The sequence below is a fragment of the Agromyces sp. Marseille-P2726 genome (assembly GCF_902809835.1).
Lineage (GTDB): Bacteria > Actinomycetota > Actinomycetes > Actinomycetales > Microbacteriaceae > Agromyces.
Window position 1 is genome coordinate 797,227 of the sequence record NZ_CADDWM010000015.1, and the last position, 113,842, is coordinate 911,068.

Consider the following 113,842-nt stretch of genomic DNA (forward strand, 5'->3'; position numbering starts at 1 on the left):
GCCCCGCGATCACGACCCGGCGATCCCGGCCGAGGTTCGTGCGCGCCACCACGGTGTCGCCGTCGCGGATCACGTCGAGGTGCGTCGCCCCGGCGAGCGCTTCGACGATGAGGTCGGCGAGCCGGGTCTCGTCGCCCGAGACGCTCGGCACATCGCAGATCGCCTGCGCGATCGAGACCGAGTCGGCGGTGAGGTCGAGTGCGGGCATGGACCGAGTCTAGGCCGGTGGATCGGCGCACCCCTCGACGCGCTCGCGCGCCGAGCGCGTCGCCGCCGACGGGCTCGGGGAACGTACGCTGGATCCATGCCTGCTGACGACACCGCTTCCGACCGTGCCGACCGCGTCGCGTGGGGTCACGGGCTCGCGACCGTCTCCGCCGACGGCACGGTGCTCGACGCGTGGTATCCCGCACCCGCACTCGGCCGGCCCGACGCCTCCGCCGTGCCGGTCGAGCTCGAAACGCTCGCGGGCGGCGACGAACGCCGGGCCGTCACCGTCGAAGCCGTCACCGTCACGGTCGACCTCGACGCGGCGCCATCGGGCACGGCCGACGCGTACCTCCGGCTGCACCTGCTGTCGCATCTGCTCGTGCGACCCAACGAGCTGAACCTCGATGGGATCTTCGGTCATCTCCCCGCGGTCGTGTGGACCAACGCGGGGCCGGTGCATCCGGCGGACTTCGCCCGGCTGCGACCCGCGCTGCAGCGGGCGGGCATCCATGCGATCGGGCTCGACAAGTTCCCGAGGCTCCTCGACTACGTGACACCCGACCGGGTGCGCATCGCGGATGCCGCGCGAGTCCGCTTGGGCGCCCACCTCGCGCCCGGCACCACCGTGATGCACGAGGGGTTCGTGAACTTCAACGCCGGCACGCTCGGCGCATCGATGGTCGAGGGCCGCATCTCGCAGGGCGTCGTCGTCGGCGACGGATCCGACATCGGCGGCGGCGCCTCGATCATGGGCACGCTGTCCGGAGGCGGCACCGAGCGGGTCTCGATCGGCGCACGATCGCTGCTCGGCGCGAACTCCGGCATCGGCATCTCGATCGGCGACGACTCCGTCGTCGAGGCCGGACTCTACGTCACCGCGGGCACGAAGGTCGTCGTACTGGGCGCCGGCGACGACGAGCCCCGCACCGTGAAGGCGCTCGAGCTGTCGGGCGTTCCGAACCTGCTGTTCCGACGCAACTCGCTGAACGGTCAGGTCGAGGCGCTCTCACGCAGGGGCGAGGGCGTCGCCCTGAACGCCGCCCTGCACGGCTGAGGGTGACGCCCGCACCGTCGACTACAGTGGATCCAGGCCGCCTCGTGGCGGCCGTCGTCATGCGCATCACGAAGGAGTGACGTGGGTACTGACGCACCACGAACCCGAAGGCACCGCGGCCTCGCGTTCCTCACGGGCATGCTCGTGACGGTGCTCGTACTCGGCCTCGCCGCGGCGGGGTTCGGCTGGTGGACGGTGCAACGGTCGTTCCCGACGACGAGCGGTCGGATCGAGGTGCCGGGGCTCGCCGCCGCCGTCACCGTCTACCGGGACGACCTCGGCATCCCCCAGCTCGTCGCCGAGACCGATCATGACCTGTTCTTGGCACAGGGTTACGTGCACGCCCAGGATCGCTTCTGGGAGATGGACTTCCGCCGGCACGTCACCGCCGGACGGGTGGCGGAGCTCTTCGGCGAAGCGCAGGTCGCCACCGACGCGTTCATCCGAACCCTCGATTGGCGTGGCGTGGCCGAAGCGGAGTACGACATGCTCGACGACGCGTCGCGCGCCCGCTACGACGCCTACGCCGAGGGTGTCAACGCGTACCTCGACGAACGCAGTGGCGCCGACCTGTCGCTCGAATACGCGGTGCTCGGGCTGCAGAACCCCGACTACTCCCCCGAGCCATGGTCTCCGGTCGACTCGATCGCCTGGCTGAAGGCCATGGCCTGGGACCTCCGGTCGAACCTCGGCGACGAGATCGACCGGGCTCTGCTCGCGACTGCCCTGCCGCCCGAAGAGGTCGAGCGCCTCCATCCCGACTTCCCGTGGGGCTCGATGCCCACGATCATGGAGGGCGCGGTCGGCGCAGCGCCGGCATCGACCACCGTCGAACCCGCCGCCCCTGCTGCGGGTCGAGGAGCCGACGCCGTCGGCGTCTCGAGACCCCCCGACGCGGCGGCCGCAGCGCCCTTGGACCTGCGGGCGCTGCTCGACGAGGTGCCGGCGCTCCTCGGACCCGAGGGCGGCGACCTGGGTTCGAACTCGTGGGTCGTCTCGGGTGCCCACACCGAATCCGGGATGCCGCTGCTCGCCAACGATCCGCACCTGGGGCCGGCGATGCCGTCGATCTGGGCCCAGATGGGGCTGCATTGCGCGCAGCTCTCGGAGGCATGCGGGTTCGACGTGAGCGGCTACACCTTCTCGGGCCTGCCGGGCGTCATCATCGGGCACAACGAACGCATCGCGTGGGGCTTCACGAATCTCGGGCCCGACGTCGCCGACCTCTACCTCGAGCGCGTCGTCGGAGACACCTACGAGTACGACGGCGTGATGCTGCCGCTCACCCTCCGCGAGGAGACGATCGAGGTGGCGGGTGGCGACCCCGTCACGATCACGGTGCGCTCGACGGCGCGCGGTCCGATCGTCACCGACATCCGCAACGACTTCGCCACAGTCGCCGGCGAGTATACGGCGACCTCCGACCAGCCCGACGACGTCGAAGACGTCTCGCTGCAATGGACGGCACTCACGCCGGGAACGACCGCGCAGGCCGTCTTCGCGCTCAATCGCGCGCAGGACTGGGACGAGTTCCGTGCGGCGGCGGCGATGTTCGCCGTGCCGGCACAGAACCTCCTCTACGCGGACGTCGACGGCAACATCGGCTATCAGGCTCCCGGTTCGATCCCCATCCGCAAGTCGGGCGACGGCACCGTTCCACTCCCCGGCTGGACGAGCGAGACCGGCTGGGCGGGCACCATGCCGTTCGACCAACTCCCGTCGATGCTGAATCCGGCGCGGGGCTACATCGTGACCGCGAACAACCCGGTGAGTACCGACGGCCCCATGCTGACCCAGGACTGGGACCTCGGGTATCGAGCGGCTGAGATCGAGCGGATGCTGCAGCAGCACATCACCGAGGGCGATCTTCTCACCGCCGATGAGCTCGCCGAGATGCAGCTCGACACCGCCGACCCCAATGCCGAGGCCTTCCTTCCCGTCATCGGCCAGCTCGACTTCGAGGGCGACGCGGCCCGTGGCGCCGACCTCCTGCAGGGATGGGACGCACGGGCCGACGTCGACAGCGCCGAGGCGGCGTACTTCGCGGTGTTCTGGCGCAACCTGCTCGAACTCATGTTCGCGACCCTGCCGACGGAGACGCGGCCCGAGGGCGGCGACCGGTGGTTCCGGGTCGTCGGCTCCCTGCTCGACGATCCCGACGCGTCCTGGTGGTCGAACGAGCAACACGGCCTCGCCGGGCGCGACGAGATGATCGAGTATGCGCTCGACGCGGCCTGGCGCGAATCGTCCCGGCGCATGGGCAGCGACCCCGATTCGTGGCGATGGGGTCGACTGCACACCCTCACGCTCAGGAATGCGAGCTTCGGCGAATCCGGCATCGGACCGATCGAGTGGCTCTTCAACCGTGGCCCGTACGAGGTCGGCGGCGGATCGAGCATCGTGAATGCGATCGGCTGGGACGCGAGCCTCGGCTACGAGGCCGACTGGGTCCCGTCCATGCGCATGATCGTCGATCTCGACGACCTCGACTCCTCGCGATGGGTGAACCTCACGGGCGCGTCGGGTCACGCGTTCCACCGACACTACGCCGACCAGACGCCGATCTGGCAGCGCGGCGAGCTCCGCTCATGGCCGCACACGATCGACGCGGTTCAGGATGCCGCGAGCGAGACGTTGCACCTCCGCCCTGCGGGCGGCTGACGACCGGTGCTCCGCTGATCGAGGAGCGCTCGGCGCAGCCGAACGCGTCTCGAGATCAGGCGGTCGGGTACGAGCGCTCCGACTCTCCGACGTACAGCTGCTGGGGACGCCCGATCTTGGTCTGCGGGTCGAGGTTCATCTCGCGCCAGTGCGCCATCCACCCGGGCAGTCGCCCGATCGCGAAGAGCACCGTGAACATGCGGGTCGGGAATCCCATCGCCTTGTAGATGACCCCCGTGTAGAAGTCGACGTTCGGGTAGAGGCGCCGCTCCTTGAAGTAGTCGTCCTCGAGGGCGATCTGCTCGAGTTCCTTGGCGAGATCGAGCAGCGGATCGTTCACGCCGAGCCCGGCCAGCACGGCATCGGCCGACTCCTTCACGAGCCTGGCGCGCGGGTCGTAGTTCTTGTACACGCGGTGGCCGAAGCCCATGAGCTTCACGCCGTCCTCCTTGCGCTTCACGCGCTCGACGAACCTCGCCACGCCCTCGCCGGAGTCGCGGATGCGGGCGAGCATCTGCAGGACCGCCTCGTTGGCGCCGCCGTGCAGGGGACCCGAAAGTGCCTGGATGCCGGCCGAGATCGATGCGTACAGGTTGGCCCCGGTCGAGCCGACGAGGCGCACCGTCGAGGTCGACGCATTCTGCTCGTGGTCCTCGTGGAGGATGAGCAGCCGGTCGAGCGCCTTCGAGAGCGTCGGATCGATGACGTACGGCTCGGCCATGTTGCCGAAGTTCAGGCGGAGGAAGTTGTCGACGAAGTTCAGCGAGTTGTCGGGGTAGAGGAACGCCTGCCCGAGGCTCTTCTTGTGCGCGTACGCGGCGATCACGGGGAGCTTCGCGAGCAGCCGGATCATGGTGAGTTCGACGTGGTGCAGGTCGTGCGGGTCGGATGAGTCCTCGTAGTAGGTCGAGAGCGCCGAGACCGCGCTCGACAGCACCGCCATCGGGTGCGCCGTGTGCGGCAGCGCCGAGAAGAACCGCTTGAGGTCCTCGTGGAGGAGCGTGTGGTGCCGGATGCGCTCGTCGAAGTCCGAGAGCTGGTCGGCCGTCGGGAGGTCGCCGTAGATGAGCAGCCAGGCAACCTCGAGGAAGGTGGAGTTCTCGGCGAGCGCCTCGATGGGGTACCCGCGGTAGCGCAGGATCCCCTGCGCACCGTCGATGTAGGTGATCTCGGAGCGTGTCGACGCCGTGTTGACGAAGCCGTAGTCGAGTGCGGTCAGGCCGGTCTGGCGGGTGAGCGTCGAGATGTCGATGCTCGAGGAGCCGTCGACCGCTGGACGGATGGGGAATTCGGCGCTGCCGCCGGGAAAGCTCAGGGTCGCGACCGCGGGTCGATGCCCGTCCGCCTCGTTCACGACGTCGCTCACGGCGCCTCCTGTGATGGTCACTTGTGCGGTCACCTGCTCTCCAGTCAGGGGCCTGTCGTGGCCGCGGCCCGAATACAGCCTAGACGTGGAGTCGGCACACTGTTGCATCCGCCAAGACATCCGGACGTCCGTTGTCGGCGGTCACAATCTTGGCGAACTCAGGAGCCAGCGCCCGACAGCCGCGATGCGGCCGCCTGTATCCGCTCGTCGGTGGCGGTGAGCGAGAGCCGGACGTGATGGGGGTGGTACTCGCCGTAGAAGTGGCCGGGACCGGCGAGGATCCCGAGCTCGGCGAGGCGACCGATCGACTCCCATGCGTCGCGCCCCTCGGTGGCCCAGAGGTACAGGCCGCCTTCGCTGCGGTCGATGCGGAAACCGGCCGCCTCGACGGCTGGACGCAGCACGTCGCGACGAGCGCGGTACCGCCCGCGCTGCTCCTCCACATGGTCGTCGTCGCGCAGGGCCGCGACCATGGCCGCCTGCAGCGGTGCCGGGAGCATGAGGCCGGCGTGCTTGCGCACGTTCGTCAGCCGCGCGATCGAGGTGCGGCATCCGGCGATGAATGCCGTGCGATAGCCCGCCATGTTCGACTGCTTCGACAGCGAGGAGATGACGAGCGTGTCATCGAAATCGCCGTCGGTGACCCTCGGGTCGAGCAGGCTCGGCACCCGCTCGGTGTCCCACGGAGCATCCCAGCCGAGTTCGGCGTAGCACTCGTCGCTCACGATGACCGCACCGATCGCGCGGGCCTGCTCGCGGGCCGCCCGGAGCTCGTCGAGGTCGAGCACGCGTCCATCGGGGTTTCCAGGGGTGTTGAGCCAGATCAGGCGCGTCTCGCCGGGCCACTCGCTCGGGTCGTCGGACGGGAAGGCTCTGGCTCCGGCGAACAGCGCCCCCATCTCGTAGGTCGGGTAGGCCGCACGAGGATGGACGACGACATCGCCGGCGCCGAGCCCCAGCATGAACGGCAGCATGGCGACGAGTTCCTTCGAGCCGATGGTCGGCAGCACGGATGCCTCGTCGAGCCCCGTGACCCCTCGACGGCGCGCGAACCACTCGACGATCGCATCACGCAGCGCGGGCGTGCCGATCGTCTGCGGATACGCATGGGCGTCGCTCGCCGCGGCGAGGGCGGCCCGCACGATCTCGGGCGTGGCGTCGACCGGGGAACCCACCGACAGGTCGACGAGGCCGCCGGGGTGCGCCGCGGCCTGCTGGCGGTACGGCGCCATGAGGTCCCACGGGTAGTCGGGCAGCGCGCCGAGCGCCATGCTCAGTGCACCTGGGGCGGCAGGTCGGCGACGATCGGGTGGTCCTTCGGGATCACGCCGACTTTCGCCGCACCGCCCGGGGAGCCGATGTCGTCGAAGAACTCGACATTCGCCTTGTAGTAGTCGGCCCAGACCTCGGGCAGGTCGTCTTCGTAGTAGATGGCTTCGACGGGGCAGACGGGTTCGCACGCGCCGCAGTCGACGCACTCGTCGGGGTGGATGTACAGCATGCGTTCACCCTCGTAGATGCAGTCGACCGGGCATTCGTCGATGCAGGCCCGATCTTTGACGTCGACACACGGCAGGGCGATGACATAGGTCACGGTGACTCGCTGTCCCTTCGGAGGCTGAGCCTCCAGTCTATGCTTCGTCGCGGGAGGAGACCGGAAGGTTGGGCCAGGCGACGACGAGCACGGCGATGAGGGCCGGTCCGATCGACCAGATCGTTCCGATGGTGTCGCCGGCGATGAGCACCGATGCGCCGAAGCCGGGAAGGGTGAGGAGGGCGACCGCGCCGACGACTCCGACGGCCGCCGCGGCCGCGACCGCCCGTCCTCCTGCGACGAGGCGGATGCCCAGCAGGAGGGCGAGCACGCCCCCGAGCGCCGCGACGAGTCCCCACGGGATGACCACGTCGCCGATGCGGATGACGTGACGGTGACCGACCGTGGCGACCACGCCGTAGAGCACGCCGATGACGAGGGCGACCGCGTAGGTGCCGAGACGGCCGGGCGAGAACGCGGCGGTCGGACTGCTCACGACTTCGGGGCCACGGTGTAGGTGACCGCGTTGCCGTCGCCCGCGAGGAAGACGACGTATTCGCTGTCGGAGTAGGCGGCGACCGTCCCGACCGGGCCGGTCGCGCTCCGATCCTCCGAGAAGCCGGCGCCCTCGAGGGCGGTCACGGCGTCGGCCACGCCGTCGGCGGCGGACGAGGAGATGATGACCACCCACCCCTCTTCGCCACCCGCTCCGGCCGCGAAGGTGACGTCGCCGTCGATGAGCGGCACCGACTCGGGGAAGTTGCTCGGCAGCTCGCCGTCGAGGTTCACCTCGCCACCCGTCTGGCTCTCGATGGCCTCCTCCACCTCTCGGTTCACGGCGTCGAAGGGATTGCAGCCCGAGAGCAGCAGGGTCGCGAGCCCGGCGATGGCAGCGGCAGCGGCGGCGCGACCGGTGATGGTGGGCATGGGAAGGCTCCTCGGTGGATCGGCAGGAGGCGGGGCGACACGAGCGTCTGCGGCATCCGCCCGCTCGGAGTCTACTCGGCGGTGCCGGCGACGGACATGCCGTAGCGTGGAGCCGACCGCGAGGGCCGAACGGAAGGGATCGATGAGGATGTCGGATGCCGAGACCGCTGACCAGCACGAGGACGCCGCCGTTCGCGTGGAGCGCGACGGCCGGGTCGCGATCGTCACCATCGATCGCCCGGCATCGCTGAACGCCCTCTCGGTGGGGGTGCTCACCGAGCTCGAGCGTTCGTTCGCGCGGTTGGCCGACGACCTGCAGGGCGCGCGCGGCGTCCTGCTCGTGGGCGCGGGCGGCAGGGCGTTCATCGCCGGGGCCGACATCCGGGGCCTGGCCTCGCGCACCTCCGACGAGGCGACCGAGGTGGCCGAGCTCGGGCATCGGGTGGCTGCGGCGATCGAGGCGCTGCCGGCGCCGGTGATCGCATGCGTCGACGGCTTCGCACTCGGGGGCGGGCTCGAGATGGCGCTGGCGTGCGACCTCATCTACGCGACGGATGCCTCGAGCTTCGGCCAGCCCGAGGTGAAGCTGGGTCTGATCCCCGGGTTCGGGGGTACCGTGAGGCTCCCCCGCGCCATCGGCGCAGCCCGGGCGAAGGAGCTGATCTACTCCGGCCGGCGCATCGAAATCGACGAGGCCGTCGCGTGGGGGCTGGTCGCGCGGCGATTCGATGACCGCGATGCGCTGCTCGCGGGTGCCCGAGAGACGATCGAGGCGATCGCCATGAACTCCCCGTCGGCGGTGGGCCTCGCCAAGCGGGTGCTCGTTTCGGCGGCAGGGCAGCCGACTGAGGTCGCGTCGCGCCTCGAGATCGAGGGGTTCGAAGACGCGTTCAGCACCGACGACAAGCACGAGGGCGTGACGGCGTTCCTCGAGAAGCGGGAGCCCAGGTTCAGCAGAAGCTGAGCCCGCGCCGAATCACTCGGCGCCGAGCGGCGCCCGTACGTGTCGAGCGTTCGCGTCAGCCGACGCGCGCCGACAGCCAGGCGAAGCCGTCGAACCGCACACCGTCGGCGCCGAACATCTCGAGGTGGAGGTGCGGGCCGGTCGACTGGCCGGTCGAGCCGACGAGGCCGAGCTGCTGACCGGCGGTCACCTGGTCGCCGACCGAGACCGCCAGCGAACCGTACTGCATGTGGGCGTAGGAGCTCGTGATGAGCTCGCCGTCGATGTTGTGCTGCACCTCGACGTTGACCCCGAGGCCGCCGCCGTTCTCGGTGGCGAGCACGACGACGCCGTCGGCGATCGACATGACCGGCGTGCCGTTGCCCGGGTTGAAGTCGATGCCGTCGTGGAACGTCGAGCAACCGCCACAGGGCGCCTCCCTGGGGCCGAAGCCCGATGCCCGCTTCTCCCACGAGACGACGGGCCAGACGACGAGGCCCGACTTGACGACCGAGACGCTGCCGACGCCGGCAACCTCCGAGACGATCGGCGGCGGCGCCGCCTCGACCGAGTAACCCCCGGCCGAGAGCGTCTTCACCTCCGCCTCACCCGAGACGGCGAGGTGCTGCGGCTCGTACGAGATCGAGTCCTCGACCGGCGCGTACACGGAGGCTCGGGGCTCGGCCTCGTTCGCGGTGACCGCGAGGGCCGGCAGGCCGGTCGAGATCATCATCCCGCCGACGAAGGTCATCGCGAGCACCGAGAAGGCGGGGCGCGCCGAACCCGATCGACGGCGGGGATCCGCGGGCCGGGCCGACGCAGCGGTGGTCGACGGGGTCGCCGACGTCGATCCGAAGGTGCGAGGAGCTTTCCGGGTGCCGGAGGACTTGCGGGTCCGGCGGAGGCTGAAGCGGACAGGTGCTGGTGCGGCCGCACGGCGGCCATGCTGAGGGGAGGTCATCGAGTGCGTTACGTGTCTGATTCGGGGGCGTGAAAAAATCCCGACCTACGTCCGGGATTCGGGCAATTCCGACAAACTACGCACCGAATCTGGGAGGAACCTCCGTTATCGAACCGTAATCTGGGAAACCCCCGAGAACGATGCGTTCGAATCGATATCCGCCCGGCTGCCCGAGCACCCGTCGCGCTGTCGCAGGGGCACGATCACGAGCAGCGCCGGAACGGCCTGGTCAGGCCTGTTTCTTGAGCCGGGAGGCGAGGCGCGCACGGGCCGTCTGGTCGAGCTCGACCTTGCGGATTCGCACCTTCTCGGGCGTCACTTCGACGCACTCGTCTTCACGCGCGAATTCCAGGCATTCCTCCAGGGTGAGCTGCCGTGAGGGCGTCATCGACTCGAAGGTGTCCGCCGTGGAGGAGCGCATGTTCGTGAGCTTCTTCTCCTTGGTGATGTTCACGTCCATGTCGTCGCTGCGCGAGTTCTCGCCGATGACCATGCCCTCGTACACCTCCTCGGTGGGGTTCACGAAGAAGGTCATCCGCTCCTGCAGGGCGATGATCGCGAACGGGGTCACGACGCCTGCCCGGTCGGCGACGATCGAACCGTTGCTTCTCGTCGTGATCGCGCCTGCCCACTCGCCGTAGCCGTGCGAGATCGCGTTCGCGATGCCGGTGCCACGCGTGATGGTGAGGAACTCGGTGCGGAACCCGATGAGGCCGCGGCTCGGCACGATGAACTCCATGCGCACCCACCCTGTGCCGTGGTTCGCCATGTTCTCCATGCGACCCTTACGGGCGGCGAGCAGCTGCGTGATCGCGCCGAGGTACTCCTCGGGAGCGTCGATCGTCAGGTGCTCGTACGGTTCGTGCACCTTGCCGTCGACCGTCTTCGTGACCACCTGCGGCTTGCCGACGGTGAGCTCGAATCCCTCTCGTCGCATCTGCTCGACGAGGATCGCGAGTGCCAGCTCACCGCGGCCCTGCACCTCCCAGGCGTCGGGGCGGCCGATGTCGACGACCTTCAGCGATACGTTGCCGACGAGCTCACGGTCGAGGCGGTCCTTCACCATGCGCGCGGTGAGCTTGTGCCCCTTGACCTTGCCGACGATGGGCGAGGTGTTGGTGCCGATCGTCATCGAGATCGCGGGATCGTCGACGTGGATCGCCGGCAGCGGACGCACATCCTCGGGATCGGCGAGCGTCTCGCCGATCGTGATGTCCTCGATGCCCGCGACGGCGATGATGTCACCGGGACCGGCCTCCTCGGCGGGGAATCGGTCGAGCGCCTTCGTCTTCAGCAGCTCAGTGACGCGCACGTTCGAGTGCGACCCGTCGTGACGTACCCACGCCACGGTCTGGCCCTTCCGGATCCGGCCGTTGAAGACGCGGAGCAGCGCGAGGCGACCGAGGAATGGCGACGCGTCGAGGTTGGTGACCCACGCCTGCAGCGGCGCCTCGTCGTCATAGGTTGGCGCCGGCACGTGCTGCAGGATCGCCTCGAAGAGCGGCTCGAGGTCTTCGCTGTCGGGAAGGCTGCCGTTCGCGGGCTTCGTGGTGGACGCGCGACCCGCCTTGCCCGAGGCGTACACGACGGGCACGTCGAGGATGGCATCGAGGTCGAGCTCGCCGTCGGTGCCGCCGGATGCGGCATCGTCGGCGAGGTCGGACGCGAGGCCGAGGAGCAGGTCCTGGCTCTCGGCCACCACCTCGTCGATGCGAGCATCGGGTCGGTCGGTCTTGTTGACGAGCAGGATCACCGGGAGGCGCGCCTCGAGCGCCTTGCGCAGCACGAACCGGGTCTGCGGCAGCGGGCCTTCGCTCGCATCCACGAGCAGCACGACGCCGTCGACCATCGACAGGCCTCGCTCGACCTCACCGCCGAAGTCGGCGTGGCCCGGCGTGTCGATGACATTGATGGTGACAGGGCCGGATGTCGCGTGCACACCGTCGTACTCGATGGCCGTGTTCTTCGCGAGGATCGTGATGCCCTTCTCGCGCTCGAGCTCGTTCGAGTCCATGGCGCGCTCGTCGACGTGCGCGTGCTCGGCGAAGGAGTGGGTCTGCTTCAGCATGGCGTCGACGAGCGTCGTCTTGCCGTGGTCGACGTGGGCGACGATCGCGACGTTGCGCAGGTCGTTGCGGGTGGCGTTGGCCATTGGTGGGTCCTCGCGATGTGGCATCCGTCATCTGCCGATTTCGGGCTCGGCGGGGCCGCGCGGATGCGCTGGATGGGAGTCTGTGGGAGCGCGGACGACCGTGAACCACGGTACGCGCTTTGTTCAGCCTAGCGTGCCTTGCCGAACGAACGCCGAACGCCCGGCATCCGAATGGACGGAACCGGGCGTTCGGAGTGGATGACGCTACGCGCCGAGCTCGATGTTCGCCCCGGGGATCGCCGCGAGCAGGTCGCGGGTGTACTGCTCCTTGGGGTTGTCGAACACCTCGTCGGTGGTCGCGGCCTCGACGATCCGTCCGCGCTGCATCACGCATACGTTGTCGGCGATGACCCGCACGACGGCCAGGTCGTGCGTGATGAACAGGTAGGTCAGGCCGAGTTCCGCCTGGAGGTCGGCGAGCAGTCGCAGGATCTGCGCCTGCACCAGCACGTCGAGAGCCGAGACGGCCTCGTCGAGCACGACGATCTCGGGCTTCAGTGCCAGCGCACGGGCGATGGCGATGCGCTGTCGCTGACCGCCCGACAACTCGTTCGGGTACCGGCCCGCCAGGGAGCGGGGCAGCGAGACCTGGTCGAGCAGCTCGAACACCCGCTCACGTCGCGACGCCTTGGTGCCGTACTTGTGGGTGAACAGCGGCTCGGCGATGGTGTTGCCGATGTTGCGCAGGGGGTTCAACGACCCGTACGGGTCCTGGAAGACGGGCTGCATCCGGCTGCGGAGGCGGAACAGCTCCTTGCCGCTCGTGGACGCGAGATCCTGGCCGCCCACGACGATCCGGCCGCTGGTCGCGTCCTCCAGCTTGAGCAGCATCTTGGCCACCGTCGACTTGCCCGAGCCCGACTCGCCGACGAGGGCGGTCGTGGTCCCCTTGGCGATCTCGAACGAGACGTCGTCGACCGCCGTGAACTCACCTGAGCCGCGGATCTTGAAGACCTTGGTCAGGTTCTCGACCACGATCGCCGGTGGAGCGGAGGCGGCTGCCTCGACGGCTTCGGCGTGCGCCTCGGCCGTGGCGATAAGGTCGATCTCGTCGCCGGCTGCGTGGGCGGCATCGCCCTGCATGGAGGTCTCTGCGGCGGCGATGCTGCCGACCGACTGGATTCGCCGCGAAGCAAGGCTGGGCGCGGCGGCCACGAGCCGCTGCGTGTACGGGTGCTGCGGATTCTGCAGGATCTCGATCGAGGGACCCGACTCCACGATCTTGCCCTTGTACATCACCACGAGCTGCTCCGCACGCTCGGCGGCGAGCCCGAGATCGTGGGTGATGAACAGCAGCGTCGTGCCGAGCTCGCGGGTGAGGGACTCGAGGTGGTCGAGGATCACGCGCTGCACGGTCACGTCGAGGGCGGACGTAGGTTCGTCGGCGATCAGGAGTTGCGGATCGGCCGCCAGCCCCATGCCGATGAGGACGCGCTGGCGCATGCCGCCCGAGAACTGATGCGGGAACTGCTTCAGGCGTCGGTCGGCATCCTGCAGCCCGGCCTGCTTGAGCACATCGATCGCGCGCTTCTTGATCTCCTTCCGGCCCGTCGCGATGCCGTTGGCCTTGATCGCTTCCTCGACCTGGAAGCCGATCGACCACACCGGATTGAGGTTCGACATCGGGTCCTGGGGAACGAAACCGATCTTGCGACCGCGGATCGACTGCATCTCCTGCTCCGAGGACTGCGCCAGATCCTGGCCATCGAGGAGGATCTGGCCACCCGCGATGTGCCCGGTGCCGGGAAGGAGGTTGATGATCGCGTGCGCCGTCGTCGACTTGCCCGACCCCGACTCGCCTACGATCGCGAGGCTCTGCCCGCGGTACAGCGTGAGGTTCACGCCGTCGACGGCGTTCAGCACCCCGTCTTGAGTGTTGAATCCGACGCGGAGATCCTTGATCTCGAGCAGCGGACGCTCGCCGACGTCGGTCGCCGTTCGCGACTCCACGTCGCTCCGGTTCACGGTCTCGCTCATCGCTGTGCCCTCGCCTTCGGGTCGAGAGCATCGCGGAGGGCTTCGCCGAGCATGATGAAGCTCAGCACCGTGATGGAGAGTGCGATCGAAGGCAGGATGAGCACCTGCGGCGCCGTGCGCAGGTCGGTCTGCGCCTGGCTGATGTCATTGCCCCACGACATGGTGTCCGAGGGGAGGCCGACGCCGAGGAACGAGAGTGTCGCTTCGGCAACGATCGCCGACGCGAGCGAGAGCGTCGTGATGACGATGACCGGTGCGATCGAGTTGGGGAGTACGTGCCGCAGGAGGATCCGGAACCGTGAGACGCCGAGGGCGGTGGCCGCCATGACGAAGTCGGAGTTCTTCACCCTGAGGATCTCGGCTCTCAGCACACGCGCGGTGGCCGGCCAGGCGAAGAGGCCGATCGCAAGCGAGATCACCCACACGTTCGCGTACCGCGACAGCACCGACATGACGACCACGGCGGCGAGGATGTAGGGGATGGAGAAGAAGATGTCGCCGATCCGCGAGAGGACCGAGTCGATCCATCCGCCGTAGAAGCCCGAGAAGGCTCCGAACACGATGCCGAGGAAGGCCACGAGGAAGGTCACGATGAGACCGACCGAGAGCGACGTGGATGCACCGTGAACGATGCGCGAATAGATGTCGCAGCCCTGCTTGGTGAACCCGAGCGGGTGCCCCTCGGTCGGGGCGCCGTTGCTGTTGGCGAGTTGGCAGTCGTTGTTCGGGGGCACCTGGGTGAACCAGGTCGGGAACAGAGCGACGATGACGACGATCAGGATGAGCGCAAGCGAGATCCAGAACATCGGCCGCCGGCGGACGTCGGCCCAGGCATCGGTCCAGAGGTTGGAGGGCTTGCCTTCGGTCTTGACGGAATCGACCGCGAGGAGGGGCGTCTCGTCGACCGGCGCCACGTAGTGCTGCTGGTTCGGTCTGGTGCGGGCGTTACTTGGCATAGCGGATCCTCGGGTCGAGAACGGCATAGAACAGATCGATCAGCAGGTTCACCACGAGATAGATCAGCACCATGACAGTGACGAAGGCGACGACGGTGGGGTTCTCCCCCCGGATGATCGCCTGGTAGACGGTACGGCCGACGCCCGGCACATTGAAGATTCCCTCGGTGACGACCGCGCCGACCATGAGCGTGCCGAAGTCGACGGCCAGGTAGGTGACGACCGGAATGAGTGAGTTTCGGAGGATGTGGACCGGGACGATTCGTTTGCGGGAAAGGCCCTTGCTCGCGGCAGTGCGAACGAAGTCGAGGCCGCTCGTCTCGATGACCGACGCCCTCGTCAGTCGGACGATCATGGCGAAGCTGCCGGTTGCCAGCACCAGAGCCGGAAGTATCAAGTCTTGTGTCGGGGCTCCGGTGCCGACCGTGGTGCGGAACCATCCGAGTTGGATTCCGAAGATGAGCTGCGCCACGAAGCCCACGACGAAGATCGGAACCGAGATGAGGATGAGACTCACCACGAGTGCGCTCGCGTCGAAGATACCGCCCTTGCGGAGCCCGGAGACGAGGCCGACGGAGACGCCGGCGACCATCAGGAAGAACACCGAGAGGGCCGCGAGGCGAAGGGTCACCGGGAACGTCTGCGCGAGGATCTCCGTGACGGGCTGACCCGAGAACGAGGTGCCGAGGTCGCCTCGGAAGATGCCGCCGAGGAAGTAGAGATACTGGACGATGAACGGCTGATCGAGATGATATCTCTCGCGCAACTGCTCGACCACCGCTGGCGGTGGGGTCTTCTCGCCGAAGAGCGCGATGATCGGGTCGCCCGGCATGGCGAAGACCATGAAGTAGATCAGGAACGTGGTGCCGAGCAGGACCGGGATCACCTGCAGTACTCGGCGCACGATATAGCCGGCCATGTATCAGGCCTCGCTGTTCGTGGATATTGACATGCTGAAGAAACCTCACCGTGTGGGAGTTCGTCTCCACGATGCTACGCCGATCGGGCGAGCACCGGGTGATTACGTGGAGTGGGGCGGCAGCCGATCGGCTGCCGCCCCACGGGCGGCTCAGAGTCTAACCCCGAGTCGCTCTGGAACGAGAATTACTCGCTCTTGGTGATCTGGTAGTAGAGCGGAACGGTGTTCCAGCCGAACTCCACATTGTCGACCTGCTCGCCCCACGCGCCAGCGGTGTTGGTGTACCACAGCGGGATGGCGGGGAGGTCCTGGAAGAGGATCTCCTGGGCCTGCTGGAACTTCTCGATACCCGCTTCGACCTCGGTCGCCGCGAGGCCTTCGCTGATCAGCGCGTCGAACTCGGGGTTCGAGTAGTCGCCGTCGTTCGAGCCGGCACCAGTGCCGTACAGCGGTCCGAGCGCGTTGACCATCGACGGGTAGTCGAACTGCCATCCGGTACGGAACGGCGTCTGGATCGAACGGTCGGTGACGGAGGTACGCAGCTCGGCGAACGTCGGGACCGGGGCGCCCGAGGCGTCGATGCCGAGGTTGTTCTTCAGCTGGTTCGCCACCGCGTCCACCCAGCCCTGGTTCGGGCCGTCGGAGTTGTAGGCGAGCTGGAACGAGCCGCTCCACGGGCTGATCGCGTCAGCCTGCGCCCACAGCTCCTTCGCGAGGTCGACGTCGAATTCCAGGACCTCGGAGCCGGGGATGTCCTCGGAGTAGCCGTCGATGACCGGCGACGTGAAGTCCTTCGCCGGGGTGCGCGTGCCGCTGTAGATCACCTCGGTGATCTCGGCGCGGTCGATCGCGTGCGAGATCGCGGCGCGGCGGAGCTTGCCCTCCTCGCCGGCGAAGTGCGGCAGGCGCTCGGGGAGGGTGATCGTGGCGTTCGCCGCTCCGGGCTCGTTCACCGACCGACCCTCGAACTCCGACTCGAACGTGCCGAGCGCGCTCTCGGGGATGTCCTGCAGCACGTCGACGTTTCCGCCCTGGAGGTCGGCATACGCGGCGTCCACATTGGCGTAGAGGATGACGTCGAGCCCACCGTTCTGCGGGGTGCGCGGGCCATCGTAGTCGGGGTTCACGACGAGGTCGATGCGCTCGTTGTGCTTCCAGGCGCCTTCGCCGTCGAGCATGTACGGGCCGTTGCCGATCGGGTTCTCACCGAAGGCGTCGATGTCTTCCCACGCCGCTTCGGGCAGGGGGACGAAGGCCGAGTAGCCGAGGCGCAACGGGAAGTCGGACTCGGGCTGCTTCAGCTTCACCTCGAACGTCAGGTCGTCGATCACCGTGAGACCCGACATCTCCTCGACGTTCTCGTCGTAGCTGAAGCCCTCGATCGACTCGAAGAAGTAGCTCGAGAGCTGCGCGTTGTCGAGGGCGGCGCCGTAGTTCCACGCCTTGACGAACGAATCGGCAGTGACCGGCTCGTCGTTGGTGAACTTCAGGCCCTCGCGGATCTTGATGGTGTAGGTCTGGGAGTCATCGGTCTCGATGGACTCGGCGACATCGTTGTGCGCTGCACCCTGGGCGTCGTAGTACACCAGGCCCGCGAAGATGTTGTCGATGATGAGACCGCCGCCGACCTCATTCGTATTGGTGGGGATCAGCGGGTTCTGCGGCTCGGTGCTGTTGGTCGAGACGATCGCAGCGGAGCTGCCGGCCTCGCCGGTGGACCCAGATCCGCCGCTGGTGCAGCCGGAGAGCGCGAGCGCTCCCGCAGCCGCAAGAGCAATGGCGGGCAGGCCAAATCTCTTGATCTTCAATGTTCCTCCTGGTGAGTGTGCGTCGACAGCACGACTTCTGGCCGCGCTGGATCGCTGGTAGATCGAGACTAAGGAGCGGTCTTCGGGGAAGCAAACCGAACGCCAAACCGTTATCGAGGTGCAACGTGACGAAGGCACACGAGGGGGAACCGCTCTCTCACCGCGCACGATTCTTGCGTCGCGATCCCGCGTGCGAGGATGACCGCATGCCGCCTGCACGACGACTGCGACTCGAGATCGTGATCGTGCTCGGACTCTCGCTCGGGGCGTCGGCCGTGTACTCGATCGTCTCGCTCGTCGCGAAGCTCACCGAGGAACGCGCGCTGGGCGACCAGACGGTGGCGCTGAACCCGTCGCGCTCGAGCCGGGAGTGGCTCGACTTCACCTATCAGTTCCTCGACGTGTTCTTCGGGCTGTTCGCGGTCGCACTCGCGCTGTACCTGCTGTGGCAACCGGGAGTCAGCCCGTTCCGGCGGATCGGGTTCGACTTCACGAGACCGGGTCGCGACACGGCATCCGGCCTGCTGCTCGTCGCGGTGATCGGGGTGCCGGGGATCGCGCTCTACGCGATCGGGCGGGCGCTCGGCATCACGGTCGCCGTGCAGACCTCACCGGCCGACTGGTTCTGGTGGACGGTGCCGATCCTCGTGCTGCGCGCCCTCGAGGCCGCCCTCACCGAGGAGATCATCGTGGTCGGCTACCTGTTCACGCGCTTCCGCGAACTCGGCGTCGGCCCGTGGGCGACGATCGTCTCGAGCGCGCTGCTGCGGGGCACGTACCACCTCTATCAGGGGTTCGGCCCGTTCCTCGGCAACGCACTGATGGGCGTGCTGTTCGGCTGGTTCTACCAGCGCTGGGGTCGCACGATGCCGCTCGTCATCGCGCACTGGATCCTCGACGTCGTGTCGTTCGTCGGCTACCCGCTCGCCGTCGGCTGGTGGCCCGAGCTCTTCGCGCCGCCCGCCGACTGAGGCAGGCGCTCGGCCGGCGGCGGCGGTGACGGATGCCGCGTCCGCGGCGTCTGCGGAACGTGCTCGCTCCGAGCCAGGGCGACGACCGTCGACGGCATCGGCGGCAGCGCCTCCTCGGGCGGCTCCACCCGGAGGTCGGAGTCGGACCCTCGCACCCTGGCCAGCTCGTGCCAGGTGCGGCGGCTCGGCGTGCACACCGCGGAGAGTCCCTCGCCGAACATACCCCCGTACGAGAAGTCGGAGATCGACTGCGCCCGTCGGAGAGCTGACGCGGTGCCGGGGTCCCGCCGCTCGAGGATTCCGGCGCGCTGCTCGAGGCTCAGCCCGGCCCCGGCCAGTACGGACGTTCCGATGAGGAGCCCGACGAATGCGGCGCTCGCGAGTACTGCGATGAGATCCACGATGATGCGCCCCCAATACGAGAGAACCTCAGTGTACTCCCGGGGCCGTTGATCGGGAGGGCACGGATCCGCCGCGTCGCGATCGCCTCGACCATGGAACGGTCGCGGCCGATGCGGCCGCTCCGGAAGAGGACGAACATCATGACCATCGCACACGCCATCGCCGCCGCGGGCCTCGCGGCACTCGCGACCGACCGGCTCTCCAGCACGACCGAGGCCGAGGTCCGCGAAGCCGAGCGGCGCGTCATCGAGCGCCGATCGGCCGCCGCGGCATCCGACCGCCGCACCTACCCCGAGCGCGGCCGCCCCGCCGCAGCGCGTCCGGCGCGCGCCTGACGCCGCTACTCCGCCGCGACGCCGCGAAGCAGCACGTCACCCGTCGCCACCGCGCGGATCTCGAGCGACGCGATCTCGTCCACGCCCAGCGCGCTTCCGGCCTCGAGCCGCGCCGTCGCGCCGGGTGCCGCGCGCCAGCTCGAGACCTCGGTGCTCCGGCCGTCGCTGTCGACGACGACGAGCGCGTACGGCCAGCCCGATCGGGGCCCCTCGTCCCCGGGATCCGCCTGGTAGGTGCAATCGAGCTGGATGCGGGTGCCCCACTCGACGGGCGTGAGCACCGCGGTCGCCGTCACGGGAGCGTCGACGACGGCCTCGAACGCGACCGACTGGCGATCCGCAGCCGGACGGGAGAGTGCCAACGGCACGGCCACGGCGGCGATCACGACGAGCGCGGCCGCGGCGAGCAGCGCCACTCTGGTGCGGGAACGACGGACGCTGCGGCGACGCGCCTCGCGACGCACGGCGTCGAGCAGCTCGGGGCGGGGCGAGGGCATCTCGTCGGCGCCCTCGTCGAGGAGCGCCTCGGCGCGATCGGTGTCGAGACGGGCCAGGAGACCGGGCATCGGCGTGAGCTCGGCCACCGAGCGGCGGCAGGCGTCGCACATCTCCACGTGCTCCTCGTACTCGCGGCGCTCGGTGGGCGAGAGCGCGCCGAGCACGTAGGCGGAGTCCCAATCGGCGTAGCGCGAGTGATCCGGGTTCATCGCGTCACCCCTTTCTCCTGCAGTGCGAGACGCAACGATCGCAGCCCATAGTGCAGCCGGGACTTGACCGTGCCGTCGGGGATGCCGAGCCGCCGCGCAACCTCGGCGATGCTGCATCCGCCGTAGTACGCGTGCACGATCACCGCGCGGTGCTCGTAGTCCAGCGCGGCGAGCGCCTCCTCGACGAGCAGGCTCTCGAAGAGCGCATCCGTGCCGTCGGCGATTCCGGCATCGGGCAGGTCGGCGACCCCGAACTCAGGGCGTCGTCGTGCGCTTCGCGCCTCGTCGATCACGAGGTTCCGGGCCACCGTGAACATCCAGGACCGGGTCGACTCGGGCTCCTGGGCGAGGATGCGCGGGCTCCGCCATGCCCGCAGGAGGGTCTCCTGCACGATGTCGTCGGCGCCCGCCGGATCACCCGTGAGGTGCACGACGTAGCGCCACACCGACCTCCCGTGCGCGTCGAAGAGCGCGACGAGTCGACTGTCGTCCTCGGGCGGCATCCGTCACCTCCTGTGGTGACAACGAGACGGGGCGCCTCGCGGTTCACCGCACTCTAACGCCGCGCGCTGGCGCCGACGCCGGCTGCACAACCTGCCGGACACGCTTCGCGGCGCGTTGCGCCGCGACCTTCTCCTGCCACCGCCTTCGCCTGCCGGCGCGGCGGAACCCTCCACTTACGCGAAGGCTTCCACCGGCGGGCAGGCGCACACGAGGTTGCGGTCGCCGTACGCCTGGTCGATGCGTCGCACCGGCGCCCAGTACTTGTTGCGCACGAGCGAGCGCACCGGGTACGCGGCCTGCTCGCGGCTGTACGGGTGCGTCCACTCGCCCGCGATGAGCGACTCGGCCGTGTGCGGCGCGTTCCGCAGCGGGTTGTCGTCGGCCGGCCACTCGCCGCGGCCGACCGCGTCGGCCTCGGACTTGATCGCGATCATCGCCTCGATGAAGCGCTCGAGCTCGGCCAGGTCCTCCGACTCGGTCGGCTCGACCATGAGCGTTCCCGCGACCGGGAACGACATCGTCGGGGCGTGGAAGCCGTAGTCGATGAGGCGCTTGGCCACGTCGTCGACGGTGACGCCGGTCGCCGCGGTGAGCGGGCGCAGGTCGAGGATGCACTCGTGAGCGACGAGTCCGTCCTTCCCGGTGTACAGCACCGGGAAGTGGTCGCCCAGGCGGGCGGCGACGTAGTTGGCGGCGAGCACCGCAGCGGCGGCCGACTGCTTGAGCCCCTCCGAGCCCATCATGCGCACGTACGCCCACGAGATGGGCAGGATCGATGCGCTGCCGTACGGCGCGGCCGAGACGGGGCCGCCGTCGTGCGTCACGCCACCCGCGTGCTCGGTGCGCTGGGCCATCGGGTGCCCGGGCAGGAACGGCGCGGGGTGCGCCTTCGCCGCGACGGGCCCGATGCCGGGTCCGCCACCGCCGTGCGGGATGCAGAACGTCTTGTGCAGGTTGAGGTGCGAGACGTCGCCGCCGAAGTCGCCGAATCGGGCGTGCCCGAGCAGTGCGTTGAGGTTCGCGCCGTCGATGTAGACCTGGCCGCCTGCGTCGTGCACCGCCTGCGTGACCTGCTTCACCTCGTGCTCGTAGACGCCGTGGGTCGACGGATACGTGATCATGAGTGCGGCGATCCGGCCGGCGTGCGCAGCGATCTTCGCGCGCAGGTCGTCGAGGTCGACGTTGCCGAGGTCGTCGGTCGCCACGACGACGACGCGCAGTCCGGCGAGCACCGCCGATGCCGCGTTCGTGCCGTGCGCGCTCGAGGGGATGAGGCACACATCGCGCTCGTCGTCCCCGTTCGCGCGGTGGTAGCCGCGAATGGCGAGGAGCCCGGCGAGCTCGCCCTGGCTGCCCGCGTTCGGCTGCAGCGACACCGTGTCGTAGCCGGTGACCTCGGCCAGCCAGTTCTCGAGCTGCTCGATGAGCCCGAGCGTTCCGACGACGTCGGCCTCGGGCGCGAACGGATGCAGGTTCGCGAACTCGGGCCACGTGATGGACTGCATCTCGGTCGCTGCGTTGAGCTTCATCGTGCAGGAGCCGAGCGGGATCATTCCGCGGTCGAGCGCGTAGTCGCGGTCGGCGAGCAGCTTGAGGTATCGCATCATCTGCGTCTCGGACTGGTGGGTGTTGAACACCGGGTGCTCGAGGTACGACGACGTGCGGCGGAGGCCGGCGGGCAGGGTGGTGCTCGGCGGCACGAGCTGCCGGAGCGGTGCGAGATCCTCGGCGAGCGCCTCGAATCCGAACGACTCGACCACGCGCGAAAGCTCGTCGACGGTCGTCGTCTCGTCGACGGCGATGTGCACGGTGCGCTCGTCGGCCTCCCACAGGTACAGGCCGAGCTCGCGGGCCCGCGCCACCACCTCGCGAGCGCTTCCCGGCACCCGCACGCGGATCGTGTCGAAGTACGCGTCGTGCACGAGAGACAGCCCAGACCGCGTGAGGGCGTCGCCGAGCACCTTCGCCTTGGCGGCGGTCGACACGGCGATGTGACGGATGCCGCGGGGCCCGTGGTACACGGCGTACATCGACGCCATGACGGCGAGGAGCACCTGGGCGGTGCAGATGTTCGACGTCGCCCGCTCCCGGCGGATGTGCTGCTCGCGGGCCTGCAGGCTGAGCCGGTACGCGGGGTGGCCTGCGGCATCCTGCGACACGCCCACCAGGCGACCCGGCAGTTGGCGTTCGAGCCCCGCTCGCACCGCCATGAATCCGGCGTGCGGACCCCCGAATCCCATCGGGACGCCGAATCGCTGGGTGGTGCCGACGGCGACATCTGCGCCGAGCTCGCCGGGGCTCGTCAGCACCGCCGTCGCGAGCAGGTCGGCAGCGACGACCGCGAGCGCGCCCTGCTCCTTCGAGGCCGCGATGACGGATGCCGCGTTCCACACACGACCCGAAGCGCCCGGGTACTGCACGAGGATGCCGAAGTGCTCGCCGAGGGCCGCGACATCCGTGCCCTCCTCGAGGTCGACCACGACGAGCTCGATCCCGACCGCCGCGGCGCGCGAGCGCAGGAGCGCCAGGGTCTGCGGCAGCACGTCGGCATCGACGACGAAGCGGTTCGACGACGCCTTCGACGCGCGGCGCGCGAGGAGCATGCCCTCGACGACCGCCGTGCCCTCGTCGAGCATCGACGAGTTGGCGACGTCGAGGCCGGTGAGGTCGGCGACCACGGTCTGGAAGTTGATGAGCGCCTCGAGGCGCCCCTGCGAGATCTCGGGCTGGTACGGCGTGTAGGCCGTGTACCAGCTCGGGTTCTCGAGCACATTGCGCTGGATGACCGCCGGGGTGATCGTGCCCGAGTAGCCGAGTCCGATGAGCGAGGTCCTGACGCTGTTCTGCTGGGCCAGCCCGGCGAGCTCGGCGATCGCCTGCCGCTCGGTCGCGGCGGGCGGGATGACCGAGTCGATCACCTCCTCCATGCGGATCGCCGTCGGAACAGCCGCGGCCATGAGGTCGTCGAGCGACTCGTGGCCGACCTGGGTGAGCATGAGCGCGTGGTCGTCGGGGGTCGTGCCGATGTGTCGACGCCCGAACGCGTCGAGGTCGAAGGTGGAGCTCGAAGTCATCTGGGTCGGGGTCCTCACTCGGCGACGAGCGCGCGGTACTCGTCGTGGCTGAGCAGCTTCGGCAGCTCGCCCGCCGTGATCTTGATGAGCCAGCCTTCGCCGAACGGGTCGCTGTTCACGAGCTCGGGCGAGTCGATCACGGCCTGGTTCGATTCGACGATCTCGCCGTCGACGGGGGCGAACAGCTCGCCGACGGACTTGGTCGACTCGATCTCGCCGACGACGCTGCCCGAGGTGATCGCGGTGCCGGCCGCGGGCAGGTCGACGTAGACGACGTCGCCGAGCTTCTCGGCGGCGTAGTCGGTGATGCCGATGGTCACGGTGTCGCCGTCGACACGCAGCCACTCGTGCTCTTCGGTGTACTGGAGCGAAGCCTGGTCGGTCATGTGGGTCTCCTCGGTCAGTTGGTGCGCTGGTAGAACGGACGGGCGACGACGGATGCCGCGAGCCGCGTGCCCCGGACGTCGACGAAGAGCTCGCGGCCGAGCTCCGCCGCGTCGGGCGCGACGAACGCCATCGCGATGGGATGCCCGAGCGTCGGCGACAGCGCGCCGCTCGTGACGACACCGACGCGCGCGGCGTCCTCGCCGGGTCCGTCGTACACCTCGTAGTCGGCGCGCGGTGCGCGACGGCCCTCGCCTGCGAGGCCGACCAGCACCGGGGCATCCGCTGCCGGGCCCTGCTCGATGGCCTCGCGGCCGACGAAGTCACCCTCCTTCGAGAGGGCGACCACGCGCTCGAGTCCCGCCTGCACGGGGAGGATGTGGCGGCCGAGCTCGTGCCCGTAGAGCGGCATGCCGGCCTCGAGCCGGAGGGTGTCGCGGCTTGCGAGCCCGCACGGAACGACGCGTGGACCGCCGGTCTCGCGGAGCGCCTCCCAGATGCTCGCGGCACGCTCGGGCGCGACGTAGAGCTCGAAGCCGTCTTCACCGGTGTACCCGGTGCGCGCCACGAGCACGGGTGCGCCCTCGTACTCGGCGGCGAACGCACGATAGTACTTGACGTTCTCGAGCGCGGTGACGAAGTCCTCCTCATCGTTGCCCGGACCCTGGACGCCGAAGCCGGGCGTCTGCGAGAGCACCTCGCGCGCGTCTGGTCCCTGCAGGGCGATGAGCGCGATGTCGTCGCTCTCGTCGAACACCTCGGTGTCGAACGGCGAGGTGCGGTCGCGGAGCTCCTCGGCGACCACCTCGCGGTTGGCCGCGTTCGCGACCACCATGAATCGGTCTGCACCGGTGCGGTACACGACCACGTCGTCGATGACGCCGCCGTCGCGGTCGAGCAGGAGCGAGTACTTCGCCTGTCCCTCGTCGATCGCCGAGAGCTTGCCGGCGAGCGCGTAGTCGAGTGCGAGCGCGGCCTCGGGCCCCACGACGACGATCTCGCCCATGTGCGAGAGGTCGAAGAGCCCCGCATGCGTGCGCACGGCGTGGTGCTCGGCGAGGTCGCTCGAGTAGCGCACGGGCATCTGCCACCCGGCGAAGTCGGTGAACGAGGCGCCGGCCTCGCGATGCACGGCGTCGAGCGGGCTGCGCCGTTCGGTGGCGGCGGATGCCTCGGGGCTGGTGGTGGTACCGGGTTGCTGAGTCACGAGTTCTCCAGACTTGCCGGCGTCTGACCGGCATATCGCACGGCTCGGCCGTGTGGGAACTCCCCCTCTGTCATGGGCCTGAGAGTTTCACGCGACGTGACGCGCTTTCACCATCGGCGACTCCGGCATCGCGCGGAGTTCTCGATGCGCGTCGTCGCTGACGTCGCCCTTCGAGCTGCTCCGCACTCCGCTCGGGAGCACTTTTCAGAGCGGCCTCGTCATCGCGGTGTGTGTGACCTGAGAGATTGGCGGGGAGGCTTGCTCCTTCGGTGCGGGCAGTGCTGTCGGAGTGGTGTGCCCCCACAGCCTGCCGGCTCTCCCGCGATGCGTCGATGGCCCGGTATGCGGTTGTACGGCTGATCCTAGCAGCGGCGCGCACCGGGCGCGGACCGCGTCTGCCCCAGGGTTCACGGCGCCCACGATCCCCGGCATCATCGCCGCAGGCGATTCCCGGCCCGGCCGCCCTCTGCTTCCGCCGGAGGACCAGGGTGGTGTTCTGGTCAGGATGACTGTAAGCTGCACTCAGCCTGAGTTCGAGTCATCTCGACCAGAAGTAGATCGGAGGTCACGATGCCGCAGGATGCTGCAGCCGTCCGCCTCGCGGTCTCCACCGTGATCTTCGCCCTTCGGCCCGACCACACGGGCCAGCCAGTGCTCTGGACGCCGCTGGTTCGCCGCACGCGCGAACCGCAGCGCGGGCTGTGGGCACTCCCGGGCGGGTGGCTGCCGCCGAACGAGGAGCTCGAGGCCGCAGCGGCCCGTACGCTGCGCTCGACGACGGGCCTCACCCCCAAGTACCTCGAGCAGCTCTACACGTTCGGCGACGTCGACCGCTCCCCTGGTGCACGAGTCGTCTCGGTCGTCTACTGGGCCCTCGTCCAGAGCGATGAGGCGGCGCAAGCGACGGCCGGCCCGAATGTGCGCTGGGTGCCCGCCGACACCATGCCCCGGCTGGCCTTCGACCACAACGCGATCGTCGAGTACGCCCTGTGGCGCCTGCGCACCAAGGTCGAGTACGCCGAGATCGCGCACGCGTTCCTCGGTCCCACGTTCACGCTCGCCGAACTCCGCGAGGTGTACGAGGCGGTGCTGCGACGCCGCCTCGACCCGGCGAACTTCCGACGCACCATGATCGCCTCCGGGCGGCTCGCCGAGACGGGCGAGCGCGTCGCGGGGGCCCCGCATCGACCCCCGAAGCTCTACCGCTACGAGACCCCGTCCGAAGGCGCGGGATCTCGCGAACCGTTCATGGGAGAGAGGCCCGCATCATGAATCCCACCCTCGAGAAGGCCCGCGTCGCGGCATCCGTCGACCGCACCATTCGGCGCATCACGACCGGCGCGGCATCGGGCGAGACGTGCACCCCCGACCTGGCGAAGGGCCCGTGGGAGTTCGACGGCGGTCCCGCGGGCTACGGGCCCGGGTCGTCGATGGGCGATGTGATCCCGGTCGGTGCCCCGCGACAGGGCACCCTGCCCGAGACGTACCGCACCGCCTCCGACGAGGAGCTTCGCGAGCGCATCCGCGCCGCCAAGGCGACCCTTGGAGACCGGGTCGTGGTGCTCGGGCACTTCTACCAGCGCGATGAGGTGATCGAGCACGCCGACTTCACCGGCGACTCCTTCCAGCTCGCCAACGCCGCCATGTCCCGGCCCGAAGCCGAGGCCATCGTCTTCTGCGGCGTGCACTTCATGGCCGAGACCGCCGACCTCCTCTCGGGGGCCGATCAGGCCGTGATCCTGCCCAACCTCGCCGCGGGATGCTCGATGGCCGACATGGCCGACGAGTCGAGCGTCGAGGAGTGCTGGGAGCAGCTCGAGGAGGTCTATGGCGACCTGACGGCCCGTGACGCCGAGGGCCGCGTTCCGGTCATCCCGGTCACGTACATGAACTCGTCAGCGGCGCTGAAGGGCTTCGTCGGACGCCACGGGGGCATCGTGTGCACCTCCTCGAACGCCCGCACGGTGCTCGAGTGGGCGTTCGAGCGCGGGCAGCGCGTGCTGTTCTTCCCAGACCAGCACCTCGGCCGCAACACGGCGAAGGCCATGGGGGTCCCGCTCGAGCGGATGCCGATGTGGAACCCGCGCCGGCCGCTCGGCGGCAACTCGGCCCGCGAGCTCGCCGACGCCCGCGTCATCCTGTGGCACGGCTTCTGCTCGGTGCACCGACGGTTCACCGTCGACCAGATCGCCGCCGCTCGCGAGGCGCACCCCGACGTGCGAGTCATCGTGCACCCCGAGTGCCCGATGCCGGTCGTGGATGCGGCGGATGCCTCCGGCTCGACGGACTTCATCGTGAAGCAGATCGAGGCGGCCCCCGCCGGCTCGACCTTCGCGATCGGCACCGAGATCAACCTCGTGCAGCGGCTCGCTGCGGAGCATCCCGAGCACGCGATCTTCTGCCTGGACCCGGTCGTCTGCCCGTGCTCGACGATGTACCGCATCCACCCGGGCTACCTGGCGTGGGTGCTCGAGGAGCTGGTCGCAGGCCGGGTCGTGAACCGCATCACGGTGCCCGACGCGGTCGCCGATCCCGCCCGGCTCGCGCTCGAGCGGATGCTCGCGGCGAAGCCGCCCGCCGCTCCTTCCGGTGGTCGAGGAGCGACGCCGCCCGCCGCTCCTTCCGGTGGTCGAGGAGCGCCGCCGCAGGCGACGCGTCTCGAGACCTCGGTTCCGGCCGGGGCCTGATCATGGCACGCGTGCTGGTGGTGGGCGGCGGTATCGCCGGGCTCTGGACCGCGGTGAGGGCAGCCGGCGCCGGCCACGAGGTCGAGGTCGTCACGAAGACCGAGCTCGTCGACGGCAGCACGCGTCACGCGCAGGGCGGCATCGCGGCGGCCTTGTTCCCCGGCGACTCCGTCGACCGTCATCTCGCGGACACGCTGGCGGCCGGGGCCGGTCTCTGCGACCCCGCCGCGGTCCGGGTGCTCTGCGAGGAGGGTCCGGCGCGAGTGCGCGACCTCATCCGCTTCGGCGTCGCGTTCGACCGTGGCGAATCGGGTCTCGAGCGCGGGCTCGAGGCGGCGCATTCCCGGGCGCGCATCCTGCACGCCGGCGGCGATTCCACCGGCGCGGCGATCGAGGCCGCGCTCGTCGCCACGGTGCGGAACCGCGCGGTCGGCGTGCAGGAGCACACGATGCTCCTCGACCTCGTGATCGAGGCCGGTCGTGTCGTCGGGGCCCGACTCCTTGCGCCATCCGGACCGGTCGAGATGCCGGCGGACGCGGTCGTGCTCGCCACCGGCGGCAGCGGATGCCTCTACCGGCATACGACGAATCCCGACGTCGCGACGGGCGACGGCGTGGCCGCGGCCTGGCGTGCCGGCGCAGCCGTCGCAGACCTCGAGTTCATCCAGTTCCATCCGACGGCCCTCGCCGCACCGGGCACGCCCCTGATCTCCGAGGCCGTGCGCGGCGAGGGCGCCGTGCTCGTCGACGAGCGCGGCGAGCGGTTCATGCTCGAGGTCGACGCGCGCGCCGAGCTCGCGCCGCGCGACATCGTCGCCCGGGCGGTCTGGCGGCGCATGGCCGAACAGGGGGGACGACCCGTGCGCCTCGACGCGACCGCTCTCGGGGCGGACTTCCTCTCCGAGCGGTTCCCCACCCTGGATGCCGCGTGCCGCGCGGCCGGGTACGACTGGTCGTCCGCGCCCGTGCCGATCACCCCGGCTGCGCACTACGCGATGGGCGGGGTGGTGACCGACCTGGATGGGCGCACGACGCTTCCCGGACTCTTCGCGGTCGGCGAGGCCGCCCGCACCGGCGTCCACGGGGCGAATCGGCTGGCCTCGAACTCGCTGCTCGAGGCCGCCGTCTTCGCGGACCGCGCCGCACGCGCCCTGGGCGACCCCGTCCGTTCGTCGAGTGGCGCCGCCGCAGTCGACGCGCATCGAGATGTCGGGAGCGTTCTCGAGCACCGGTCGACCGATCTCGATACCCGTCCTGCGTTGCCGGGCGCCACTCGACCACCGAACGTCTCGTTCGTCGACCGGGGCGAACTGCAGACGCTGATGTGGGAGCACGCCGGGCTCGAGCGCTCGGCCGAGGGGTTGGCCGCGGCATCCGATCGCCTCGCGGGCTGGCGCGCACCTGCGGTCGTCGACCGCCGGAACGCCGAGGACCGCAACCTCCTCGACCTCGCCCGACTCACCGTCGCAGCCGCCATCGCTCGTCGAAGCAGCGTCGGCGCGCACTACCGCATCGACGATCCCCATGACGCGGTCACCCGCCCGCTCGGGCCGTCCGCCGTCACGACACCCGCACTCGAGGAGGCCGCCTGATGACCCGCACCCGCGAGATCGACCGCATCGTCGCCGAAGCCCTCGACGAGGACGCACCCTGGGGCGACCTGACGTCCGAGACGCTCATCCCGAGGACCGCAACCGCGACGGCCGAGCTCGTCGCGCGGGAGCCGGGCGTTCTGAGCGGCGTCGAGGTGTTCGCGGCGGCGTTCCGGCTCACCGATCCGCGCATCGTCGTCGAGCGCCTCGCCGCCGACGGCGACCCGTTCGATGCGGGCGCCGTGCTCGCGAGGGTGCAGGGACCGGCTCGCGGCATCCTGACCGCCGAGCGGGTCGCACTGAATCTCCTGCAGCGGATGTCGGGGGTCGCCACGCTGACGGCCGGCTACGTGGCCGCCGTCGCGGGCACCCGAGCGCGCATCGTCGACACGCGCAAGACCACGCCGGGCCTTCGCAGCCTCGAACGGCAGGCGGTCCGCGACGGTGGAGGGAGCAATCACCGTCGCTCGCTCTCCGACGCCGTCATGGCGAAGGACAACCATCTCGCCGTGCTCACCGCCGACGGGCGCGACCTCACCGAGGCATTGCGCGTGGCACGCGATCGGATGCCGCACACGGCCCACCTCGAGGTCGAGGTCGACCGGCTCGACCAGATCGACGCCGTGCTCGCCGGCGGTGCGGACACGATCATGCTCGACAACTTCAGCACCGACGACCTGCGCGAGGGGGTCTCGCGCATCGCGGGCCGAGCCGTCGTCGAGGCATCCGGCGGCGTCTCACTCGACACCGTCGGCGAGATCGCATCGACCGGCGTCGACGTGATCTCGGTGGGCGCGCTCACGCACTCCGCGCGCGCGCTCGATCTCGGGCTGGACGTCGTGATCGACGCGGGCCGGCCCGAGCCCGCCCGGCCGGCCCTGCAGACGACTGCGGAGGCGATCCCGTGATCTTCCTCGACCACGCCGCGACCACGCCCGTTCGCCGCGAGGCCCTCGAGGCCATGTGGCCGTTCCTCACTGGCACGTTCGGCAACCCGTCGAGTCACCACGGCCTCGGCGACGCGGCGGCGCGAGCACTCGACGACGCTCGCGCACAGGTCGCGGCGGTCATCGGATGCCGCGCCGGCGACGTCGTGTTCACGAGCGGCGGCACCGAGGCCGACAACCTCGCGATCAAGGGCATCGCGCTGGCCAACCCGCGCGGACGCCACGTCATCGTCTCCCCGATCGAGCACGAGGCGGTGCTCGAGTCGGCCCACCACCTCGCCCGTGTGCACGGCTTCGACATCGAGGAGGTGCCCGTGGACCGGTATGGCGTCGTGCATCCCGAGGCGCTCGCCCGCGTCATCCGACCCGATACCGCCCTCGTCTCGGTGCAGCTCGCGAACAACGAGGTGGGCACGGTGCAGCCCGTCGGCGAGCTCGCCCGTGTCGCCCACGACGCCGGCGCCATCATGCACACGGATGCGGTGCAGGCCGCCGGATGGCTGCCCCTCGGCATCGACGGGCTCGGTGTCGACGCGCTGTCACTCGCCGGCCACAAAGTCGGGGCGCCGAAGGGCACGGGGGCGCTCATCGTGCGCGGCCGGATCCCGCTCGAGCCCGTGCTCCACGGCGGCGGACAGGAGCGCGGTCGCCGCTCGGGCACCGAGAACGTGGCGGGGTCCGTCGCATTCGCGACCGCGCTGAGGCTCGCCGACGAAGGGCGGGCGGATGCCGCGGCTCGCGTCGAAGCGCTGGGCGAGCTCCTCGCGCGGCGCGTCCTCGCCGACGTGCCGGGCGCCATGCTGACCGGTCACCCCGAGTCACGGCTGCCCGGCACCGTGTCATTCGTCTTCCCGGGCACGAGCGGGGAGGCCGTGCTGCTCGAACTCGAGCGTGACGACGTCATCTGCTCGAGCGGATCGGCGTGCGCCGCCGGAAGCGACCAGCCGTCGCACGTGCTGACGGCCATGGGCGTGCCGGCCGACGTCGCCCAGACGGCCGTGCGATTCACATTGGGCGCCGAGACGACGGCAGACGACGTCACGGATGCCGCAGCATCCGTGGCCCGAGCAGTGTCGGTGGTGCGCGGTATCGTCATCGCATGACCGATCCCACGATCCCAGTCGACGACGACGAGCCGGGCGCGCGCACGCGCCGAGCCGGCACCCGCTGATCCGCGGTGCTGCCGCGACGCTCGCGGCCAGACTCGATTCCATGCATTCCGATCCATCTCGCGAAATGGGAATAGCGCGTTGACACGCTCCGGTCGACCTCACTGTTCGACCGCCACGCTTCGCCGCCACCCTTCCTTCGACCGCCACCCTCGACCGACTGAATCCTCCGACTGAACGAAGGCGCCCGACGCCTTCTGCGCCTCCGGCGCCGTCGTGCGCCGATCCTGATTGGACCCGTCTTGACCGAACGCGCCATGACCGACCTCGATGACGCCGTCGTGCCGGGGCACGACGATGCGCCGGCCACCGACGCCTCCCGCGAGCACAGCGACGCCGAGGCGTTGCGCGGAGCGCGCAACAACAGGGTGATCTGGCTCCTCCTGTCCGCCACCTTCGTCGTCTTCCTCAACGAGACGATCATGGGCGTTGCGATCCCCCATCTCGTCGACGACCTCGACATCACCCTCTCCGCGGCGCAGTGGCTCACCACGGCCTTCATGCTCACCATGGCCGTGGTCATCCCCATCACCGGCTTCCTGCTCCAGCGCTTCGCGACCCGGCCGATGTTCATCACGGCCATGAGCCTGTTCTCGACCGGCACGCTGATCGCCGCGCTGGCGCCCGGGTTCGAGGTGCTGCTCCTCGCCCGCGTGGTTCAGGCCACGGGTACCGCGATCATGATGCCGCTGCTCATGACCACCCTGATGACGCTCGTGGCGCCGTCCGATCGCGGTCGACTCATGGGGCGCGTCTCCATCGTCATGTCGGTCGCGCCGGCGATCGGGCCCACCATCTCCGGGCTCATCCTGAACTACCTCTCGTGGCGGTACATGTTCTGGTTGGTGCTGCCGTTCGCCCTCGTGATGCTCGTCATCGGCATCCGCCGCGTCGAGAACGTCAGCGAGACGCGGGTGATCCCGATCGACGTGCTCTCGATCGTGCTGTCGGCCCTCGGCTTCGGCGGGCTCGTCTACGGGCTCAGCCTCGTCGGCGGAGTGGTGAGCGGCACCGACACCGGCTCGGCGTCGCAGATGTGGATCTCGCTTGCGGTCGGCGCCGCCGGCATCGCCTCGTTCATCGTCCGCCAGCTGTACCTGCAGCGTCGAGATCGGGCCCTGCTCGACCTCCGCACGTTCCTGACGCGCAACTTCGCGGTCTCGGTCGCGCTCATGGTCGTGATGATGGCCGCACTCTTCGGCACGATCATCCTGCTGCCCGTCTACATGCAAGACGTGCTGCATCTCGAGCCGCTGTTCACCGGCCTGCTGCTCCTGCCCGGCGGCCTGCTCATGGGTCTGCTCGGTCCGACCGTGGGCCGGCTCTACGACCGAGTCGGGCCGACTCCCCTGCTCGTGCCGGGTTCCATCGTCGTCAGTGGTGTGCTGTGGTCGCTGACGCTCGTGAACGTGAACACCTCCCCGTGGATGGTGCTCGCAGCGCACATGGCGCTGTCGACCGGCCTTGCGTTCATGTTCACGCCGCTGTTCACCTCGGCGCTCGGGTCGCTCGAGCCGCGCTTCTACTCGCACGGCTCGGCGACCGTGGGCACCGTGCAGCAGGTGGCCGGTGCCGCGGGCACGGCGCTGTTCATCACCGTGATGACCTCGCGGGCGACGACGGCCGCCGCGACGGGCGCCTCAGCCGAGTTCGCCGCGGCGGCCGGCATCCGCAACGCATTCCTCGTCGGCGCGATCCTCTCGCTCGTGGCGATCGTCGGCGCGTTCCTGGTTCGCAAGCCCGCCGACATGGCCGCGGGCGCACCAGCGGGCCACTGAGTCGACGATCGGGCGGTGCCTGCGGAGAGATCTGCGGGCACCGCCCTCGGCTCAGCCGCAGTTCGGTCGACAGGTGCGCTGCGAGAGCGCGTCGACCAGCACGTTGCCGAGGTCCTCGGGCTTCGACGCCGAGTACGCGCCACCCTTCGTGGCGTGTGCGATGCGCTGCATCGCGTCGAGGTCGGTGTCGGGGCCGAACCCGATCATGATCACGGGCACCGGCTTCGCGGGGTCGTCCATCTTCGCGAGTTCGGCCAGGAGCGTCTCGAGATCGATGCCGTTCTCATCCTCGTTGCGGCCGTCGGTGATGAGCAGCACCGAGTTCACCATGTCGGGGTCGTAGGTCTCACGCACGCGCTGCACGGCGGCCAACGTCGTGTCGTACAGGCCCGTGGCACCGCCCAGGCGGTCGGGCAGCGACTGGATGGCTCCGACGAGGTGCTGGGTGTGCGTCTGATCGGCGAGCGGCGCGATCGGCACCAGTTCCTCGTAGTCGAGGTCGCCGTTTCGCGCGGTGGAGAAGACCCACATGCCGAGCTCCACCTCGCCCGAGAACTTCTGCATGGCGCCGACGGCCGCCTGCTGGAAGATGTCGATACGACGGAGGCCGCTCTCGCTGGGCTCCTCCATCGACCCCGACACGTCGACCACGGCGAGCATGCGGGATCGCAGTGTGAGCACCGCCCACGCTCGCAGGATCTCGAGCTGCGCGGCGCTGTCGAGCTCGGCCGCGGCGCCGGCCGGGGCGTTCGTCGCGAGCCCGGGCACCTCCACGGTCCCGGTGCCATCGGCTCCGCGGAATCCGGCGGCGGCGAGTCGCTCGGTGCTGGCGCGGGCGGCCTCCTCGAACGCAGCAAGCAGGTCGGCTCGAGTCTGCGCGGGGTCGGCGCCCTCGGCCTCATCGGAGGCTTGCTCGCCCTCCGCGTCGGCATCGGCACGCACCGGAAGCCGCACGAACGGGTAATCCAGCAGCACGGTGCCGTCGGCGGGATAGGCGGCGACGAGGGTCTCGGCGGGCTCGTCGAGGTTGTACGCGGCGACCTGGGCCTCGGTCGTGATGACGACGCTGGGCTGGGCTGACGCGCCCAGCGCCCCGAACGCCGCACTCGTGGATGCGGGAATCGACTTGCCGAGCTCGATCATCGCACCAGCGAATTGTCGCGGGTCATCTGGCGATGAGTGCCCTCGCAGCGCGAGGAGGCCCGCAAGGCTCGCCGACGAAGCCTCGGGGTTGGGCAGGATCGTGGGCAGTGCGCCGCCGAGCACGCGCGTCCAGGTGACCGGCTCCGACGCGATCGCGGCAGCGTTGGTGGCCGCAGCGGCGAACACGACCGGGCTCGTGGCGATCGGCTCGCCGACCTCGAGCTCGGGGGTGTTCTGGCCGAGCGAGGCCGCGGTGGCCGCCATCCGGTCGGTCCACACGCTCGACTCGGGGATCCAGGCGTCGGCGTCGACACCGCCGGATGCGAGGACGGCAGCGGTGTCGGCCGAGTCCTGCGACTTGATCTCGGTGCTGACGCACGCCTCGGATTCGGCGTCGAACTCCTCGGCGATGTCGGTGAGGGCGGGGGCGATCGAGGTGTCGGCGATGACGACGATCCGCTGCTCGTCGGCGCAGCCCGACTCCGCAGCCGCGAAGAGCGGGTTGAGGTGGCCGCCGACCCAGAGGAAGACTCCGGATGCGACGACGCCGACCACCGCGACGGCCGCGATGATCGACAAGACGAGTGCACGGCTCGGCAGCCTTGCCGGAGCCTTGATACTGTGACGCCCCACGGACACTCCAATGCCCGGCAGTCGCCGTGGCGCCGCCGATTCCCTGTCTGAACGGGTTCCCCCGGTCAGAGGGGGAAGGATGTCCTCAATCCTAGGCGACGGGTCGCGATACGCGAATTTCGCTCGGTATATGGAGTGGATGCGTGATGCGGGTCGGATGGCCCCCAGCCATCCGACCCGCTCCCCCGCCCTGGCGTCGACCCCTCAGTCGTCGCACAGGCGCCCGTTCGACGGAGCCGCAGACTCGGCGTCGCGTCGTGTGAACACCACGGTATGCGGCGCTCGAACTCGGTGCATAGGGGTTGACTGCCTGGGAACCGCACGCTACGTCCCGCGGGGGTGGTGCCCGCGTGGGTGCGGTGGGAGCATGAGACGACTCGGAGCACGAGATCGAGGTGCCGCCATGACGATCATCCACACGAATCCCGTCGACGAGACGACGGCAGCGGACGCCGCGGTGATGCCTGGGCCGGCGTCATCCGACCGGTGACATGGAACGGTTCAGGGATCGACGCGACGCCGGACGCCAGCTCGCACGGGCGCTCGAGGGGCGCGAGTTCGACGACCCGGTGGTACTCGGCCTCCCGCGCGGGGGCGTCCCCGTCGCCGCCGAGGTCGCTCGCGCGCTGGGCGCTCCGCTCGACGTGCTCGTGGTGCGCAAGCTCGGTCTCCCTCGGCAACCCGAGGTCGCGATGGGCGCGATCGGCGAGCACGGCGCGCGCGTACTCAATGACGACGTGCTCCGGTCGGGCGGAGTATCGAAACGCGACCTCGCGCGCGTCGAGGCGCGCGAGCGATCGGAACTCGACGCCAGATCGGCACGCTTCCGCGGGGATGCAGCTCCCGTCGACCTGCGCGACCGCACCGCCGTGGTCGTCGACGACGGCGTGGCGACAGGAGCGACGGCTCGGGTCGCCGCCATGGTCGCGCGTGAGCTGGGCGCGGCATCCGTGGTGCTCGCGATGCCGGTGAGCTCACCCGAGAGCTTGGCGGAGCTCGAGGCGATGCCCGAGGTCGACGAGGTGATCTGCCTGTCGGTGCCGTCGGGCTTCATGGCGGTGGGCATGCACTACGTCGATTTCACCCAGACGACGGATGCCGAGGTGCAGGCGATCCTCGAGATGGCGCGTGCCAAGGCCGATGACGGCGATCTGGACGCCGACGACTGAATCCGAGCGCGCCCCGCCACGGGGTGCTCAGCCGGTGCCGATGACGACGGTGCCGTCGACGTCGTCATCACGCAGCACACGCGGCTCGAGGCCGCTGTCGGCCATGAATGCGGCGGTCGCCGGAGCCTGGCTCACGCTCGTCTCGATGAGGAGCCGGCCGCCGGGAGCCAGCCAGGAGCGAGCCGATGCAGCGATGCGGCGATGCATGTCGAGGCCGTCGGTGCCACCGTCGAGGGCGATCCGGGACTCGTGGTCGCGCGCCTCCGCCGGCATCATCGAGATCTCGTCGGTCGGAACGTACGGGGCGTTGGCGGCGAGCACGTCGATGCGGCCACGCAGGTCGCCGGGGAGCGCGCCGTAGAGGTCGCCCTGCACGACGCGGGCGCCGTATCGCCCGAGGTTGCGGCTGGCCGCGCGGACCGCGGCGGGGTCGATGTCGGCGGCAACGAGCTCGCACGGCATGGCGGCCGCGACGACGACTCCGATGGCACCGGATCCGCAGCAGAGATCCACGACGACGGGTACGTGATCCGGCCGCGCCGCCTCGCGAGTGAGGCGCACCGTCTCTTTCGCCAGTGCCTCGGTGCGGCGCCGCGGCACGAACACGCCGGGCTCCAGCAGGATGCGATGTCCCGCGAAATCGGCCCAGCCGAGGACCTGCTCGAGCGGTTCGCCGGCCACGCGACGCACGACGAGGGCCTCGAGGCTCGCAGCGGAGCCCCGGGCGGCTGCCATGAGCAGCGCCGCCTCCTCCTCGGCGAAGACGCAACCCGCGGCACGAAGGCGGGCGACGAGCTGCCGAGGTGGGCCGACGGGCATCAGGGCATCGTATCGACAATCAGCGGCGCAGCGCAGCGCAACCGCTCGCAGCAGCTCGGATGGATGCCGGATGATTCCGCACTCCAAGACGTTTGGCAAGCCGTTGCGGACATTCGTCTCATGGGAGTTTGCTGGTGCCGACTCGACCGAGGAGGCGGATTCCCTGTGGATACCAGCACCATCATCTGGATCATCGTCGGCATCATCGTCGTCATCGCGATCATCGCGGTCGTCGTGTGGCTCACGACCCGCCGGCGGCGCCAGGAGGCGCATCTCGAGTCCGAGCGGCAGAAGGCCGCCGAGCTCCGGCAGAACGCCTACGAGTCGGATGTCGCCCGGCGGGAGCGCGAGGCCGAGGCGGCACGCGTCGCGGCGGCAGCGCAGCAGGCTCAGGCCGGCGCGAAGCAGGCGGAGGCCGATGCCATGCAGGCCCGGCTCGAGTCCGAGCGACTGGCGCAGGAAGCCGCCACCCACCAGTCCAGCGCACAGCAGCTTCGAGATGAGGCGGCCGAGCGCATGCGCAAGGCCGACGAGGTCGACCCCGATCTGAACGGGAACAGGAACGACCGCGACGACCGTGCCACGACGGCGGCCTCCACGACGGGCTACGACGCCGATCGGAACGGCGTGCGCGACGACCGCGAGGTCGCGCGAGATCGCGATGGTGACGGCATGCGTGACGACCGCGAGCCCACTCGCGACCACGACCGCGACGGCGTGCGTGACGACGGCGACGCCAGGACCGATGGCAACCCCAATCCTCCGGTCGACCCGACGCGCGGCGATACCGGAACGGGCCGGCGAATCTGATCGATCGAACACGCGGGCGGCGGTGCGGGGCGAGGCCACGCGGTCGACGGCATCCGACACCGGCCGTCTGGGTCGTTACTTCAGCAACCGCGACAGCACGCGATCGGCCAGCGGCTTGCCGCCCGTCTGACACGTGGGGCAGTACTGGAAGGTGGAGTCGGCGAAGATGACCTCGCGCACCGTGTCGCCGCACACCGGGCATGCCTCGCCGGTGCGGCCGTGCACCTGCATGCGGCTGCGCTTGCCGTCTTTCAGCTCGTCGGGCGGTCGCCCCGCCGCGGCGTCGACCGCGTCGGCGAGGGTGTCGCGCATCGCATGGTAGAGCCGCTCGACCTGGTCGGGCGTGAGCTTCGCGGCGAGGATATACGGCGACATCCGTGCGTTGTGCAGGATCTCGTCGGAGTAGGCGTTTCCGACACCGGCGAACACCGACTGGTCGCGCAGGAGTCCCTTGATCTGCGTGCGACGACCGGCGAGTATGGCGGCGAAGTCGTCGAGGCTGAAGTCGGGCGCCGTCGGATCGGGCCCGAGGCGGGCGATGCCCGGCACCTCGGAGACGTCGCGCACGACGTAGACCGCCAGCGACTTCTTGGTGCCGGCCTCGGTGAGGTCGAACCCCGAGCCGTCATCGAGACGTACACGCAGCGCGATCGGCGACTTGCCGGGCTTGACCACCGTCTTCGGAAGCTCGTCGTACCAGCGGAGCCACCCGGCACGGGCGAGGTGGAACACGAGGTGCAGGCCTCCGACCTCGAGGTCGACGAACTTGCCATGGCGCGATGCCGCATCGATCGTGTTGCCGACGAGCGCCTGCAACGGGGGGTCGAACGTCTTCAGGGCCGAGATCGCCGCGACGGTGGCCGACGAGACGGCACGACCCACCGCTCGTTCGCGGAGGAACCCCACGAGCGCATCGACCTCGGGCAACTCGGGCACGCTGCCATGCTCTCACCCCCTGCCCACATGTGAGCAACTTCTCAGCCATCGGCCCCCCGGATGAGGGTAGGCTGGCGTCGGCCGCGCATGAGGGCCCGAGGTGTTGACGAAGACGTTGGCGCCCTGTCGACCCCATGATCCCGGCTGCGAACCCCGGCGCACACAGCGTTCGAATGAGGGGCACGACGATGTGCGCTTCGACCTCCGCCGGGGTTCGCCACCCCGCTCCTGCCGGCCGCGGCCGGCGTCATGCCGGCAGGGTATGGTCGTGCCATGCAGACCGACGAGCACGCGACCCGAATCCTCCACGTGCCCCCGCACGGACCCGCCATCGTCACGTCGGACGACACGTCAGACCTGATCGGCAGTGCGTGGGCCAACCGGGCCGAGCTCATCGCCATCCCCGCCGCACGGCTCGACCCCGCCTTCTTCGACCTCAGTTCAGGGGTCGCCGGCGAGATGACCCAGAAGTTCGTGAACTACCGGCTGCGCGTCGCGATCGTGGGCGACATCAGCGCGTACGTCGCCGAGAGCGACGCCCTCCGCGACTACGTCTGGGAATCGAATCGCGGTACCCAGGTGTGGTTCGTGTCCGATGAGGCGGCGCTTCACGACAAGTTGGCCGGGCGGCCGGCGCGCATGGGCACCATCGGCTGATCCGCCCGCACGAGCGTGCCCGCTCCGACGGCGGCGCGACCCGGGCGCCGGGTCGCGAGGGCGCGCCCGATCAGGGGCTGGCCCAAGAGGATTCCGGTGAACACCAGTGCCAGGCCGACGAGCTGCTGCGGTGCGAGCACTTCGCCGCCGATGAAGACGCCGAGCAGCACCCCCGTCACGGGATTCAACAGTCCGATGAGTCCGACGGTGCCCGCGTCGAGGTGACGGAGCCCGCTGAACCAGGCGACGAACGCGAGCGCCGTGGCGACGATGCTGATGTACGCGAACGCCACGACGGCCGGCGCGTCGAGCAGTGGCGGCCCACCCTCCCAGACGATCGCGGCGGGCACGAGCATCGCACCGCCCGCGATGAGCTGCCACGAGGTGAGGGACAGCACGTCGACCCCGCTCCACCGCTTCGCGAGGATGTAGCCGAGCGACGACATCGACATCGCGCCCAGCGACGCGACCACGCCCCAGACGTCGATGGATGCCTCGCCCGTCACGAGCATCAGCACGACCCCGGCGAGGCCGATGACCGCTCCGGTGAGCGACAGCGCACGGAGCCGCTCCGAGACCAGCAGCCAGGCGAACACCATCATGACGATCGGCGAGGTGGCCATGATCGTCGACGCGATGCTCGTCGGCAGCAGTTGCGCCGCCACGTAGACGAGGGCGAAGAACGCCCCCATGTTCAGCGCACCGAGGACGAGTGAGCGCCACCACCACGCGCCCCTCGGCCGTTCTCGCCGGACGGCGAGCAGGAGCAGGCCCGCCGGCAGTGCGCGAATCACCGCGCCCCACAGCGGCGCGTCGGGGGGCAGGAACTCCCTCGTCACGAAGTAGGTGCTGCCCCACGCGATCGGCGCGATCGCGACGATGAGACTCCATCTCAATGTAGCTTCCACGGAAGACATTGTAGCTTCCGTGGAAGATAGAGTACAGCCATGGATGCCCCGACCGACCGCGTCGCCCAGATCATGGCCGAATGGGCACGCGAACGCCCAGATCTCGACCTCGCTCCACAGGGCGTCATCGGGCGCCTCCACCGCCTGGCGAACCACCTCACCGAGGACCTCGTCGCCGTCTACCGCACCTTCGACCTCTCCGAGGGCGACTTCGACGTGCTCGCGACCCTCCGCCGCGGTGGTGACCCGTTCGAGCGCACCCCGAGCGACCTCGCCGACTCCACGATGGTGACGACCGGCGCGATGACGAAGCGCATCGACCGCCTCGAGACGCGCGGGCTGGTGAGCCGTCGTCAGAGCGACGTCGACGGACGCGGACGCGTCATCGCACTGACCACCAAGGGGCGTGCACTGATCGACGACGCGGTCACGGCGCATCTCGCGAATGAGCGCCGTCTCATCGACGAGGCGATCTCACCGATGGATGCCGCGACGCTCGAGCGCGTGCTCACGAGCTGGCTCGCGCACTACGAGTCCTGAGGGTCGCGACCCACGAGATGGAATGGCTCACGACTTCAGCGGAAGCTCCTCGCCGTGGGTCTGGCAGGTCGGACAGTACTGCGCCGTCGTGCTCGCGAACGAGAAGTCGCGGATCGTGTCACCGCAGACCGGGCAGGCCTCCCCCGCACGACCGTGCACGCGCATGGCCGCGACCTTGGCGTCCTTGAGCTCAGCGAGGGTCACGCCCCGCTGAGCCGCAACCGCCCCGGTGATGACGTCGACCGTGGCCTCGAAGAGCCGGTCGAGTTCTTCCGGCGCCAGATCGGCTGCACGACGCACGGGTGAGATCTTCGCCGTGTGGAGGATCTCGTCGGAATAGGCGTTCCCGATGCCGGCGAGCGATTCCTGGTCTTGCAGAACGGCCTTCACCTGCTTGCGTCGCCCGGCCACCGCACGGTCGAATTCCGCACGGGAGAACGCAGGCCTTGCCGGATCGGGACCGAGCTTGGCGACGGCCGGCACTTCCCCGGGATCATCGACGACCCAGAGGCCCAACGACACCCAATCGCCCGCGTCAGTGAGTTCCAGCGATGATCCGTCGTCGAACTCGAGGATCACCAGCGCCGGCGGTTGGTCCTCCTCGCGGCCGGCGTCGTCAGCGCCTCCCCATCGCGCCCATCCGTGCCGGCCGAGCGAGATCACCAGATGGGTGTCGGGGCCGAACGCCACGTCGACGAGCTTGCCGTGCCGCGTGGCTCCGGCGACGGATGCCGCAAGGAGGCTCTCGGGAGGACGGGCACGGGTCTTCGTCGTCCTGAACTCGACGACGTCGACCCCCGTGAGGCTGCGGCCGGTCAAGCGGTCACCGAGTTCCTCGGCGAGCGCCTCGACCTCTGGTGATTCCGGCATGGCGCCAGCCTTCCACGGGGCGAGCCGCGCCACCAGCCCGCCGAGCGCGAGGCCGCGCCGCTACTGGGTGCCGAAGTCGAGCATGGAGTCGGCGAGGGCGATGACCGACCAGGTGCCGCCCGCGGCATCCGTGAACTCGTAGGCCGGCACGAGCAGCACGCCTCCGGTGACCTGCCAGTGGGTCGCCAGCCCGAGTCGTGCCTCGACGATCTCGACCTCGTTCACCGGCCACGAGAGCGCCGTGCCACCCGTCGGTGCGGCCGGCGGCTCACCGGCGGTGCCGAACTCCATGGGCGCCTGCTGCGCCGAGAACGGCATGGCGGTCACCTGGGGTCCGAAGCGGGGATCGGACAGGCGCTCGAACGCCTCCTGCTCGCTCACGATCGGGTAGTCGCCGAGCGACACGGTGGCGGCGAGCGAGCCCGAGGCGTTGAGCACGCCGCCCTCCGCGAGTTCGAGGTACCAGCCCTGATCGGTGCGCTGCCCGTCGATCAGCGGCCAGGCCTGCACGGTGCGCGTCAGCGAGCCCTCGTAGACCTCGGAAGTGTACTCGAAGGCGTCCGCGTCGCGTCCGGAGGCCGAGACGAGCGAGCGCATGGCGTCGATGGCCGCAACCTCGGTCGGTGCCGTGCCGGTCGGCTCGCAGGCGGTCGCGTCGGGCGCGCACCGCCACGGATCGTGCTGCGGATCCCAATAGGAGAATCCGAGCGTGCCGTCGAGCGTGACCCAGAGGGATGCCGCGGTGCCGTCCTGCGGGCCCACGGCCCAGCCGCCGTCCTTCAACTCGGGCGTACCCGTAAGACCGAGCGCTGCGGCGAGCGCACCGACGTTCTCGGCGTTAGATGCGGATCGCGCATCGTACGCGTAGGCGGGCGCGGTGCCATCCTCGGTCGAGAGTCCGGACGCGTGGAAGACGTTGCGTCCCCAGGCGTACGGCAAAATGCGGTCGCTGCCGAACCCCGGGGTCGCCCTGCTCTGCGGAGCCACGGCGGACGCGTCCGTCTCGGGCACGCCCATCTCGGTCGGAGCCGTGCCGACGCCGGACTCGAGCGAGATGGGCGGCGCCGCACCGCCTGCGACGGTCGTCGAGCCGGTGTTCGTCGCGCCGACCGCGTAGCCGGCACCGCCGACGACCAGCATGGATGCCGCGACGGCGGCGACCGTCAGCCAGCGGTTGCGGCGGCGGGCACGCTCTGCGGCGAGGTCGGTGACGGCGGCGGATGCCACGGCCGGCGCGTCGGCGGCCTCGGTGGTGACCCTCGCCACGACGTCGTCGGTGAAGCCCGCGCGTGGTTCCAGCCCGGCGGCGGGGTCGGCGGCGCGAAGGCGCTCGACGGGGTCGAGCTCGTCGTCGTTCCGGTCGGTCATGTCGATCACCCTCCGTGACATCCGTTCACTCATGGATGTGTGTCATCCGCCGCAGACCTTGCATCCCCGCGGCGACCGATTGCGTCAGAACGAGAGTCGCTCGCCCCACGCGTCACGGAGGCGCTTGCGCGCTCGCGACAGCGCGGCATCCGCCCCCGACCTGGAGATGCCGAGGACCACCGCGAGTTCGTCGCCGTCGAGGCCTTCCCACGCGTGGAGCAGGAGGATGCGACGGTCGCGCTCCCCGACGCTGGCGAGTGCCCCCCGGAGCTCGGCATCGAAGAGCGCGCTCAGTTCGGGGTCGTCGGCCACGCGCACCGTGCCCGCATCGGGCACCTCGCCGACGGGAAGGTCGACGAGCTTGCGTCGATGGTTGGCGAGCGTGAAGCCCGCCGTGCGGTAGAGCCACGGCAGCACGGCGTGGCGCGGGACGTCGTCTCGACGGCGCCAGGCGGTCGCGAAGACGTCGGCGGCGAGGTCCTCGGCATCCTGCCGCGGGCCGCGGCGGGCGAAGTACCGCACGAGGGCGGTCGAGTGCTCGCGCACGACCTCGGTGAACCACGCCAGGTCGTCGGCATTGCCGGATGCCGCGTCGGCGCCGTCGGCCATCGCCACCTCCTGGTTCGGGTCGACGTCAACTGCGGCGCTCGGAGTCCTCACATCGAGAATGTGTCGCCGCTGCCGCGAGTCTTGCACGGAGCAGGAGGTTGCGTCGCAAGACGGGGCCGCCTCGCGCTCCTGCGGCGTCCGACCGGCTCAGCCGAGCGTGACCCCCCGCGCGGACATGAACGGCACTGGGTCGATCTGCGTCCCGCCCTCGTAGACCTCGAAGTGAAGATGGCACCCGGTCGCGGCACCGGTCGCCCCCGACCATCCGATCTGCTCCCCGGCTGCGACCTGTCGGCCGACGCTCACGAGGATGCCGCCGTCGACCAGGTGGGCGTATCCGGTGTCGATGCCCGAACCGTGGGCGATCTTGATGAAGTTCCCGTACGTTCCGACCGGACCGGCCGTGCTGACGCGTCCTGCGGAAGCAGCGTAGATCGGCGCCCAGCACCCGGTTCCGATGTCGACACCCCGGTGGAACGACTGCGAGCAGCCGCCCGGCGTGCAGATCGGGTCTCGCGGACCGAACGCGCCGGTGATCCGACCCGTCGCCGGCTTCGCCCACCCGATCGCGCACGCCGTGCCGGCGGCGACCTCTTCGCCGACCACGGCGGATCCGCCCAGAATGACCCGCGCCGGCGGAGCCAGTTCATTGAGCGCGAGCGACACGGGATGCGGAATGCACGCGGTTCGGGTGAGGTACAACGGTGCGAGCAACCCGCCGGCCAGGGCCGCGCCGGCGAGCGCATCGGCGAAATCGCCACCGGTCGCGAGGAACGCACTCGTCGGCTTCGTCCCGCCGAACACGGCGGCATTGATCGCCGCCGCCGTCTGGAAGCGATCGAGCCCCTCGTGGCGGAGGACCGCGAACCCGTTGGCGGCGAGCTCCTGCTCGATGGCCGCGCTGACGGCGCCGCTGCCTCCCGCGATCCGCACGGTCCAGGCACCCAGTGCAGCTAAGGCTTCGACCGTCCCTGGTCGAAGCGATGGTGAGAGCCCGTCGACGAGGTACACCGGCGCACCCAGCCGGCCGGCTGCGGCCGACGCCGCGAGCGCGTCGGGGAAGTCCCGGCCGGTTGCGATGAAGGCCTCGGTGACCGTGGAGAAGGCCTCGTCCACCAGGAGTCGAGCCGTCTCGAAACGGTCGGCTCCCCCGAGGCGGTCGATGCTGATGCCGGGCAGCAACGCCGCGAGTTCCGCCTGAACTCCGGCGCCGACGACGCCTTCGCCGCCGGCGATGATGACGCGCTGCGGCGCGAGCCGCGTGATCTCGGTCCGCACCACGGCGGGAAGGGCCTCAGCCTGCGTCAGGAGCAGCGGCCCACCGTGATGCGCCGCCGCAGCCGCCGCGGACAGCGCGTCGGGGAAGTCGGCGCCCGTTGCGACATACAGCACCGGGACTCCGGGGGAGAACCGTTGCGAGATCGCGACCGCCGTCTCGAAGCGGTCGGCTCCGGCGAGGCGATGCACGCCCGGTTCGAACGGAGTGATGACGCTTTCCGCGGCCATGAGCGCCGTCGGCGCGAGAGCCTTGGCGCGGTCCACGGTGCGGTCGAGCGGCGCCGGCTCAGGTTCTGCCGTCTCGGGTTCGGCAGACGGCTCCGGCCCGGGCAACGACTCAGTCGCAGGTGCCGGCTCGGGCACCGGTTCCGGCTCGGAGTACGGACCTGATTCCGGCTGCCCCTCGGGCTCGCTCGCGCGCAGGGGCTCGGGACTCCGGCCCGACACGGACACCGTCGAGGGCTCCGGGACGACCTCCGCTGCCAGGGCAGGACTGGTCGTGCCGAAGACGAAGACGGCGACCGCCCCGATGGCGACGGCATGCATTCGCGTCCTTGGATGCACAGCGGGCCCCCCTCCGCTCGCGAACGCCTCCCCGCGGTCCGCTCTTCGCAGTGTAGGGGAACAGGTCCGCGGTGGAGCGGAATTCGCGCGCACCGCGTCGCTGCTGCGGCATCCCCCCTCGGATCGGAACGTCGTGCGATGGAGAGCCCCCGAGCTCCGGTAGGCGCATACGGCTGCGGACATGCGACATGACGTACGGTTGCCGGATGCTCCGACGACTCGTTTCCCGCGTCTACTGGGCCTGCAGTCGTTGGCGCCTCGTCAGCGAACCGGCGCCCGACCGTCCCACCGTCCTCGTCGGTGCGCCGCACACGTCCAACTGGGACTTCGTGCTCATGCTCGCCATCGCCTGGCGGCTCGACGTCGACGTGCGCTGGCTCGGCAAGAAGAGCCTGTTCGCCGGATGGCGCGAGCCGATCATGCGGGCACTGGGAGGTATTCCGGTCGACCGTTCCGATGCGGGCCGAGTCGTCGCAGAGGTCGTCGAGCGCGTCCGGGCCGGCGAGGTGTTCGGTCTCGTCGTGACGCCCGACGGCACGCGCGGTGCGCACCAGTACTGGAAGTCGGGCTTCTATCGCATCGCCCAGGAGGCCGGAATGCCGGTCACGCTCGGCTACGTCGACCGGACCACGATGACCACCGGCCTCGGCCCGACTTTCGAGCTGACCGGCGACGTGGCCGCCGACATGGACCGCATCCGCGCCTTCTACGCCGACAAAGCCGGTGTGCGACCGCACCTGCGCATCGAACCCCGCCTGCGCTCGGAGGGCACGCCCGACACGCCGGTCGACTGAGCCGGCGTCGCGCGGCAGGGTGCCCTGCTACACGTTGAAGCGGAACTCGACCACGTCGCCGTCCTGCATGACGTAGTCCTTGCCTTCCATGCGGGCCTTGCCCTTCGCCCGGGCCTCCGCGACCGATCCGGCGGCCACGAGGTCGTCGAACGAGATGACCTCCGCCTTGATGAACCCCTTCTCGAAGTCGGTGTGGATCACGCCGGCCGCCTGAGGTGCCTTCCACCCCTTGTGGATCGTCCAGGCGCGCGACTCCTTGGGCCCGGCGGTCAGGTAGGTCTGCAGGCCGAGCGTGTCGAAGCCCACGCGGGCGAGCTGGTCGAGACCCGACTCGTCCTGTCCGGTCGACGCGAGGAGCTCCGCGGCATCCGCGGCGTCGAGGTCGATGAGCTCCGACTCGATCTTGGCGTCGAGGAAGACGGCCTCTGCCGGCGCGACGAGCGCTGCGAGCTCCGCCCTGCGCGCGGCATCCGTCAGCGTCGCCTCGTCGACGTTGAAGACGTAGATGAACGGCTTCGCGGTGAGCAGGCCGAGTTCGCGGATGGGCGTGAGATCGACGGATGACGCACTGAGCGGAGTCGCCCGCTGCAGCACGTCCTGCGCCTCCACCGCAGCGGCCAGCACCGAGGGGTCGAGCTTCCTGCCCTTGACCTCCTTCTCGTACCGCGCGATGGCGCGCTCGAGGGTCTCGAGGTCGGCGAGGATCAGCTCGGCGTTGATCGTCTCCATGTCGGCCTTCGGGTCGATCCTGCCTTCGACGTGCGCGACGTCGGAGTCCTCGAATCCGCGCACGACCTGAGCGATCGCGTCGGCCTCGCGGATGTTCGCGAGGAACTTGTTGCCGAGCCCCTCACCCTCCGACGCACCGCGCACGATGCCCGCGATATCGACGAAGGACACCGCCGCGGGCAGGATGCGCTCGGACCCGAAGATCTCGGCCAGCTTCTCGAGCCGCGGGTCGGGAAGGTTCACCACGCCGATGTTCGGCTCGATCGTCGCGAACGGGTAGTTCGCCGCGAGCACCTGGTTCTTGGTCAGGGCGTTGAAGAGGGTCGACTTGCCGACGTTCGGGAGTCCGACGATTCCGATGGTGAGTGCCACGGGCGTCTATCGTACCGCCAGGCCCGCGGCGGCATCCGTCGGGCCGACCTTCGATCGCGGCTGGTGCAGCGTCAAGTAGACGCCCGCGATGACGATCGCGCCGCCGATGGCGGCGGGCGGGTCGACCGTGGCGCCGAACGCGATGGCGATGAGCACCGTGAACACGGGCAGCAGGTTCAGGAAGATGCCGGCACGTGCCGGGCCCACCCGTGATGCGCCGATGTTCCAGAGCGCGTAGCCGGCCATCGACGGGAACACCACGATGTAGGCGAGCCCGACCACGCCAGCGGCCGACGAGGGCAGCGAGACGCCGGTGAACGCGATGAGCGGCAGCATCGTGACGACCGCGAACACCGCCTGCACCGAGGTCGCGGTGATCGGCGGCGTCACGAGGCGTCGCGAGATGAGCGAGTACACGGTCCAGGCGAGCACCGAGCCGATGACGAGCAGGTCGCCGACGCCGAAGCCCTGCTCGACGAGCTGTCCGAGGTCGCCGCCGGTGAGCACGATCGAGACGCCGACGAACGCCACGGCGATGCCGAGCGCCTGCAGCCGGTTCAGCCGCTCGTGCAGGAAGATGGCCGCACCGAGGGCGATCGTGGCCGGATTGATCGCGCTGATGACCGCCGCGTTCACCGCACCGGTGAGTCCGAGCGCCGCATAGAGCAGCAGCGTGTACCCGGTCAGGCCGAGCAGCGACTGCAGCAGGTGCAGCCTCCACTCCCGCCATGCCTCACGCCAGTCGGGCCGCTCGATCAGCCACGCGAGCGCGATGAGGGGCAGCACCGCGAACGCCCACCGGAAGAACGTCAACGAGATCGGCGAGATCTCGCGCGTGACCATCTCGCCGAAGACGTAGTTGCCGGCCCAGAAGAGGTTGGCGAGGGCCAGGAAGAGGTACATCCGGCCGCGGTGGTTCACCGATACAGCCTACGTCGCCCCTCGGCGGGCGACGAATCGCGAATCCGGATGCCGCGAGCGGCGCATCTTCTCAGGGCAGACCCTCCGGGGCAGCCCTGAACGCCGCCCGAAACGCTGGTGGCGCCGTGCTCGGCGGTCGTAGGCTGCGGCTGACGGAAGTGAGCGCCGCCCGGGCGTCGTTCGGTCGGCGAAGCAGTCAAGGGGGATCACCCATGATCGCGCGCTGCAGCAGACGCGGATGGGGCATTCGGGGGCCCGACGATGACGGCTCGCGATGACCGGATCGAGGCACGGGGCCCGCTGCGCGTGGAGCCCGGATTGCCCGATGAGGCATGGATTCCGCCGGTCGGCGGCGCCGAACTCGCGCGCGCGAGCGTCGTCGGCACGGGAGAGGGCACGCCGGTGCTCATGTTCTTCATGCCCGATGACGTCGACCCGCGGCGGGTGGTCGTGTTCGTGCGTGTCGGCACCCTGCTCTGCTCGCTCGCACCGACGCGGGCGGGCGATCGCTACGAGGTCGAGCTGCCGTTCAACCTCGGGTCGCGCACGGCACTCGTCGTCGTGCTCGAGTGCCGAAGCGAGGCGGATGCCACGGAGCTGGTGAAGCGCTACGACGCGAGCCGAGTGCGCCTCGACGAGGAGGAGCGCGCCGAGACCGGAGCCGAGCCGCCGCCCGAGGAGGCCGCGGCGGAACCCGAGCCGCGACGGGTGCCGTCCAGGACGCGATCCATCCCTCCTTCCATGGCACCACCACCCCTCGAGGCGGCGCCGGTGGAGGCGATGCCCGCCAACGGCCACGAAGCGCTCGCACACGTGCACGCCGAGATGCCGAAGCGCGTCGTCGTCGAGACGCCGGTCGAGGTGCGATTCCGTCTCAGCAGGCGCCGGCTCGCGGCATCCGAAGGAAGCAGCCACACCGAGCAGTCGATTCGGGTCGATACCGATCGTGACGTCACGGTGACCATCGCACTGCGCGGATTCCGCCTGGCCGACGGCGAGGCCGACACGGTCGCAGTGCGACTGCCGGACTCGGCCGACGCGGTCGCCGAGCACCGCTTCACGATCGTCGCGCCGCGAACCGGAAAGGGCGAGGTGTCGCTGGCAGTGCGGCAGAACGCGGACCTGCCGATCGCGACGTTGCGGATCACGTCGGACATCGTGGCGGCGGGGGCCCGCGACGACGAGATCGAAGCCAACGAGGTCGACGCCGAGGTCGTCGACCCCGACCCCGAGCTCGTGCGACTGCCGAGCATCCGCATCGACGAGTCGATCGTGGGCAACGACTCCACCCTCCGCATCCGCGTCACCGTCGCGGGCATCACGCGGGAGTGCACGAAGGCCCTGCCCGACAAGGCGGCGTTCATCGCCCGCACGTATCGGGTGGTCGCCGGGATCCGAGCTGAACTCCGGGACATCCGGGATGTCGCCGAACGCCGCCGACACGGCGTCCGCCGACTCCGCGACCTCGGCATGGGACTTGCTCGCGCCCTGTTCAGCACCGACGTGCTCGACCTGCTCTGGGAGGCTGCGCCCGGCGAACTCGAGGGGCTCATCGTGCAGACCACCGGCGAGCTCGACATCCCCTGGGAGATCGTGCACCTCGTGCCGCCGTCCGGCGCCGACGACGGCCAGGAGCGCTTCCTCAGCGGCTTCGGCCTCACCCGGTGGGTGTACGACACCGCCCATCCGACCGAGCTGCACATCGAGCCAGCGCGGGCGCGCTACGTCTGCCCCATGTACGTCGAGCGGCGACTGCACCTCACCCACGCGGTGGAGGAACGGCGCTTCATGGAGGACGAGTTCCAGGCGACGACCGTCGACCCCGACGACGCCGGAGGCATCGCAGCCCTCATGCACAGCGGCTTCGACCTGCTGCACTTCGCTGGCCACGGGCGCTGGAGCGCCGTCATCCCGCCCGCCCAGGAGCTCCTGCTGGCCGGCTTCCGAGAGGCGGTGGATGTCCCAGGCGCCCGCTACTCCGACGGGGAGCTCCGCAACGACCTCCCCGACGTCGGTGCAGCGGATGCCGCGGCCACTGGTCCGTTCGTCTTCCTGAACGCATGCGACATCGGCCGCCTGCCCTCCGGCCCGGCCGCGCTCGGCGGATTCCCCGAGGCATTCCTGCGCGGCGGCGCCGCCGCCTTCGTCGGATGCTCCTGGGCGGTCGGCGACGACCCCGCCTCCGCCTTCGTCGAGGGGTTCTACCGCGCGCTCGCCGCGCCGGGCACGACGATCGCCGACGCCACCCGGATCGCCCGCCTCGCGGCCCGCAAGGAGGCCGATCTCTCGGAGCACGCCTACGCCGTGTACGCGCATCCGCACGCGCACGTCTTCGTCGATCGACCGACACCGGAAGGACCAGGATCATGACCACCACACGTCCGCCGAGCCCATCCGCTCCCCCGGCGCCGCCGACCGCGGCCGCACCCGAGGCGCCTCGAGGCGGTCCGAAGCTCACGGCCGACGAACTCGCGGCGCTCCGCCCGCATGTGATCACCCTCGAAGACGGCAAGCTCGCCGACGGCGGCCGCACCGAACCGCGTTCGGTCGCGGACTTCCGCACCACTGCGGCCGACATCGACGCGATCTTCGACGAGCACCTCCCCGCCTTCGCGGCCGACCATGAGCCCGGTCCCCTCCCAGTGGTGCTGTATGCGCACGGCGGACTCGTCGACAAGGAGGCGGGATTCGCGATCGCCGCGCAGCAGATCGACTGGTGGAAGGAGAACGGCGTCTATCCGATCCACTTCGTCTGGGAGACCGGCCTCGGCCCCGCGCTCTGGGATGCCCTGCGGCGCTGGGCGTCGGGCGGTCGCCGCGGCTGGGTCGACGAGGCCAAGGACACGTTCCTCGAGGTCGCCGCTCGGCTGCTCGGTGGTGGCGGGATCTGGAGCGACATGAAGATCGATGCCGCCGCGGCATCCGTCGACGGTGGTGGCGGACGCTACTTCGTGAAGGCCCTCGGAAAGTGGATGACCGAGCACCCGGGTGAGATCGTCGTGCACGCGGTCGGGCACAGCGCCGGTTCGATCTTCCACTCGCACCTGCTCTCGGCGGCACTCGAGGAGCACGTTCCCGAGATCGAGTCGCTGAACCTCCTCGCGCCCGCGGTGCGCATCGACACCTTCTCGAAGCTGCTGCTCCCCCATGCGAAGAGCCGCAAGATCCGCCGTGTCGCCATCTTCACGATGACCGACAAGGCCGAGCGGGACGACACGTGCCTGCGCATCTACAACAAGTCGCTGCTCTATCTCGTCTCGGCGTCGTTCGAGCCGCAGAAGGCCACGCCCATCCTGGGCATGGCGAAGTACCTCACGCGAGACGCCGAGCTGGCAGCGTTCTTCAGCGGTGACTCGGCCGCCGGCGACCTCGTCCTCGCGCCGTCCGCGGTCGGTGTCCGCACTGGAAGCGCGGCCACGGCGCACGGGGACTTCGACAACGACCCCGCCACCATGGAGAGCGTCGCGCGACGTGTGGCCGGCATCGTCGACGTGACGCCGTTCCCGAAGGGTCGTGGGCGTGCAGCGGCCCCGTGGCCCCAGTATGTCGACGTGCCCGCGGACGCGGCGAACGTGTCCGGCGCGATGGGTTCCCGATCGACGGGCGGTACCCCGCCCGATGGGGCGGCGCCCGGCGGGACTCCGAGCGCCCGCCGCGCCCTCTGCATCGGCATCAACGAGTACCCCGATGTCGGCGACCGCCTGCAGGGCTGCGTGCCCGACGCGAAGGCGTGGGCCGGGGCGTTGCGGACGGCGGGGTTCGAGGTCACCGAACTGACGGAGCCTGCGAAGACCACCCGCGACGAGATCCTCCGAGGCATCCTCGAACTCGTGAGCCAGTCGGTGCCCGGCGACGTGCTCGCCGTGCAGTACTCGGGCCACGGCACGTTCGCGCCCGATCTCGACTCCGAGGAGCCCGATGCGAAAGACGAAGCCCTCTGCCCCGTCGACTTCCGGCAGAACGGTCGCCTCATCATCGACGACGATCTTGCACGGATCTGGGACGTCATTCCCGAGGGCGTGAGCCTGACGGCATTCTTCGACAGCTGCCACTCGGGCTCGGCCAACCGGCAGCCCGACGTCGACCTCGCGCCGATCGGCGATGCGCTTCCGCGCGCCGTGGAGCTGACCCGCGACGACGAGGAGGCCTACCGCGCCGACCGCGGTGTCGGGGTCGGCACGCGCGACGGCGACGAGCCCGACCCAGTGCGTGCCGCGGCGGTCGCGAGCGTGCTCGCCGCGGAGCGGGTCTCGCCCCCGGCTCCGCGCGCCGCCGGCGTGCGCCGCGAGATCCTGTTCAGCGCCTGCAAGGCGAGCGAGGTCGCGTGGGAGTCGCGCGGACAGGGCGACTTCACCCGCAACGCGCTGCCGCACCTCGGGCGCGGCGTCGGCACGGTGTCGAACCTCGAGTTCCTGAATTCGGTCGTCGCGGCGTTCGGCGACAACCGGCGGCAGACGCCCGAGTTCCACGGCGAGGAGGTGCTCGGGGGTCGCGTCCTGCTCGGCTCGGTGAGCGCGACGGCACCGGATGCCGCGACGGCGGCGGCCGCGATCACCGCGCCGTTCACGGGCACCCCGCCGGTCACGGGCACCGCGCCCGATCGCGGCGGTGCGGCATCCGACCGTCGGATGGCGGCGATCGCCGCCATCCTGCGCGCGACCGCAGACCTCTTGGAGCCGTGATGGGTCGGGTTCTGCGCGGGGCGCGTGAATGCCGGTCGAGTCGTCGGCGGGGCGCGTCAGCCCCGGCGGGCGCGGGAGCACCGGGTCACGGACGGCACCGCGAGCTCCCCGGCGCCTTCGATGTCGGGGTGCGTCTCGAGCAGCGTCTCGAGTGCGGCGATCGTGGCCGCCTGATCCGCCTCGGAAGCGGTGATGAAGTGGCTGCGTGATCGCACGAGGTCGAGGAACCTCGTGCGCGACATCCGCTCGGACCACTCGACCGTGTGCTCCTCGATGGGGCCGAACGGCCTGCCGATCCTCACGTAGTCCTCGAACGTCGTGCTCGCATCGTGGCGCTCGTGCATGATCTCGCCGGCCTGGCGCAGCCAGTCGGCGCGGTTGTCGCGGCTGTTCCAGACCAGCCCGAGCACGCCGCCGGGGCGCAGCACTCGAGCGATCTCGGGCACCGCCCGCTCTGGGACGAACCAGTGCCACGCCTGGCCTGCGACGACGGCGTCGACGGACGCGTCCTCGAGGGGGATGTCCTCCGCGGTGCCCAGGATGCGAGGAACCCCCGGCACTGCCACCTCGAGCTCCTCGAGCATCTCCTCGACCGGATCGACCGCGATCGCGTCGCGATCGAGTGCGACGAGCGCCTCGGTGAGCTTGCCGGTGCCGGCACCGAGGTCGAGCACGCGCTCGGCGTCGCCGATGAGCCAGGCGATCGCCTCGACCGGATAGCCGGGCCTCGCCTGACGGTAGACGGATGCCGCGGCGCCGAACGAACGCGCCGAACTCAGGGTCTGAGGGTCGGCGGGATCGGCGACGAGGCCGTCGTGGGTCGCGGTGCGGTCGGCGATGTCGCTCACGTTGCCATTGGACCCCGCCCCGCGGCATCCGTCAACCGTCCCCGCGTCGGCACGACACGGGTTCGGCGACCGATCGTCGACGCGCCCGGCGACCGCCCCCGCCGTGTCGGACCGCCGTGCCACGATGCACACGTGCCAGTGGACTTCACCGCGATCGACTTCGAAACCGCCAACTCGTCGAGTGCGTCGGCCTGCTCGGTCGGGCTGGTGAAGGTGCGCGACGGTCGTGTGGTCGATCGGGCGCATTGGTACATCCGGCCGCCGTTCCCGCACAACGAGTTCTCGGAGTGGAACATCCGCATCCACGGCATCACGCCCGAGATGGTGGCGGATGCCCCCGGCTGGGCCGGCCACCTGCCCGCACTGTGCGAGTTCGCCGGCGACGATGTGCTCGTCGCGCACAACGCGGGGTTCGACATGGCGGTCATCGCCAAGACCTCCGAGGCGTTCGGCCTGCCGGTTCCCGACTTCCGCTCGCTGTGCAGCCTGCAGGTCGCGCGCAACACCTACCACCTGGAGTCGTACCGACTGCCGGTCGCGGCCATGGCCGCCGGATTCGAGGGGTTCTCGCACCACGACGCGCTCGCCGACTCCGAGGCGTGCGCCGCGATCATCGTGCACGCGGCGAAGCGCCACGAGGTCGACGACCTCGAACGGCTCGCCCAGGTGACCCGCGTGCGCTTCGGCGCGATCGGGCGGGTCGCCGTGCGCGACGACCGTGCGGCGCACGGCCCCATGGCGCTGCAGTAGGCGCCCTGCTGGTCGAGTAGCGCCGCGCGCAGCGCGACCCCCGGTGGTCGAGTAGCGCCGCGCGCAGCGCGACGCGTATCGAGACCCGCGCGCCGGCTCCCGCCCGATGTCGGCGGCCGCTGCGACACTGCAGGCATGGACCTGATCGCACTTCTCCTGGGCCTCGTCATCGGCGCCGTCGTCGGCGGCCTGGCCGTCGCCGTCTGGTCGTCACGGCGCCGCGCCGGCGCTCCGGCGGCCGAAGATCCTGCCCTCATCGAGGCGCGGCACCAGGCGCAGCTGGCCGAGGTGCGGGCGGCCGAGGCGGCCGCGATGTCCGAGCTCCGTGCGCACGAGCAGGAGGCCCGGGCCCGTCTCCAGGCCGACCTCGCATCCGCCATGTCGACCGTCGAGGGCCTCGAGCAGCAGATCGAGGAGCACCGGGCACGCTACCGCGACCTCGTCGAGCAGCAGCGAAGCGACCAGGCCGAGCGCGAAGCGCGGGCGAAGCGCGAGAGCGCCGTCCTCGAGGCGCTGAGCCCGGTGCGCGAGACGCTGCAGACCATGCACACGAAGGTCGCCGAGCTCGAGCGGCAGCGCAGCGAGCAGTACGGTTCGATCGCCGAACAGCTGAAGCAGGCCCAGCTCTCCGACGCCGAGCTCCGTGCCACGACCGAGTCGCTCGCCTCGGCGCTGCGATCCAACAGCACTCGCGGCGTCTGGGGCGAGACGCAGCTGCGGCGTGTGGTCGAGGCGGCCGGGCTCACCCAGTACGTCGACTTCTTCACGCAGCAGAGCATCGTGACCGACGCCGGGTCGGGCCGCCCCGACATGGTCGTGCGCCTCCCCGGCAGCAAGTCGATCCCGCTCGATGCCAAGGTGCCGCTCGAGCATTACCTCGAGGCGAGCCAGATCCCGTTCACGGCCACCGGAGACGAGGGTGCGCGGCGCAAGGAGCTCATCACCCGGCACGTGCGGGCGGTGCGCAGCCACATCGACTCCCTCGCGAAGAAGACGTACTGGGAGGGCCTCGACGCGAGCCCCGAGTTCGTGATCGCCTTCATTCCGAGCGAGTCGCTGCTGTCGTCGGCGCTCGAGGCCGACCCGGCACTGCTCGACTACGCCTTCGGCAAGCGAGTGGCCCTCGCCTCGCCGGTGAACCTCTGGGCGGTGCTGAAGACCGTGGCCTTCACGTGGCAGCAGCAGGCTGTGTCTGATGAAGCCAAGAAGCTCTTCGATCTCGGCAACACGCTCTATCAGCGCATCGGCACCTTGGCGGGCCACGCCGACGGGCTGCGCAAGGCCATCGAGCGCACGGTCGACAGCTACAACAAGTTCGCGAACTCGCTCGAGTCGCGCGTGCTCGTGACCGCGCGTCAGTTCCCGGGTATCGACGAAACGAAGGTCGCGCTCCTCGCGGCGCCGGCCGCCGTGCACCAGCAGCCGAAGCGGCTCACCGCGCCCGAGGTCACCGAGGCGGTCGTGGTCGACGAGTTCGACACCCGCGAGGCCGAGGGCGAAACCCTGCTCGAGCTCGATCCAGAGATCCGCCGGCAGCTCGAGATCGGCGAGAACTCGACCGACTGAGCCAACGCCCGTCGCCGCCTGGCACATCCGGGATGTCGAGGGCGGTCAGCGCGCGGTCATCCTCGCGAAGGCGGGTCTCCTCGATGTCGCGGGCGCTGTCACGAATGTCGCTCGTCGGCCGGCAACTCGAACCCGGCCGCTGCTTCGGGGCCCGTCACGATCGACGGGTCAGGATGACCGTCGAGCGGATGCGCGAGTTCGTCTTCACCGAGCCGGGCAAGGGCGAGCGTGACCAGCGCCAGCACCGGGGGCACGAGACCCGCGATGAGGAATGCGGGCGCAATGCCGATCGCCTCGCCCACCGGTCCGGCCACGGCCATCGAGATCGGCATCAGGGCGAGCGAGACGAAGAAGTCGAGACTCGAGACACGCCCGAGCATCGACGGCGGCACCCGCCGTTGCAGCAGCGTGCCCCACACCACCTGCGCCCCGTCGAACAGCACGCCCACGATGAAGAGCGCGATCACCATGACCCAGAGCCACGACGTCAGGCCGATGATCGCGAGCGGAACGCAGCCGACACCCCAGGCCAGAATCATCAGGGTGAGGTATCGCCGAGGGATCGGGAGCGAAGCGACGGTCAGCGAGCCGACCGCGCCGCCGACGCCGAACGCGGCGAGCGCCAGGGCGAACGCTCCCGCTCCTCCGCCGGTCTGGTCTTTCACCGCGAACGGCAGCAGCACCTCGATGGGCCCCATGATGAGGAACACCAGGATGATCGAGAAGACGAGCGTGGCGAACAGCCAGCGCGCGCGCAGCAGGTAGACGAAACCGTCGCGCAGGTCGATGAACGACTGCCGCACGGGATGGACGACGATCTCGTCGGGGTCGCGGCGCACGGCGGTCGTTCGCATGAGGCCGAGCACCACGACCGCGACCGCCTGCATCACGGCGACGACCGCGAACGCCAGCCAGGGCGCCTGCACGGCGATGAGCAGGCTCGCGAGCGCCGGCCCGGCCGCCTGCATCACGGCGGGCCGCAGCACGCCTTCGACGCCGTTGGCGGCGAGCAGCTGCTCGGCCGGGAGGATGGCGGGCAGCCACGCCGAGTAGGCCGGGTAGAAGAATCCGTCGGCGAGCCCCAGCACGAACGAGAGCGCGGCGAGGTGCCACACCTCGATGAGCCCGGTCGCGCCGAGCACCGCGGCGACCGCGAAGGTGAGCCCGCGCACGATCTCGACGCCGATGAGGATGCGTCGCTGCGGGATGCGATCGGCAGCCACGCCGCCGAAGAGCACCGCGACGACGAGGCCGAGGCTCGCGCCCACGGCGACAGAGGAGAGGTCGACCGGAGTGCCCCCGAGTTCGACCACCTGCCAGACCGCGGCCACCAGCCAGGCTCCCGCCGAGAGCAGCGATGCCGCGAGGGCGGCGACGAGCAGGCGGTACTGCCCCGATGTGAACGGTCGAAGGGCACGCGGCAGTCGAGTCGCCTCGGTCACCGCTCCATTGTCGCGGATGCCGCGGACCTCCGCCCGCGGCATCCGGTCACCGATCGCTCAGCGATCGCCTTCGTCGAGCCACTTCTCGATGTGATGATCGGCGATGACCCGGCGGATCGTGCCCGAGCGCCCGCGGAGGATGATGCTCTCGGTGCGGATGATCGGCCCTTTGCGGAGCACCCCGTCGACGAGCTCGCCGTCGGTGACGCCGGTCGCGACGAAGAACGTGTTGTCGCCCTGCACGAGGTCGTCGAGCTCGTACACCCGGTCGCAGTCGAGTCCCGCCGCCTCGCCGCGCTCGCGCTCGGCGTCGTCGAGCGGGGCGAGCCGGCCCTGCATGAACCCGCCGAGCGCCTTGATCGCGCACGCCGTCGTGATGCCCTCGGGGCTCCCGCCGATGCCGACGCACATGTCGATGCGCGACTCGTACCGCGCGGCGTTGATGCCACCGGCCACGTCGCCGTCGCTGATGAGGCGCGTGCCCGCTCCGGCCGCCCGGATGTCGGCGATGAGCTGCTCGTGCCGCTCACGGTTCAGCACGGCGACCCGCAGTTCGCCGACGTCCTTGCCCTTGGCCGCGGCCAGCGCGCGCAGGTTCTCGCCGATGGGCTTGCGGATGTCGACGACACCGTGCCCCGAGGCATCCGTCACGATCTTGTCCATGTAGAAGACGGTCGAGGCATCGAGCATCGTGCCGCGATCGGAGACCGCGATGACCGAGAGCGCGTTCTGCCGGCCGGCGGCGGTCAGCGAGGTGCCGTCGATCGGGTCGACGGCGATGTCGCACGCCGGTCCGCGACCGTTGCCGACGTTCTCGCCGTTGAAGAGCATGGGCGCCTCGTCCTTCTCGCCCTCGCCGATGACGACGACACCGTCGAAGTTGACCGTGCCGAGGAACGCCCGCATGGCGTCGACCGCGGCGCCGTCGGCGCCGATCTTGTCGCCGCGGCCGATCCACGGATAGGCGCGGATCGCTGCGGCCTCGGTGGCACGCACCAGTTCGAGGGCGATGTTGCGGTCGGGGTGGAGGAGTTGACTTGAGGAATCGGGGCTCACGCACCCAGCCTAGGCATCGACCGGCGATTGCGGCCGATGTTCGGCTCACAACGGCACGGTAAGAACCACGATTCTTAACCCGGCGCCAAGGCCCGGCCATCCGCGGCATCCGCCACATCTGAGCGCTGCTCGTGACTGGATAGACTCGACTCGGACCCCACTGTCATCTGTAAAGGAGCAGCATGCCCATCGCAACCCCCGAGCAGTACGCCCAGATGCTCGACACCGCCAAGGCGAGCGGCTTCGCGTTCCCGGCCATCAACGTGTCGTCGTCGCAGACCCTCAACGCGGCGTTGCAGGGCTTCGCCGAGGCGGGCTCCGACGGCATCATCCAGGTCAGCACGGGTGGCGCCGACTACTTCGCGGGGCACACCGTGAAGGCCCGGGCGGCGGGCGCGCTCGCATTCGCGAAGTACGCGCACGAGGTCGCGAAGGCGTACCCGGTGACGGTCGCGCTGCACACCGACCACTGCCCCAAGGATGCGCTCGACGGCTTCGTCCACCCCCTCATCGCCGCCTCCGAGGAGGAGGTCAAGGCGGGCCGCAACCCGATCTTCCAGTCGCACATGTGGGACGGCTCGGCGGTGCCGCTCGACGAGAACCTCGAGATCGCCAAGCAGATCCTTCCGCGCATGAAGAACATCAACGCCATCCTCGAGGTCGAGATCGGCGTCGTCGGCGGCGAGGAAGACGGGGTCAGCCACGAGATCAACGAGCACCTGTACACCACCCTCGACGACGCCATCCAGACCGTCGAGGCGCTCGGCCTCGGTGAGAACGGCCGCTACCTCGCGGCGCTCACGTTCGGCAACGTGCACGGCGTCTACAAGCCCGGCAACGTCAAGCTGCGTCCCGAGCTGCTGAAAGAGATCCAAGACGGCCTGGCCGCGAAGTACGGCACCGGTCCCAAGCCGCTCGACCTCGTCTTCCACGGCGGCTCCGGCTCGAGCGATGAAGAGATCGCGACGGCGGTGGCGAACGGCGTCGTCAAGATGAACGTCGACACCGACACGCAGTACGCATTCACTCGAGCGGTGGCCGGCTACATGTTCCAGAACTACGACGGGGTACTGAAGGTCGACGGCGAGGTCGGCGTCAAGAAGCAGTACGACCCGCGCACGTGGGGCAAGGTGGCCGAGTCGGCCATGGCCGCGCGCGTAGTCGAGTCGACGCGTCAGCTCGGGTCGGCCGGCAAGTCGATCTCCGCGTAGGTTCCGGATGTCGCAGCAGCACGCCGGGGGAACTCCCGACCAGCCGGCCGCCCTGTCGGCTCGCGAGGGCGCTTCCCCGGCGGTGCCGCCCGCGCCGCGCGACGAGCGTCCCCGGCCGCAGTACGGCGAGTACGCGCCCGAGGGTTGGACGTGGGAGCCGCCGCAAGACGACCGGTACGCACCGGCCACCACGCCCGAGCGCGCGTCCGTCGCGCCGCCCGCGGCCGCGGCATCCGTCACCGATCGCCCCGACCGCGCAGCCGACCGCATCATCACCGTGCTGCTGCTGGTGATCGGGATCTTCGGCGCATGGACGGCGGTCGGCACGATCCAGGCGATCCCCGATCAGCTCCCGCAGGCGATCCGGCAGGCGGGCGAACTGCTCGGCACGCCGGCGGCGGCGGTCGACTACACGCCCGGGCCCGAGGTGCCCGGCATCCTCCTCGCGGGCTCGATCGCGCAGGTCGTGCTGTGGCTGCTGACCGCGTGGTGGTCGGTGGCGCGGCTTCGTGCGCGCAAGCTCGCGTTTTGGGTCCCGCTCGTCGGCGGATTCGTCTCGTTCGTGCTGCTCTACGCGGTGATGTTCGTCGTCATCGCGATGGACCCCGAGCTCGTTTCGAGCCTCAGCGGAGGCTGATGGCCGCCGTGGTGCTCAGCGTTCGCAAGGCCTGACCTCAGCCCGAGGTCGCGCGGGTTCGCCCGCCGAGGGCGCGTGCATCGCGGTTGCCCGCGAGGTCGCGGCGCAACTCCTTCGGCAGTGAGAACATCAGGTCCTCCTCGGCCGTCTTCACCTCGGAGACCTCGCCGTACCCGGCGTCCTCCAGCTCGAGGAGCACCTCTTTCACGAGGCCTTCGGGCACGGATGCCCCGCTCGTGACGCCGATCGTCGAGACACCGTCGAGCCACTCCTGCTTGATCTCGGTCGAGTAGTCGACCCGGTACGCGGCCTTCGCCCCGTTCTCGAGCGCGACCTCGACGAGCCGGACACTGTTCGACGAGTTGGCCGAGCCGACGACGATCACGAGCTCGGCCTCTTGCGCGACCTTCTTGATCGCGACCTGGCGGTTCTGGGTGGCGTAGCAGATGTCGTCGCTGGGCGGGTCGGCCAGCTTCGGGAACTTCTCGCGCAGGCGGCGAACGGTCTCCATCGTCTCGTCGACCGAGAGCGTGGTCTGCGAGAGCCAGACGACCTTGTCGGGGTCGCGCACCTCGATGTTCGCGACGTCGTCGGGGCTGTTGACGAGGGTGACGTGGTCGGGCGCCTCGCCCGCGGTGCCCTCGACCTCTTCGTGGCCCTCGTGGCCGATGAGCAGGATCTCGTAGTCGTCGCGCGCGAACCGCACGGCCTCGCGGTGCACCTTGGTGACGAGGGGGCACGTGGCGTCGATGGCGCGCAGCCCGCGGTCGGCGGCCGCGTTCACGACGGCGGGCGACACGCCGTGCGCGCTGAACACCACGTGGGCACCCTCGGGCACCTCGTCGACCTCGTCGACGAAGATCGCACCCTGCTTCTCGAGTTCGGTGACGACGTGGATGTTGTGCACGATCTGCTTGCGCACGTAGACCGGTGCCCCGTAATGCTCGAGCGCCTTCTCGACCGCGATCACCGCGCGATCGACGCCGGCGCAGTAGCCGCGGGGAGCGGCCAGCAGCACCCGCTTCTGTCGGGGGGCGGGGTTATCCTTGAGCCGGCCGCGCACGCCCGGAACCCGGGGCATGCCGAGGCCGATGGGCGAAGCGTCCGTGGTGCTGGTCATATGTTCCATCCTACGTGGGGCCAGCTGAGCGACAGGCGGGAGAGGCACTCGATGGCGGATGCACCGGCGACGCGTGAGGCACCGTGGCCGGTGGCGCTGCTCTCGGGCAAGCTGAAGGACTATCTCGACCGGCTCGGCACGGTCTGGGTCGAGGGTGAGATCACGCAGTGGGGCCTCTCGGGCGGCAACGTCTACGGCAAGCTGAAAGACCTCGAGGTCGACGCGACGCTCTCGTTCACCATGTGGTCGTCGGTGCGGGCGAGGCTCTCCGAGCAGTTCAAGCAGGGCGACCACGTCGTCGTGCTCGCGAAGGTGAACTGGTGGGTCAAGGGCGGCACCCTCTCGATGCAGGTCTACGACATGCGCCACGTCGGCCTCGGCGACCTACTCGAACGACTCGAGCGGCTGCGCACGCAACTCGCGGCCGAGGGGCTGTTCGATGCGTCGCGCAAGAAGCGCCTGCCGTTCCTGCCCAGAGTCGTCGGACTCGTCACCGGGCGCGACAGCGACGCCGAGCAAGACGTGCTGCGCAACGCTCGCCTCCGCTGGCCCGCGGTCGAGTTCCGCATCGCCTACGCGACGGTGCAGGGCGATCGCACCGCGCCCGAGGTCGTCGGGGCGATCCGGCGGCTCGACGCCGACCCCGAGGTCGATGTCATCATCGTCGCTCGCGGCGGCGGCGACTTCCAGAACCTCTTGGGGTTCAGCGACGAACGCGTCGTGCGGGCGGCGGCCGCGGCATCCACCCCCATCGTCTCGGCGATCGGCCACGAGGCCGACCGTCCGTTGCTCGACGAGGTCGCAGATCTCAGGGCTTCAACGCCGACGGATGCCGCGAAGCGCGTGATTCCCGACGTGTCCGAGGAGCTCGGGCGGGTCGAGCAGGCCCGCGCGCGGCTCGGCATGCGCCTGGCCTCGATGCTGACGCACGAGATCGACCGCATCGGCCACCTGCGCACGCGCCCGGCACTTGCCGACCCGAACTGGATCATCGACCGCCGCGCCGAAGAGCTCACGCGCTGGGTCGCGCGCGGCACCGAACTCGTCGAGCGCTGCATCGAGCGGCAGTCGGCCAAGGTCGCCGAGCTCCGCGGGCACCTCCGCGGGCTCTCGCCCCAGTCGACGCTCGACCGCGGCTACGCCATCGTCCAGGGCGATGACGGGCACGTGCTGCGCCGCGCGGTCGACGCTCCCGCCGCCGCCCGTCTGCGCATCACGCTCGCGGAGGGCGCGATCGCTGCGACATCCGACGGCGCCGAGTAACCACGGCACGTCGCTGTGCACTTCTCGCCCGCATCGAGGCACCGGGAGCACTTCGGTCTGCCGGTACCACCGGCTGCGCCGGAGCGTCGGTGCCGCCGAATAGAATGGCTGCATGCCCCCCACCACCGATGTCGCCGAGCTGAGCTATGAGCAGGCGCGCGACGAGCTCGTGCGCGTCGTCGCCGAGCTCGAGCAGGGCTCCGCGACGCTCGAGCAGTCGCTCGCGTTGTGGGAGCGGGGTGAGGCCCTGGCTGCACGGTGTGAAGAGTGGCTGATCGGCGCGAAGGCCCGCCTCGACGCCGCGCGGTCCGGAGCCGCGCGCGGCGGCCAGGCGCGCGTGGGCGCCCCCGCGGCATCCGACGGTCCCGGCGAGCGCTGATGGCGAACCGAGCACCCCGCGTCGTCGCCGAGCTCGGCCGGCCCGAGACGCCCGAAGAGACGGCCGCGCGAAAGGCCGAGGCCGCGCGACTTCGACGGCAGCGGCAGACCGTGGTCAACCTCCTGCTCGCGCTCGGGGCCAGTCTCGCCGTGGTGCTCGTGCTCGTGCTCATCGTGCCCCGCAGCGACGCGCCCATCGAGCGCGACGTCGACGTCGCCGCCGTCGCCGAGCAGGCCCAGTCGGTGAACGACGACCCGCTGGCGGTGCCCGACCTCTCCGAGGGGTGGCGGTCGAACGCGGCCGGCCTCCGCTCGTCGGTCGACGGCGTCAACGCCTGGTATGCCGGGTATCTCACCCCGAGCGATGAGTACATCGGCATGTACCAGGGCATCGACGCGAACCCCACCTGGGTCGCCGACCTCCTTGCGCGCACGCCCGCGACCGGCACGACGACGATCGACGGGGTGGAGTGGACGGTCTACGACAACCGCGACACCAGCGCCGACGTCGGCAACGCACGGTACGGGCTCACGACCGAGGCCGGCGGCAGCACGTTCGTGCTGCTCGGCACCGCAACATCCGAAGAATTCGAGACGATCGCCGCGGCGCTGGTGCCGGCCATCGATGCGCAGGACTAGACGCACCACCAACCGACGCCGACCGAGGGGAACCGCGTGAGCGAGCAGCCGACCGCCCGTCCAGAGACACCGGCTGCCACCTGGCGCGAGCTGCGCCGCGGCAACGAGCGCTTCGTCGCCGGCACTCCCCAGCATCCGCGCCAAGACGTCGAGCACCGCTCGGCACTCGCGCACACGCAGCGACCACTGGTCGCGATCTTCGGATGCAGCGACTCCCGCCTCGCGGCCGAGATCATCTTCGACATCGGCATCGGCGACGCCTTCGTGGTGCGCAACGCCGGGCAGGTCATCTCCGACTCCGTGCTGGGCTCGCTCGAGTACGCGGTCGGCATCCTCGGCGTGCCGCTCATCCTCGTGCTGGGGCACGACAAGTGCGGTGCGGTGCGCGCGGCCATCGACTCGCAGGCCGTCGATGCCACGCCCCTGCCGCCGCACATCGCACAGGTCGTCGACCGCATCGTCCCCGCGGTCCGGCGGGTCGCCGGGGGCGACACCGAGGCGCCCATCGAACCCGACGACGTCGATGCCGGGTACGTCGGCCGCGAGCACCTGCGCGACACGGTCGCCGAGCTGCTCGAGAGCTCCGAGATGATCAGCGATGCGATCGCCGCAGGTACGCTGGCTATCGTCGGCGCGAACTACCGCCTGCTCGAAGGACGCGCCGAGACCGACATCGTGGTCGGCCGCATCTGACGGCCGACCGAGCGGCACTTCGCCGGGGCGCCCCGGCACGCAACCGAAAGGAATACACCGTGGCCGACAACGCCGACGACTATCGCATCGAACACGACACGATGGGCGAGGTGCGCGTGCCCGCGTCGGCGCTGTACCGCGCGCAGACGCAGCGCGCGGTCGAGAACTTCCCGATCTCGGGCTCCGGCCTCGAGCTGCAGCAACTGCAGGCGCTCGCCCGCATCAAGAAGGCCGCGGCGCAGGCCAACGCCCGGCTCGGCGTGCTCGACCCCGCCATCGCCGCGGCGATCGAGGCGGCCGCCGACGAGGTGATCGCGGGCAAGCACGACGCGGTCGCGCACTTCCCGGTCGACGTGTACCAGACCGGCTCGGGCACGTCGTCGAACATGAACATGAACGAGGTGCTCGCGACGCTCGCGACTGAGAAGCTCGGCTCGCCCGTGCACCCGAACGACCACGTCAACGCATCGCAGTCGTCGAACGACGTATTCCCGACCTCCGTTCACATCGCGGTCACCCAGGCCCTCATCGACGACCTCATCCCCGCGCTCGACCACCTCGCCGTCGCCCTCGAGGCGAAGGCCGAGCTCTGGAAGGACGTGGTCAAGGCCGGCCGCACCCACCTCATGGACGCGACGCCCGTCACGCTCGGGCAGGAGTTCGGCGGGTATGCCCGCCAGGTGCGCCTCGGCATCGAGCGCGTGCAGTCGGCGCTCCCGCGCGTCGCCGAGGTCCCGCTCGGCGGCACCGCGGTCGGCACGGGGATCAACACGCCCGCTGGCTTCCCACAGCTCGTCATCGAGCTCCTCCAGCAGGAGACCGAGCTGCCCATCACCGAGGCGGTCGACCACTTCGAGGCGCAGGCGAACCGCGACGGTCTCGTCGACGCATCCGGGGCCCTCCGCACCATCGCCGTGAGCCTCACGAAGATCGCGAACGACCTGCGCTGGATGGGCTCGGGGCCGAACACGGGCCTCGGCGAGCTGTTCATCCCCGACCTGCAGCCCGGCTCGTCGATCATGCCGGGCAAGGTGAACCCCGTCATCCCCGAGGCGGTCCTCATGGTCGCCGCCCGGGTCATCGGCAATGATGCGACGGTCGCGTGGGGCGGGGCATCCGGCGCCTTCGAGCTCAACGTGCAGATCCCGGTCATGGGCACGGCGGTGCTCGAGTCGATCCGCCTGCTCTCGAACTCGATGCGCGCGCTCGCCGACAAGACGGTCGAAGGACTCGAGGCGAACGTCGAGCGTGCGACCGCGCTCGCCGGCATGTCGCCCTCGATCGTGACGCCACTCAACAAGCTCATCGGCTACGAGGCCGCGGCGAAGATCGCGAAGCACTCGGTCGCGAAGGGCATCACCGTGCGCGAAGCCGTCATCGACCTCGGGTACGTCGAGCGTGGCGAGCTGACCGAGCAGCAGCTCGACGAGGCGCTCGATCTGCTCTCGATGACGCGGCCGCCGCAGGCGAAGTAGCGCCCGCTGCGGGCCGGGTAGCGGCCGCTGCGGGCCGGGTAGCGGCCGCTGCGCCACTTCTGCGGCCAGCGCGCCAGCTGAACTGGCGCTGCGGGTGCAGAAGTGGCGCAGAGTGGCGCAGCGGGTGCGCACGCGAGGTGAGCGCCCGCCAACGCGGCGGCGTTCCGCGTCGCGTTGCTCAGCGAAGGCGCCGGTACCGGTGCTCCTTCACGCGCGCACCCACGACACGCCACGGGTGGGGCTGCGCGGCCTCGAGTTCGGCGTAGAGCTCGGGCTCGATGTCGAAGTACTGGTACACCGAGCCCGACTCGAACTCGATGGTGAGCACGCGGTGAACGGCGTCGTACGATGCGCCGTTCAACGCCTCGGATTCGATGCGCGGAATCCTCACTCTGCCGACCCGACGCTCAGGTGAGCTCCGCCCCGTCGAGCATCTCCGACACGAGCGCCGCGATCGCCGAGCGCTCCGAACGCGTCAACGTGATGTGCGCGAAGAGCGGATGGCCCTTCAGCGTCTCGATCACGCTCGCGACCCCATCATGGCGGCCGACGCGCAGGTTGTCGCGCTGGGCGACGTCGTGGGTCAGCACGACCCGCGAGTTCTGTCCGATGCGCGAGAGCACCGTCAGCAGCACGTTCCGTTCGAGCGATTGCGCCTCGTCGACGATCACGAACGAGTCGTGCAGCGACCGCCCCCGGATGTGCGTGAGCGGAAGCACCTCGAGGATGCCGCGATCGACGACCTCCTCCAGCACGTTGTCGGAGACAACCGAGCCCAGCGTGTCGAAGACCGCCTGGCCCCAGGGGTTCATCTTCTCGCCCTGGTCACCCGGGAGGTAGCCGAGCTCCTGCCCGCCGACGGCGTAGAGCGGTCGGAAGACCATGATCTTCTTGTGCTGCTGGCGCTCGAGCACCATCTCGAGGCCCGCGCAGAGCGCGAGGGCCGACTTGCCGGTGCCGGCGCGCCCGCCCAGCGAGAGGATGCCGATCTCGGGGTCGAGGAGCAGGTCGATCGCGAGCCGCTGCTCGGCCGAACGGCCGTGCACGCCGAAGACCTCCCGATCGCCGCGCACGAGCTTCACCTCGTGGTCGCCCACCACCCGACCGAGCGCTGAGCCGCGATCGGAGTGGATCACCAGGCCGGTGTTCACCGGCATCCCCTCGACCTCGGCGGTGAAGATGCGGTCATGCTCGTAGAGCTTCGCCATGTCGTTCGACCCGAGGGTCAGCTCGGCCATGCCGGTCCAGCCCGAGTCGAGGGCGAGCTCCGCTCGGTACTCCTGGGCGTCGAGTCCGATGGATGCGGCCTTCACGCGCAGCGGCAGATCCTTCGAAACGACGGTCACGGCGACGCCGTCGTTCGCCAGGTTCGCCGCGCAGGCGAGGATGCGCGAGTCGTTGTCGCCCAGCTGCAGTCCGCTCGGCAGCACCGAGGGGCTCGAGTGGTTGAGTTCGACCCGCAGGGAGCCGCCGTCGCCCACGGGGATCGGGAAGTCGAGACGCTCGTGCTCGATACGGAGCTCATCGAGGATCCGAAGGGACTGCCGCGCGAAGTACCCGATCTCGGGATCGTTGCGCTTCGCCTCCAGCTCCGTGATGACCACGACGGGAAGCACCACCGCGTGCTCGGCGAACCTGAACAGCGCCCGGGGATCCGACAGGAGCACCGAGGTGTCGAGCACGTAGGTCCGCTCGGACTGGGCGATCCCGATGGGCGAAGACGCGTCAGGACGTGCCTTGGCACGCCCTGTGATTCGACCGACGGACTTGGAGGTTTCAAGTGAGGCCACGACCGCTCCTGCCCCGAGCATTCCGCTCGGCTCTCGCGCCGGCCGGCGAATCCCTCCACGAGCGCTTCACGAAGCCGACTCGATCGGGCACCTTGCCCGATGCCTCCGACGCTACGACTGCGTCGGCCGATCCGTGCGACCGACACGCACCTGTCACCGGCTGTTCACGTCGATGAGTCGGTTTCGAGACGGCGCCTGTCGGTGCCACCTGAACCCGCAGACGACGGCGGGCCTCAGTACGTCGCCGCCGTGTTGTACGAGACGAACGCTCCGCGCAGCATCTCGAGGGTCTCGCTGCTCGTCGCCGCGTGCACGCTGAGCCGGACCCGGCCGTCGCGCGTCGTGGCGGTGATCCCGTGATTGTGCAGCGATGCGGTGAGCACCGTGACCTGCTCGGCGGGCGGTCCGAGCACGACGAGACCCGCGCGCTCCTGCTCGTCGCGCGACGAGACGACCGCGATGGCGAATTCGTCGGCCAGCTCGACCACCTCGCTCACGTGCTCGGTGATGGCGGCGTTGATCGCGGCGACACCGGTCTCGTGGATCTCCTCGAGTGCCGCCGCGAGACGGGCCTCGGCGATGGGGTCGGGATTCGACACGCGGTAGGCCCGAGCGTCGGGTGCCGGCGGCGGCACCTCATCCCACGGCTCGGGCTCCTCGGTTCCGGTGAAGCCGGAGAAGACGGGCGTGAGCCGCTCGAGTGCGCGGGCGGAGAACGCCATGATTCCCGTTCCCCAGCCGGCGCGCACCCATTTCTGTCCGCCCGAGACGATCACGTCGGCGGCATCCCACGGCGCGTCGACGACGCCGAAGCCCTGGATCGCGTCGACGATGAGCAGGCGGTCGCCGATGACCTGGCGGATCCCCTCGATGTCGCAGAGGTACCCGGTGCGCGAGTCGACCAGGCTCACGGCCACGGCCGCCACATTCGACTCGAGCTGCTGGCGGATCTGCCCGGGCGTGACCTTGCCGTGGTCGGTCTCGAGCCACGCGGGCTGCACGGAGTGCAGCGCCTCCTGGGCTCGGACCGCGGCGATCGGCAGGCTGGGGAACTCGCCGGGCGAGAGCAGCACACCGCCGGTCAGCCCGAACATCGCGTGCATGATGCCCTGCGTGGTGTTCGGCTGGAACACGATCTGGTCGACCGGGAATCCGATCAGGTCGGATGCGGCCCGACGCACGCGCAGGTCCTGCTCGGGGAACACGTCGAGGCTGCCGTACCGCGCGCGCTCCAGCACCTGGGTGAGCGCCAGGCTCTCCTCGGCGGCGGAGGTCGCGAGCGGACCCAAGCGGCCGTAGTCGAGGTATCCCGGCTCCTCGGTGAACCCGGCGATGTAGGCGTCGATGGTCACGTGTACCCCTCTCTTCGAGCCATATCATGGCAGACCGGAGGCGGCGGGCGAGGCGGCGATCAGCCGCCGAACCGACGATGCCGGGAGGCGTAGTCGCGCAGGGCCCGGAGGAAGTCGACCTGGCGAAGGTCGGGGCCGAGCGCCTCGACGAAGTAGAACTCGCTGTGCGCCGCCTGCCAGAGCATGAAGTCGCTGAGCCGCTGCTCACCCGAGGTGCGGATCACGAGGTCGGGGTCGGGTTGCCCGACGGTGTAGAGATGCTCGCCGATGAGGTCGGGCGTCAACCGCTCTGCGAGGTCCTCCAGGCTGCGGCCCTCGGCGTGATGGGATGCCACGATCGAGCGCATCGCGTCGGTGATCTCTTTTCGGCCCCCGTAGCCGACCGCGAGGTTGACGTGCAGGCCGCGCTTGTCGGCGGTGCGGTGCTCAGCCGCGTCGAGGGCGGCGACGAGCGGCTCGGGCAGTCCGGCATCCGACCCGACATGCTGCACGCGCCAGTCGCGGTAGTGCGAGAGCTCCTCGGCGAGCTCGGCGATGATCTCGAACAGGTCGGAGAGCTCGGCGCTCGGACGATTGCCGAGGTTGTCGCTCGAGAGCAGGTACAGCGTCACGACGCCGATGCCCAGGTCGTCGCACCACTCCAGGAACTCGCGCATCTTCGCGGCACCCGCCCGATGCCCGTGCGCCGCGGTCTCGTAGCCCAGCTGCCGCGCCCAGCGACGGTTGCCGTCGATGATCATCGCAACGTGCCGCGGCAGGCCGGCCGGGTCGAGATCGCGTCGGAGCCGATTCTGGTAGAGGCGATAGAGGATGCCGCGACCGAATGGCTGATCGCTCTTCTGCACGGCACTACGCTACCCCTCCCGTGCGCTCACGCACTCACAGCAGAACGCCACCGACGAGGCCCTACGCTTTGATCATGAGCCCCGAGCACCACAACGACTCCCCCGATCTCGCAGAGGAGCTCAGCCGTCCGGTCGCGCCCGAAGACCCGGCGGATGTCGCGGTCAGCCGCGACGCGCACGGACCCGACCTGCCCAACATTCCGCTGCTCGACGACTCGCTCGCGCACCCCGAGGAGGTCAAGCCGACCTGGCGGGGGTGGATCCACGCGGGCACGTCCCCCGTGACCATCGCGGCGGGCATCGTGCTCATCGTGCTCGCCGACGGCGCCCCGGCGAAGTGGGCCTCAGCCGTCTTTACGCTCACGTCGATGCTGCTCTTCGGCAACTCGGCGCTGTATCACCGCTTCAACTGGAAGCCGCGCGCCAAGGTGCTGTTGAAGCGCATCGACCACGCCAACATCTTCCTGCTGATCGCGGGCACCTACACGCCGCTGTCGATCCTCGCGCTGCCGCCCGAGAAGGGATGGGTGCTGCTCTCGATCGTGTGGGGCGGCGCGCTGCTCGGCATCGGGTTCCGGGTGTTCTGGATCACGGCGCCGCGCTGGCTGTACGTGCCGATCTACCTGTTGCTCGGTTGGGCTGCCGTCATGTACATCGGCGACCTGCTCGAGGCCAGCGTGGCGATGATGGTGCTCGTGATCGTGGGCGGCGTGCTCTACACGGCCGGCGCGATCGTCTACGCGCTGAAGAAGCCGAATCCGTGGCCGGGCACCTTCGGATTCCACGAGATCTTCCACACCTGCACGGTGCTGGCGTTCATGTGCCACTGGACCGCGACCCTCATCATCGCGCTGGCACCCGCCTACCACGCGGGCTGAACAGGCGGCGCAGGCTCAGCGACGCGGAGTGCGGTCGTCGTCGGATGGCGCGGCACTCGCGTCGGGGTCGTCGCCCGGCCGGCGGCCCTCATCGGGCTCGGGGCCGGCACTCGGCGCGGCGCCCTCGGCCGGTGCGGAGCCGGCGCCGGTGCTCGCGGCATCCGTCTCGGATCGGTCGTCGTCGGCCGCGAAGTCGGCCTCGAGCCGCTCGGCCTCGAGCTGGGACCGCACCTCGGCCCGGTAGTTGACCCGCCGGATGCGTCGGACCATGTCGAGGATGAGCAGCACGACGACGAGCATCACGAGGAACGTGAACACGAACCCCCAGACGCCGGGGGTCACCGTGTTGGGATCGAACTCGTCTTCCTGGGCTCGGACCAGGAGGGACGCCGTCGCCCCGATCACGGGTGGGCTCGGCGATCGGAACGGTCGGTCACGACGAGCATCGGACTCACTCTCACGGCGGATGCGGGCTTCGCGGGGCGGTTAGGCTGGATCCAAGCCTAGACGATCGAGCGGAAGGGAGCCGGTGCGGTGGCCGAGCCCGAAGCCGATGCGCTCGCCGCACGATACGGCCGAACCCGCTCGCATCGCACGCGTGATCGCATCCTGCTGGTCGGTGCGGCGGTCGCCTTCGCGATCGTGCTCGTCGCGTGGGTCGTCTGGGCCGGGCTCGACGGCCAGAAGCCAGCAGTCCAGGCCACCGACACGAGCCACCGGTTGCTGAACGATGAGCGCGCCGTCGAGGTGAGCTGGACGCTCTCGGTGCCGCCCGGCAACGAGACGGCCTGTGCAGTGCAGGCGCTCGACGAGGAGTTCACGATCGTCGGGTGGAAGATCGTCGAGATCCCGGCATCCGAACGGCATCTGCGGAGCTTCACCGAGACGGTCCGGGTTGCGCGGGAAGCGAACACCGGTTTGATTTCAAGCTGCTGGCTGAAATAAAATTAGGGTTTCGCTCTGGCAGCTGCCGGGGCGTCATGTCTATCACGACAGGTCCATCCCGACGCGTGCGCACCAGACGCGCCGAAACCGACACGTCACATTCAGGAGAGCACCATGGCGCAGGACGTCACCGTCACCTGGCTCACTCAAGAGGCCTTCGACCGACTCACGGCCGAGCTCGAAGAGCTCTCGACGCGCGGTCGCGACGAGATCGCGAAGCGCATCGAGGCCGCGCGCGATGAGGGCGACCTGAAGGAGAACGGCGGCTACCACGCCGCCAAAGACGAGCAGGGCAAGCAGGAGGCGCGCATCCGCCAGCTCACCGAGCTGCTCCGTACTGCGCAGGTCGGCGAGGCTCCCGAGTCGTCGGGTGTCGTCGAGCCCGGAACCGTGATCACGGCGGTGATCGCCGGCGACGAAGAGCGTTTCCTCATCGGCAGCCGCGAGATCGCCGGCGACTCCGAACTCGACGTCTTCAGCGAGCAGTCCCCGCTCGGTGCCGCGATCCTCGGCCTGAAGGTCGGCGACGTCGCGAGCTACACCGCCCCCAACGGCCGCGAGATCTCGGTCGAGGTCACTGGCGTCGAGACCTGGAGCGGTCAGTAGCCACCGCTCACTCCGCCTCGACCTTCGGGTCGTATCCGGCACGGCGCAGCACCTCGACGACGGATGCGCGATGCTCGGGCCCGCGCGTCTCGACCGACAGCTTGAGCTCGACCTCTGAGATCTGCAGTCCCGACCCGTGGCGCGTGTGCAGCACCTCGATGACATTCGCGTTCGCCTCGGCGAGCAGTTCGGCGACCCGCGCGAGCTGGCCGGGTCGGTCGGGCAGTCCGACGCTGATGGTGAGGTAGCGATCGGATGCCGCGAGCCCGTGCGCGACGACGCGCTGCATGAGGAGCGGGTCGATGTTGCCGCCCGAGAGCACGGCGACGATGGGACCGTCGGACGTCACCGCGCCGGTCATCATCGCCGCGACGGCCACGGCGCCGGCCGGCTCGACGACGAGCTTCGCCCGTTCGAGCAGCACGAGCAGCGCCCGGGCGATGTCGTCCTCCGACACGGTCACGACCTCGTCGACGGCGTCGCGGATGATCGCGAAGTTGAGCTCGCCCGGCTTGTACACGGCGATGCCGTCGGCGATGGTCGGCACGACCGGAACGTGACGCGGCTCGCCCGCCGCGAGCGACGCGATGTACGGTGCCGCGTTCTCGGCCTGCACGCCGATCACGCGGAGCGGGCGACCCTCGGCCGCCGCGCGCTGCTTGGCGGCGCTTGCGATTCCCGCGGCCAGTCCACCACCGCCGATGGGGACGACGATGGTCGTCGCATCGGGGGCCTGGTCGAGGATCTCGAGGCCGAGGGTGCCCTGGCCTGCGATGACGTCGGGATGGTCGAACGGCGGGATCACGACGGCCCCCGACTGGGCGGCGAACGTCGTCGCGGCATCGATCGTCTCGCCGACCGACCCCCCCTCGAGCACCACGCCGGCGCCGTACGAACGGGTCGCCTCCAGCTTCGGGAGGGCAACGCCGACGGGCATGAAGATGGTCGCGCGGATGCCGAGCTCGCGTGCCGCGTAGGCGACGCCCTGGGCGTGGTTGCCGGCGGACGCGGCGACGACCCCGCGAGCCCGCTCGGACTCGCTGAGGGCCGCCATGCGATGGTAGGCCCCGCGGAGCTTGTACGAACCGGTGCGCTGCAGGTTCTCGCACTTCAGGTACACCGGCACTCCGAGCTGACGCCCGAGGAACCTCGACGTCTCCATCGGGGTCTCGCGGGCGACCCGTGCGACGACCTCTCGCGCTCGCTCGAACTCGGCGAGACCCGGTCCGGGGATGGTCGTGATCACTCCCTCATTCTCCTCGTTGGAAGCCGGGGCGCTGTGGCACCGTGCTCCAGAGCGGCAACCCGGTCTCGATCGTGGCGGGCGGCACGTCGCGCTTCCACGATCCGCGCGCGATGAAGACGATCATGACGTTCACCACCGCGGCGACCGGCACGGCGAACAGCGCACCCGGAATCCCGGCGAGCAGCGACCCGGTCGCCACCGCCACAACGACGCCGAGCGGATGCACCTTCACGGCCGTGCCCATGATGAGCGGCTGCAGCACATGCCCCTCGACCTGCTGCACGAGCAGCACGATGGCGAGCATGATGACGGCGATCACCCAGCCGTTGTAGATCAGCGCGACGAACACCGCGAGCGCGCCCGTCACGACGGCGCCGACGATCGGAACGAACGACCCGAGGAACACCCGGATCGCGATCGGCACCGCGAGGGGCACTCCCAGGAAGAACGCTCCCAGCCCGATGCCGATGGCGTCGATCGTGGCGACGAGGATCTGCACCTTCACGAAGTTCTGCAGGGTCGCCCAGCCCGCCTGACCGGCGCCGTCGACCGCGGCACGGGCACGCTTCGGGAAGACTCCGACGATCCAGTGCCAGATGCCACGCCCGTCGATGAGGATGAAGAGGGTCGCGAACAGGGCGAGGAGCATTCCGGCGAGGAAGTGCCCGAGGGTGGAGCCGACCGAGAGGGCACCGCTCACGAGCACGCTGCTGTCCTCCTGGATGGCGGTGACGACCTGCTCCATCCAGTCGTTCAACTGCTGCTCCGTGATGTGGAACGGGCCCTCGAGCAGCCACGCGCGGAAGTCGTCCCATGCGACGAGGCTCTGCGCGACGAGCTCGTCGCGATCGCGTGCGATGAAGGTGATGCCGACCGTGAGCAGTCCGCCGACGACGATCAACGCCGACAGCATCGCCACGGTGACGGCCAGCCACCGAGGCCAGCGATGCCGTTGCAGGAACTGGGAGAAGGGCACGAGCAGCGCACCCAGCAGCACGGCGACGAGGATCGGGATGACGATGAGCCGCAGCTGGATGATGAGGAAGATGACGACCGCCAGCACTCCCCCGACGAGCAGGAGCCGCCACGACCAGGCTGCCGCGAGCCGCATGCCGAAGGGGATCGACTCGGTGACGTCGCGCCGCGCCTGCGGAGCGGGCTCGGGCCGGTCGTCGGGCGCGCGTCGGCGGATGATCCTCCCCCGCGCTCTCCCGCTGGACCCCGCCATCGTCCCAGTCTAGGCGCGGGGCATGCCCGCCACGGCATGGGTGGACCGGTTGTCGGATGGGCCGGATAGGGTCGGAGCACCATGGCCGACACCGTACGTCCCGCACTCGCCCGGCGCATCGCCCTCGCCGCCCAGGGCTTCGGGCGCTCCTCACCTTCCGCGCCCGGGCTCCGTCAGGTGAGCGGCATCATCGACCGGCTCGCCGTGCTCCAGATCGACTCGGTCAACGTCTTCGAACGAAGCCACTACATTCCCGCCTTCAGCCGGCTGGGCCCATACGACCGGGCCCTGCTCGACCGGGTCACCACCGGGCGGCGGGGTCGCATGGTCGAGTCCTGGGCGCACCAGGCTGCATTCATCCCTCGCGAACTGTGGCCGCACTTCGAGTTCCGCCGCGAGGAGTACCGACGCGCGGGCAGCGAGTGGGGCGGATGGCTCGTCGAGAACCGCTCCCTCGCCGAGTGGCTGCTTGCCGAACTGACGGCGAACGGCCCGATGCGGGCCAGCGAGATCGAACACGACGCCAACGAGCGCCGCGGTTCCTGGTGGGGCTGGTCCGACGTCAAGCGCACGCTCGAGTGGATGTTCCGCGTCGGCGAGGTCGTGTGCGTCGAGCGGCAGCGCTTCGAGCGGGTGTACGCGCTGCCCGAGCAGGCGCTGCCGTCCGAGCTGCTCTCAGCGCAGGTCGCGCCCGATGAGGCGGCGCGCGAGCTCGTCCGGCGCGCGGCCACGGCCCTCGGCATCGCCACCGAGGCCGACCTCGCCGACTACTGGCGCATGAAGCGGCCGCAGGTCCGCGAGGCCGCCCGATCGCTGCAGGAAGACGGAGAACTCGTGCCCGTCGAGGTCCCCGGGTGGACGACCGCCGGCCGCCCCACGCCGACGTGGGTGCACCGCGATGCGCGACGTCCTCGGCATCTCGAGGCCGCGGCCGTGCTCTCCCCGTTCGATCCCGTGGTCTGGTTCCGTCCGCGCACCGAGCGCCTGTTCGGCTTCCACTATCGCATCGAGATCTACACGCCCGAGCCCGACCGCAAGTTCGGCTACTACTCGTTGCCGGTCCTCGTCGACGACGGTCTCGTCGGGCGGGTCGACCTGAAGAGCGATCGCAAGGCCGGCGTGCTGCGAGTGCAGTCCGCCTGGGCCGAGGCCGACGCGCCTGCCGACGTGGCCGAACGGCTGGTCCCCGTGCTTCGGCGAGCGGCCGAGTGGCAGGGTCTCGGGGCGATCGAGGTGGTGGATCGCGGCGACCTCGCACCCGCGCTGCGCGCGGAAGTCGCCGCGGCAGGCTGAGGGGGCATGGCGGTCACCGGCGGTCGCCGGCAGTCGCCTAGAAGGAGCCGCCCATCTTCTCGAGCCGCTTGACGCGCTCGGCGATCGGAGGGTGCGTCGCGAACAGGCGGTCGATCACGCCGGGCCGCAGCGGGTCGGCGATCCAGAGGTGTGCCATCGACGAGTTCTGGCGGCGCATCGGGCGACCGTAGGCTTCCAGCTTCTCGAGGGCACGCGCAAGCGCGTCGGGATGCCGCGTGGTCATGGCGGCCGTGGCATCTGCCAGGTACTCGCGCTGACGCGACACCGCCAATTGCACGAGGCTGGCCACGAGCGGGGCGATGAGCAGGGCGATGAGGCCGAAGACGAGCACGATCGGGTTCTGGTTGTTGCCGCGCCCGAAGAATGTCAGCCGAACCAGCATGTCGGAGATGAAGCCGACCGCCACCACCAGCCCGAACACGATCATCGACAGCCGGATGTCGTAGTTGCGAACGTGTCCGAGTTCGTGCGCCATCACGCCTTCGAGCTCTGCATCGTCCATGATCTCGAGCAGACCCGTGGTTGCAGCGACGACGGCGCGCTTGGGGTCTCGCCCGGTGGCGAACGCGTTCGGAGCCGGGTCGGAGATGACGTACACGCGAGGCATCGGGGTGCCCGTGGCGATGGAGAGGTTCTCGACGGTGCGCCACGGGCGGGGGTGGTCGGCTCTGCTGCGCACCTCGATCGCGCCCGACATCGCAAGAGCCTGCCGGTCGGCGGTGAAGTACTGGATGAGGGCGTACCCCGCGGCGATCACCACCGTCACGATGACGATCGTGACGTCTTGGTAGATCCATGCCGCAAGCCACCCGAGCCCGCCGATGATGGCGAGGAAGAACAGGATGATGAAGACGGTGTTGCGCTTGTTCCTGGCGATCGCGCGGTACATCAAGTGCCCCTGGGGGTCTGGATGCGCGTTGCGGCGTCTCGATGCGCGTCACGCGGACGCGTGGCGCCCCTCGACCTCGACGGGTGCCTGACGGCGCCCATCAAAACTGCACGCGTGGCGGCTCTGCGATGGCCGCGGGCTCGGTCACCTCGAAGAACTCACGCTCGTGGAAGCCGAGTCCACGAACGAAGAGGGTGTTCGGGAACACCTTGATCTTGGTGTTGAGCTCGCGCACGCCGCCGTTGTAGAACCGCCGGGAGGCCTGGATCTTGTCTTCGGTGTCGACGAGCTCGCCCTGCAGTTGGAGGAAGTTCTGGCTCGCCTGCAGCTGCGGATACGCCTCGGCCACCGCGAAGATCGACTTCAGGGCCTGCTGCATGTGGTTCTCGGCCACGCCGGCTTCGGCCGGCCCGTGTGCCTGGAGCGTCTCGGCCCGCGCACGAGTGACGTTCTCGAAGACCGCCTTCTCGTGCGAGGCGTACCCCTTCACCGCCTCGATGAGGTTCGGGATGAGGTCGGCACGGCGCTTCAACTGCACCGTGATGTCGCTCCACGCTTCGTCGACTCGCACGTTCAGCGTCACCAGGGAGTTGTACGTCGCCCACAGGTAGATGCCGATGATCACCACGAGCGCAACGACGATGATGACGGGGATGAGCCATTCCATGGCACGGACTCCAATGCGCTCTCGCGACGTACGGGGGTGTTCCTTCATCCTACCGAGGGGGTGCTGGCGCGCCGATGCCTTCCCATGAGACTCGGAGGGAAGGCGGGGGCCGCTCCGGGCGTAGGCTCAGGCTTGTGCACGAGTCGGGACGCGCCCGGCGCCGCGGCGGGCCACGCGGCGAGACGGCCGCGCCCGCCATCGTCGTGCACGACCTGCAGGTGAAGCGGGCGCGCGTGCCCGTGCTCCGCGGGCTGTCACTCGCCGTGCCGAGCGGCATGATCGTCGGGCTCCTCGGCCCGAGCGGCAGCGGCAAGACGTCGCTCATGCGCTCGATCGTGGGCGTCCAGATCGTGCAGTCGGGCACCATCGAGGTGCTCGGTCTGCCCGCCGGCTCCGGGGCGCTCCGCCATCGCGTCGCGTACGTCACCCAGGAGGCGAGCGTGTACGACGATCTCACGGTGCGGCAGAACCTGTCGTACTTCCGCCGCGTACTCGGCGTACCGGCATCCGATATCGACCGGGTCATCGAGCGCACCGACCTCGCCTCGGTCGCCGACCGGCTCGCCGGCTCGCTCTCGGGCGGGCAGCGCGGCAGGGTGTCGCTGGCCGCGGCGCTGCTCGGCTCGCCCGAGGTGCTCGTGCTCGACGAACCCACGGTCGGACTGGACCCGGTACTCCGCGTCGAGCTGTGGCAGCTCTTCCACGAGCTCGCGGCAGAGGGGGCGACGCTCCTCGTGTCGAGCCACGTCATGGACGAGGCGAAGCGCTGCGACCGCCTCCTGCTCATGCGCGACGGCGAGCTGCTCGCCGACGACACCGTGCCAGGAGTGCTCGCCTTCACCGGCACCGACGACATCGAGGAGGCGTTCCTGCGGCTCATCGATCGGGGCGAGCCCGACCTCCAGCCGCACGACGCGTCGGCACGACCTGCCGACGCCGGCGGAAGCGAGGGCCGGCGATGACGCTCGTCCGCACCTTCTCGACCGCCGGCCGCGTGCTCACGCAGATCCGGCACGATCATCGCACCGTCGCCCTCCTGCTCATCGTGCCGAGCCTGCTCATCGGCCTCGTCGCGTGGATCTTCACCGACACCGACGTGTTCCAGGCCATCGGCCCCGCGATGATCGCCTTGTTCCCGTTCATCGTGATGTTCCTCGTGACGAGCATCGCGACGCTTCGCGAACGCCGCAGCGGCACGCTCGAGCGCCTGTTCTCGATGCCGATGGGCAAGGGCGACTTCATCCTGGGGTACGCGCTCGCGTTCGGGTTCCTCGCGATCTTCCAGACCGCGATCGCGGTGTCGTTCGCGGTGTTCGTCTGCGGCCTCGAGATCGAGGGCTCGATCTGGCTGCTGTTCGCCGTCACCGTCGCCGATGCGCTGCTCGGAACGGCGCTCGGGCTGCTCGCGAGCGCGTTCGCCCGCACCGAGTTCCAGGTCGTGCAGTTCATGCCCCTGCTCGTGTTCCCGCAGATCCTGCTCGGCGGCATCTTCATTCCGCGCGACCAGCTCCCCGACGTGCTCGAGGCGATCAGCGATTGGCTGCCGCTGAGCTACGCGATCGACGCCCTCACCGCCGTCGCCGACGGCTCCGAGGACGCCGCTTGGATCCGGGCGCGCATCCTCGCGATCGGCGCCTGGATCGTGGGCTCCATCGTGGTCGGCTCGATCACGCTGCGACGCCGCACCGCTTAGCTGGCTCGCCGGCCCCCTCAAGCACCGAGCACCCGGTCGAGGTATGGGTTCGCAAAGCGTCGCTCGGGGTCGAGCTCGTCGCGCACCCGCAGGAAATCGTCGAAGCGCGGGTAGAGCTCCCGCAGCTCCTCCGCCGTGCGGCTGTGCATCTTCCCCCAGTGAGGTCGCCCGTCGTACCCGCGCATGACCTGCTCGACCGCCGAGAAGTACTCGCGAGGATCCTCACGGTAGTAGCGGTGCACCGCGATGTAGCCGGTCCGGCGACCCGAGGCCGTCGAGAGCCAGTTGTCGTCGGATGCCGCGGCCCGCACCTCGATCGGAAAGCTGATGCGCCATCCCTTCCGCTCGATGAGCGCGCGCACCTCCCGGAACGCGTCGGGCACCGCCTCGAGCGGCAGGGCGTACTCCATCTCGCGGAATCTCACCGCCCGATGCGTGGTGAACACCGATGGCGAGAAGTCGGAGAAGTCGCGATGACCGGTGACTCGTTCGATGAGGCGGGCGAACGCCGGCGTTGTGGGGGGTGCGAGCCGGCCGACTGCGCAGATGCCGCGGTACACGCCGTTGGCGAGCAACTCGTCGCCGAACCATCGGGAGACGCGTCGGAGCGGGTTGCGTGGCGCGTCGCCGGGCAGCCGCGTGTTGGTCTTGGTCAGCGCCGTGCGCGTGTGCGGGAACCAGTAGAACTCGAAGTGATCCGCGCCGGCGACCCGCGTCATCCAATCCTCGAGCACGGCGTCCAGCGGCTCCGAGCGCTCGGCCGCCTGCAGGACGAACCGCGGCACGAGCTGCAGCGTCAGCTCGACGAGCACGCCGAGTGCCCCCAGCCCGATGCGCACTGCCGGCAGCAGCCGGGCGTTCCCGGTTTCGCTGACGGTGATGAGCTCCCCGGTGCCGGTCACGAGTTTCGCCGCGACGATCTGCGTCGCGAGGCCGCCGAAGCGGAGTCCGGTGCCGTGGGTGCCGGTCGACGTGGCCCCGGCGATGGTCTGTCGGTCGATGTCGCCCATGTTCGGCATCGCCAGTCCGTACGGCGCGAGCAGGTGCGGAAGGTGATGCAGCCGGGTACCGGCGCCGAGCGTGACTCGGCCAGTCGCGACATCCGCGTCGAACACTCCCGAGACGTCGGTGAGGTCGAGCTGCACGCCCGGGGCGGCGGCGATGCCCGAGAAGCTGTGGCTCGCGCCGACGGGCTTGACGCGAAGTCCGGATGCCGCGGCGGCGGCCACCGCGCGCTGCACCGCGCCCGGCGTGGCGGGTCGTTCCACGCGCAGGGGGTTCGCCGACTCGGTGCGGCCCCAGTTGCGCCACACCGCCCCCGTCGCCGTCACAGGAACGCCTTCCCGTCACCGCGGTACGTCGGTACGGAGGCCACGACCTCGTCGCCCTCGACCACGGCGAACGCCTCGAGATGCTCCGAGAGCTCCCCCGACTTCGTGTGCCGGAACCAGACGCGGTCGCCGGCTCGCAGTCGTCGCGCCGCGGGGCCGCGAAGCGGCGTCTGCACCTCGCCCGCCATCTCCCGTGGCTCCATGCGAAGACCCTCGGGCCACACGGCCCTCGGCAGCCGATCCGCGGCCGGTGGCCCGCTGGCGACCCAGCCGCCGCCGAGGACGGTCACGTGCTCGGCGGCGGGCCGGCGGACGACATCGAGTGCGAAGGCGGCGGCGGGCGCCGGCGTGAACTGCGTGTACCCGTCGAAGAGGTGGCCGCCGAAGATGCCCGACCCGGCGGCGATCTCGGTGATCGAGGCATCCGCTGCCGTGGCCTCGAGGGAACCGGTTCCGCCGCCGTTCACGAACTCGAGGTCGGCGTGCTCCCGGACCGCCGCCACCGCGCGTGCTCGCCGCTCGACGAGCTCGGGCATCGAGCGTGCCTGCATCCAGCGGTTCAGCGCGCCGCCCACCGGCCGACCGGCCGGCCGGGTCGCGACGCCGGCGACCTGCGCCTCGTACGACATCATGCCGACCAGCCGGAAGCCCGGCCGATTCGCGATGTAGGCGGCCAGCGCGCCGGCCTCGGCCGGGTCGTGCACGGGGCTGCGTCGCACGCCGACGTGGCCGAGCACCGGCGCGTCCCACGACGCATCGAGCTCGAGGCAGACCCGGATCGCTTCGCGTTCGCCCGGCCGCAGCACCGAGTCCACGAGGTCGAGCTGGTCGGGCGAGTCGACCATCAGGGTGATCCGCCTGGCGAGATCGGGGTCACGGGAGAGTCGACGGATGCTGCCGCGGTCCGCCGTGGGATAGCCGACCACAACGTCGTCGACGGTGTCGGCGAGCCAGAGCGCCTCCGCGAGCGTGTAGGCGAGCACGCCGCGGTATCCCGGCATGCGCAGGAGCGCCTGGACGACCTCGCGGACCCGGATCGACTTCGACGCGATCCTGATCGGCGTTCCGTTCGCGCGACGCACCATGTCCCGGGCGTTGTGCCGGAGGGCGCCCAGGTGCAGCGCCCCGACCGGGGCATCGAGGTCGGCGGTCGCGGCGGTGAGGCGGGGCCAGTATCGATCGGGCCAACGCCAGACCGCGGCATCCGTCGCCGTGCCCGTCGCGCGGAGGTCGAGCCCGGTCATCGCGCGCTCCGAACCGCGGGCGGGGCGGGTTCGAGGCTCGTCATCGCGCATCGGCCATTCTCGAGACGGCGTCGGCAGCCGCATGTGCGACCGCTCGGGCGGCGTCGTCGTCACGATCGACGAGCCAGGTGAGGGTGAGCCCGTCGGTGAACGCGACGAGCACCCGGGCGACGGTGGCCACCGGCACACGCCAGGTCGCGTCGGCACTCGTGGCTGCCGCCTCGAGGGCCTGCTCGGCGAGTGCGGCGTAGCGCGCGTACTGGGCGACGGCGAGCGGATGCCGCTCGGGAGATCGCAGCGCGTACTGCGTCAACTCGAGCATCGCCTGTTCGTGCTCGGGATCGGCCTTGAGGTGCTCGAAGTAGCGGTGCAGTCCCGACTCGATGATCTCCCGGAGGTCTCCGCCCGGCACGACGTCGGGGATGACCGCCTGCTGCTCGCGCTCGACGACCGTGGTGATGAGCTCGTCGATCAGTTCATCGCGCGAGTCGAACGCGTAGTGGAAGCTCGCCAGCGACATCCCCGCTTCGGCGACGATCGCCCTCGTGGTGGCCTGTGCGATGCCGTGTCGCGACACGACCCGGAGCGCCGCCTCGATGAGCGCGCTGCGGCGCTCGGCGGCGGGGATTCGTGTCACTCGACACCTCCTGACGCCTGGCCGACCAGCTGGGTCGGCATGAAGTGGGACAGTCGACCCAGTCGACCCAGTCGCACCAGTATGCATGAATCCCGGGGTGAGCGCACCGTCGCCGACTACGCTCGCCGTATGCGCCTCGGTGTTCTCGACGTCGGTTCCAACACGGTGCACCTGCTCGTGGTCGATGCCCACCGCGGTGCCCGGCCCATCCCCGAGACCTCGCGCAAGTCCGTACTGCGGCTCATGCGCTACCTCGAGCCCGACGGCGCCATCAGCGAGGTGGGCGTGCGTGCCATCATCGAGGCCGTGGCCGGCGCCGCTGCCGCCGCCGAGGAGGCTGCGGTCGACGAGTTCCTCCCCATCGCGACATCGGCGATCCGCGAGGCGGCCAACGGAGAAGACGTGCTCGCCCGAGTCGCTCGCGAGACCGGTGTCGAGCTGCAGGTGCTCCCGGGCGAGGCCGAGGCGCATCTCACGTTCCTCGCCGTACGGCGCTGGTACGGCTGGTCGGCCGAGAACCTCCTGGTCTTCGACATCGGCGGCGGATCGCTCGAGCTCACCCAGGGCAGGGACGAGGTTCCGGATGTCGCGCTGTCGCTGCCCCTCGGCGCCGGGCGCTCGACCGTGGAGTTCCTGCCCGACGATCCGCCGTCGACCGACCAGGTCGCACGTTTGCGGGAGCATGCTCGCGCCGTGCTGGCCGACGCCGTCGGCGCCTTCGACGACCTCCCGGCTCCCGATCACGTCGTCGGATCGTCGAAGACCATCCGCTCGCTCGCGCGCCTGGCCGGCCATGTCGCCGAAGGCGTGGGGTCCACCGACCGCGCGATACTGACTCGTCGCGGCCTCGACGACTGGACCCCGCGCCTCGCGAAGCTCCCCGCCGACGCCCGGCCGGCCCTTCCCGGTATCACCGTCGACCGGACGTTCCAGATCGTGGCGGGCGCGGTCGTGCTCTCCGAGGCCATGCACGCATTCGAGGTTCGCGAGCTCGAGGTCTCGCCGTGGGCGCTTCGCGAGGGAGCGATCCTGCGTCGGCTCGACCGGATGGCGTGAATCGGCGGCATCGTTCACGTCGAGTGCGGGGACGAATGGAGCAGACACGGTGTGCCCCGGCCGAAACCGTGTAGTGTGACCAATTCAGGGGACAGAGGTGCCTGATGGGCCAACTCGTGTACGACAGCAACACCACCTTCACGATCGACGATCGAACACTCGCTCACCTGCAGGTCGTAATTCTCGACAAGCTTCGTCGCAACGAGTCCTTCGCCCTCGACCTCCATGATGATCGCCACATGCAGACGGTGTGGATCAACCAGCGGTCGGCGCTCGCGTTCCACTACAGCGGCAACCGGCGTCCGGCGCTCAATCACAACTGGCTCGAGCTGATGTCGGCCGAGGCCGGCCTGGGCGGCGTGCTGCGAGTCCTGCCCGAACCCCCCCAGCCCCCGCCGGTCGCCGCACCGGTGCCCGGAGGGACGTCCGGCTCCGACGGTCGCGTGACGTCGCTCGCCTGATCGATCAGGATTCGAGAAGCTCCGCCGGCCGTGTCCGCCTAGCCTGAGGGGTGAAGCGCTGCCAGCTGGGTGGCGGCGCCGAATCACATCCCGGAAGGAGACCTCACGATGGCCGCGACCGACACGTCCGGAGGGCTGAGCAAGGAGGAGCGCGAGGCGGTCAAGCAGCGCGCCAAGGAGCTTCGCGAGCAGGAGAAGGCCGGCAGGAATCGCGCGGCCGGCGAGAAGGCGGTGCTCGACGCCATCGCCCAGCTCGACCCCGACGACAAGGTGCTCGCCGAAGGGCTCCACAGGGTGGTGAGCCAGGTCGCGCCCGACCTGGTCCCGAAGACGTACTACGGCATGCCGGGCTATGCGAATGGCGACGGCAAGATCGTCCTGTTCATCCAGCCGGCCGGGAAGTTCAAGACGCGCTACTCGACGATCGGCTTCGAAGACAAGGCCGAGCTCGACGACGGCGACCTCTGGCCCGTTGGCTTCGCCGTGCGGAATTGGACGCCCGCCGTCGAGCAGCGGATCACCGAGCTCGTTCGCAGGGCGGTCGGCTGACACCGTCCCGGCGCAGGTCGAGCCGCCCGTCATCCTCGGACGGAGGACTTCCGGGCCCGGAAGTCAAGCGTGTACCCGGAACTGCGCATCGGTCGCATCATGGTCGAACGAACCAGTTCCGGGGGGATGCACGATGAAGTCACAACCCATTGCCACGCCGACCGGTCCCGAGGTCGAACTCGTTCGCCTGAGTGAGACCATATGGCGCGTCTGCGACTGCAGGTGCGAAGACGGGGATACTCGGAAGATCCTCGGTTACCTCCAGCAGCTGAACGGCGGATACGAGATGCTGTGGATGCGACCTCGGGCCGGAGTGAGCCAGCAGTACTCCACGTTCGCGGCGGCCACCGAGGGCATCAACAGAAGGCTCCTCACGCTCCCCTGAACGGGCTGGCCGCGTTCATCGCGCCGCGATGAGCACCTGGGGCGCGGCCTGCTTCATCCGGGTCTGCAGCCACCGCACATGCACGGCGATCTCGTGCTCGCACGCGTCGACGACCTCGAGCAGGTCGGCGTCGCGGAGGGCCTGTGCGGCTTGCTTCACCATCATCCAGGTCACGTCGGTGAAACTCGCGAGGAGGTAGAGGTCCTGCAGGTCCCGCAGCAGGCCGAGCGGACCGGTCCGAGATTCCCGCATGCCATCCGCGTGCAGCCGTTCCGGCTCGTGGCCGGCCGGCGCTTCCCCGTAGCGCGCGACGACCCCGTCGAGCATCCGACGGTGCGCCTGGCATTGCGCGGCCATCGTCAGGCACAGGAAGTGGACGTCGGGTTCGTCGCCATGGACCCCGGCGACCTGAAGGTAGGAGTCGGCGAGCGTCGTCTCGGATTCCGCGAGCAGCGACAGGTAGACCGGGAGCTTCATCGTGCGTCCTCCGTCCTCGCCACGCGAACGGCGGCGGTCTTGAACACCGGCTGCTTCGACACCGCATCCCACTCGGTGACCGTGAGTTCGTTCGCCGCGGTGGGATGCCGCTGCTCCGCTCCCTCGGGCGCATCCCAGTACCCGTAGTGGAACGGTGCGAAGACGGCGCCCGGCCGGATGCCGGTGACCCGCAGGGGAGCCACGATGCGACCGCGACGCGAGCGCACCTCGATGATGTCGCCATCGGAGAAGCCGTGCTCTGCGACATCCGTCGCTGCCATCTCCACCCAGACGGACGGCGCGGCGGCGTCGAGGCCCGGTGCACGGGCCGTCTTCGTGCGCGTGTGGAAGTGGTAGACCGAGCGACCGGTCGTGAACCGCAGCCGGTACTCGTCGTCGGGCGGCTCGTGGGGGCCCGCGTAGGGGGCGGACTTCAGGATCGCCCGGCCGTTCGCGGCCAGCGCGGCGAACGCCTCCTTTCCCACGTCGGCGCCCGTGAGCAGGTCGTGCCCGTAGTCCTCGCAGTACTCGGCGCGCGTCGCGAAGTCGGCATCGGCGTACAGCCGCTGCACGCTCGTCTCGCCCGGGCGGCGCGGCCAGGTGATGGCGCCCTCGCGGCGCAGGTCCTCGTACGAGATGCCGGTGTAGTCGCAGGGTCGACCGCGTGAGCACTCCTGCCAGGCGCGGTAGGCGTCTTCGGGACCGCTCCAGTCGAGCAGCGGCGCTCCGTCGTTCCGCCGGAAGTCCATGCGACGCGCGTAGTCGAGGAAGATCTCGAGGTCGGAGCGGGCCTCGCCCGGCGGGTCGACGGTCTGTTCGGAGAGGTGCACGGTGCGCGTCGTGTTCGTGAAGGTGCCGGTCTTCTCGCCCCACCCCGCAGCGGGCAGCACGACGTCGGCGAGCTCGGCCGTCTCGGTGAGGTAGAGGTCTTGCACGACCACGAACGCCTCGGGCTCCGCGATGATCTCCCGGATGCGGGCGAGCTCGGGGAGCGAGACGGCCGGATTCGTGGCGGAGATCCACAGAAACCGGATCGATCCCTGTTCGACGTAGCGGAACAGCTGCATCGCGTGCGTGGGCGGCGCCCAGTGCGGGATCACGAGGGAATCCACGCCCCACAGCTGCGCCAGCTCCTCGACGTGCGCGGGATTCTGCCAGTTGCGGAAGCCCGGCAGGTCGCCGTCGGCTCCGCAGTCCCGGTTGTTCTGCGCCGTGGGCTGACCGTTCATCTGCAGCAGGCCCGCTCCGGGTCGTCCGATCATCCCGCGAAGCAGGTGCAGGTTGTTGACCTGGCACGACGCCGCCGTCGCCTGCGCCGACTGGTAGAAGCCCTGCAGCACCGTCGAGACGACGCGCTGGGATGTCCCGAAGATGCGTGCGGCCTCGCGGATGTCGGCGGGTGCGACGCCGCAGACCTCGGCGGCGTGCTCGGGCGTCCAGGGTGCGGCCTGGCCACGCAGTTCCTCCAGCCCGACGGTGTGCGCGTCGACGAACGCGTCGTCCGTCCACCCGTTCTCGAGCACTTCGCGCACGAGCGCGAGCATGAGCGCGAGATTCGTGCCCGGATTCACCGCGAGGTGGACGGCCGCTCGCCTCGCGACGGGCGTCTCCCGGGGATCGACCACGACGAGCACAGGCGGTTCGGGGCCGTCCAGCCGATCCAGCACGCGCGACCAGGTCACCGTCTGCGTCGCCGCCATGTTGTGCCCGTAGAGGAAGAGCGCGTCGCACTCATCGAGGTCCTCGTAGCACCCCGGCTGCCCGTCGGCAGCGAACGTCTCCTTGAGCGAGAACGCGGCCGTCGCGGTGCACAGCCGGGTGTTGCCATCCATGTGCGGGGTGCCGATACCCGCCTTCCCGATGATCGCGAGCGCGTAGTACTCCTCGAGGAAGAGCTGGCCACTCGTGTAGAAGCCATGACTCAAGGGGCCGATCTCGTCGAGGAGCGCACGGCTGCGCTCGACGACCACGGTCATCGCCTCGTCCCAGCTCGCGGGGACGAGCTCGCCGTCTCGGCGGACGAGCGGCGTGGTGAGGCGGTCGCGGTGCTCCATGCCCTGCCAGCTCGCGTGCAGCCCCTTCGGCCCCAGCCGGCCGTGGTTGATCGGGTCGTCTGCAACCCCGCGGACACCCACCATCCGGCCGTCCTTCACGGCGATGTCGCAGCCGCAGCCGTTGCTGCACAGCACGCACGCCGAGCGCACCCAGCGGTCGACATCCGCCTCGTCGATGCCGTCGGCGAGCAGCTGATCCACGCGAGCAGGCCACGGTGCTCCCCGAGCGAAGGGCCGCCGCGCTCCCCAGACGTCCGTCAGCCGATCCTGTCCACCCGACGCGCCCGTCGTCGCCGCCTGCTCGCTCACAGGCTCACGATCTCGCCGCAGTTCCGGGAACGCAACCCCTTGATCGACTCGTTCGGATGGGTCCCGACACCGGTCACGGCCCTCGGGTTGAAGGTCAGCGCCTGGTTTCGTACCTCGTCAGGACCACGCCATCGGGAAACGTGCGGGTCTCGACCAGGTTCAGGTCGACCCAGTGGTCGAGGGCCGTGAAGAACGGCGTGCCGGCACCCACCAGGACCGGTGCGGTGGCCAGCACGTACTCGTCGACCAGCCCGGCCCGCATCGCCGCCGCGGCGAGCGTGGCACCCCCGATGTCCATGGGGCCGCCGTCCTCGGCCTTGAGCCGGGTGATCTCCGCGACCGCGTCGTCGGTGACCAGGCGGGTGTTCCAATCGACCGGGCGGGTCGTCGAGGAGAACACCACCTTCGGCATGTCCCGCCAGCGGCGGGCGAACTCGACCTCCGCCGGTGTGACGCCAGGCTGCTGGTCGGCCGTCGGCCAGTGCGAGCTCATCGTCTCCCAAAGTCTGCGCCCGTAGAGCGACAGGCCCGTCGCCCCGACCCGGTCCGACCACCATTGGAACAACTCGTCGCTCGGCACGCTCCAGCCGATGTCGTCGCCGGGCGCGGCGATGTAGCCGTCCAGGCTCACGTTCATGCCGTAGGTCAGTTTCCGCATGGGGTCATCCTCCCGTGCGGCGGTGTTCGGTGTACAGGCCGCACGGCCCGGCGACGTCATGGGCCAGGACTGGGCGCATCCGATGGGCCCTTGACCGCGGTGCTCCCGCTGGGATTCGAACCCAGACTGAAGCGATTTTAAGTCGCCTGCCTCTGCCGTTGGGCTACGGGAGCGCGCCACCGTACGACGCGACGGCGCCTCTCACCTTACTTCGCAGCGACGGCCTCGGCCTTGGTGGCCGACTTCGATCCGGCGGCCTTGGCAGCCGAAGGCGCCTTGGCGCCAAGGGCCTTCGAAGCAGCTGTTCCGGATGCCGCAGACGTACCTGACGCCGACACCGCGGGCGTCGCGGCGGCCGGCGGCTTCGGGCGCGCGGCGAACTGCTCGAAGACGGCCCGCGGCCGCTGGACGGCCGAGAGCTCGACGATGTCGCGGCCGAGCCAGAAGTTGTTCCACCAGTCCCAGAAGACGCGGAACTTCCGCTCCCAGCTGGGCATGGCCAGGCCGTGGTAGCCCCGGTGGGCGAACCAGGCGAGGAGGCCCTTGATCGCGAGCCTGCCCGACTGGAAGACCCCCGAGCCGATGCCGAGTCCGGCCACGGCGCCGAGGTTCTTGTGGAAGTACTCCTTCGGCTCCTCACCGCGAAGCACGGCGACGATGTTCTTCGCCAGGAGCTTGCCCTGCCGCACGGCGTGCTGCGCATTCGGCACGCAGTAGCCGCCGACGCCGCCGCCCGTGAGGTCGGGCACCGCAGCGATGTCGCCCGCCGCCCACGCGTCGGCCACCCAGTCGTCGTCGTCGCCGACGCGGAGGTCGGCCCGGGTGAGGATGCGGCCGCGCTCCTCGACCGGCAGGTCGCTCGAGCGCACGATCGCCGGGTTGGCCATGACACCGGCCGTCCAGACGATGAGGTCGGACTCGAACGTCTCACCGGTGGACAGTTCGATCACTCCATCGACGGCGCTCGTCAGCTGCGTGTCGAGGTGGATCTCGGCACCACGCTGGGCGAGGTGCTTGATGACCCAGTGGCTCGTTTCGAGCGAGACCTCGGGCATGATCCGGCCCATCGCCTCGATGAGGTGGAAGTGGGTCTCATCGAACGTGAGTTGCGGGTAGTACTTGAGCAGTGCACTGGCGAACGAACGCATCTCGGCGAACACCTCGATGCCGGCGAATCCCCCGCCCACGACCACGAAGGTGAGCAGGCGTTCCCGTTCGGGGCCCGGCGGCAGGGTCGCCGCGCGGTCGAAGTTCGTGAGGATGCGATCGCGAATGGCGACGGCCTCTTCGATCGCCTTCAGCCCGATCGCGTTCTCTGCGACGCCCGGAATCGGGAAGGTGCGCGACACGGCCCCACCCGTGACCACGATGACGTCGTACTCGAACTCCCATGGCTCACCGACCTCGGGCGTGATCGTGGCGATCTTCGAGGCATGGTCGATGCGGGTGACCTTCGCGGTGATGACGTTCGTCTTCTTCAGGTGCCGCCGCTGTGCCACCACGGCGTGCCGCGGCTCGATCGACCCGGCCGCGACCTCGGGCAGGAAGGGCTGGTACGTCATGTACGGGAGCGGGTCGACGATCGTGACCTCGGCCTCGCCCGGACGCAGCCACTTCTCGAGCTTCCACGCCGTGTAGAACCCCGCGTAGCCACCGCCGACGATGAGAATCTTGGGCACGGTGAATGGACTCCTCAGATATTGATTAAGGCCGGCTGATGCATGCGATCACTGCTCGCGAGCGCGGACAGTCCGCCTGGAATGCCGAGTGGCGCCGATGCCCAACAGCGCACCTAGCGTACCAAACCCGGCTACCAGCGAGAGCGGGACGGTGATATAGGCGAGCGTCCACGCCGTCGGCAGCAGCGTCTGCGCACCGTCGGACCGCGGCAGGGGTGGATCGGCGATCGGCACGATGGCCTGTTCCTCCGTGCCTTCGGCGGGAACCGGGGCATCCGCCCTCCGATGGATCGTGATCCATTCCGCAAGACTGCCGAGCGGGCTGGCGTCGACCTTCGGTACGTCTGCGGTGAGCGCTGCGACGGGATCGATGATCCCCCACCCGTACAACGGACTCGGCACATCGTGCCCGTTGGCATCGGCGGTGCGGATGAGCCGTTCGATGACGTTCGCGGCGTCGAGATCGGGGTACTCGCTGCGGATGAGGGCGACGAGGCCAGACACGATCGGGGCCGCCGCGCTCGTTCCGCTCCATTGCACGTATCGCCCGTCGGGCAGCACGCCGACGAGGTCCTCGCTCGGTGCGGCCACGGCGATCGTGATGCCCTGCGAACTGGCATCGAAGCTCGCATTCTTGTCGCGATCGACACCGGCCACGGCCACGACGCCGGGAATCGTCGCCGGAGCGCCCACCTCGGCGGTGCCGCTCCCCCGGTTGCCGGCGGCGGCGACCACCACCACGTCGTTCTCGAACGCATACATGAACGCGTCATCCCCGCTCTCGGGCCAGTCGAGCGTATTGCGGGTCAACGACATGTTGATGACATCGGCGCCGCTGTCGACGGCCCAGCGGACGGCCATGGCGATCTGTTCATCGTTCGAGATCTCGGCTCCGGTGTCGAGGCCGAACGCGACGGACGCGGTGAGCAGGTCTGCCTCGGGCGCGACCCCGATGACGCCGTTGCCGGGGCTGCTTCCGCGGCCGGCCAGCAGCGAGGCGACCATGGTGCCGTGGTTCGGATCGTCGCCGACGGGCGTCTGCCCGTCGGGGGTGCCGAGGCCCGAGACATCCGTGCCCCCGACCCCCGCACCGCGCAGCTCGGCGACATCGCCGGCGACACCCGTGTCGATGATCGCGACGGTCACGCCCTCGCCGCGCGACGAGTTCCACGCGGTCGTGAAGCCGTAGTCGGCCAGCCAGTACTCGAGATCTCGCACGGTGTCGGCGCGCGCGGGCGCAGCACCGGCGAGCGCGATCATGGTCGCCGCCGCCGTTGCCGCTGCGACCTTGGCGACCACGGCGAGCCGCCTGCGTCGGGTGCGGCTCACTGGCGGCCTCCGGTGTCGTCGTCGGCGGGGTTGTCGGGATCGGGGATGTCGACCCCGTAGTCGGGACACTGGCAGACGTTCGGCGACCAACTCGATCGCTCCAGCGCGATGTCGCCGATGGGGTTCGCGCCCGGGCCCGCCGCGAGCGACTGCGCGGCGAGGGCGTGCAGGCACTTGACCCGAGTCGGCATGCCGCCGGCCGAGATGCCGGCGATCTCGGGGACGACACCGATGGACTCGCGATCGGCGAGATAGTCGCGGTGCGCCCGTTCGTAGGCCGCCGCGACGTCGGGGTCGGATGCGAGCAGCTCGCTGCACTCGACCATGAGCTGGGCGGCCTCGAGGAACGACATGGCGGCCGTCGCCACCGGATGCGTCAGGTAGTAGAACGTCGGGAACGGGGTTCCGTCGGACAGTCGCGGGGCGGTCGCCACCACTGTGGGCGCACCGCACGCGCAACGGGCGGGGATGCCGACGACGTTGCGAGCCGGTCGGCCCAACTGCGCGGACACGATGCGGATGTCGCGCTCGCTCACCTCTGCGAACGGCGGTCGGGTCATTGCGCGACCTCGGTCGCGGGAGCCGTCGTGGGCGCGGGCGCGGGCGCGAGCCCCGCGATCATCACGGAGTCCAGGAGGGTGCGCATCCAGTCGCCCTTCGATTCGGTCACGTCAGCCGAGACCTCGGCCGCGGCATCCGCCTTCGCCGCCTCGGACCGGTCGTCGATCACGAGGTAGCTCACCTCGCCGGGCATCACGTAGTACAGGCGCTCGCGGGCCTGCGTCATGATGAACGTCTCGTCGTTCCATCGCTCACGCTCGTCGCGCAGGCGCTGCACCTCCTCCTCCTGGGCGGAGACGGCGGCGCGCAGCTCGGCGATCTGCTGGCGCTGCTGTGCGAACGCCGCGATCGTCGGCGCCAACACGACGACTGCGAGTACGAGCACACCCATCATGATGATCGAGAACCCTGAGAATCGGATGCCGCTGAGCCACCCCGCGCGAGCCTCCGACGCCGCACGCGGGCCCGACCCCGGGCGGCTGGCCGATGTCGATCGGCTGCCCGACCCTCGGGAGGCCGGCGGGGCATCGGGACGCATCGCCACTCCTCACCACCCGGGAACCGCGACGGGGGCGACGCGCGGCCTCCCCCGTCGTCGATCCAGAACCGTCAGGCCGTGAATCGCGGGAACGCCGTGCGGCCCGCGTACACCGCAGCCTCACCGAGTTCTTCTTCGATCCTCAGGAGCTGATTGTACTTCGCGACGCGTTCGCTCCTGGCGGGCGCGCCCGTCTTGATCTGACCGCAGTCGGTTGCGACCGCGAGATCGGCGATGGTCGTGTCCTCGGTCTCTCCGGAACGGTGCGAGAGCACGGCCGTGTAGCCGGCGCGCTGTGCCAGCTTCACGGCGTCGAGCGTCTCGGTGAGGGTGCCGATCTGGTTGACCTTGACGAGGATCGAGTTGCCGGCGCGTCGGGCGATTCCGTCGGCGAGGCGCGCGGGGTTCGTGACGAAGAGGTCGTCGCCGACCAGCTGCAGCCTCGTGCCGAGCGTGGCGGTGAGCTCGGTCCAGCCCTCCCAGTCGTCTTCGGCGAGCGGGTCCTCGATCGACACCAGCGGATAGGCGGCGACGAGCTCCTCGTAGTAGGCGCTCATCTCGGCAGCGGTGCGGTCCTGGCCCTCGAACCGGTACACGCCGTTCTCGAAGAACTCGGTGGATGCGACATCCAGGCCGAGGGCGATGTCGGCGCCGAGTGTGAAGCCGGCCTTGCCGATCGCCTCGGAGATGAGATCGAGCGCCGCGCGATTGTTGGGGAGGTCGGGCGCGAAGCCGCCCTCGTCGCCCAGGCCGGTCGACAGGCCCTTCGACTTCAGGAGGCTCTTCAGCGCATGGTAGGTCTCGACGCCCCAGCGGAGGCCCTCGGAGTAGGTCGGGGCACCGATCGGCAGCACCATGAACTCCTGGATGTCGACGCCCGTGTCGGCGTGCGCGCCGCCGTTGATGATGTTCATCATCGGCACGGGCAGCACGTGCGCGTTCGGGCCGCCGAGGTATCGGAAGAGCGGGAGGTCGGCCGAGTCCGCGGCGGCCTTGGCGACGGCGAGGCTCACGCCGAGGATCGCGTTCGCGCCGAGCCGGCCCTTGTTGTCGGTGCCGTCGGCGTCGATGAGGGCTGCGTCGATGACGCGCTGGTCGGAGGCATCCAGGTCTTCGATCGCCGGGCCAAGGTCGTCGAGCACGGCGTCGACGGCCTTCTGCACGCCCTTGCCGAGGTAGCGGTCGCTCTCGCCGTCGCGCAGCTCGTACGCCTCGAACGCCCCGGTCGACGCCCCCGAGGGGACTGCGGCGCGGGCCAGCGTTCCGTCGTCGAGCAGCACCTCGACCTCGACGGTCGGGTTTCCTCGAGAATCGAGAATCTCGCGGGCGCCTACAGCTTCGATGAATGCCACAGTGAACTCCTCTGTGATGGGGGTGTGTGTGCGTCGGACGACTCCGTCGTGATCCGCGTCACAGTCTACTGAGGCGGGGGCGGGCCGACGGTTTTGGTCGGATGCCGCGGGCTCGCGGCATCCGTCGCCCCCCCTGCCCGTCCCCACCGCCGCTTGCTCCAATCGAGAAGTCGCGAATGGGCAGTACGACCCTGCAAACGCGACTTCTCGATCTCCAGGGAGTCGTTGGGCTCAGCTGCCGACCGGTCGCGCGAGCAGGTCCCGCACTCCGTCGATGAACGCCCCGCGGTTCGAGCCGAGATCGTCTGCCGTGACCTCGATGACGTGCCATCCGGCCGAGGTCAGGACGCGTCGTCGACGCAGGTCGTCCTGCCAGCGCCGGCGATCCGTGCGGTGGATGTCGCCGAGGTACTCGAATGCGATCTTTCGCTGCGGATATGAGAGATCGGGATGCACCACCACTCCGGACGGGAGCCTGACCGGCGCGTTCGGGACGGGCTCGGGCAGCCCCGCATCGACCAGCGTGAGCCTGAGGTGCGTCTCCTTCGGTGACTCCGCTCCCTCGCGAATCCGCGGGAGCGCCGCGAGGATGTTCGCGGCGCCCCGTCGCGGCGGCCAACGCCTGGCTGCAGCTCGAAGTTCACCGAGCGTCGCGATCGCAGGCTGGCGCTTCTGGCCGCGGCGCGGACCCGTGACGATTGCGTCGCCGAGCGCAACGAGGTCGTAGAGCGTCAGCTCGGCCGCGAGCTGGCACCACACGTATGCCGGCGCCACGACCGGCAAGCCATCATGAAGCATCGAGGGTAGGGCGACGGATGCCACGTGGCCGATGACGCCACGACCGCGCGCGCGAGTCGTGCCGGGAGCGGCGAGAACGTGTACCGATTCTGGCGTCTCGGGGAGAGGCAGCCCGAGGAGGGACGCGGCCGTGCCGTGGCTGAACACCTCGCCGGCCCTGAGCAACGGCTCATACGCGCGGCATCGGCCGAGCACGTCGTCGAGGTCGAGGTCGATCGAGCGGGCGCCGGTGAACGCGCGCTGGACGTCGGACGCGGCCAGCCTGTTCCGGCTCGCCTGGTGGAACTCGCGATCGCGCACGCGGAATGCGGCTCCCGTCAGATGCGCTGGCAGCGCGGCACGTCGGGTCATCCGGCCACCGTGCCAGACCGTCCGACGATGTGAGCTCGTTGTCCACAGCCGAATCGAGAAGTCGCAGATGCGCAGTCCGACCATGCAAACGCGACTTCTCGATCCTTGACCTGTCGCGGCGCCGCCCTAACCCGAATCGAGAAGTCGCAGATGCGCAGTGCAACCCTGCGAACGCGACTTCTCGATTCGGACGAAGTCGCAGGAACCTCAGTGGTCACGTTCGCGAACGCGTCGAAGCCGTCGGCGGTGACGCGGTCGAGCAGGGCGCGCAGGTTCTTCGCGCGACGCTCGAAGCGCACGCGGGTTCCGGATGCCACGAGCTCGTGCTTCAGCGAGAGCAGCGACGCGGGCTCGACGTCGGCGTCGTAGACGAGCACGACGGCGCGCGGACGCGACCCGTCGCGCATCTCGAGCAGGTCGACGATGCGCTCGAACCCGATGGAGAACCCGCACGCCGGCACCTCCTGCCCGAGGAAGCGTCCGATCATGTGGTCGTAGCGCCCGCCGCCGCCGAGCGAGTAGCCGAGGTCGGGGTGGGCGATCTCGAAGATCGTGCCGGTGTAGTAGCCCATGCCGCGCACGAGCGTCGGATCGAACTCGATCGCCGCGTCGGGCATCGCGGCGCGGAGCGCGAGCAGGTCGCCGTACGCCTGCTGGTCGAGCCACGCGGGCGGCGGCATCGCCTGCCCGGTCGGCGACGCCTCGCCATCGAGCAGCTGCCAGTCGGCCGCCATGAGCGCGTCGAGCTCGGCCGCCACATCGGGTGTCCCTGCTCCGTCGCCGATGACGCCGAGTTCGTGCAGTTCTGCGGCAACCCCCGTGACCCCGATCTTGTCGAGCTTGTCGATCGTGATGAGCGCGCGCTCGCGCAGCTGCTCGGGCACGCCCCACGAGGAGAGGATCCGCGCGAGGATGCGCCGGTCGTTGATGCGGATGACGCAGCCGCCGAGACCGAGCGCCTCGAGCGTCGCGAGGGTCGCCGTGAGCAGCTCGAGCTCGGCAAGCTGCCCCGGCTCGCCGATGATGTCGATGTCGCACTGCACGAACTGGCGGTAGCGGCCCTTCTGCGGACGCTCGGCCCGCCACACCGGCGCGATCTGGATCGCGCGGAACACGGGCGGCAGCGCGGCGCGGTGGGTCGCGTAGAACCTGGCGAGCGGCACGGTGAGGTCGTAGCGCAGGCCGAGGTCGGCAAGTGAGAGTGCGTCGCCGGATGCCGCGGCCGCCTCGAGGTCCTCGGGCGTCAGGCCGCGCTTCATCACCGCGAATGCGAGTTTCTCGTTGTCGCCGCCGAGGCCGGCGTGCAGTCGCGACGAGTCCTCCATCACGGGCGTCTCGATCTCGTCGAAGCCATGCGCCCGATACACGCCTCGGATCACGCCGAGGGCGTGCTCACGGCGGGCCTTCTCGGCGGGCAGGAAGTCGCGCATGCCGCGCGGAGGGGTGACGGATGCGGCCATGCCGCCCATTCTTCCAGCACCGGCACGCCTGCCCGGGCATGCCCCGACGGTGGACGAGTAGTGCTCGGCGGAGCCGGACCGGTCTCCAGACGCGAGGCCCGCGGATCTCGATACGCGTCGCCTGCGGCGGCGCTACTCGATCACCGGCACCGGCGGCGCTACTCGATCACCGGCCCCGTGCGGCGTACTCGATCACCGGCCCCGCGCGGCGCTACTCGATCACCGGACCGGCGGCGCTACTCGATCACCGACCCATCCACCCACGCCTCACCCGAACAGGTCGAGATCCACCCCGCGGCTGTCCGCCGCCCGCTGCAACGCCTCCGCCTCGTCGATGCCGACCGCGAGGTAGACGTGCAGTCCATCGGCGTCGTCGCGCACCAGGTACTCGTAGTCGGTGGTGACGATCACCTCGTCAGCGGCATCGAGGTAGCTCCACCGCACGCGCACGGTCGAGATCCGTTCGGTCAGCGCGCTCACCGCGCGCAACTCGGGTACGGCCGACTCGAGGCCGAGCCGACGGTACAGCGGATACGACTGGGCGAGACCTGCCGCCATGTCTGCGCGGCTCTCGAGTGCACCGGCGAAGTCGTCGGTCACGATCATCCCCGGGAGTCCCCACAGCCGGGCCGTGGCATCGGCGTCGAACTCGCGCAGCGCGGCGGCGTACTCATCGAAGAACTCGGCGAGTCGCTGCTCGGTGATCCCCATGGAGGCCTCCTCGATGCCCTCTCCCCGACGGTACGCCGACGGCGAGGCATCCGCGATCACCGACACGGCCCTGCGCTCGCCGCTCGCCGATCGCCGGCCCCATGGGCGGCCGGCTCAGTCCGCGAGCGCTCCCTCGGCGGTGCGCACCTCATGCTCGAATGCGCGCACGACGTGCCGAAGGGCCCGTTCGGCATCGAGCCCCCGGGAGCGAGCGGATGCCACGAGCGCGAACAGCGTGCGGCCGAGCTCGTCCTCCGTCGCCGGCGTGCTCGTGGCCGCGGCATCCGTCGCAGTGTCGCCGAGGAGGACCTCGGCCGTGACCCCCGCCTTCTCGGCCTTGTCGAGCACCTTGCGCGCGAGCGCGAGCGCGGGCATGCCGCGCGGCACGCCGTCGAGCACGCTCGTCCGGTGCGGCTTCTCGTCGGCCTTCAGGTCCTCCCAGAAGGCGACGACGTCGGCGGCAGTCTCTGCCGACCGGTCTCCGCCGAAGACGTGAGGATGCCGCGACACCATCTTCGCGGTCATGTGCGCCGCGACATCCTGGATGTCGAAGTCCTCGCCGGGGGTGTGCGCCGCGATGTCGGCGTGGAACAGCACCTGGTAGAGCACGTCGCCGAGCTCCTCGATCATCTCCTGTCGCGTGCCCGCCTCGATCGCATCGATGAGCTCCCAGCACTCCTCGACGAGGTACTGCACGAGGCTCTCGTGGGTCTGGTCGGCATCCCAGGGGCAGCCGCCGGGCGCGCGCAGTAGCGCGACGGTCTCGATCAGCTCCTCGAGGGCGGTCGGCTGATCGGCCTCGGATCGGCGGCTGCGGCTGACTCGGTGCGCCTCGGTCATCCCGTCAGCCTACGTCGGCAGCGGCGTGCTGAACCCGGGATGACCGAACGGATGTCGCGGACCCGCGCCGCCGATAGGATCGGACGCGGAGTGCCGGGAAGTCTGGTCGGCCGACGCGTCAGCGTCGTCGCCGTCTCGCGCGGGTTCGCCCGCCGTCCCGACCCCGAAGGGATGTCATGAACGTCCTCCGCTCGGAGCGCCTGGCCGCCGCCCTGCTCCTCTCCGCCGCCGTGATCGGCATCCTGCTCGCGAATCTGCCGATCGGGGCGGCGCTCATCGACGCGAAGCAGGCGCACCCGATTCCGCTCGGTCCGATCGACCTGTCGGTCGGCCACATGGTCAGCGACGGGCTGCTCGCGATCTTCTTCTTCATCGTCGCGGTGGAGTTGCGCCGCGAGCTCGTCATCGGCGAGCTCAACAGCTTCTCGAAGGCCGTCGTGCCAGCGATCGCGGCGCTCGGCGGCGTGGCGGTGCCCGCGCTCGTGTTCCTCGCGTTCGCCGGTGGTGGGCCCACCGCGAACGGGTGGCCCGTGCCGACCGCGACCGACATCGCCTTCGCGCTCGGGGTGCTGGCGATGTTCGGGCGGTTCATCCCGACTCGTGTACGGGTGTTCCTGCTCGCGCTCGCGGTGCTCGACGATCTGGTCGGGATCCTCGTCATCGCGTTCTTCTTCACCGCTTCCGTCGACCTGGCCTTCCTCGGGTTCGCCGCGATCGCGGTCACCGCGTTCGGCCTCACGAGTCGGCTGCTGCGGCCGCGATCGCCGTACGTCCTCGGCCGGCGACGACAGTGGCCCGTCATCGTCGTCCTGTGCGCGCTGGCGATCGCGGCGTGGGTCTTCGTGCTGCTCTCGGGCGTGCATGCGACCATCGCGGGCGTGATGCTCGGCCTGGTCATGTCGCGTCGGCCCGCCGGGCGCGCCGTGCACCTGCTCGAACCGTGGTCGAACGGCGTCATCCTGCCCCTGTTCGCCTTCTCCTCCGCGCTCGTGGTCGTGCCGCAGGTGCAGCCCAGCGAGCTCGATCCCGCGTTCTGGGGCATCCTCGTCGGGCTGCCGCTCGGCAAGCTCGTCGGCATCACCGTCGTGGGCGGCATCGCGACCATGCTCTTCTCCCGGCGCAAGGGCATCACGCCGTTGACGTGGGGCGACCTCGCAACGGTCGGCGCGCTGGGGGGCATCGGCTTCACCGTGGCGCTGCTGATGAACGAGCTGGCGTTCGAGGAGTTGCCCGCCGTGATCGACCAGGGGACGGTCGCGGTGCTGCTCGGATCGGGCACGTCGATCGTGCTCTCGGCGATCGTGGTGTCGATCCGGTCGCGGCAGTACCGCCGCCGCGGCGCGGCCGAGGGCGTCGGCGGAGCGTTCGCGCATCCGCAGTGAGCGCGGTCTTCGCTGGTGTCGCGTCCGGGCGTCAGCCGGCCGCCGGTGATGCCGCCGCGGCATCCGCCGGCGTCACCTCGGGCACGGGGAAGATCGCCGTGACGAGCTTCGTGACCCACTCGATGAGTTCGGCGTCGTCGGGCAGCTCGCCGCCCGCGGTCGGGAACGGCACGAGGATCACGTCGTTCTGAGCGAAGAGCTTCGCGCCCGGGTAGAGGCGCTCGAGCCGCACGCGACGCGAGTCGGGGATCTTCGCGGGCGCGATGCGCAGCTTCGAACCGGTCGCGATGACGTCGGACAGACCCGCGAGCTGCGCCTGGCGACGCAGGCGCGAGATGGCCACGAGGTTGACGACGGCCGCCGGCGGCTCGCCGTAGCGATCGACGAGCTCGTCGAGCACCTCGTCGATCTGCCCGTCTTTCGCGGCCGGGCCGCTCGCGGCCGAGAGCTTCTGGTAGGCCTCGAGGCGCAGGCGCTCGGAGTCGACGTACTCCTCGGGGATGTGCGCGTCGACGGGCAGCTCGAGTCGCAGCTCGGTCTGCCCCTCGGCGACGTCGCCGCGGAACGCCGACACGGCCTCGCCGATCATGCGCAGGTACAGGTCGAAGCCGACGCCGGCGATGTGGCCGGCCTGCTCGGCGCCGAGCAGGTTGCCGGCGCCGCGGATCTCGAGGTCTTTCAGCGCGACCTGCATGCCGCTGCCGAGCTCGTTGTTGGCGGCGATGGTCGACAGGCGGTCGTGCGCGGTCTCGGAAAGCGGCTTCGCCGGGTCGTACAGGAAGTACGCGTAGGCGCGCTCGCGCCCGCGGCCGACGCGACCGCGAAGCTGGTGGAGCTGCGAGAGCCCGTACTTGTCGGCGCGGTCGATGATGATGGTGTTCGCGTTCGAGATGTCGAGGCCGGTCTCGATGATCGTCGTCGAGACGAGCACGTCGAACTTGCGTTCCCAGAAGTCGACGACGATCTGCTCGAGCACGTGCTCGTTGAGCTGGCCGTGCGCGACGGCGATGCGCGCCTCGGGCACGAGCTCGGCCAGCTGCGCCGCGACCCGGTTGATCGACGAGACGCGGTTGTGCACGAAGAACACCTGTCCCTCGCGGAGCATCTCGCGACGGATGGCCGCGGCGACCTGCTGCTCGGAGTACGGGCCCACGAACGTGAGGATCGGGTGCCGGTCTTCGGGCGGGGTCGCGAGCGTCGACATCTCGCGGATGCCGGTGACGGCCATCTCGAGGGTGCGTGGGATCGGCGTGGCGCTCATCGCGAGGATGTCGACGTTGGTCTTGAGCTTCTTGAGCTGGTCCTTGTGCTCGACGCCGAACCGCTGCTCCTCATCGATGATCAGCAGCCCGAGGTCTTTGAACCCCACCTTCTCGGTGAGGATGCGGTGGGTGCCGATGACCATGTCGACGGTGCCGTCGGCGAGCCCGGCGACCGTCTCGCGCACCTCCTTGTCGGTCTGGAAGCGGCTGAGGGCACGCACGTGCACCGGGAATCCGGCGAACCGCTCGCTGAACGTCTCGAAGTGCTGGCGCACGAGCAGCGTCGTGGGCACGAGCATGGCGACCTGCTTCCCGTCTTGGATGGCCTTGAACGCGGCGCGCACCGCGACCTCGGTCTTGCCGAAGCCCACATCGCCGGCCAGCAGGCGGTCCATCGGAATCGGCCGCTGCATGTCGGCCTTCACCTCGTCGATCGTCTGGAGTTGGTCGGGCGTCTCGGTGAAGGGGAACGCCTCCTCGAGCTCGTGCTGCCACGGCGTGTCGGGTGGGAACGCGTGGCCCTTGGCCGCCATGCGTGCCGAGTACAGCTTCACGAGTTCGACGGCGATCTCGCGCACGGCCTTGCGCGCGCGGCCCTTCGCCTGCGCCCAGTCGCTGCCGCCCATCTTCGAGAGGGCGGGAGCCTCGCCGCCGACGTAGCGCGAGAGCAGGTCGAGCTGGTCTGTGGGTACGTAGAGGCGATCGCCCGGCTGCCCGCGCTTGGACGGCGCGTACTCGAGCACGAGGTATTCGCGCACGGCGGTGGGCTGCTGCTGGATGCCGGCGGTACGGCTCGGTCCGGTCGGACGGCTGCCGGTCGCGACCTCGCGCTGCACCATCTCGACGAACCGGCCGATGCCGTGCGTCTGGTGCACGACGTGGTCGCCCGCCTTGAGCTGCAGCGGGTCGACGACGTTGCGGCGCCGCGTCGCGAGCTTCGTGTTCCTGCGGGCGTCGTAGCCGACGGCTCGACCGTAGAACTCGGCCTCGGCGATGAGCCCCAGCTTCACCTCGGGGACCTCGAATCCGCGTGCGGCGTCGGCCTGCACCAGGTACGCCACGCCGGGCTCGAGCTCGGCGGGCACCTCGTCGACGATGCGGGCGGCGAGCCCCGCGTCGGCAAGGACATCGCGGGCGCGCTCGACCAGGCCGTGTCCGGCGGATGCCACGACGAGGCTCCATCCGTCGCGCAGGCGTTCCGCGACGGGATCGACGGCGCCGGCGACGTTGCCCGCGAAGGCCGGCATCGCGTTCGCGGCGACGCGGACGTACTCGGATGCCGCATCGGCCGCGGCCCCGGCCCCCGCCGCGGGAGACGATGCGGCGACGACCGCCGCAGCATCCCCGATGTCGAAGGTCGAGAACGTCCACCACACACGGCGCGGCGACGGCGTCATCTGCAACGCCGCCTCACGGAACTGCCGGAGCGTCAGGAAGTCGCCGGCCGCCAGACCGGTGCCGAGCCACGACGACGCATCGATCGGCGCCTGGGCTCCGGCGGTCGCGGCGCTCCACGCCGCGTCGAGGAACTCGCGATTCGTCTCGGCGAGGCTCACGGCACGGCCGGTCACACGCTCGGGTTGCAGCACGGCGACTGCCGCGCCCTCGGGAAGGTAGTGCGTCAACGGGACGAGGCGGTCGAGCAGGGCGGGTGCCAAGGACTCCATTCCCTCGACGGGGATTCCTTCGGCGACCTTCTCGAGCAGGCCCGCGAGGTTCGGGAACTCGTGCAGCATCTCGCGCGCCCGCTGGCGTACCGCGGGCGTGAGAAGCAGTTCGCGGCTCGGCGCGAGGTGCACGCGGTCGACCGGATCGGGGAGCGAGCGCTGGTCGGCGACCGAGAATGCACGCAGCTCCTCGACCTCGTCGCCGAAGAACTCGACGCGAACCGGGTGGTCGGCGGTGGGCGGGAACACATCGAGGATGCCGCCTCGCACGGCGAACTCGCCGCGGCGGGCGACCATGTCGACCCGCGAGTAGGCGAGGTCGACGAGCCGTTTCGCCAGGTCGGCCAGGTCGTATCCCCGGCCACCGGCGACGAGCTCGATGGGCGCGAGGTCGGCCAGGTTGTCGGCGAGGGGCTGCAGCGCCGCTCGCACGGATGCCACGACGACGAGCGGATGCCGCGAGCCCTCGGCCTGCCAGTCGCGCATGCGTCGCAAGGCATGCAGCCGTCGTCCCACCGTCTCGGCCGAGGGGCTCAGCCGCTCGTGTGGCAGGGTCTCCCACGCGGGGAACTCGAGGATCTCTGCACCGTCGAGGTACGGGGCCAGCGACGATCGAACCGACTCGCCCTCACGGCTGGTCGCGGTGATGACGAGCAGCGCGGCCGGCAGCCCGGCCTCGACACGACGCTGCAGGAGACCGGCGAGCAGGGGCGCGTCGATGCCCGGCGTCGCCGAGAAATCGGCGTTCCGAAGGGCCTCGGCGAGCGCCTCGTCGATCGTGGAGGCGCGCGAAAGCGCCGTGTTCAAGCCCTGCAGGATCACCGTCCGAGTCTACGCGCGCCCTCCGACGTGGACGCCGCCGTGCGCTCCCCGCGAACGGCGATCGACACCGTGACGCTCGGTCCCGCTAGCATGAGCGCCGGACGGAAGGACTCCCGCATGATCATCGCCGCAGCCGACGGTTCCGCGCTCGGCAACCCCGGCCCCGCCGGATGGGCGTGGTATGTCGACGACACCTGCTGGGCGGCCGGCGGATGGGTCCGAGGCACCAACAACCAGGGCGAGCTCACCGCCGTGCTCGAGCTCTTCCAGGCCACAGCGCACCTCGACGACGAGCTGCTGGTGCAGTGCGACAGCCAGTACGTGATCAACGCACTCACGAAGTGGATGCCGACCTGGAAGCGCAAGGGATGGCGCAAGGCCGACGGATCCCCCGTGCTGAACCTCGACCTCATGCAGGCACTCGACGAGGCGCTGCGTGGCCGCCGGTACCGGTTCGAGTGGGTGCGCGGGCATGCGGGCCATCCGATGAACGAGGCGGCCGACGAGCGGGCCCGGGCGGTCGCGGTCGCGTACCAGAAGGGCCTCGACATTCCGACCGGGCCCGGCTGGACCGGCGCCTGCGAACCCGCCGTCGACGTGCTGGTGTCGCCGGCTCCCGGCGACGCGGCCGATGAGGCATCGCTCGACGATCGCGAGCTCCACGCCGGAGAGGTGGCGGATGCCGCGCTGTTCGACTTCGAGGACCCGGCCGCCGACTGGCTGACGCTCTCGCTGGAGCTCACCGCCGAGGAGCACACCCGCCTGGTCGAGCGCGCCCGAGCAGCAGGACAGTCGCCCGAGGAGTTCCTCCGCGGCCTGATTTGAGTTGACTTGCGCGCCGGTCCCCGCCCGGCGCGCCGCAGTCGGCTCGACGAGTCCACACGTCCGGCGGCGTCCACGCCGCCGCCTCCGAGAGCGTCCTGCGTTGCCGAGAAGTGCGCCGGTCCCCGTCCGGCGGGTCACGCCGGCGAGTGGAACCGCTGCTGCGCCGCCACGAGTCCGTGCGAGACGATCGCCTCCACGGCGTCCGCGGCATCCGACACCAGGTTGGGCAGTGCCTGCTTCTCGGCTCCGCTGAAGTCCTTCAGCACGAAGTCGGCGGAGTCCTGTCGTCCGGGCGGGCGGCCGATGCCCACCCGCACGCGCGTGAAGCCGCCACCGTCGAGCGCCTTGGACACGTCGCGCACGCCGTTGTGGCCGCCGTGGCCGCCGCCCTGCTTGAGGCGAACGGTGTCGAACGGGATGTCGAGCTCGTCGTGCAGGATGATCAGCCGGTCGACCGGCAGCGAGTAGTACTTGAGCAGCGCCGACACCGGGCCACCCGAGGTGTTCATGTACCCGTTCGGCTTGGCGATCACGAGCTTCGGACCACCCGGGCCGACGAATCCCTCGGCGACCCGCGACGGCGTCTTGTGCGACTTGAAGGTGGCGCCGATGCGCGAGGCGAGCTCATCGGCGACCATCTGCCCGACGTTGTGCCGGTTGCCGGCGTACTGGGTGCCGGGATTACCGAGCCCGACCACGAGCCAGGTGTTGTCGGCCACGGCGGGTTCCTTTCGGCGTGCGCGCAGGCGATCGAGGAGACCCATGGTGCGACTCCTCTCTCGCCGGATGGGCGGACGCGATGCGACGACGGGATGGACGACGGTGGAGACGAGCGGGGCCCGCGGCCCGCAATCCGAGGGTACCCGGAGGCGGCGCCGCAGGCCCCGTGATCGCGTGGTTACTCGGTCGACTCGGCCGCGGCTTCCTCGCCCTCGGCGGCAGCTTCTGCGCCCTCGGCGGCCTCTTCGCCCTCAGCCGCCTCCTCGGGCTCCTCGCCCAGGTCGACCTTCTGGGGCACGTGCACGTTCACGACGAGCAGGTCCTCGTCGTCGAGCAGCGTCGCTCCGGCGGGGAGTTCGACGGCACCGGCGAGGATCTGCGTGCCCTCCTCGAGGCCCTCGACCGAGAGCACGACGCGCTCGGGGATGCTCGTGGCCTCGACCTCGAGCAGGAGGGTGTGCGCGTCGAGGTCGGCGATCGTGCCGGCGAACGGCTCGCCCTCGAGGTGCACGGGCACCTCGACCTGGACCTTCTCGCCGCGCTTCACGACGATGAGGTCGAGGTGCTCGATGATCTGGCGCACCGGGTCCTTCTGCACGTCCTTCACGAGGGCGAGCTGGCTCTTGCCGGCCACCTGCAGGTCGAGCACGGCGTTGGCCTTGCGGATGAGCAGGCTGACCTGGTGGCCCGGGAGGGTCAGGTGCTGCGGGTCGGTGCCGTGCCCGTAGAGCACGGCCGGGATCTTGCCGGCGGCGCGGATCTTGCGTGCCGCGCCCTTGCCGAACGTGTCACGCTCGTCGGCGATGACCTTGTTGTCTTCGTCCATGGTGGTTCTCCTTGCGGGCTCACTGGGCCCAGATCGTCTGTCTGTTGTTTCGACTCGAACGCGCGCACATCGGTGCGCCATACGTGAGGAAAAGCCGTGAAGCCTGCTTCCACCGCGTCGATCACGGATGTCGCGGCCCGAGCGAACTCGAAGCCGGCGGCATCCCTCGCCGAAGTCCAATGGACGAGTCTACAACGCTTTCAGTTCGCGCGCGTTCCAGGAGGCGCGTGCCGGCTCAGGACGACGCACCGTCATCCAAGCCGGACCGCGCGTCCGCGAGGATCGCGGGGACGGGCCGGTCGATGTCGACGACGAACCCCCGCTCATCGGGGCCGAGCGCCTCCAGGGTCTCGAGTTGCGAGTCGAGCAGGCTGGCCGGCATGAAATGCCCGGTGCGCCCCTCCGTTCGAGTAGCCAGCACGTCCCGGGTCCCGTGGAGGTGCACGAACCTCGTCTCGGGTGCCTTGGCCACGATGATGTCACGGTACGCCCGCTTCAGCGCGGAGCACGCGACGACGAGGCCGGTGCCCTCGCGGGTCGCTTCGGCGAGCGCGTCCCCGACGGCCCCGAGCCACGGCCGGCGATCGTCGTCGTCGAGGGGCACTCCCGAGGCCATCTTCTCGACGTTCGCGGCGGGGTGCAGGTCGTCGGAGTCGGTGAAGGGCACTCGCAGTTCCCGTGCGAGGAGGGCCCCGATCGTCGACTTCCCGGCGCCCGCGACGCCCATGACCACGATGACGGGCCGGTTCGCACCGTCATTCATCTGCCGGGACGTCCTGTCGAGGCATCCGATTCCATCTGTGCTCGTTTCCGTGCGGTCGTCGACGTACCCCCAACGCTAGTCCGCGGGACCGGGCCCTGCGATGTTCCACGCGCGGGCTCACAGTACGCTGGAGTCGACCCCAGACACCCTCGAGGAGCAGCTCGTGCCTGAATCCGGACCAGCAAACATCGGCGTCGTCGGCCTCGCGGTGATGGGCTCGAATCTCGCCCGCAATCTCGCCAGCCGCGAGGGCAACACCGTGGCGGTGTTCAACCGCTCTCCGGGGCGCACGCGAACGCTCACGAGCGAGCACCCCGAGGCCGGGTTCGCCGCCTCCGAGAGCTACGACGACTTCGTCGCCTCCCTCGCCAAGCCCCGCACCGCGATCATCATGGTGCAGGCCGGTGCGGGCACCGACGCGGTGATCTCCGAGCTGGTCTCCCGCTTCGAGCCGGGCGACATCATCGTCGACGGCGGCAACGCGAACTTCCACGACACGATCCGCCGCGAGGCCGAGATCAGCCCCACCGGCATCCACTTCGTCGGCATGGGCGTCTCGGGCGGCGAGGAGGGGGCCCTCCACGGCCCGTCGCTCATGCCCGGCGGCACGGCTGAGTCGTACGAGACGCTCGGTCCCATCCTCGAGAAGATCGCCGCCGTCGCCCCAGACGGCGAGCCCTGCGTGACGCACGTCGGCACCGACGGCGCCGGCCACTTCGTGAAGATGGTGCACAACGGCATCGAGTACGCCGACATGCAGCTGATCGCGGAGGCGTACGACCTCATCCGGCAGGGCACCGGCAAGAGCCCCGCCGAGATCGCCGACGTCTTCGCCGAGTGGAACACGGGCGAACTCGAGAGCTACCTCATCGAGATCACCGCCGAGGTGCTCCGCCAGACGGATGCCGCGACCGGCAAGCCGCTCGTCGACGTCATCCTCGACTCGGCGGGCGCCAAGGGCACCGGCGCCTGGACCGTGCAGAACGCGCTCGAGCTCGGCGTGCCCGAGTCGGGCATCGCCGAAGCCGTGTTCGCGCGAAGCCTGTCGTCGAAGCGCACACAGCGCGAGGCGGCCGCCGACCTGCCCGGCCCCTCGACCGAATGGACCGTCGACGACCCCGAGACCTTCATCGAGGACGTCCGCCGGGCCCTCTACGCATCGAAGATCATCGCGTACTCGCAGGGGTTCGACGAGATCGTCGCCGGGGCCGAGCAGTTCGGGTGGGACATCCGCAAGGGCGACATCGCGAAGATCTGGCGCGCCGGATGCATCATCCGCGCCCGCTTCCTCAACCGCATCGCCGAGGCCTACGCCGACGATCCGTCGCTCGTCGCGCTGGTCGTCGCGCCGTACTTCCGCGAGGCCGTGACGGGCGCGCAGGAGAGCTGGCGGCGCGTGGTCGCGACGGCGGCGCAGGCCGGCATTCCGACGCCGGCCTTCTCGTCTTCGCTCGCGTACTACGACGGCCTGCGCGCGAAGCGCCTTCCGGCGGCCCTCATCCAGGCGCAGCGCGACTACTTCGGCGCGCACACGTACCAGCGAGTCGACAAGCCGGGTGTGTTCCACACCCTCTGGTCGGGCGATCGCAGTGAGATCGAGATCACGTCCTCCTCGCACTAGGCGAGGGCCTGAACGAGGCGGTGCGGCGTGAGCGAACGGCACCCCGAACTCGAACCCGACCCGTACGACGACGGTCGGCCGATGCCCGGTGCGCGCCGGCGTCGCGTCGTCCGCATCGCGGTGCTCGTCGCGCTCGGTGCGATGGTGCTCCCCCTCGTGCTGTCGGGCTTCAGTGTGGCCAAACGCGCAGCCGACCGAGTCTGCGCGGTGTACGTCGCCGCCTTCGACACGGATGCCGCGGGCTTCCGCACGTCGTTCGAGCTCTTCGCTCCCGGCGGGCCAGGGTGGGAGTGCGTGGCGATCTCCTCGAGCGGGGCGCGCACGATCGTGGCCCGCCTCGAACCGCTGCCGGCCATGCCTCGGCTTCCCGCCCAGGACGACCCCCGACCCGAGCGACACGCCTGACGGCTGGCGAGCTCAGGTCTCGTCGGGCACGAAGACGCGCTTGTACCGGCGCCCGTCGGGCAGCTCCACCGTGCGCGCCTCGAGCTGGCCGCGGGTCACCCGCTGGTAGATCGCCTGCGGCGTCACGCCGAGCCGCTTCGCCGCCTCCGCCACGCTCTCGCCCGGCAGGTCGGTCGGCACGCTCGACGGTCGATCGCGCTTGCGCCGCCGGCTCGCCTCCTGGCGGCTCGTGATGGCTTCGTCGTCGCCGGCCCACCGGTACTTGGCCGCCGACGGACTGAGGCCCGCGGCATCCGCGATCTCGTCCCACGTCGCGCCCTCATCGAGCGCCTCGCGAACCGCGATGAGTGTCGCGGGGTCAGCATCGAGCGCCGCCACGAGCGAACGGATGCCGCGGAGTCGCTCGAGCGGCGCCGCATGCCCGTCGCCGTGCTCGAGGGCCCCGAGACGCGCGAGCTCGCGCGCCGTGTCGGCCGAGAGGAAACCCACGCGCCGGCCGTCAATCCGTGAGCAGCCCGTTGCGGACCTCGCGCCGGAGCACCTTGCCGATGAGCGACCGGGGCAGGTCGTCGGCCTGCACGACGCGCTTGGGCACCTTGTACGCGGCGAGCGCACCTCGCGCATGGTCGCGGATGGCGCCCTCGTCGAACGTCGAACCCGGCTTCAGCACGACCACGGCCACGACCTGCTCGCCCGAGTGCTCGTCGGGCAGGCCGACCACGGCGCAGTCCTCGACGTCGGGGTGCGCACGGAGGGCCTCCTCGACCTCGCTCGGGGCGACGTTGAAGCCGCCCGTGATGATGAGCTCCTTGATGCGGTCGACGATGCGCACGAAGCCGTCGGCGTCGATCGACACGATGTCACCCGTGCGGAACCAGTCGGCACCGCCGTCGTCGGCCGGCACGAACACGGCCTCGGTCTCCTCGGGTTTGCGCCAGTACCCCGAGAACACCTGAGGGCCGCGCACGATGAGCTCGCCCTCCTCGCCGGGCGCGCGATCGACGGTCGGCTGTTCCGGGTCGACGACCCTCGCCTCCGTCGACGGCAGCGGCAGCCCGACCGTGCCGGCCCGGCGGTTGGGGGCGACGGGATTGGCCATGAGCACCGGCGAGCACTCGGAGAGCCCGTAGCCCTCGACGAGGTAGCCGCCGCTCGCCGCCTCCCAGGGTTCGACGACGTCGGCCGACAGCGGCATGGCACCCGAGATCGCGATGCGGATGCCCTGCAGCGACACGCCCTCCTCGGCCGCGGCCCGCGTGAGCCGGCCGTAGATCGGCGGCACGGCCGGGAAGAACGTGGGCGGATGCCGCTTCATCGCCTTCAGCACGAGCTCGGGATCGAACTTCGGGAACAGCACGAGACGCGCACCCATGCTCATCGCGAAGGTGAGGCACAGCGTGAGCCCGTAGGCGTGGAACATCGGCAGGACCGCGTACACGACCGCCGTTCCCCGCTCGATCCCCGGGATCCAGGCTCGAGCCTGCGCGGCGTTCGCCCCGAGGTTCGCGTGCGTGAGGGTCGCCCCCTTTGGGCTCCCGGTCGTGCCGCTCGTGTACTGGATGAGCGCGACGTCGTCGGGCCCCGGGCGATGGATGTGCGAGTCGATCCGGTCGGATGCCACGAGCACATGCCACGGCATGGTTCCCCGCACCTTCGTGGTGAGCGCGGCGCGCGACTCGCGCGCCTTCGCCACCGGCAGCCGCAGCATCACGCGAGTGAGCAGCGGCATGGCGCGGGTGACGTCGACCGACACGATGGAGCGCACTGCGACATCCGCCGGGAATGCCTGGATGGAGTCGACGACCTTGTCCCACGCGATCACGACCGGGGCGCCGTGGTCTTCGAACTGATGGCGAAGCTCTCGGGGAGTGTAGAGCGGGTTGTGCTCGACGACGATGGCGCCGAGTCGCAGCACGGCGTAGAACGCGACGATGTGCTGGGGGCAGTTCGGCAGCACGATCGCCACCGGGTCGCCCGCCTGCACGCCGAGCACCCGCAGGCCCTCGGCCGCGCGCTCGACCTGGTCGCCGAGCTCGGCGTAGGTGGTGGTGGCTCCGAAGAACTCGAGGGCCACGTGGTCGGGATACTGCTCGACGGAGCCACTCAGGAGGTCGTACAGCGACCCGGTCTCGGGTGCGATGTCATGCGGCACCCCCTCGGCGTAACTGCCGAGCCAGGGACGCGGGGTGGTGATGGCCATGGCGGACCTCAGGCCGCCCCGTCGAACAGGCTCGTGACCGAACCGTCTTCGAAGACTTCGCGGATGGCTCGCGCCAGCAGCGGTGCGATCGGCAGCACGGTGAGCCGGTCCCACCGCTTCTCGGGCGGAACGGGAAGCGTGTCGGTGACGACCACCATGTCGATCGAGTCGTTCTGCAGGATCTCGACGGCGGGCGGCGAGAACACGGCGTGGGTGGCCGCCACGACCACCCCCGTGGCGCCGTTCGCCTTCAGCGCCTCGGCGGCCTTCACGATCGTGCGGCCGGTGTCGATGAGGTCGTCGACGAGCAGGCACACGCGCCCCTCGACGGTGCCGACGATCTCATGCACCGACACCTCGTTCGGCACGAGCGGGTCGCGGCGCTTGTGGATGATCGCGAGCGGCGCACCGAGCTTGTCGCTCCAGATGTCGGCGACGCGCACGCGGCCCATGTCGGGCGAGACCACGGTGAGCGTCGACGGATCGAGCTTCTCTCGGAAGTGCTCGAGCAGTACCGGCATCGCGAAGAGGTGGTCGACCGGGCCGTCGAAGAAGCCCTGGATCTGGGCGGCGTGGAGGTCGATCGACATGATGCGGTCGGCGCCCGCGGCCTTGTAGAGGTCAGCGACGAGGCGTGCCGAGATCGGTTCGCGGCCGCGGCCCTTCTTGTCTTGGCGCGCGTACGGATAGAACGGCGACACGACCGTGATGCGCTTCGCGGAGGCGCGCTTCAGGGCGTCGACCATGATGAGCTGCTCCATGAGCCACTCGTTGATGGGCGCCGCGTGCGACTGGATCACGAAGGCATCGCTGCCACGCACGCTCTCGTCGTAGCGGGCGTAGAGCTCGCCGTTCGCGAACGTGCGTGCGTCGGTCGGAACGAGTTCGGAGCCGAGCTCGTCGGCGATCTGCTGGGCGAGCTCGGGATGCGCTCGCCCGGAGATGAGCACGAGGCGCTTCGATCCGGTGGTCTCGATGCCCGACATGTGGTCTGTCCTCTCCACCTGCGATCAGCCGGTGCGTCAGTCGGCGGTGTTCAGTCGGCAGCCGCGTCGATCGCTTCCGGGTCGGATGCCCCGTCCGCCGCCTCGGCCGCCTGCGCCGCCGCGGTGCCGGGCCGATGCTGCTGGACCCATCCCTCGATGTTGCGTTGCGGAGCCACGTTCACGGCGAGTGCTCCTGCCGGGACATCCTTGCGGACGACCGTGCCGGCGCCCGTGTAGACCCCGTCGCCAATCCTAATGGGCGCGACGAACACGCCATGCGACCCGGTGCGGACGTGGGAGCCGATCTCGGAGCGGTGCTTCCGCACGCCGTCGTAGTTGGCGAAGATCGAGCCGGCACCGATGTTGGTGTGCTCGCCGATGGTCGCGTCGCCCACGTACGAGAGGTGCGGCACCTTGCTGCCGGCGCCGATCTTCGAGTTCTTCGTCTCGACGAACGTGCCGATCTTGCCGTCGGCGCCGAGCACGGTGCCCGGACGGAGGTACGAGAAGGGGCCGACGGATGCCCCGTCGCCGATGACCGACAGCGTGGCATCCGTTCGCTTCACCTCGGCCTCGGCACCGATCTCGCAGTCGACGAGCGTCGTGTCGGGACCCACGACGGCACCCGACGCGATGACGGTCGCGCCCTTCAGCTGCGTACCCGGACGGATCGTGACGTCGGGCTCGATGCGCACGTCGAGGTCGATCCACGTGGTGGCGGGGTCCTCGACGGTCACGCCGTTCAGCTGCCATCCGCGAACGATGAGCGCGTTCAGGCGAGCGGCGGTTTCGCTCAACTGGGCGCGATCGTTGATGCCGGCCACGAGCCACGGCTCCGACACGGGCACGGCCTCGACCTCGGAGCCCGCCTCGCGAAGGAGCTGGATGACATCGGTGAGGTACTTCTCGCCCTGGGCGTTGTCGGTCGTGAGGTTCGCCAGCTGGTCGCGCAGGGCGCCGGCCCCGAACGCGTAGATGCCCGCGTTGATCTCGGCGATGGCGCGCTCGTCGTCGGTCGCGTCCTTCTGCTCGACGATGCGGTCGAAGTGCCCGGCCGCGTCGCGGACCACGCGGCCGTAACCGGTGGGGTCGTCGTAGAGGGCCGAGAGCACGGATGCCTGCGCGGCCCGGCCGCGGTGCCGTTCCAGGAACGCGGCGAGGGTCTCGGCATCGAGGAGCGGCACATCGCCGTTCAGCACGAGCACCTCGCCCTCGAAGTCGCCGGGGAGCGCCTCGAGCGCCTGCTCGACCGCCCGGCCGGTGCCGGGCACCTCGTCTTGGTCGACCACGATGCAGGCGGGGAACACCGACTGCACGGCAGCGGCCACCTGGTCGCGCTCGTGCCGCACGACCGCGATCACGTGAGCGGCGTCGAGCGCCTGTGCCGTACGCAGCACGTGGGCCACGATCGGCGAGCCCGCGAGCGGGTGCAGGAGCTTCGGGGTGGCGGACTTCATGCGCGTGCCCTGGCCGGCAGCGAGAACGATGATGGCGAGTTGCTGATCCATGCTCCGCCACCAGGATTCGAACCTGGTCCTCACAGCTCCAAAGGCTGTCGTGCTGCCGTTACACCATGGCGGACTGCGCGAGGCGCGTGCCACGAGCGGCATCCAGTCTGCCAGACGAGCCTGCGCAGTCGCGTCATCCCGATCTGAGCGCAGCACCTTGATATGTGACCAATCAGTCACCTATTATCGATCTCGATGGATGATGACGATGGGGTGTTCAAGGCGCTCGCCGACCCGACGAGGCGCCGTCTGCTCGACCACCTGTTCGTGCACGACGGAGCCCGGCTCGCCGACCTCGAGGGGCTTGCCGACATGACGAGGTTCGGCATCATGAAGCACCTGAGGGTGCTCGAGGAGGCGGGTCTCATCACGACCCGCCGCTCGGGCCGCGAGAAGCTGCACTACCTGAACGCCGTGCCGATCCGACTCATCCACGACCGGTGGATCGACAAGTACCGTGCCGGCCCAGCCGCATACCTCGCCGATCTCAAGCACGAACTGGAGAAGGAGCCATGAC

Annotated in this window: 108 protein-coding genes, 2 tRNA genes and 2 riboswitches (2 of these 112 running past the window's edge); of the genes, 44 read left to right on the top strand and 66 right to left on the bottom strand. The window is 70.0% G+C overall.

What is annotated here, in order from left to right; translation table 11 throughout:
* On the bottom strand, positions 1–208 hold the 5' portion of the coding sequence (gene dapE, locus HUS56_RS16365) for a succinyl-diaminopimelate desuccinylase (RefSeq protein ID WP_173924441.1). It extends 872 nt beyond the left edge of the window; the window shows 208 of its 1,080 coding nt (coding positions 1–208); it begins with the start codon at positions 206–208; the stop codon falls past the left edge of the window.
* A 96-nt stretch (positions 209–304) separates the two neighbouring features.
* Here dapE and dapD point away from each other — a divergent pair, with 96 nt between their 5' ends.
* Both dapD and HUS56_RS16375 read left to right on the top strand, forming a co-directional pair.
* Positions 305–1,264 carry a 2,3,4,5-tetrahydropyridine-2,6-dicarboxylate N-succinyltransferase gene (gene dapD / locus HUS56_RS16370; protein ID WP_173924442.1) on the top strand — a complete coding sequence of 320 codons (960 nt, stop codon included), beginning with the start codon at positions 305–307 and terminating at the stop codon, positions 1,262–1,264.
* A gap of 81 nt (positions 1,265–1,345) precedes the next feature.
* Positions 1,346–3,925, top strand: a complete 2,580-nt coding sequence (locus HUS56_RS16375; protein WP_254431499.1) for a penicillin acylase family protein — start codon at positions 1,346–1,348, stop codon at positions 3,923–3,925.
* A 55-nt stretch (positions 3,926–3,980) separates the two neighbouring features.
* Here HUS56_RS16375 and HUS56_RS16380 read toward each other — a convergent pair whose 3' ends face one another.
* From HUS56_RS16380 to HUS56_RS16400, 5 genes are all read right to left on the bottom strand, one after another.
* Entirely contained in the window at positions 3,981–5,291 is a 1,311-nt protein-coding gene (locus tag HUS56_RS16380) for a citrate synthase (RefSeq protein ID WP_254431500.1), read from the bottom strand.
* A gap of 158 nt (positions 5,292–5,449) precedes the next feature.
* Positions 5,450–6,562, bottom strand: coding sequence for a succinyldiaminopimelate transaminase (gene dapC, locus HUS56_RS16385; protein WP_173924444.1), 1,113 nt, complete (start codon positions 6,560–6,562; stop codon positions 5,450–5,452).
* Positions 6,563–6,564: 2 nt separating this feature from the next.
* The gene (gene fdxA, locus HUS56_RS16390; protein WP_173924445.1) at positions 6,565–6,885 is read right to left on the bottom strand and encodes a ferredoxin; all 321 of its coding nucleotides are present in this window, start codon (positions 6,883–6,885) and stop codon (positions 6,565–6,567) included.
* Positions 6,886–6,922: 37 nt separating this feature from the next.
* Positions 6,923–7,321: a hypothetical protein gene (locus tag HUS56_RS16395; RefSeq protein ID WP_173924446.1), complete on the bottom strand. Its 399-nt coding sequence runs from the start codon at positions 7,319–7,321 to the stop codon at positions 6,923–6,925.
* A complete protein-coding gene (locus tag HUS56_RS16400; RefSeq protein WP_173924447.1) occupies positions 7,318–7,752 on the bottom strand; it encodes a hypothetical protein in 435 nt (144 codons plus the stop codon). Before HUS56_RS16400 ends, HUS56_RS16395 begins: the two co-directional genes overlap by 4 nt.
* Positions 7,753–7,900: 148 nt before the next feature.
* Here HUS56_RS16400 and HUS56_RS16405 point away from each other — a divergent pair, with 148 nt between their 5' ends.
* On the top strand, positions 7,901–8,716 hold the full coding sequence (locus tag HUS56_RS16405; protein ID WP_217424044.1) for an enoyl-CoA hydratase/isomerase family protein: 816 nt from the start codon (positions 7,901–7,903) through the stop codon (positions 8,714–8,716).
* Positions 8,717–8,771: 55 nt separating this feature from the next.
* On the opposite strand, the gene HUS56_RS16410 is transcribed toward HUS56_RS16405, so the two are convergent.
* From HUS56_RS16410 to HUS56_RS16435, 6 genes are all read right to left on the bottom strand, one after another.
* Positions 8,772–9,446, bottom strand: coding sequence for a M23 family metallopeptidase (locus HUS56_RS16410; protein WP_173924449.1), 675 nt, complete (start codon positions 9,444–9,446; stop codon positions 8,772–8,774).
* A gap of 439 nt (positions 9,447–9,885) precedes the next feature.
* Positions 9,886–11,808 carry a translational GTPase TypA gene (gene typA / locus HUS56_RS16415; RefSeq protein WP_173924450.1) on the bottom strand — a complete coding sequence of 641 codons (1,923 nt, stop codon included), beginning with the start codon at positions 11,806–11,808 and terminating at the stop codon, positions 9,886–9,888.
* A gap of 204 nt (positions 11,809–12,012) precedes the next feature.
* The gene (locus tag HUS56_RS16420; RefSeq protein ID WP_173924451.1) at positions 12,013–13,785 is read right to left on the bottom strand and encodes an ABC transporter ATP-binding protein; all 1,773 of its coding nucleotides are present in this window, start codon (positions 13,783–13,785) and stop codon (positions 12,013–12,015) included.
* Positions 13,782–14,741, bottom strand: coding sequence for an ABC transporter permease (locus HUS56_RS16425; protein WP_173924452.1), 960 nt, complete (start codon positions 14,739–14,741; stop codon positions 13,782–13,784). The genes HUS56_RS16420 and HUS56_RS16425 overlap by 4 nt, the downstream gene beginning before the upstream one ends.
* Complete coding sequence (locus tag HUS56_RS16430) at positions 14,731–15,660, bottom strand: ABC transporter permease (protein ID WP_173924453.1); 930 nt, start codon at positions 15,658–15,660, stop codon at positions 14,731–14,733. Before HUS56_RS16430 ends, HUS56_RS16425 begins: the two co-directional genes overlap by 11 nt.
* Before the next feature lie 185 nt (positions 15,661–15,845).
* Complete coding sequence (locus tag HUS56_RS16435) at positions 15,846–17,468, bottom strand: ABC transporter substrate-binding protein (protein WP_173924454.1); 1,623 nt, start codon at positions 17,466–17,468, stop codon at positions 15,846–15,848.
* A 206-nt stretch (positions 17,469–17,674) separates the two neighbouring features.
* Between HUS56_RS16435 and HUS56_RS16440 the strand changes: the two genes are divergently transcribed.
* On the top strand, positions 17,675–18,439 hold the full coding sequence (locus HUS56_RS16440) for a CPBP family intramembrane glutamic endopeptidase (RefSeq protein WP_173924455.1): 765 nt from the start codon (positions 17,675–17,677) through the stop codon (positions 18,437–18,439).
* Here HUS56_RS16440 and HUS56_RS16445 read toward each other — a convergent pair.
* Positions 18,385–18,840, bottom strand: a complete 456-nt coding sequence (locus HUS56_RS16445; protein WP_173924456.1) for a hypothetical protein — start codon at positions 18,838–18,840, stop codon at positions 18,385–18,387. The two genes, HUS56_RS16440 and HUS56_RS16445, sit on opposite strands and share 55 nt — an antisense overlap.
* A gap of 141 nt (positions 18,841–18,981) precedes the next feature.
* Here HUS56_RS16445 and HUS56_RS16450 point away from each other — a divergent pair, with 141 nt between their 5' ends.
* The gene (locus tag HUS56_RS16450; RefSeq protein ID WP_173924457.1) at positions 18,982–19,176 is read left to right on the top strand and encodes a hypothetical protein; all 195 of its coding nucleotides are present in this window, start codon (positions 18,982–18,984) and stop codon (positions 19,174–19,176) included.
* Between the two features lie 5 nt (positions 19,177–19,181).
* Here the strand turns inward: HUS56_RS16450 and HUS56_RS16455 are convergent, their stop codons facing one another.
* The 5 genes from HUS56_RS16455 to gcvT form a co-directional block, all read right to left on the bottom strand.
* The gene (locus HUS56_RS16455; protein WP_173924458.1) at positions 19,182–19,883 is read right to left on the bottom strand and encodes an anti-sigma factor; all 702 of its coding nucleotides are present in this window, start codon (positions 19,881–19,883) and stop codon (positions 19,182–19,184) included.
* Positions 19,880–20,386, bottom strand: a complete 507-nt coding sequence (locus HUS56_RS16460; protein WP_173924459.1) for a sigma-70 family RNA polymerase sigma factor — start codon at positions 20,384–20,386, stop codon at positions 19,880–19,882. The genes HUS56_RS16455 and HUS56_RS16460 overlap by 4 nt, the downstream gene beginning before the upstream one ends.
* Before the next feature lie 174 nt (positions 20,387–20,560).
* On the bottom strand, positions 20,561–23,461 hold the full coding sequence (gene gcvP, locus HUS56_RS16465) for an aminomethyl-transferring glycine dehydrogenase (protein WP_173924460.1): 2,901 nt from the start codon (positions 23,459–23,461) through the stop codon (positions 20,561–20,563).
* A 14-nt stretch (positions 23,462–23,475) separates the two neighbouring features.
* Complete coding sequence (gene gcvH, locus HUS56_RS16470) at positions 23,476–23,847, bottom strand: glycine cleavage system protein GcvH (RefSeq protein ID WP_173924461.1); 372 nt, start codon at positions 23,845–23,847, stop codon at positions 23,476–23,478.
* Positions 23,848–23,861: 14 nt separating this feature from the next.
* Entirely contained in the window at positions 23,862–25,052 is a 1,191-nt protein-coding gene (gene gcvT, locus HUS56_RS16475; RefSeq protein WP_173924462.1) for a glycine cleavage system aminomethyltransferase GcvT, read from the bottom strand.
* A 57-nt stretch (positions 25,053–25,109) separates the two neighbouring features.
* A riboswitch (glycine riboswitch) is annotated at positions 25,110–25,206 on the bottom strand.
* 60 nt (positions 25,207–25,266) lie between these two features.
* A riboswitch (glycine riboswitch) is annotated at positions 25,267–25,384 on the bottom strand.
* A 238-nt stretch (positions 25,385–25,622) separates the two neighbouring features.
* Between gcvT and HUS56_RS16480 the strand changes: the two genes are divergently transcribed.
* From HUS56_RS16480 to HUS56_RS16505, 6 genes are all read left to right on the top strand, one after another.
* Positions 25,623–26,324, top strand: a complete 702-nt coding sequence (locus HUS56_RS16480) for an NUDIX domain-containing protein (protein WP_173924463.1) — start codon at positions 25,623–25,625, stop codon at positions 26,322–26,324.
* A complete protein-coding gene (nadA, locus tag HUS56_RS16485) occupies positions 26,321–27,739 on the top strand; it encodes a quinolinate synthase NadA (protein ID WP_173924464.1) in 1,419 nt (472 codons plus the stop codon). Before HUS56_RS16480 ends, nadA begins: the two co-directional genes overlap by 4 nt.
* Before the next feature lie 2 nt (positions 27,740–27,741).
* Positions 27,742–29,331, top strand: coding sequence for an L-aspartate oxidase (gene nadB / locus HUS56_RS16490; RefSeq protein WP_173924465.1), 1,590 nt, complete (start codon positions 27,742–27,744; stop codon positions 29,329–29,331).
* Positions 29,331–30,239: a carboxylating nicotinate-nucleotide diphosphorylase gene (gene nadC / locus HUS56_RS16495; RefSeq protein WP_173924466.1), complete on the top strand. Its 909-nt coding sequence runs from the start codon at positions 29,331–29,333 to the stop codon at positions 30,237–30,239. The genes nadB and nadC overlap by 1 nt, the downstream gene beginning before the upstream one ends.
* Positions 30,236–31,381: a cysteine desulfurase family protein gene (locus HUS56_RS16500; RefSeq protein WP_173924467.1), complete on the top strand. Its 1,146-nt coding sequence runs from the start codon at positions 30,236–30,238 to the stop codon at positions 31,379–31,381. Before nadC ends, HUS56_RS16500 begins: the two co-directional genes overlap by 4 nt.
* A 323-nt stretch (positions 31,382–31,704) precedes the next feature.
* Positions 31,705–33,225 (top strand): DHA2 family efflux MFS transporter permease subunit, encoded by a 1,521-nt coding sequence (locus HUS56_RS16505; RefSeq protein ID WP_173924468.1) that lies wholly within the window; start codon positions 31,705–31,707, stop codon positions 33,223–33,225.
* Positions 33,226–33,276: 51 nt separating this feature from the next.
* Here the strand turns inward: HUS56_RS16505 and HUS56_RS16510 are convergent, their stop codons facing one another.
* A complete protein-coding gene (locus HUS56_RS16510) occupies positions 33,277–35,001 on the bottom strand; it encodes a VWA domain-containing protein (RefSeq protein WP_173924469.1) in 1,725 nt (574 codons plus the stop codon).
* Between the two features lie 367 nt (positions 35,002–35,368).
* Between HUS56_RS16510 and HUS56_RS17450 the strand changes: the two genes are divergently transcribed.
* Together HUS56_RS17450 and HUS56_RS16515 are read left to right on the top strand one after the other, a co-directional pair.
* Positions 35,369–35,491, top strand: a complete 123-nt coding sequence (locus HUS56_RS17450) for a hypothetical protein (protein ID WP_256368822.1) — start codon at positions 35,369–35,371, stop codon at positions 35,489–35,491.
* Between the two features lies 1 nt (position 35,492).
* Entirely contained in the window at positions 35,493–36,170 is a 678-nt protein-coding gene (locus tag HUS56_RS16515) for a phosphoribosyltransferase (RefSeq protein WP_173924470.1), read from the top strand.
* 27 nt (positions 36,171–36,197) lie between these two features.
* Here the strand turns inward: HUS56_RS16515 and HUS56_RS16520 are convergent, their stop codons facing one another.
* The gene (locus HUS56_RS16520) at positions 36,198–36,989 is read right to left on the bottom strand and encodes a putative protein N(5)-glutamine methyltransferase (RefSeq protein WP_173924471.1); all 792 of its coding nucleotides are present in this window, start codon (positions 36,987–36,989) and stop codon (positions 36,198–36,200) included.
* A gap of 165 nt (positions 36,990–37,154) precedes the next feature.
* On the opposite strand from HUS56_RS16520, the gene HUS56_RS16525 reads away from it, so the two are divergent.
* Positions 37,155–37,799 carry a hypothetical protein gene (locus HUS56_RS16525; protein WP_173924472.1) on the top strand — a complete coding sequence of 215 codons (645 nt, stop codon included), beginning with the start codon at positions 37,155–37,157 and terminating at the stop codon, positions 37,797–37,799.
* 75 nt (positions 37,800–37,874) lie between these two features.
* Here the strand turns inward: HUS56_RS16525 and HUS56_RS16530 are convergent, their stop codons facing one another.
* Positions 37,875–38,735 carry an Fpg/Nei family DNA glycosylase gene (locus tag HUS56_RS16530; protein ID WP_173924473.1) on the bottom strand — a complete coding sequence of 287 codons (861 nt, stop codon included), beginning with the start codon at positions 38,733–38,735 and terminating at the stop codon, positions 37,875–37,877.
* Between the two features lie 273 nt (positions 38,736–39,008).
* Here HUS56_RS16530 and HUS56_RS16535 point away from each other — a divergent pair, with 273 nt between their 5' ends.
* Complete coding sequence (locus tag HUS56_RS16535) at positions 39,009–39,392, top strand: DUF4180 domain-containing protein (RefSeq protein WP_173924474.1); 384 nt, start codon at positions 39,009–39,011, stop codon at positions 39,390–39,392.
* Here the strand turns inward: HUS56_RS16535 and HUS56_RS16540 are convergent.
* Positions 39,344–40,309, bottom strand: coding sequence for a DMT family transporter (locus HUS56_RS16540; protein ID WP_173924475.1), 966 nt, complete (start codon positions 40,307–40,309; stop codon positions 39,344–39,346). The genes HUS56_RS16535 and HUS56_RS16540 overlap by 49 nt on opposite strands.
* A gap of 30 nt (positions 40,310–40,339) precedes the next feature.
* On the opposite strand from HUS56_RS16540, the gene HUS56_RS16545 reads away from it, so the two are divergent.
* Positions 40,340–40,840, top strand: a complete 501-nt coding sequence (locus HUS56_RS16545; protein ID WP_173924476.1) for a MarR family winged helix-turn-helix transcriptional regulator — start codon at positions 40,340–40,342, stop codon at positions 40,838–40,840.
* A 27-nt stretch (positions 40,841–40,867) separates the two neighbouring features.
* Here HUS56_RS16545 and HUS56_RS16550 read toward each other — a convergent pair whose 3' ends face one another.
* The 4 genes from HUS56_RS16550 to HUS56_RS16565 all read right to left on the bottom strand — a co-directional run bounded on the left by HUS56_RS16550 (position 40,868) and on the right by HUS56_RS16565 (position 45,511).
* Positions 40,868–41,710: an Fpg/Nei family DNA glycosylase gene (locus tag HUS56_RS16550; RefSeq protein WP_173924477.1), complete on the bottom strand. Its 843-nt coding sequence runs from the start codon at positions 41,708–41,710 to the stop codon at positions 40,868–40,870.
* 60 nt (positions 41,711–41,770) lie between these two features.
* Positions 41,771–43,078 (bottom strand): hypothetical protein, encoded by a 1,308-nt coding sequence (locus HUS56_RS16555; RefSeq protein ID WP_173924478.1) that lies wholly within the window; start codon positions 43,076–43,078, stop codon positions 41,771–41,773.
* Positions 43,079–43,162: 84 nt separating this feature from the next.
* A complete protein-coding gene (locus tag HUS56_RS16560) occupies positions 43,163–43,738 on the bottom strand; it encodes an RNA polymerase sigma factor (RefSeq protein WP_254431501.1) in 576 nt (191 codons plus the stop codon).
* Between the two features lie 96 nt (positions 43,739–43,834).
* Positions 43,835–45,511 (bottom strand): cell wall-binding repeat-containing protein, encoded by a 1,677-nt coding sequence (locus tag HUS56_RS16565; RefSeq protein WP_173924479.1) that lies wholly within the window; start codon positions 45,509–45,511, stop codon positions 43,835–43,837.
* A gap of 224 nt (positions 45,512–45,735) precedes the next feature.
* On the opposite strand from HUS56_RS16565, the gene HUS56_RS16570 reads away from it, so the two are divergent.
* Positions 45,736–46,323, top strand: coding sequence for a 1-acyl-sn-glycerol-3-phosphate acyltransferase (locus HUS56_RS16570; protein ID WP_173924480.1), 588 nt, complete (start codon positions 45,736–45,738; stop codon positions 46,321–46,323).
* Between the two features lie 27 nt (positions 46,324–46,350).
* Here the strand turns inward: HUS56_RS16570 and ychF are convergent, their stop codons facing one another.
* Entirely contained in the window at positions 46,351–47,424 is a 1,074-nt protein-coding gene (gene ychF, locus HUS56_RS16575) for a redox-regulated ATPase YchF (RefSeq protein ID WP_173924481.1), read from the bottom strand.
* A 6-nt stretch (positions 47,425–47,430) separates the two neighbouring features.
* The gene (locus HUS56_RS16580) at positions 47,431–48,345 is read right to left on the bottom strand and encodes a DMT family transporter (RefSeq protein WP_173924482.1); all 915 of its coding nucleotides are present in this window, start codon (positions 48,343–48,345) and stop codon (positions 47,431–47,433) included.
* A 261-nt stretch (positions 48,346–48,606) separates the two neighbouring features.
* Between HUS56_RS16580 and HUS56_RS16585 the strand changes: the two genes are divergently transcribed.
* Both HUS56_RS16585 and HUS56_RS16590 read left to right on the top strand, forming a co-directional pair.
* The gene (locus HUS56_RS16585) at positions 48,607–50,715 is read left to right on the top strand and encodes a CHAT domain-containing protein (protein ID WP_173924483.1); all 2,109 of its coding nucleotides are present in this window, start codon (positions 48,607–48,609) and stop codon (positions 50,713–50,715) included.
* Complete coding sequence (locus tag HUS56_RS16590) at positions 50,712–53,027, top strand: caspase family protein (protein WP_173924484.1); 2,316 nt, start codon at positions 50,712–50,714, stop codon at positions 53,025–53,027. The genes HUS56_RS16585 and HUS56_RS16590 overlap by 4 nt, the downstream gene beginning before the upstream one ends.
* A 56-nt stretch (positions 53,028–53,083) precedes the next feature.
* Here HUS56_RS16590 and HUS56_RS16595 read toward each other — a convergent pair whose 3' ends face one another.
* Positions 53,084–53,875 (bottom strand): class I SAM-dependent methyltransferase, encoded by a 792-nt coding sequence (locus tag HUS56_RS16595; RefSeq protein WP_217424045.1) that lies wholly within the window; start codon positions 53,873–53,875, stop codon positions 53,084–53,086.
* A gap of 132 nt (positions 53,876–54,007) precedes the next feature.
* Between HUS56_RS16595 and HUS56_RS16600 the strand changes: the two genes are divergently transcribed.
* Together HUS56_RS16600 and rmuC are read left to right on the top strand one after the other, a co-directional pair.
* A complete protein-coding gene (locus tag HUS56_RS16600) occupies positions 54,008–54,625 on the top strand; it encodes a 3'-5' exonuclease (RefSeq protein WP_173924486.1) in 618 nt (205 codons plus the stop codon).
* A 135-nt stretch (positions 54,626–54,760) separates the two neighbouring features.
* Positions 54,761–56,191 carry a DNA recombination protein RmuC gene (rmuC, locus tag HUS56_RS16605; RefSeq protein WP_173924487.1) on the top strand — a complete coding sequence of 477 codons (1,431 nt, stop codon included), beginning with the start codon at positions 54,761–54,763 and terminating at the stop codon, positions 56,189–56,191.
* Positions 56,192–56,289: 98 nt separating this feature from the next.
* Here rmuC and HUS56_RS16610 read toward each other — a convergent pair whose 3' ends face one another.
* Together HUS56_RS16610 and glpX are read right to left on the bottom strand one after the other, a co-directional pair.
* Positions 56,290–57,633: an MFS transporter gene (locus HUS56_RS16610; protein ID WP_254431502.1), complete on the bottom strand. Its 1,344-nt coding sequence runs from the start codon at positions 57,631–57,633 to the stop codon at positions 56,290–56,292.
* 57 nt (positions 57,634–57,690) lie between these two features.
* A complete protein-coding gene (glpX, locus tag HUS56_RS16615) occupies positions 57,691–58,689 on the bottom strand; it encodes a class II fructose-bisphosphatase (RefSeq protein WP_173924489.1) in 999 nt (332 codons plus the stop codon).
* Positions 58,690–58,871: 182 nt separating this feature from the next.
* On the opposite strand from glpX, the gene fbaA reads away from it, so the two are divergent.
* Entirely contained in the window at positions 58,872–59,900 is a 1,029-nt protein-coding gene (gene fbaA / locus HUS56_RS16620) for a class II fructose-bisphosphate aldolase (RefSeq protein WP_173924490.1), read from the top strand.
* A gap of 7 nt (positions 59,901–59,907) precedes the next feature.
* Positions 59,908–60,537, top strand: a complete 630-nt coding sequence (locus HUS56_RS16625) for a DUF6264 family protein (protein ID WP_173924491.1) — start codon at positions 59,908–59,910, stop codon at positions 60,535–60,537.
* A 37-nt stretch (positions 60,538–60,574) separates the two neighbouring features.
* Here the strand turns inward: HUS56_RS16625 and HUS56_RS16630 are convergent, their stop codons facing one another.
* Positions 60,575–61,618, bottom strand: a complete 1,044-nt coding sequence (locus HUS56_RS16630) for a 4-hydroxy-3-methylbut-2-enyl diphosphate reductase (RefSeq protein ID WP_217424054.1) — start codon at positions 61,616–61,618, stop codon at positions 60,575–60,577.
* Between the two features lie 90 nt (positions 61,619–61,708).
* Here HUS56_RS16630 and xseA point away from each other — a divergent pair, with 90 nt between their 5' ends.
* The 5 genes from xseA (at position 61,709) to HUS56_RS16655 (ending at position 66,105) form a co-directional block, all read left to right on the top strand.
* Positions 61,709–62,920 (top strand): exodeoxyribonuclease VII large subunit, encoded by a 1,212-nt coding sequence (gene xseA, locus HUS56_RS16635; RefSeq protein WP_173924493.1) that lies wholly within the window; start codon positions 61,709–61,711, stop codon positions 62,918–62,920.
* 112 nt (positions 62,921–63,032) lie between these two features.
* Positions 63,033–63,299, top strand: a complete 267-nt coding sequence (locus HUS56_RS16640; RefSeq protein ID WP_173924494.1) for an exodeoxyribonuclease VII small subunit — start codon at positions 63,033–63,035, stop codon at positions 63,297–63,299.
* Positions 63,299–63,937: a DUF4245 domain-containing protein gene (locus tag HUS56_RS16645; protein WP_173924495.1), complete on the top strand. Its 639-nt coding sequence runs from the start codon at positions 63,299–63,301 to the stop codon at positions 63,935–63,937. The genes HUS56_RS16640 and HUS56_RS16645 overlap by 1 nt, the downstream gene beginning before the upstream one ends.
* Before the next feature lie 36 nt (positions 63,938–63,973).
* Positions 63,974–64,630 carry a carbonic anhydrase gene (locus HUS56_RS16650; RefSeq protein WP_217424046.1) on the top strand — a complete coding sequence of 219 codons (657 nt, stop codon included), beginning with the start codon at positions 63,974–63,976 and terminating at the stop codon, positions 64,628–64,630.
* A gap of 59 nt (positions 64,631–64,689) precedes the next feature.
* Positions 64,690–66,105: an aspartate ammonia-lyase gene (locus HUS56_RS16655; RefSeq protein ID WP_173924496.1), complete on the top strand. Its 1,416-nt coding sequence runs from the start codon at positions 64,690–64,692 to the stop codon at positions 66,103–66,105.
* 178 nt (positions 66,106–66,283) lie between these two features.
* Here the strand turns inward: HUS56_RS16655 and HUS56_RS16660 are convergent, their stop codons facing one another.
* The 4 genes from HUS56_RS16660 to HUS56_RS16675 form a co-directional block, all read right to left on the bottom strand.
* A complete protein-coding gene (locus HUS56_RS16660; RefSeq protein WP_173924497.1) occupies positions 66,284–66,466 on the bottom strand; it encodes a KTSC domain-containing protein in 183 nt (60 codons plus the stop codon).
* Between the two features lie 46 nt (positions 66,467–66,512).
* The gene (locus HUS56_RS16665; RefSeq protein WP_173924498.1) at positions 66,513–67,916 is read right to left on the bottom strand and encodes a PhoH family protein; all 1,404 of its coding nucleotides are present in this window, start codon (positions 67,914–67,916) and stop codon (positions 66,513–66,515) included.
* Positions 67,917–68,128: 212 nt separating this feature from the next.
* A complete protein-coding gene (locus tag HUS56_RS16670; protein ID WP_173924499.1) occupies positions 68,129–69,247 on the bottom strand; it encodes an aminotransferase class V-fold PLP-dependent enzyme in 1,119 nt (372 codons plus the stop codon).
* Between the two features lie 59 nt (positions 69,248–69,306).
* Entirely contained in the window at positions 69,307–70,092 is a 786-nt protein-coding gene (locus HUS56_RS16675; protein ID WP_173924500.1) for an isoprenyl transferase, read from the bottom strand.
* A 74-nt stretch (positions 70,093–70,166) separates the two neighbouring features.
* Here HUS56_RS16675 and HUS56_RS16680 point away from each other — a divergent pair, with 74 nt between their 5' ends.
* The gene (locus tag HUS56_RS16680; protein ID WP_173924501.1) at positions 70,167–70,970 is read left to right on the top strand and encodes a hemolysin III family protein; all 804 of its coding nucleotides are present in this window, start codon (positions 70,167–70,169) and stop codon (positions 70,968–70,970) included.
* 15 nt (positions 70,971–70,985) lie between these two features.
* On the opposite strand, the gene HUS56_RS16685 is transcribed toward HUS56_RS16680, so the two are convergent.
* Positions 70,986–71,375 carry a hypothetical protein gene (locus tag HUS56_RS16685; RefSeq protein WP_173924502.1) on the bottom strand — a complete coding sequence of 130 codons (390 nt, stop codon included), beginning with the start codon at positions 71,373–71,375 and terminating at the stop codon, positions 70,986–70,988.
* Between the two features lie 129 nt (positions 71,376–71,504).
* Here HUS56_RS16685 and HUS56_RS16690 point away from each other — a divergent pair, with 129 nt between their 5' ends.
* Positions 71,505–71,915, top strand: a complete 411-nt coding sequence (locus HUS56_RS16690; protein WP_173924503.1) for a DUF4307 domain-containing protein — start codon at positions 71,505–71,507, stop codon at positions 71,913–71,915.
* 114 nt (positions 71,916–72,029) lie between these two features.
* A complete protein-coding gene (gene greA, locus HUS56_RS16695; RefSeq protein WP_173924504.1) occupies positions 72,030–72,521 on the top strand; it encodes a transcription elongation factor GreA in 492 nt (163 codons plus the stop codon).
* A gap of 7 nt (positions 72,522–72,528) precedes the next feature.
* On the opposite strand, the gene ilvA is transcribed toward greA, so the two are convergent.
* Both ilvA and HUS56_RS16705 read right to left on the bottom strand, forming a co-directional pair.
* On the bottom strand, positions 72,529–73,767 hold the full coding sequence (ilvA, locus tag HUS56_RS16700; protein ID WP_254431503.1) for a threonine ammonia-lyase: 1,239 nt from the start codon (positions 73,765–73,767) through the stop codon (positions 72,529–72,531).
* 4 nt (positions 73,768–73,771) lie between these two features.
* Positions 73,772–74,995 (bottom strand): AI-2E family transporter, encoded by a 1,224-nt coding sequence (locus HUS56_RS16705; RefSeq protein ID WP_173924505.1) that lies wholly within the window; start codon positions 74,993–74,995, stop codon positions 73,772–73,774.
* An 81-nt stretch (positions 74,996–75,076) separates the two neighbouring features.
* On the opposite strand from HUS56_RS16705, the gene HUS56_RS16710 reads away from it, so the two are divergent.
* Complete coding sequence (locus HUS56_RS16710; protein ID WP_173924506.1) at positions 75,077–76,288, top strand: winged helix-turn-helix domain-containing protein; 1,212 nt, start codon at positions 75,077–75,079, stop codon at positions 76,286–76,288.
* 37 nt (positions 76,289–76,325) lie between these two features.
* Here the strand turns inward: HUS56_RS16710 and HUS56_RS16715 are convergent, their stop codons facing one another.
* Together HUS56_RS16715 and HUS56_RS16720 are read right to left on the bottom strand one after the other, a co-directional pair.
* Positions 76,326–77,198 (bottom strand): M48 family metalloprotease, encoded by an 873-nt coding sequence (locus HUS56_RS16715; RefSeq protein WP_173924507.1) that lies wholly within the window; start codon positions 77,196–77,198, stop codon positions 76,326–76,328.
* Positions 77,199–77,298: 100 nt separating this feature from the next.
* The gene (locus tag HUS56_RS16720) at positions 77,299–77,865 is read right to left on the bottom strand and encodes a LemA family protein (RefSeq protein WP_173924508.1); all 567 of its coding nucleotides are present in this window, start codon (positions 77,863–77,865) and stop codon (positions 77,299–77,301) included.
* Between the two features lie 134 nt (positions 77,866–77,999).
* On the opposite strand from HUS56_RS16720, the gene HUS56_RS16725 reads away from it, so the two are divergent.
* Together HUS56_RS16725 and HUS56_RS16730 are read left to right on the top strand one after the other, a co-directional pair.
* Positions 78,000–78,827 carry an ABC transporter ATP-binding protein gene (locus HUS56_RS16725; protein ID WP_254431504.1) on the top strand — a complete coding sequence of 276 codons (828 nt, stop codon included), beginning with the start codon at positions 78,000–78,002 and terminating at the stop codon, positions 78,825–78,827.
* Positions 78,824–79,558, top strand: a complete 735-nt coding sequence (locus HUS56_RS16730; RefSeq protein WP_173924510.1) for an ABC transporter permease — start codon at positions 78,824–78,826, stop codon at positions 79,556–79,558. The genes HUS56_RS16725 and HUS56_RS16730 overlap by 4 nt, the downstream gene beginning before the upstream one ends.
* A gap of 17 nt (positions 79,559–79,575) precedes the next feature.
* Here HUS56_RS16730 and HUS56_RS16735 read toward each other — a convergent pair whose 3' ends face one another.
* The 3 genes from HUS56_RS16735 to HUS56_RS16745 are packed head-to-tail and all read right to left on the bottom strand — an operon-like array spanning position 79,576 to position 82,770.
* Positions 79,576–80,889 carry a D-arabinono-1,4-lactone oxidase gene (locus HUS56_RS16735; protein ID WP_173924511.1) on the bottom strand — a complete coding sequence of 438 codons (1,314 nt, stop codon included), beginning with the start codon at positions 80,887–80,889 and terminating at the stop codon, positions 79,576–79,578.
* Positions 80,886–82,133: an alanine racemase gene (locus HUS56_RS16740; protein WP_173924654.1), complete on the bottom strand. Its 1,248-nt coding sequence runs from the start codon at positions 82,131–82,133 to the stop codon at positions 80,886–80,888. The genes HUS56_RS16735 and HUS56_RS16740 overlap by 4 nt, the downstream gene beginning before the upstream one ends.
* Before the next feature lie 40 nt (positions 82,134–82,173).
* A complete protein-coding gene (locus tag HUS56_RS16745) occupies positions 82,174–82,770 on the bottom strand; it encodes a TetR/AcrR family transcriptional regulator (RefSeq protein ID WP_173924512.1) in 597 nt (198 codons plus the stop codon).
* A 129-nt stretch (positions 82,771–82,899) separates the two neighbouring features.
* On the opposite strand from HUS56_RS16745, the gene HUS56_RS16750 reads away from it, so the two are divergent.
* The 4 genes from HUS56_RS16750 to HUS56_RS16765 all read left to right on the top strand — a co-directional run bounded on the left by HUS56_RS16750 (position 82,900) and on the right by HUS56_RS16765 (position 85,221).
* Positions 82,900–83,826, top strand: coding sequence for a Ppx/GppA phosphatase family protein (locus tag HUS56_RS16750; protein WP_173924513.1), 927 nt, complete (start codon positions 82,900–82,902; stop codon positions 83,824–83,826).
* A 104-nt stretch (positions 83,827–83,930) separates the two neighbouring features.
* Positions 83,931–84,287 (top strand): ATP-dependent DNA ligase, encoded by a 357-nt coding sequence (locus HUS56_RS16755; RefSeq protein ID WP_173924514.1) that lies wholly within the window; start codon positions 83,931–83,933, stop codon positions 84,285–84,287.
* 108 nt (positions 84,288–84,395) lie between these two features.
* Positions 84,396–84,836 carry an iron chaperone gene (locus HUS56_RS16760; RefSeq protein WP_173924515.1) on the top strand — a complete coding sequence of 147 codons (441 nt, stop codon included), beginning with the start codon at positions 84,396–84,398 and terminating at the stop codon, positions 84,834–84,836.
* 133 nt (positions 84,837–84,969) lie between these two features.
* Positions 84,970–85,221: a hypothetical protein gene (locus tag HUS56_RS16765; RefSeq protein ID WP_173924516.1), complete on the top strand. Its 252-nt coding sequence runs from the start codon at positions 84,970–84,972 to the stop codon at positions 85,219–85,221.
* Positions 85,222–85,236: 15 nt separating this feature from the next.
* On the opposite strand, the gene HUS56_RS16770 is transcribed toward HUS56_RS16765, so the two are convergent.
* The 13 genes from HUS56_RS16770 to HUS56_RS16830 form a co-directional block, all read right to left on the bottom strand.
* The gene (locus tag HUS56_RS16770; RefSeq protein WP_173924517.1) at positions 85,237–85,698 is read right to left on the bottom strand and encodes a hypothetical protein; all 462 of its coding nucleotides are present in this window, start codon (positions 85,696–85,698) and stop codon (positions 85,237–85,239) included.
* A complete protein-coding gene (locus tag HUS56_RS16775; RefSeq protein ID WP_371808323.1) occupies positions 85,695–87,953 on the bottom strand; it encodes a molybdopterin oxidoreductase family protein in 2,259 nt (752 codons plus the stop codon). The genes HUS56_RS16770 and HUS56_RS16775 overlap by 4 nt, the downstream gene beginning before the upstream one ends.
* Before the next feature lie 202 nt (positions 87,954–88,155).
* The gene (locus tag HUS56_RS16780; RefSeq protein ID WP_173924519.1) at positions 88,156–88,719 is read right to left on the bottom strand and encodes a dihydrofolate reductase family protein; all 564 of its coding nucleotides are present in this window, start codon (positions 88,717–88,719) and stop codon (positions 88,156–88,158) included.
* Positions 88,720–88,819: 100 nt separating this feature from the next.
* Positions 88,820–88,892: transfer RNA gene (locus HUS56_RS16785), tRNA-Leu, on the bottom strand.
* Positions 88,893–88,925: 33 nt separating this feature from the next.
* A complete protein-coding gene (locus HUS56_RS16790) occupies positions 88,926–90,398 on the bottom strand; it encodes an NAD(P)/FAD-dependent oxidoreductase (protein ID WP_173924520.1) in 1,473 nt (490 codons plus the stop codon).
* Between the two features lie 48 nt (positions 90,399–90,446).
* A complete protein-coding gene (locus tag HUS56_RS16795; RefSeq protein ID WP_254431505.1) occupies positions 90,447–91,727 on the bottom strand; it encodes a S8 family serine peptidase in 1,281 nt (426 codons plus the stop codon).
* Positions 91,724–92,287, bottom strand: coding sequence for a DUF501 domain-containing protein (locus HUS56_RS16800; RefSeq protein WP_173924521.1), 564 nt, complete (start codon positions 92,285–92,287; stop codon positions 91,724–91,726). Before HUS56_RS16800 ends, HUS56_RS16795 begins: the two co-directional genes overlap by 4 nt.
* Entirely contained in the window at positions 92,284–92,826 is a 543-nt protein-coding gene (locus HUS56_RS16805; protein WP_173924522.1) for a septum formation initiator family protein, read from the bottom strand. Before HUS56_RS16805 ends, HUS56_RS16800 begins: the two co-directional genes overlap by 4 nt.
* Positions 92,827–92,897: 71 nt before the next feature.
* Positions 92,898–94,178 carry a phosphopyruvate hydratase gene (eno, locus tag HUS56_RS16810; RefSeq protein ID WP_173924523.1) on the bottom strand — a complete coding sequence of 427 codons (1,281 nt, stop codon included), beginning with the start codon at positions 94,176–94,178 and terminating at the stop codon, positions 92,898–92,900.
* 231 nt (positions 94,179–94,409) lie between these two features.
* Entirely contained in the window at positions 94,410–95,327 is a 918-nt protein-coding gene (locus HUS56_RS16815) for a hypothetical protein (protein ID WP_173924524.1), read from the bottom strand.
* Entirely contained in the window at positions 95,324–96,787 is a 1,464-nt protein-coding gene (gene hisS / locus HUS56_RS16820; protein WP_173924525.1) for a histidine--tRNA ligase, read from the bottom strand. Before hisS ends, HUS56_RS16815 begins: the two co-directional genes overlap by 4 nt.
* Positions 96,788–97,054: 267 nt before the next feature.
* Positions 97,055–97,498 carry a hypothetical protein gene (locus tag HUS56_RS16825; RefSeq protein ID WP_173924526.1) on the bottom strand — a complete coding sequence of 148 codons (444 nt, stop codon included), beginning with the start codon at positions 97,496–97,498 and terminating at the stop codon, positions 97,055–97,057.
* A gap of 114 nt (positions 97,499–97,612) precedes the next feature.
* The gene (locus tag HUS56_RS16830) at positions 97,613–98,338 is read right to left on the bottom strand and encodes a MazG family protein (RefSeq protein WP_173924527.1); all 726 of its coding nucleotides are present in this window, start codon (positions 98,336–98,338) and stop codon (positions 97,613–97,615) included.
* A gap of 176 nt (positions 98,339–98,514) precedes the next feature.
* On the opposite strand from HUS56_RS16830, the gene HUS56_RS16835 reads away from it, so the two are divergent.
* On the top strand, positions 98,515–99,720 hold the full coding sequence (locus HUS56_RS16835; RefSeq protein ID WP_173924528.1) for a Na+/H+ antiporter NhaA: 1,206 nt from the start codon (positions 98,515–98,517) through the stop codon (positions 99,718–99,720).
* 31 nt (positions 99,721–99,751) lie between these two features.
* Here the strand turns inward: HUS56_RS16835 and mfd are convergent, their stop codons facing one another.
* The gene (mfd, locus tag HUS56_RS16840) at positions 99,752–103,471 is read right to left on the bottom strand and encodes a transcription-repair coupling factor (RefSeq protein WP_173924529.1); all 3,720 of its coding nucleotides are present in this window, start codon (positions 103,469–103,471) and stop codon (positions 99,752–99,754) included.
* Between the two features lie 117 nt (positions 103,472–103,588).
* Between mfd and HUS56_RS16845 the strand changes: the two genes are divergently transcribed.
* On the top strand, positions 103,589–104,296 hold the full coding sequence (locus tag HUS56_RS16845) for an RNase H family protein (RefSeq protein ID WP_173924530.1): 708 nt from the start codon (positions 103,589–103,591) through the stop codon (positions 104,294–104,296).
* Between the two features lie 134 nt (positions 104,297–104,430).
* On the opposite strand, the gene pth is transcribed toward HUS56_RS16845, so the two are convergent.
* The 3 genes from pth to HUS56_RS16860 all read right to left on the bottom strand — a co-directional run bounded on the left by pth (position 104,431) and on the right by HUS56_RS16860 (position 106,605).
* Positions 104,431–105,060 carry an aminoacyl-tRNA hydrolase gene (gene pth / locus HUS56_RS16850; RefSeq protein ID WP_173924531.1) on the bottom strand — a complete coding sequence of 210 codons (630 nt, stop codon included), beginning with the start codon at positions 105,058–105,060 and terminating at the stop codon, positions 104,431–104,433.
* A gap of 134 nt (positions 105,061–105,194) precedes the next feature.
* On the bottom strand, positions 105,195–105,842 hold the full coding sequence (locus HUS56_RS16855; protein ID WP_173924532.1) for a 50S ribosomal protein L25/general stress protein Ctc: 648 nt from the start codon (positions 105,840–105,842) through the stop codon (positions 105,195–105,197).
* Positions 105,843–106,077: 235 nt separating this feature from the next.
* Positions 106,078–106,605 (bottom strand): gluconokinase, encoded by a 528-nt coding sequence (locus tag HUS56_RS16860; RefSeq protein WP_173924533.1) that lies wholly within the window; start codon positions 106,603–106,605, stop codon positions 106,078–106,080.
* Between the two features lie 163 nt (positions 106,606–106,768).
* Here HUS56_RS16860 and gndA point away from each other — a divergent pair, with 163 nt between their 5' ends.
* Together gndA and HUS56_RS16870 are read left to right on the top strand one after the other, a co-directional pair.
* Positions 106,769–108,226, top strand: a complete 1,458-nt coding sequence (gndA, locus tag HUS56_RS16865) for an NADP-dependent phosphogluconate dehydrogenase (protein ID WP_256368823.1) — start codon at positions 106,769–106,771, stop codon at positions 108,224–108,226.
* A gap of 27 nt (positions 108,227–108,253) precedes the next feature.
* Complete coding sequence (locus HUS56_RS16870) at positions 108,254–108,631, top strand: hypothetical protein (protein WP_173924535.1); 378 nt, start codon at positions 108,254–108,256, stop codon at positions 108,629–108,631.
* A gap of 12 nt (positions 108,632–108,643) precedes the next feature.
* On the opposite strand, the gene HUS56_RS16875 is transcribed toward HUS56_RS16870, so the two are convergent.
* From HUS56_RS16875 to HUS56_RS16895, 5 genes are all read right to left on the bottom strand, one after another.
* Entirely contained in the window at positions 108,644–109,120 is a 477-nt protein-coding gene (locus HUS56_RS16875; protein ID WP_173924536.1) for a hypothetical protein, read from the bottom strand.
* 10 nt (positions 109,121–109,130) lie between these two features.
* Positions 109,131–110,831, bottom strand: coding sequence for a long-chain-fatty-acid--CoA ligase (locus HUS56_RS16880; protein WP_173924537.1), 1,701 nt, complete (start codon positions 110,829–110,831; stop codon positions 109,131–109,133).
* An 8-nt stretch (positions 110,832–110,839) separates the two neighbouring features.
* Positions 110,840–111,817: a ribose-phosphate diphosphokinase gene (locus tag HUS56_RS16885; protein ID WP_173924538.1), complete on the bottom strand. Its 978-nt coding sequence runs from the start codon at positions 111,815–111,817 to the stop codon at positions 110,840–110,842.
* 50 nt (positions 111,818–111,867) lie between these two features.
* A complete protein-coding gene (gene glmU, locus HUS56_RS16890) occupies positions 111,868–113,325 on the bottom strand; it encodes a bifunctional UDP-N-acetylglucosamine diphosphorylase/glucosamine-1-phosphate N-acetyltransferase GlmU (protein ID WP_173924539.1) in 1,458 nt (485 codons plus the stop codon).
* A 1-nt stretch (position 113,326) separates the two neighbouring features.
* Positions 113,327–113,398: transfer RNA gene (locus HUS56_RS16895), tRNA-Gln, on the bottom strand.
* A gap of 122 nt (positions 113,399–113,520) precedes the next feature.
* Here HUS56_RS16895 and HUS56_RS16900 point away from each other — a divergent pair.
* Positions 113,521–113,841 (top strand): helix-turn-helix transcriptional regulator, encoded by a 321-nt coding sequence (locus tag HUS56_RS16900; RefSeq protein WP_173924540.1) that lies wholly within the window; start codon positions 113,521–113,523, stop codon positions 113,839–113,841.
* Positions 113,838–113,842: the start of an SRPBCC domain-containing protein gene (locus tag HUS56_RS16905; protein WP_173924541.1), read on the top strand. 436 nt of this gene lie beyond the right edge of the window; 5 of the gene's 441 nt are visible here — the first part of the coding sequence; it begins with the start codon at positions 113,838–113,840; its stop codon lies beyond the right edge, outside the window. Before HUS56_RS16900 ends, HUS56_RS16905 begins: the two co-directional genes overlap by 4 nt.

Excerpts from the sequence above, each read along its gene's own strand:
- nadB (WP_173924465.1), top strand. The coding sequence starts at position 27,742 with ATGGCACGCGTGCTGGTGGTGGGCGGCGGTATCGCCGGGCTCTGGACC.
- HUS56_RS16555 (WP_173924478.1), bottom strand. The coding sequence starts at position 43,078 with ATGACCGACCGGAACGACGACGAGCTCGACCCCGTCGAGCGCCTTCGC.
- HUS56_RS16450 (WP_173924457.1), top strand. The coding sequence starts at position 18,982 with ATGACCATCGCACACGCCATCGCCGCCGCGGGCCTCGCGGCACTCGCG.
- gcvP (WP_173924460.1), bottom strand. The coding sequence starts at position 23,461 with ATGACTTCGAGCTCCACCTTCGACCTCGACGCGTTCGGGCGTCGACAC.
- HUS56_RS16455 (WP_173924458.1), bottom strand. The coding sequence starts at position 19,883 with ATGAACCCGGATCACTCGCGCTACGCCGATTGGGACTCCGCCTACGTG.
- HUS56_RS16545 (WP_173924476.1), top strand. The coding sequence starts at position 40,340 with ATGGATGCCCCGACCGACCGCGTCGCCCAGATCATGGCCGAATGGGCA.
- HUS56_RS16715 (WP_173924507.1), bottom strand. The coding sequence starts at position 77,198 with ATGTACCGCGCGATCGCCAGGAACAAGCGCAACACCGTCTTCATCATC.
- HUS56_RS16460 (WP_173924459.1), bottom strand. The coding sequence starts at position 20,386 with ATGCCGCCCGAGGACGACAGTCGACTCGTCGCGCTCTTCGACGCGCAC.
- nadA (WP_173924464.1), top strand. The coding sequence starts at position 26,321 with ATGAATCCCACCCTCGAGAAGGCCCGCGTCGCGGCATCCGTCGACCGC.
- HUS56_RS16750 (WP_173924513.1), top strand. The coding sequence starts at position 82,900 with ATGCGCCTCGGTGTTCTCGACGTCGGTTCCAACACGGTGCACCTGCTC.
- HUS56_RS16830 (WP_173924527.1), bottom strand. The coding sequence starts at position 98,338 with ATGACCGAGGCGCACCGAGTCAGCCGCAGCCGCCGATCCGAGGCCGAT.
- HUS56_RS16780 (WP_173924519.1), bottom strand. The coding sequence starts at position 88,719 with ATGCGGAAACTGACCTACGGCATGAACGTGAGCCTGGACGGCTACATC.
- HUS56_RS16405 (WP_217424044.1), top strand. The coding sequence starts at position 7,901 with ATGTCGGATGCCGAGACCGCTGACCAGCACGAGGACGCCGCCGTTCGC.
- HUS56_RS16730 (WP_173924510.1), top strand. The coding sequence starts at position 78,824 with ATGACGCTCGTCCGCACCTTCTCGACCGCCGGCCGCGTGCTCACGCAG.
- HUS56_RS16585 (WP_173924483.1), top strand. The coding sequence starts at position 48,607 with ATGACGGCTCGCGATGACCGGATCGAGGCACGGGGCCCGCTGCGCGTG.
- HUS56_RS16540 (WP_173924475.1), bottom strand. The coding sequence starts at position 40,309 with ATGTCTTCCGTGGAAGCTACATTGAGATGGAGTCTCATCGTCGCGATC.
- HUS56_RS16855 (WP_173924532.1), bottom strand. The coding sequence starts at position 105,842 with ATGGACGAAGACAACAAGGTCATCGCCGACGAGCGTGACACGTTCGGC.
- HUS56_RS16845 (WP_173924530.1), top strand. The coding sequence starts at position 103,589 with ATGATCATCGCCGCAGCCGACGGTTCCGCGCTCGGCAACCCCGGCCCC.
- HUS56_RS16835 (WP_173924528.1), top strand. The coding sequence starts at position 98,515 with ATGAACGTCCTCCGCTCGGAGCGCCTGGCCGCCGCCCTGCTCCTCTCC.
- HUS56_RS16400 (WP_173924447.1), bottom strand. The coding sequence starts at position 7,752 with ATGCCCACCATCACCGGTCGCGCCGCCGCTGCCGCTGCCATCGCCGGG.
- HUS56_RS17450 (WP_256368822.1), top strand. The coding sequence starts at position 35,369 with ATGAGACGACTCGGAGCACGAGATCGAGGTGCCGCCATGACGATCATC.
- HUS56_RS16515 (WP_173924470.1), top strand. The coding sequence starts at position 35,493 with ATGGAACGGTTCAGGGATCGACGCGACGCCGGACGCCAGCTCGCACGG.
- HUS56_RS16520 (WP_173924471.1), bottom strand. The coding sequence starts at position 36,989 with ATGCCCGTCGGCCCACCTCGGCAGCTCGTCGCCCGCCTTCGTGCCGCG.
- dapD (WP_173924442.1), top strand. The coding sequence starts at position 305 with ATGCCTGCTGACGACACCGCTTCCGACCGTGCCGACCGCGTCGCGTGG.
- xseA (WP_173924493.1), top strand. The coding sequence starts at position 61,709 with ATGGCGGATGCACCGGCGACGCGTGAGGCACCGTGGCCGGTGGCGCTG.
- HUS56_RS16590 (WP_173924484.1), top strand. The coding sequence starts at position 50,712 with ATGACCACCACACGTCCGCCGAGCCCATCCGCTCCCCCGGCGCCGCCG.
- HUS56_RS16550 (WP_173924477.1), bottom strand. The coding sequence starts at position 41,710 with ATGCCGGAATCACCAGAGGTCGAGGCGCTCGCCGAGGAACTCGGTGAC.
- HUS56_RS16410 (WP_173924449.1), bottom strand. The coding sequence starts at position 9,446 with ATGACCTTCGTCGGCGGGATGATGATCTCGACCGGCCTGCCGGCCCTC.
- HUS56_RS16630 (WP_217424054.1), bottom strand. The coding sequence starts at position 61,618 with ATGCCCCGGGTTCCGGGCGTGCGCGGCCGGCTCAAGGATAACCCCGCC.
- HUS56_RS16535 (WP_173924474.1), top strand. The coding sequence starts at position 39,009 with ATGCAGACCGACGAGCACGCGACCCGAATCCTCCACGTGCCCCCGCAC.
- gcvH (WP_173924461.1), bottom strand. The coding sequence starts at position 23,847 with ATGACCGACCAGGCTTCGCTCCAGTACACCGAAGAGCACGAGTGGCTG.
- HUS56_RS16505 (WP_173924468.1), top strand. The coding sequence starts at position 31,705 with ATGACCGACCTCGATGACGCCGTCGTGCCGGGGCACGACGATGCGCCG.
- HUS56_RS16815 (WP_173924524.1), bottom strand. The coding sequence starts at position 95,327 with ATGACCCGACGTGCCGCGCTGCCAGCGCATCTGACGGGAGCCGCATTC.
- glmU (WP_173924539.1), bottom strand. The coding sequence starts at position 113,325 with ATGGATCAGCAACTCGCCATCATCGTTCTCGCTGCCGGCCAGGGCACG.
- HUS56_RS16565 (WP_173924479.1), bottom strand. The coding sequence starts at position 45,511 with ATGCATGCCGTCGCCATCGGGGCGGTCGCCGTCTTCGTCTTCGGCACG.
- pth (WP_173924531.1), bottom strand. The coding sequence starts at position 105,060 with ATGGGTCTCCTCGATCGCCTGCGCGCACGCCGAAAGGAACCCGCCGTG.
- HUS56_RS16645 (WP_173924495.1), top strand. The coding sequence starts at position 63,299 with ATGGCGAACCGAGCACCCCGCGTCGTCGCCGAGCTCGGCCGGCCCGAG.
- HUS56_RS16900 (WP_173924540.1), top strand. The coding sequence starts at position 113,521 with ATGGATGATGACGATGGGGTGTTCAAGGCGCTCGCCGACCCGACGAGG.
- HUS56_RS16640 (WP_173924494.1), top strand. The coding sequence starts at position 63,033 with ATGCCCCCCACCACCGATGTCGCCGAGCTGAGCTATGAGCAGGCGCGC.
- HUS56_RS16760 (WP_173924515.1), top strand. The coding sequence starts at position 84,396 with ATGGCCGCGACCGACACGTCCGGAGGGCTGAGCAAGGAGGAGCGCGAG.
- HUS56_RS16740 (WP_173924654.1), bottom strand. The coding sequence starts at position 82,133 with ATGACCGGGCTCGACCTCCGCGCGACGGGCACGGCGACGGATGCCGCG.
- dapC (WP_173924444.1), bottom strand. The coding sequence starts at position 6,562 with ATGGCGCTCGGCGCGCTGCCCGACTACCCGTGGGACCTCATGGCGCCG.
- HUS56_RS16570 (WP_173924480.1), top strand. The coding sequence starts at position 45,736 with ATGCTCCGACGACTCGTTTCCCGCGTCTACTGGGCCTGCAGTCGTTGG.
- typA (WP_173924450.1), bottom strand. The coding sequence starts at position 11,808 with ATGGCCAACGCCACCCGCAACGACCTGCGCAACGTCGCGATCGTCGCC.
- HUS56_RS16800 (WP_173924521.1), bottom strand. The coding sequence starts at position 92,287 with ATGACCCGACCGCCGTTCGCAGAGGTGAGCGAGCGCGACATCCGCATC.
- HUS56_RS16755 (WP_173924514.1), top strand. The coding sequence starts at position 83,931 with ATGGGCCAACTCGTGTACGACAGCAACACCACCTTCACGATCGACGAT.
- HUS56_RS16625 (WP_173924491.1), top strand. The coding sequence starts at position 59,908 with ATGTCGCAGCAGCACGCCGGGGGAACTCCCGACCAGCCGGCCGCCCTG.
- fbaA (WP_173924490.1), top strand. The coding sequence starts at position 58,872 with ATGCCCATCGCAACCCCCGAGCAGTACGCCCAGATGCTCGACACCGCC.
- HUS56_RS16480 (WP_173924463.1), top strand. The coding sequence starts at position 25,623 with ATGCCGCAGGATGCTGCAGCCGTCCGCCTCGCGGTCTCCACCGTGATC.
- HUS56_RS16720 (WP_173924508.1), bottom strand. The coding sequence starts at position 77,865 with ATGGAATGGCTCATCCCCGTCATCATCGTCGTTGCGCTCGTGGTGATC.
- HUS56_RS16825 (WP_173924526.1), bottom strand. The coding sequence starts at position 97,498 with ATGGGGATCACCGAGCAGCGACTCGCCGAGTTCTTCGATGAGTACGCC.
- HUS56_RS16885 (WP_173924538.1), bottom strand. The coding sequence starts at position 111,817 with ATGTCGGGCATCGAGACCACCGGATCGAAGCGCCTCGTGCTCATCTCC.
- HUS56_RS16440 (WP_173924455.1), top strand. The coding sequence starts at position 17,675 with ATGCCGCCTGCACGACGACTGCGACTCGAGATCGTGATCGTGCTCGGA.
- HUS56_RS16765 (WP_173924516.1), top strand. The coding sequence starts at position 84,970 with ATGAAGTCACAACCCATTGCCACGCCGACCGGTCCCGAGGTCGAACTC.
- nadC (WP_173924466.1), top strand. The coding sequence starts at position 29,331 with ATGACCCGCACCCGCGAGATCGACCGCATCGTCGCCGAAGCCCTCGAC.
- hisS (WP_173924525.1), bottom strand. The coding sequence starts at position 96,787 with ATGGCCGCATCCGTCACCCCTCCGCGCGGCATGCGCGACTTCCTGCCC.
- HUS56_RS16420 (WP_173924451.1), bottom strand. The coding sequence starts at position 13,785 with ATGAGCGAGACCGTGAACCGGAGCGACGTGGAGTCGCGAACGGCGACC.
- HUS56_RS16680 (WP_173924501.1), top strand. The coding sequence starts at position 70,167 with ATGAGCCCCGAGCACCACAACGACTCCCCCGATCTCGCAGAGGAGCTC.
- HUS56_RS16705 (WP_173924505.1), bottom strand. The coding sequence starts at position 74,995 with ATGGCGGGGTCCAGCGGGAGAGCGCGGGGGAGGATCATCCGCCGACGC.
- HUS56_RS16425 (WP_173924452.1), bottom strand. The coding sequence starts at position 14,741 with ATGCCAAGTAACGCCCGCACCAGACCGAACCAGCAGCACTACGTGGCG.
- HUS56_RS16710 (WP_173924506.1), top strand. The coding sequence starts at position 75,077 with ATGGCCGACACCGTACGTCCCGCACTCGCCCGGCGCATCGCCCTCGCC.
- HUS56_RS16770 (WP_173924517.1), bottom strand. The coding sequence starts at position 85,698 with ATGAAGCTCCCGGTCTACCTGTCGCTGCTCGCGGAATCCGAGACGACG.
- HUS56_RS16665 (WP_173924498.1), bottom strand. The coding sequence starts at position 67,916 with ATGCTCGGGGCAGGAGCGGTCGTGGCCTCACTTGAAACCTCCAAGTCC.
- HUS56_RS16805 (WP_173924522.1), bottom strand. The coding sequence starts at position 92,826 with ATGCGTCCCGATGCCCCGCCGGCCTCCCGAGGGTCGGGCAGCCGATCG.
- greA (WP_173924504.1), top strand. The coding sequence starts at position 72,030 with ATGGCGCAGGACGTCACCGTCACCTGGCTCACTCAAGAGGCCTTCGAC.
- HUS56_RS16430 (WP_173924453.1), bottom strand. The coding sequence starts at position 15,660 with ATGGCCGGCTATATCGTGCGCCGAGTACTGCAGGTGATCCCGGTCCTG.
- HUS56_RS16860 (WP_173924533.1), bottom strand. The coding sequence starts at position 106,605 with ATGAATGACGGTGCGAACCGGCCCGTCATCGTGGTCATGGGCGTCGCG.
- rmuC (WP_173924487.1), top strand. The coding sequence starts at position 54,761 with ATGGACCTGATCGCACTTCTCCTGGGCCTCGTCATCGGCGCCGTCGTC.
- HUS56_RS16880 (WP_173924537.1), bottom strand. The coding sequence starts at position 110,831 with ATGGCCATCACCACCCCGCGTCCCTGGCTCGGCAGTTACGCCGAGGGG.